The 115343-nt window shown below is 58.3% G+C and carries 96 protein-coding genes and 1 tRNA gene (1 of these 97 only partly in view); 64 read left to right on the top strand and 33 right to left on the bottom strand.

The window, feature by feature from the left end:
- Positions 1 to 27 precede the first annotated feature (27 nt).
- Positions 28 to 1212 (top strand): acyl-CoA dehydrogenase family protein, encoded by a 1185-nt coding sequence (locus tag QP977_RS01980; RefSeq protein ID WP_016422383.1) that lies wholly within the window; start codon positions 28 to 30, stop codon positions 1210 to 1212.
- 405 nt (positions 1213 to 1617) lie between these two features.
- Here QP977_RS01980 and QP977_RS01975 read toward each other — a convergent pair whose 3' ends face one another.
- The 5 genes from QP977_RS01975 to QP977_RS01955 form a co-directional block, all read right to left on the bottom strand.
- Positions 1618 to 2850 (bottom strand): amidohydrolase, encoded by a 1233-nt coding sequence (locus QP977_RS01975; RefSeq protein ID WP_284847087.1) that lies wholly within the window; start codon positions 2848 to 2850, stop codon positions 1618 to 1620.
- Positions 2851 to 2932: 82 nt separating this feature from the next.
- Positions 2933 to 3430: a hypothetical protein gene (locus QP977_RS01970; RefSeq protein ID WP_069358859.1), complete on the bottom strand. Its 498-nt coding sequence runs from the start codon at positions 3428 to 3430 to the stop codon at positions 2933 to 2935.
- A gap of 107 nt (positions 3431 to 3537) precedes the next feature.
- Positions 3538 to 4149 (bottom strand): suppressor of fused domain protein, encoded by a 612-nt coding sequence (locus QP977_RS01965; RefSeq protein ID WP_069358858.1) that lies wholly within the window; start codon positions 4147 to 4149, stop codon positions 3538 to 3540.
- A 29-nt stretch (positions 4150 to 4178) separates the two neighbouring features.
- Positions 4179 to 4823, bottom strand: coding sequence for a ribonuclease FAU-1 family protein (locus QP977_RS01960; protein WP_069358857.1), 645 nt, complete (start codon positions 4821 to 4823; stop codon positions 4179 to 4181).
- A gap of 96 nt (positions 4824 to 4919) precedes the next feature.
- On the bottom strand, positions 4920 to 5612 hold the full coding sequence (locus QP977_RS01955) for an Rv1157c family protein (RefSeq protein WP_016422388.1): 693 nt from the start codon (positions 5610 to 5612) through the stop codon (positions 4920 to 4922).
- Positions 5613 to 6247: 635 nt separating this feature from the next.
- Here QP977_RS01955 and typA point away from each other — a divergent pair.
- The 7 genes from typA to QP977_RS01920 all read left to right on the top strand — a co-directional run bounded on the left by typA (position 6248) and on the right by QP977_RS01920 (position 14643).
- A complete protein-coding gene (typA, locus tag QP977_RS01950) occupies positions 6248 to 8161 on the top strand; it encodes a translational GTPase TypA (protein ID WP_016422389.1) in 1914 nt (637 codons plus the stop codon).
- 82 nt (positions 8162 to 8243) lie between these two features.
- The gene (locus QP977_RS01945; protein WP_284847086.1) at positions 8244 to 10394 is read left to right on the top strand and encodes an ABC transporter family substrate-binding protein; all 2151 of its coding nucleotides are present in this window, start codon (positions 8244 to 8246) and stop codon (positions 10392 to 10394) included.
- 8 nt (positions 10395 to 10402) lie between these two features.
- Positions 10403 to 11356 (top strand): N-acetyl-1-D-myo-inositol-2-amino-2-deoxy-alpha-D-glucopyranoside deacetylase, encoded by a 954-nt coding sequence (gene mshB, locus QP977_RS01940; protein WP_257073102.1) that lies wholly within the window; start codon positions 10403 to 10405, stop codon positions 11354 to 11356.
- Positions 11349 to 11870, top strand: a complete 522-nt coding sequence (locus tag QP977_RS01935; protein WP_069358854.1) for a hypothetical protein — start codon at positions 11349 to 11351, stop codon at positions 11868 to 11870. The genes mshB and QP977_RS01935 overlap by 8 nt, the downstream gene beginning before the upstream one ends.
- 232 nt (positions 11871 to 12102) lie before the next feature.
- Positions 12103 to 12426 carry a ferredoxin gene (fdxA, locus tag QP977_RS01930; protein ID WP_069358853.1) on the top strand — a complete coding sequence of 108 codons (324 nt, stop codon included), beginning with the start codon at positions 12103 to 12105 and terminating at the stop codon, positions 12424 to 12426.
- 54 nt (positions 12427 to 12480) lie between these two features.
- A complete protein-coding gene (dapC, locus tag QP977_RS01925) occupies positions 12481 to 13608 on the top strand; it encodes a succinyldiaminopimelate transaminase (protein ID WP_069358852.1) in 1128 nt (375 codons plus the stop codon).
- 90 nt (positions 13609 to 13698) lie between these two features.
- Entirely contained in the window at positions 13699 to 14643 is a 945-nt protein-coding gene (locus QP977_RS01920; RefSeq protein WP_284847085.1) for a pseudouridine synthase, read from the top strand.
- Here QP977_RS01920 and dapD read toward each other — a convergent pair.
- The 3 genes from dapD to QP977_RS01905 all read right to left on the bottom strand — a co-directional run bounded on the left by dapD (position 14636) and on the right by QP977_RS01905 (position 18244).
- Positions 14636 to 15607, bottom strand: coding sequence for a 2,3,4,5-tetrahydropyridine-2,6-dicarboxylate N-succinyltransferase (gene dapD / locus QP977_RS01915; RefSeq protein WP_284847084.1), 972 nt, complete (start codon positions 15605 to 15607; stop codon positions 14636 to 14638). The genes QP977_RS01920 and dapD overlap by 8 nt on opposite strands.
- Positions 15608 to 15723: 116 nt before the next feature.
- Entirely contained in the window at positions 15724 to 17127 is a 1404-nt protein-coding gene (locus tag QP977_RS01910; protein ID WP_172620259.1) for an amino acid permease, read from the bottom strand.
- 124 nt (positions 17128 to 17251) lie between these two features.
- Positions 17252 to 18244, bottom strand: coding sequence for a 2,3,4,5-tetrahydropyridine-2,6-dicarboxylate N-succinyltransferase (locus QP977_RS01905; protein WP_016422397.1), 993 nt, complete (start codon positions 18242 to 18244; stop codon positions 17252 to 17254).
- An 83-nt stretch (positions 18245 to 18327) separates the two neighbouring features.
- Between QP977_RS01905 and QP977_RS01900 the strand changes: the two genes are divergently transcribed.
- The 6 genes from QP977_RS01900 to QP977_RS01875 all read left to right on the top strand — a co-directional run bounded on the left by QP977_RS01900 (position 18328) and on the right by QP977_RS01875 (position 23695).
- The gene (locus QP977_RS01900) at positions 18328 to 19218 is read left to right on the top strand and encodes a hypothetical protein (RefSeq protein WP_246821858.1); all 891 of its coding nucleotides are present in this window, start codon (positions 18328 to 18330) and stop codon (positions 19216 to 19218) included.
- Positions 19219 to 19223: 5 nt separating this feature from the next.
- Entirely contained in the window at positions 19224 to 20360 is a 1137-nt protein-coding gene (gene dapE, locus QP977_RS01895) for a succinyl-diaminopimelate desuccinylase (RefSeq protein WP_070546834.1), read from the top strand.
- Between the two features lie 69 nt (positions 20361 to 20429).
- Positions 20430 to 21257 carry an LOG family protein gene (locus QP977_RS01890; protein WP_048732866.1) on the top strand — a complete coding sequence of 276 codons (828 nt, stop codon included), beginning with the start codon at positions 20430 to 20432 and terminating at the stop codon, positions 21255 to 21257.
- A 45-nt stretch (positions 21258 to 21302) separates the two neighbouring features.
- Positions 21303 to 22115 carry a dihydropteroate synthase gene (gene folP, locus QP977_RS01885; RefSeq protein WP_070652962.1) on the top strand — a complete coding sequence of 271 codons (813 nt, stop codon included), beginning with the start codon at positions 21303 to 21305 and terminating at the stop codon, positions 22113 to 22115.
- Positions 22116 to 22338: 223 nt separating this feature from the next.
- Positions 22339 to 22506 carry a DUF3117 domain-containing protein gene (locus tag QP977_RS01880; RefSeq protein ID WP_005509573.1) on the top strand — a complete coding sequence of 56 codons (168 nt, stop codon included), beginning with the start codon at positions 22339 to 22341 and terminating at the stop codon, positions 22504 to 22506.
- A gap of 313 nt (positions 22507 to 22819) precedes the next feature.
- A complete protein-coding gene (locus tag QP977_RS01875) occupies positions 22820 to 23695 on the top strand; it encodes a methyltransferase domain-containing protein (RefSeq protein WP_049190045.1) in 876 nt (291 codons plus the stop codon).
- A gap of 3 nt (positions 23696 to 23698) precedes the next feature.
- On the opposite strand, the gene budA is transcribed toward QP977_RS01875, so the two are convergent.
- From budA to glgA, 3 genes are all read right to left on the bottom strand, one after another.
- Positions 23699 to 24439 carry an acetolactate decarboxylase gene (budA, locus tag QP977_RS01870; RefSeq protein WP_049171946.1) on the bottom strand — a complete coding sequence of 247 codons (741 nt, stop codon included), beginning with the start codon at positions 24437 to 24439 and terminating at the stop codon, positions 23699 to 23701.
- Between the two features lie 139 nt (positions 24440 to 24578).
- Positions 24579 to 26102 (bottom strand): glycoside hydrolase family 5 protein, encoded by a 1524-nt coding sequence (locus tag QP977_RS01865; RefSeq protein ID WP_070429514.1) that lies wholly within the window; start codon positions 26100 to 26102, stop codon positions 24579 to 24581.
- Between the two features lie 202 nt (positions 26103 to 26304).
- Entirely contained in the window at positions 26305 to 27501 is a 1197-nt protein-coding gene (gene glgA, locus QP977_RS01860) for a glycogen synthase (protein ID WP_070603696.1), read from the bottom strand.
- A 112-nt stretch (positions 27502 to 27613) separates the two neighbouring features.
- Here glgA and glgC point away from each other — a divergent pair, with 112 nt between their 5' ends.
- Positions 27614 to 28831 (top strand): glucose-1-phosphate adenylyltransferase, encoded by a 1218-nt coding sequence (gene glgC, locus QP977_RS01855; protein WP_042388575.1) that lies wholly within the window; start codon positions 27614 to 27616, stop codon positions 28829 to 28831.
- Positions 28832 to 29126: 295 nt separating this feature from the next.
- Here glgC and QP977_RS01850 read toward each other — a convergent pair whose 3' ends face one another.
- Positions 29127 to 29801 (bottom strand): O-methyltransferase, encoded by a 675-nt coding sequence (locus QP977_RS01850; RefSeq protein WP_049189280.1) that lies wholly within the window; start codon positions 29799 to 29801, stop codon positions 29127 to 29129.
- A gap of 158 nt (positions 29802 to 29959) precedes the next feature.
- Between QP977_RS01850 and sigE the strand changes: the two genes are divergently transcribed.
- The 4 genes from sigE (at position 29960) to tatB (ending at position 33074) form a co-directional block, all read left to right on the top strand.
- Positions 29960 to 30613, top strand: coding sequence for an RNA polymerase sigma factor SigE (sigE, locus tag QP977_RS01845; protein ID WP_049193704.1), 654 nt, complete (start codon positions 29960 to 29962; stop codon positions 30611 to 30613).
- Positions 30614 to 30664: 51 nt separating this feature from the next.
- The gene (locus QP977_RS01840; protein ID WP_052317810.1) at positions 30665 to 31057 is read left to right on the top strand and encodes an anti-sigma factor family protein; all 393 of its coding nucleotides are present in this window, start codon (positions 30665 to 30667) and stop codon (positions 31055 to 31057) included.
- Positions 31057 to 32376 (top strand): S1C family serine protease, encoded by a 1320-nt coding sequence (locus tag QP977_RS01835; protein ID WP_284847083.1) that lies wholly within the window; start codon positions 31057 to 31059, stop codon positions 32374 to 32376. Before QP977_RS01840 ends, QP977_RS01835 begins: the two co-directional genes overlap by 1 nt.
- A 110-nt stretch (positions 32377 to 32486) precedes the next feature.
- Complete coding sequence (gene tatB / locus QP977_RS01830; protein WP_070652892.1) at positions 32487 to 33074, top strand: Sec-independent protein translocase protein TatB; 588 nt, start codon at positions 32487 to 32489, stop codon at positions 33072 to 33074.
- A 244-nt stretch (positions 33075 to 33318) separates the two neighbouring features.
- On the opposite strand, the gene QP977_RS01825 is transcribed toward tatB, so the two are convergent.
- Positions 33319 to 34452: an Mrp/NBP35 family ATP-binding protein gene (locus tag QP977_RS01825; protein WP_070767377.1), complete on the bottom strand. Its 1134-nt coding sequence runs from the start codon at positions 34450 to 34452 to the stop codon at positions 33319 to 33321.
- Positions 34453 to 34771: 319 nt separating this feature from the next.
- Between QP977_RS01825 and QP977_RS01820 the strand changes: the two genes are divergently transcribed.
- The gene (locus QP977_RS01820; protein ID WP_042388577.1) at positions 34772 to 35254 is read left to right on the top strand and encodes a YflT domain-containing protein; all 483 of its coding nucleotides are present in this window, start codon (positions 34772 to 34774) and stop codon (positions 35252 to 35254) included.
- Positions 35255 to 35297: 43 nt separating this feature from the next.
- On the opposite strand, the gene QP977_RS01815 is transcribed toward QP977_RS01820, so the two are convergent.
- Entirely contained in the window at positions 35298 to 36521 is a 1224-nt protein-coding gene (locus QP977_RS01815; protein ID WP_016422415.1) for a magnesium and cobalt transport protein CorA, read from the bottom strand.
- Between the two features lie 43 nt (positions 36522 to 36564).
- Between QP977_RS01815 and QP977_RS01810 the strand changes: the two genes are divergently transcribed.
- Positions 36565 to 37320, top strand: coding sequence for a type 2 periplasmic-binding domain-containing protein (locus QP977_RS01810; protein ID WP_016422416.1), 756 nt, complete (start codon positions 36565 to 36567; stop codon positions 37318 to 37320).
- Between the two features lie 352 nt (positions 37321 to 37672).
- Here the strand turns inward: QP977_RS01810 and QP977_RS01805 are convergent, their stop codons facing one another.
- The 3 genes from QP977_RS01805 to QP977_RS01795 all read right to left on the bottom strand — a co-directional run bounded on the left by QP977_RS01805 (position 37673) and on the right by QP977_RS01795 (position 46200).
- Entirely contained in the window at positions 37673 to 41341 is a 3669-nt protein-coding gene (locus QP977_RS01805) for a multifunctional oxoglutarate decarboxylase/oxoglutarate dehydrogenase thiamine pyrophosphate-binding subunit/dihydrolipoyllysine-residue succinyltransferase subunit (protein WP_048732838.1), read from the bottom strand.
- A gap of 103 nt (positions 41342 to 41444) precedes the next feature.
- Positions 41445 to 45290, bottom strand: a complete 3846-nt coding sequence (locus QP977_RS01800) for an ABC transporter ATP-binding protein (RefSeq protein ID WP_284847081.1) — start codon at positions 45288 to 45290, stop codon at positions 41445 to 41447.
- Between the two features lie 91 nt (positions 45291 to 45381).
- Positions 45382 to 46200, bottom strand: coding sequence for a hypothetical protein (locus QP977_RS01795; RefSeq protein ID WP_224783718.1), 819 nt, complete (start codon positions 46198 to 46200; stop codon positions 45382 to 45384).
- 186 nt (positions 46201 to 46386) lie between these two features.
- Between QP977_RS01795 and QP977_RS01790 the strand changes: the two genes are divergently transcribed.
- Together QP977_RS01790 and QP977_RS01785 are read left to right on the top strand one after the other, a co-directional pair.
- Entirely contained in the window at positions 46387 to 47199 is an 813-nt protein-coding gene (locus QP977_RS01790) for a (2Fe-2S)-binding protein (protein ID WP_049172126.1), read from the top strand.
- Positions 47200 to 47397: 198 nt separating this feature from the next.
- The gene (locus QP977_RS01785) at positions 47398 to 48240 is read left to right on the top strand and encodes a hypothetical protein (RefSeq protein WP_284847080.1); all 843 of its coding nucleotides are present in this window, start codon (positions 47398 to 47400) and stop codon (positions 48238 to 48240) included.
- A 28-nt stretch (positions 48241 to 48268) separates the two neighbouring features.
- Here the strand turns inward: QP977_RS01785 and QP977_RS01780 are convergent, their stop codons facing one another.
- The gene (locus QP977_RS01780) at positions 48269 to 48823 is read right to left on the bottom strand and encodes a hypothetical protein (RefSeq protein ID WP_049190066.1); all 555 of its coding nucleotides are present in this window, start codon (positions 48821 to 48823) and stop codon (positions 48269 to 48271) included.
- A gap of 298 nt (positions 48824 to 49121) precedes the next feature.
- Between QP977_RS01780 and QP977_RS01775 the strand changes: the two genes are divergently transcribed.
- The gene (locus tag QP977_RS01775) at positions 49122 to 50183 is read left to right on the top strand and encodes a chymotrypsin family serine protease (RefSeq protein ID WP_284847079.1); all 1062 of its coding nucleotides are present in this window, start codon (positions 49122 to 49124) and stop codon (positions 50181 to 50183) included.
- A 255-nt stretch (positions 50184 to 50438) separates the two neighbouring features.
- Positions 50439 to 51578 (top strand): trypsin-like serine protease, encoded by a 1140-nt coding sequence (locus tag QP977_RS01770; protein WP_257073131.1) that lies wholly within the window; start codon positions 50439 to 50441, stop codon positions 51576 to 51578.
- 97 nt (positions 51579 to 51675) lie between these two features.
- Here QP977_RS01770 and QP977_RS01765 read toward each other — a convergent pair whose 3' ends face one another.
- Both QP977_RS01765 and QP977_RS01760 read right to left on the bottom strand, forming a co-directional pair.
- Complete coding sequence (locus QP977_RS01765) at positions 51676 to 54564, bottom strand: DUF3427 domain-containing protein (protein WP_149420914.1); 2889 nt, start codon at positions 54562 to 54564, stop codon at positions 51676 to 51678.
- A 41-nt stretch (positions 54565 to 54605) separates the two neighbouring features.
- Positions 54606 to 54998, bottom strand: coding sequence for a (deoxy)nucleoside triphosphate pyrophosphohydrolase (locus QP977_RS01760; RefSeq protein ID WP_149420935.1), 393 nt, complete (start codon positions 54996 to 54998; stop codon positions 54606 to 54608).
- Between the two features lie 120 nt (positions 54999 to 55118).
- Between QP977_RS01760 and QP977_RS01755 the strand changes: the two genes are divergently transcribed.
- Entirely contained in the window at positions 55119 to 56501 is a 1383-nt protein-coding gene (locus QP977_RS01755) for an MFS transporter (protein WP_404595820.1), read from the top strand.
- Here QP977_RS01755 and QP977_RS01750 read toward each other — a convergent pair.
- Positions 56498 to 57430, bottom strand: coding sequence for a bile acid:sodium symporter family protein (locus QP977_RS01750; RefSeq protein WP_070429346.1), 933 nt, complete (start codon positions 57428 to 57430; stop codon positions 56498 to 56500). The genes QP977_RS01755 and QP977_RS01750 overlap by 4 nt on opposite strands.
- A gap of 713 nt (positions 57431 to 58143) precedes the next feature.
- Between QP977_RS01750 and QP977_RS01745 the strand changes: the two genes are divergently transcribed.
- On the top strand, positions 58144 to 60318 hold the full coding sequence (locus tag QP977_RS01745) for a DEAD/DEAH box helicase (protein ID WP_284847078.1): 2175 nt from the start codon (positions 58144 to 58146) through the stop codon (positions 60316 to 60318).
- A 178-nt stretch (positions 60319 to 60496) separates the two neighbouring features.
- On the opposite strand, the gene QP977_RS01740 is transcribed toward QP977_RS01745, so the two are convergent.
- The 3 genes from QP977_RS01740 to putP all read right to left on the bottom strand — a co-directional run bounded on the left by QP977_RS01740 (position 60497) and on the right by putP (position 63368).
- Positions 60497 to 60997: a hypothetical protein gene (locus QP977_RS01740; protein WP_049172012.1), complete on the bottom strand. Its 501-nt coding sequence runs from the start codon at positions 60995 to 60997 to the stop codon at positions 60497 to 60499.
- Positions 60998 to 61105: 108 nt separating this feature from the next.
- Entirely contained in the window at positions 61106 to 61711 is a 606-nt protein-coding gene (locus tag QP977_RS01735; protein ID WP_246821812.1) for an HNH endonuclease family protein, read from the bottom strand.
- A 133-nt stretch (positions 61712 to 61844) separates the two neighbouring features.
- Positions 61845 to 63368 (bottom strand): sodium/proline symporter PutP, encoded by a 1524-nt coding sequence (putP, locus tag QP977_RS01730; protein ID WP_070827410.1) that lies wholly within the window; start codon positions 63366 to 63368, stop codon positions 61845 to 61847.
- A 578-nt stretch (positions 63369 to 63946) separates the two neighbouring features.
- On the opposite strand from putP, the gene QP977_RS01725 reads away from it, so the two are divergent.
- The 10 genes from QP977_RS01725 to QP977_RS01680 all read left to right on the top strand — a co-directional run bounded on the left by QP977_RS01725 (position 63947) and on the right by QP977_RS01680 (position 76648).
- Positions 63947 to 67186 carry a DEAD/DEAH box helicase gene (locus QP977_RS01725; RefSeq protein WP_070862732.1) on the top strand — a complete coding sequence of 1080 codons (3240 nt, stop codon included), beginning with the start codon at positions 63947 to 63949 and terminating at the stop codon, positions 67184 to 67186.
- Positions 67186 to 68244, top strand: coding sequence for a hypothetical protein (locus tag QP977_RS01720; RefSeq protein WP_070429342.1), 1059 nt, complete (start codon positions 67186 to 67188; stop codon positions 68242 to 68244). The genes QP977_RS01725 and QP977_RS01720 overlap by 1 nt, the downstream gene beginning before the upstream one ends.
- Positions 68245 to 68246: 2 nt before the next feature.
- Complete coding sequence (locus tag QP977_RS01715) at positions 68247 to 69422, top strand: metallophosphoesterase family protein (protein WP_070652904.1); 1176 nt, start codon at positions 68247 to 68249, stop codon at positions 69420 to 69422.
- A gap of 3 nt (positions 69423 to 69425) precedes the next feature.
- Positions 69426 to 72083, top strand: a complete 2658-nt coding sequence (locus tag QP977_RS01710) for an ATP-binding protein (protein ID WP_284847077.1) — start codon at positions 69426 to 69428, stop codon at positions 72081 to 72083.
- Between the two features lie 14 nt (positions 72084 to 72097).
- Positions 72098 to 72589 carry a MarR family winged helix-turn-helix transcriptional regulator gene (locus QP977_RS01705; RefSeq protein ID WP_049172025.1) on the top strand — a complete coding sequence of 164 codons (492 nt, stop codon included), beginning with the start codon at positions 72098 to 72100 and terminating at the stop codon, positions 72587 to 72589.
- A 71-nt stretch (positions 72590 to 72660) separates the two neighbouring features.
- On the top strand, positions 72661 to 73113 hold the full coding sequence (locus QP977_RS01700; protein ID WP_070429339.1) for a MarR family winged helix-turn-helix transcriptional regulator: 453 nt from the start codon (positions 72661 to 72663) through the stop codon (positions 73111 to 73113).
- Positions 73114 to 73282: 169 nt separating this feature from the next.
- On the top strand, positions 73283 to 74485 hold the full coding sequence (locus QP977_RS01695; protein WP_284847076.1) for an ABC transporter substrate-binding protein: 1203 nt from the start codon (positions 73283 to 73285) through the stop codon (positions 74483 to 74485).
- Between the two features lie 30 nt (positions 74486 to 74515).
- Positions 74516 to 75691 (top strand): FecCD family ABC transporter permease, encoded by a 1176-nt coding sequence (locus tag QP977_RS01690; RefSeq protein WP_101687636.1) that lies wholly within the window; start codon positions 74516 to 74518, stop codon positions 75689 to 75691.
- On the top strand, positions 75691 to 76482 hold the full coding sequence (locus QP977_RS01685; protein ID WP_069358831.1) for an ABC transporter ATP-binding protein: 792 nt from the start codon (positions 75691 to 75693) through the stop codon (positions 76480 to 76482). Before QP977_RS01690 ends, QP977_RS01685 begins: the two co-directional genes overlap by 1 nt.
- A gap of 93 nt (positions 76483 to 76575) precedes the next feature.
- Positions 76576 to 76648: transfer RNA gene (locus QP977_RS01680), tRNA-Arg, on the top strand.
- Between the two features lie 195 nt (positions 76649 to 76843).
- Here QP977_RS01680 and QP977_RS01675 read toward each other — a convergent pair.
- From QP977_RS01675 to QP977_RS01660, 4 genes are all read right to left on the bottom strand, one after another.
- On the bottom strand, positions 76844 to 77866 hold the full coding sequence (locus tag QP977_RS01675; RefSeq protein ID WP_284847075.1) for a pirin family protein: 1023 nt from the start codon (positions 77864 to 77866) through the stop codon (positions 76844 to 76846).
- A 92-nt stretch (positions 77867 to 77958) separates the two neighbouring features.
- A complete protein-coding gene (locus QP977_RS01670) occupies positions 77959 to 78687 on the bottom strand; it encodes a LutC/YkgG family protein (RefSeq protein ID WP_083308470.1) in 729 nt (242 codons plus the stop codon).
- A gap of 2 nt (positions 78688 to 78689) precedes the next feature.
- Positions 78690 to 80270 (bottom strand): LutB/LldF family L-lactate oxidation iron-sulfur protein, encoded by a 1581-nt coding sequence (locus QP977_RS01665; protein ID WP_070595720.1) that lies wholly within the window; start codon positions 80268 to 80270, stop codon positions 78690 to 78692.
- Complete coding sequence (locus QP977_RS01660) at positions 80270 to 81058, bottom strand: (Fe-S)-binding protein (protein ID WP_070827398.1); 789 nt, start codon at positions 81056 to 81058, stop codon at positions 80270 to 80272. Before QP977_RS01660 ends, QP977_RS01665 begins: the two co-directional genes overlap by 1 nt.
- Positions 81059 to 81271: 213 nt before the next feature.
- Here QP977_RS01660 and argS point away from each other — a divergent pair, with 213 nt between their 5' ends.
- The 4 genes from argS (at position 81272) to thrB (ending at position 86669) form a co-directional block, all read left to right on the top strand.
- Entirely contained in the window at positions 81272 to 82924 is a 1653-nt protein-coding gene (gene argS, locus QP977_RS01655; protein WP_069358828.1) for an arginine--tRNA ligase, read from the top strand.
- Positions 82925 to 82992: 68 nt separating this feature from the next.
- A complete protein-coding gene (gene lysA / locus QP977_RS01650) occupies positions 82993 to 84411 on the top strand; it encodes a diaminopimelate decarboxylase (protein WP_049180808.1) in 1419 nt (472 codons plus the stop codon).
- Positions 84408 to 85742, top strand: a complete 1335-nt coding sequence (locus tag QP977_RS01645) for a homoserine dehydrogenase (protein WP_038628451.1) — start codon at positions 84408 to 84410, stop codon at positions 85740 to 85742. The genes lysA and QP977_RS01645 overlap by 4 nt, the downstream gene beginning before the upstream one ends.
- Entirely contained in the window at positions 85743 to 86669 is a 927-nt protein-coding gene (gene thrB / locus QP977_RS01640) for a homoserine kinase (protein WP_049180807.1), read from the top strand. It abuts the gene before it with no gap.
- A 45-nt stretch (positions 86670 to 86714) separates the two neighbouring features.
- Here thrB and QP977_RS01635 read toward each other — a convergent pair whose 3' ends face one another.
- Positions 86715 to 88433: a long-chain fatty-acid--CoA ligase gene (locus QP977_RS01635; protein ID WP_038628455.1), complete on the bottom strand. Its 1719-nt coding sequence runs from the start codon at positions 88431 to 88433 to the stop codon at positions 86715 to 86717.
- Between the two features lie 514 nt (positions 88434 to 88947).
- On the opposite strand from QP977_RS01635, the gene rho reads away from it, so the two are divergent.
- The 17 genes from rho (at position 88948) to QP977_RS11015 (ending at position 104822) form a co-directional block, all read left to right on the top strand.
- Positions 88948 to 90888 carry a transcription termination factor Rho gene (rho, locus tag QP977_RS01630; protein ID WP_284847074.1) on the top strand — a complete coding sequence of 647 codons (1941 nt, stop codon included), beginning with the start codon at positions 88948 to 88950 and terminating at the stop codon, positions 90886 to 90888.
- Between the two features lie 66 nt (positions 90889 to 90954).
- On the top strand, positions 90955 to 92028 hold the full coding sequence (gene prfA / locus QP977_RS01625) for a peptide chain release factor 1 (RefSeq protein ID WP_005509382.1): 1074 nt from the start codon (positions 90955 to 90957) through the stop codon (positions 92026 to 92028).
- A complete protein-coding gene (gene prmC, locus QP977_RS01620) occupies positions 92015 to 92959 on the top strand; it encodes a peptide chain release factor N(5)-glutamine methyltransferase (RefSeq protein WP_049194098.1) in 945 nt (314 codons plus the stop codon). The genes prfA and prmC overlap by 14 nt, the downstream gene beginning before the upstream one ends.
- 37 nt (positions 92960 to 92996) lie before the next feature.
- Positions 92997 to 93653 (top strand): L-threonylcarbamoyladenylate synthase, encoded by a 657-nt coding sequence (locus QP977_RS01615; RefSeq protein WP_070866735.1) that lies wholly within the window; start codon positions 92997 to 92999, stop codon positions 93651 to 93653.
- Between the two features lie 82 nt (positions 93654 to 93735).
- Entirely contained in the window at positions 93736 to 94968 is a 1233-nt protein-coding gene (locus QP977_RS01610) for a glycosyltransferase family 4 protein (protein WP_224783720.1), read from the top strand.
- A complete protein-coding gene (locus QP977_RS01605; protein WP_005509564.1) occupies positions 94965 to 95414 on the top strand; it encodes a Cg1360 family ATP-synthase-associated protein in 450 nt (149 codons plus the stop codon). The genes QP977_RS01610 and QP977_RS01605 overlap by 4 nt, the downstream gene beginning before the upstream one ends.
- A gap of 390 nt (positions 95415 to 95804) precedes the next feature.
- The gene (gene atpB / locus QP977_RS01600) at positions 95805 to 96599 is read left to right on the top strand and encodes a F0F1 ATP synthase subunit A (RefSeq protein ID WP_070429332.1); all 795 of its coding nucleotides are present in this window, start codon (positions 95805 to 95807) and stop codon (positions 96597 to 96599) included.
- A gap of 141 nt (positions 96600 to 96740) precedes the next feature.
- Positions 96741 to 96992: an ATP synthase F0 subunit C gene (locus tag QP977_RS01595; RefSeq protein WP_070429331.1), complete on the top strand. Its 252-nt coding sequence runs from the start codon at positions 96741 to 96743 to the stop codon at positions 96990 to 96992.
- 32 nt (positions 96993 to 97024) lie between these two features.
- A complete protein-coding gene (locus tag QP977_RS01590; RefSeq protein WP_038628467.1) occupies positions 97025 to 97588 on the top strand; it encodes a F0F1 ATP synthase subunit B in 564 nt (187 codons plus the stop codon).
- A gap of 5 nt (positions 97589 to 97593) precedes the next feature.
- The gene (locus tag QP977_RS01585; protein WP_048735245.1) at positions 97594 to 98412 is read left to right on the top strand and encodes a F0F1 ATP synthase subunit delta; all 819 of its coding nucleotides are present in this window, start codon (positions 97594 to 97596) and stop codon (positions 98410 to 98412) included.
- Between the two features lie 54 nt (positions 98413 to 98466).
- Complete coding sequence (gene atpA / locus QP977_RS01580; protein ID WP_005509387.1) at positions 98467 to 100110, top strand: F0F1 ATP synthase subunit alpha; 1644 nt, start codon at positions 98467 to 98469, stop codon at positions 100108 to 100110.
- A gap of 53 nt (positions 100111 to 100163) precedes the next feature.
- Positions 100164 to 101144 carry a F0F1 ATP synthase subunit gamma gene (locus QP977_RS01575; RefSeq protein WP_005509705.1) on the top strand — a complete coding sequence of 327 codons (981 nt, stop codon included), beginning with the start codon at positions 100164 to 100166 and terminating at the stop codon, positions 101142 to 101144.
- A gap of 2 nt (positions 101145 to 101146) precedes the next feature.
- Positions 101147 to 102586 (top strand): F0F1 ATP synthase subunit beta, encoded by a 1440-nt coding sequence (gene atpD, locus QP977_RS01570; RefSeq protein ID WP_005509621.1) that lies wholly within the window; start codon positions 101147 to 101149, stop codon positions 102584 to 102586.
- A gap of 11 nt (positions 102587 to 102597) precedes the next feature.
- Entirely contained in the window at positions 102598 to 102969 is a 372-nt protein-coding gene (locus QP977_RS01565; RefSeq protein WP_016422459.1) for a F0F1 ATP synthase subunit epsilon, read from the top strand.
- 217 nt (positions 102970 to 103186) lie between these two features.
- Positions 103187 to 103690: a DUF2550 domain-containing protein gene (locus QP977_RS01560; RefSeq protein ID WP_016422460.1), complete on the top strand. Its 504-nt coding sequence runs from the start codon at positions 103187 to 103189 to the stop codon at positions 103688 to 103690.
- Between the two features lie 77 nt (positions 103691 to 103767).
- On the top strand, positions 103768 to 104460 hold the full coding sequence (gene nucS, locus QP977_RS01555) for an endonuclease NucS (RefSeq protein ID WP_005509457.1): 693 nt from the start codon (positions 103768 to 103770) through the stop codon (positions 104458 to 104460).
- A 2-nt stretch (positions 104461 to 104462) separates the two neighbouring features.
- The gene (locus QP977_RS11015; protein WP_141744767.1) at positions 104463 to 104822 is read left to right on the top strand and encodes an Rv1322 family protein; all 360 of its coding nucleotides are present in this window, start codon (positions 104463 to 104465) and stop codon (positions 104820 to 104822) included.
- A gap of 2 nt (positions 104823 to 104824) precedes the next feature.
- Here QP977_RS11015 and mce read toward each other — a convergent pair whose 3' ends face one another.
- A complete protein-coding gene (gene mce, locus QP977_RS01545) occupies positions 104825 to 105277 on the bottom strand; it encodes a methylmalonyl-CoA epimerase (RefSeq protein WP_005509354.1) in 453 nt (150 codons plus the stop codon).
- A 31-nt stretch (positions 105278 to 105308) separates the two neighbouring features.
- On the opposite strand from mce, the gene QP977_RS01540 reads away from it, so the two are divergent.
- Together QP977_RS01540 and QP977_RS01535 are read left to right on the top strand one after the other, a co-directional pair.
- Complete coding sequence (locus tag QP977_RS01540) at positions 105309 to 105614, top strand: thiamine-binding protein (protein WP_016422461.1); 306 nt, start codon at positions 105309 to 105311, stop codon at positions 105612 to 105614.
- Between the two features lie 83 nt (positions 105615 to 105697).
- Positions 105698 to 106747 (top strand): co-chaperone YbbN, encoded by a 1050-nt coding sequence (locus QP977_RS01535; RefSeq protein WP_016422462.1) that lies wholly within the window; start codon positions 105698 to 105700, stop codon positions 106745 to 106747.
- 51 nt (positions 106748 to 106798) lie between these two features.
- Here QP977_RS01535 and QP977_RS01530 read toward each other — a convergent pair whose 3' ends face one another.
- Positions 106799 to 107194 carry a TIGR02611 family protein gene (locus QP977_RS01530; protein ID WP_016422463.1) on the bottom strand — a complete coding sequence of 132 codons (396 nt, stop codon included), beginning with the start codon at positions 107192 to 107194 and terminating at the stop codon, positions 106799 to 106801.
- A 333-nt stretch (positions 107195 to 107527) separates the two neighbouring features.
- Between QP977_RS01530 and QP977_RS01525 the strand changes: the two genes are divergently transcribed.
- On the top strand, positions 107528 to 108700 hold the full coding sequence (locus tag QP977_RS01525; protein ID WP_049172060.1) for a serine hydrolase: 1173 nt from the start codon (positions 107528 to 107530) through the stop codon (positions 108698 to 108700).
- 128 nt (positions 108701 to 108828) lie between these two features.
- Here the strand turns inward: QP977_RS01525 and glgB are convergent, their stop codons facing one another.
- Both glgB and QP977_RS01515 read right to left on the bottom strand, forming a co-directional pair.
- Positions 108829 to 111024 (bottom strand): 1,4-alpha-glucan branching protein GlgB, encoded by a 2196-nt coding sequence (glgB, locus tag QP977_RS01520; RefSeq protein ID WP_049172061.1) that lies wholly within the window; start codon positions 111022 to 111024, stop codon positions 108829 to 108831.
- Positions 111025 to 111204: 180 nt separating this feature from the next.
- The gene (locus tag QP977_RS01515) at positions 111205 to 113235 is read right to left on the bottom strand and encodes an alpha-1,4-glucan--maltose-1-phosphate maltosyltransferase (protein ID WP_049194095.1); all 2031 of its coding nucleotides are present in this window, start codon (positions 113233 to 113235) and stop codon (positions 111205 to 111207) included.
- A 140-nt stretch (positions 113236 to 113375) separates the two neighbouring features.
- Here QP977_RS01515 and QP977_RS01510 point away from each other — a divergent pair, with 140 nt between their 5' ends.
- The 3 genes in view from QP977_RS01510 to QP977_RS01500 are tightly spaced (at most 54 nt apart) and all read left to right on the top strand, a layout consistent with a single transcriptional unit that may run on beyond the window.
- Complete coding sequence (locus QP977_RS01510) at positions 113376 to 114212, top strand: ABC transporter ATP-binding protein (protein WP_048735276.1); 837 nt, start codon at positions 113376 to 113378, stop codon at positions 114210 to 114212.
- A 6-nt stretch (positions 114213 to 114218) separates the two neighbouring features.
- Positions 114219 to 115058, top strand: coding sequence for an NUDIX hydrolase (locus QP977_RS01505; RefSeq protein ID WP_070652910.1), 840 nt, complete (start codon positions 114219 to 114221; stop codon positions 115056 to 115058).
- Positions 115059 to 115112: 54 nt separating this feature from the next.
- Positions 115113 to 115343, top strand: the 5' portion of a protein-coding gene (locus tag QP977_RS01500) for a THUMP-like domain-containing protein (protein ID WP_049194092.1). The gene runs 954 nt beyond the window's last position; the window shows 231 of its 1185 coding nt (coding positions 1–231); it begins with the start codon at positions 115113 to 115115; the stop codon falls past the right edge of the window.

The following is a 115343-nucleotide window of genomic DNA, read 5'->3' as shown; positions in this document are numbered from 1 at the left end:
AATCATTAAATCGGGAGGAACACCCACATGGCTTTGACCCCAGGATTCGACCTGTTCCAGCTGCCAGAGGAGCACCAGGAGCTCCGCGCCGTTATCCGTGATCTGGCGGAGAAGCAGATTGCTCCGTACGCAGCGGACGTCGATGAGAACGAGCGTTTCCCGGAGGAGGCCCTGAAGGCTCTCAACGAGGCCGGCTTCAACGCCGTCCACGTGCCGGAGCAGTTCGGTGGCCAGGGTGCGGACTCGGTTGCGGCCTGCATTGTCATTGAGGAAGTTGCTCGTGTCTGTGGCTCGGCTTCTCTTATCCCGGCTGTGAACAAGCTGGGCACCATGGGCTTGATCCTCAAGGGCTCCGACGAGCTGAAGAGCAAGGTCCTGCCGGACATCGCCAACGGTGAAATGGCTTCCTACGCACTGACTGAGCGTGAGGCCGGTTCGGATGCCGGTTCCATGAAGACCCGCGCGGTCCGTGAGGGCGATGAGTGGGTCCTCAACGGCTCCAAGTGCTTCATCACTAACGGTGGCCGCTCCACCTGGTACACCGTCATGGCTGTCACCGACCCGGAGAAGGGTGCCAACGGCATCTCTGCATTCATGGTCCACAAGGACGACGAGGGTTTCCGCGTCGGTGGCCTGGAGCACAAGCTGGGTATCAAGGGTTCCCCGACCGCGGAGCTGTACTTCGAAAACTGCCGCATCCCGGCTGACCGCATCATCGGCGAAGAGGGCACCGGTTTCAAGACTGCCCTGGAGACCCTGGACCACACCCGCCCGACTATTGGTGCACAGGCACTGGGCATCGCGCAGGGTGCTTACGACTACGCCGTTGGTTACGTGCAGGAGCGTCAGCAGTTCGGCAAGCCGATTGCTGCTTTCCAGAACACCCAGTTCATGCTGGCTGACATGCGTATGAAGATTGACGCTGCTCGTCTCATGGTCTACACCGCAGCCGCTAACGCTGAGCGTGGCACCGCTGAGGGCGGCGCTCGCCTGGGTCTGATGGCCGCAAACGCCAAGACCTTCGCCTCTGACGTTGCTATGCAGGTCACCACCGATGCCGTGCAGCTGCTCGGCGGTTACGGCTTCACCCGTGACTTCCCGGTTGAGCGCATGATGCGTGACGCCAAGATCACCCAGATCTACGAGGGCACCAACCAGATTTGCCGCATGGTCGCAGGTCGCCAGATTCTCGCAGACGCACAGAAGCGCTAATCACCAGCGTAAACGCTAAGCCCTCGCTACCAAGGCGGGGGCTTTTTCATGCCACCGCATCACTCAGGATTTGTCGCTTAACCCCAATGCGAGTTACTGACTGCATTTATGACCAGCGGCGGTGGGGCGATGCGAGTTACTGACTGCGTTTATGACAGAAATGGCCCGAAAAACGGCTTCAAAGTGTCATAAACTCATACAGTTTCACATTTGCAGCCCGTAAGTTTTTGGGTTAAGTAGCAAGAAGCATGTCCGGTCGGCGTGCGCCGGGGCCTACTTGTTCGCTTAACCCCCGGTTTTTTCGGCCGTCCCGCACGAGTCCCGCACGAGTCCCGCACGAGTCCGGCACTACACCATCCACCAGCTCGCCTGCAGCCGCACGCATCAGCCTCGCTAATCACACCCTCATTTCGCCAACCAAGCACAGGCAGCTACAACGATTGCTTCTGCGCCCCGGTCAAGAGTGGGTTGGAGGTCAGGGGCAAAAGCTGGGTTGTGGTTGCCAACAGCGCTGCTCTCATCCGCGAAGCCGCCGAGCCCCCAGTACGTATATGGCACGCCAAGCGCATCGGGGATGATTGAGAAATCTTCAGAGGCGGGCACTGCGTCCAAGTCGGAGACTTCATCACCGAAGTACGCGTCGAATGCCTCGCGCACAGTATTCGTGGCATCCCCGTCATTATTCGTGAGGGGATAGCGGTCGTAGTAAGTGAACTGCGGGTCTTGAGGGCTGCGGGCAGCAACGCACTCTGCTCGTACAATGCGCTCGATTGCCTCTTTGAGGTGTTCGGTCACGGCGCTGTTGTAGGCACGAGTGTTGATGAGCAGCTCTGCGGAGTCAGGGATGATGTTGGACTTAGTTCCCGCCTGAATCGCGCCAACGGTCACCACTGCGGTCTCGGTGGCTGCTACCTCACGCGAGACAATCGTCTGAAGACGCATCACAATGGTGGATGCCAAGACAACGGGATCGACACTGAGCTCCGGCATGGATCCATGGGAGCCATTACCGTACACAGTGACTTTGACCGAGAATGCAGAGGAGAGAACTGGCCCGCGGCGAGTGCCCACATAGCCGCCGGGCAAGCTAGCTAGTACGTGTTGACCGAGATAAACATCGGGACGCGGAATAGCCTTCTCCAGATCTGCCGCCAGCATTGCGCGTGCACCTTCGGCGGTTTCTTCAGCGGGTTGGAAAATACCGATGAATGTGCCAGACCACTGATCAAGGTTTTCGTTGAAAGCCTGCAGCGCTGTGAGCAAAGACATCAGGTGGAAGTCGTGCCCACAAGCGTGGGCGACGGGGACCTCTGTGCCGGTCTTTTCATCAATCTGCGTTGCTGTGGAGGCGTAGTCTTTGCCGGAAGTCTCCTTCACCGGTAGCGCATCAATGTCTGCGCGCATAGCTACAATCGGCCCGGCACCGTTCTCAATAATGGCAACGATGCCGGTGTCTCCGATGCGATGTGTGGAAATACCTGAAGCTTCGAGCTCCTGAATAATCCGGTCTGCAGTGCTGTGCTCCTGCATGGAAAGCTCAGGGTGCTGGTGGAAATATTTGTACAGTTCCTCGCGCTGGGACTGGGTGGACGCGAGACCATTCAGAATCTTTCTGGCGCTCTCAGTATTAGTGCGCATACCTAAAATGTACGCCGACCTAAAGCGGACGGTGGAGGCCCTGGAAGGCATCCCCGTCCCGCCCCAAACCTCTAAGAGCTGCCTACGTCGTCACAAAGAACTTCTGGTTACGCTCGCCGCGGTAGGACTGGGCGGTTGCAGTTGCGGCGATGATAGAGGCAACGATCAGCAGGCCAGCTGTAATCAAACCGAGCACCGACGAGTCTCCGGAGCGTACCTGGGAAATCGTTCCGACCAGCGTCATTGATGCATTAATGACAAAAACTGCCGCCGCCACGGACAGCACCGTGCGCGCTGCAGTCGATCCTTCAAGGAGTTTGCCGGCAAGCCACCAGCACGCAATCGCCGTTGCCGTCTGCGCGATAATCGCGAACGCGAAGCTCACGGCCAAGCTGGTCTGCGCAGCAGAAACCTCGATGTTGTTGGCCTTTGCCGCTTCCGTAACAGTCGCGTCCCATTTCAATAGGGAACTGACCACGGTGAGGATTAGCGCTGGGACGTAAACATATACCGCGAGCCGCCACCACCTAAAGGACTGCGCCGCATGGAAAGGAACGTCTTTAGCCGAATTGACTGCCATAATTCCATACTCTAAACCACGCTGTCGCGGCGCGAAACGTCACTGCTAGGTTGAACTTATCGCTTGCCGACGAGCAGATAACCGGCAACCACCACAAAAGCTAACTTTTATACAGCGCTGGTGCGGTGCGGGTCGGTGAAGTCGACACCTTGGGTTTCCCACACGCGACGCAGTTCGTCAACGCCCTTAGCGCGAGCAAGGGCAAATTCGTTGGTCGTGGCGGGGACCGGCTGGAAGATTGTGACTTCGGTTTCCTCTATCGCGACCGGCGGGATTTCTGCCTTGAGCAGCACAAAACCGGTGAAGCGCGACTGATCCCACAGTGGCTGGCCGAAGTCGATTAGTGCCCCCTCGGTGAGGATGAGGCCTTCGATGCTTGGGGAAGCGGCAAGAATACCCAGCGGGCGGATGACTTCGTCCAGTCCACCACGAATAGGCAAGATGAGCTCGGCGCGCGGGCCAGAGTTGGTGTCCACCACCATTGCGGACGGATCCTGCATCGCCTCGGCACTGCAGCCGAGTGTTGCATAGGTGACAATCCGGTCTGTGTCAGGTCCGAAGCGCAGCATCTTCAGTGGCGCAGAGCCAAGGAAGGTCAGCTGGGCTTCGCCGGGTTTGGACTCTTCAAAGTAGGAGGTAAATGCTGCTCGGACGGCTTTGATGATCGCATTGCTATCAGGGCCGGCGGGAGGAATGGGGCCGGTTAAGTTATCGAACACGGGCGGTACTCCTTGTTGAGGTGGTCATTTTAGGTTGCGGGCGAAAGCTCAACAGCATCAGCCCACGTCGCATCGAGGTTCAAAGTCTGCATCCACGTATCAATGTTGTCACCGTGTGCAGCGATTGCGGCGCGTGCAGTCAGCGTGGTCTCGATAGCGAATTCGGTGAGTTCATCGCTAATCAGCCCTTGAGTGTGGGCCGCGACGAGCTCGTCGACATCTTCAACGCGAATCTGTGTGGTCGCATCGACAGGTAGGGGAGCTATGGCCTCAGGATCGGTCGGTGCCTGCAGGATGTCGAGATACAAATCGGTCATACGCCAGCACTGCGGATCAGTCCGGTCGATGCTGACAATATCGACGTAGCGTTGGTGTTCCACCTTCACGCCCGGGCGGAAGTGATAAATGCTGATGCGCAACCCCTCGTCGGCAAGCAGGAATGACTCAAGATATCCAAACTTTGGATGATCCATCCCACGGCGCATATAAAGGCGGCTGGGAGTGAGAGTTCGGAACTCGTCGACATTGCGCCGAAAGCCCTTGGGGTCGGTGTTGACCATTTCACGTAGGTCAAAGGTCTCGACTTTCGGAGGATGTGTGTCCTGACTCGAGCGAATTGGGGAGAGTGCAGGAGCTGCCGCGGTCGAAGCCGAAGTGGCCGGTGAAGTGGACATGCGAATACCTTAACGTGTAGGGGTTGCCTTTTTGGGCATAGAAAAGCCCTTTCTGCATACGTGATGCAAAAAGGGCTAGGGGAGAACTAGAAAAACTTAGTTCAGGCCGACCGGGAAGACACCGGCGGTCGGAGTGTAGCTGCAGTTGGTCGGACCAGGCTCTTCCTGAGTGGTGATACCGCCCTGCATGACAGCGATGACCACGCCCTTGCCCGTGTCAGCGGTGCCGTTGACAGCGCCCGGGCCCTCCTCGGCGTTGATGCCGTTGTTCTCCAGGGTGGTCTTGCCGTACTTGCCGTTAGCAACGTTGACCCAGTAGACATTCATCTCTGTGTCCTGCTGCTTAGCCAGCTGCTTGGTGCCCAGGCCAGTGAAAATGAAGCCAAGCTGGTTTTCTGGAACACCTGGCAGAGGCAGGTCTGCCGGGCCCGGAACGGTAGTGGCCAGGCCGAAGGAACGACCTTCGCCGCCGATGCACTTGTCGGCAACAGTAGGCAGCAGGAACTGGTTGGTCTTCGGGGCACCTTCCGGAACCTTGAAGCCCGGCTCGCCCTCGCCCTCACCAGTCAGGAAGTCAATTCCCTTGTTCAGTGCGCTGGAAATTTCCTCAGGAACGCCTGGGGAGTTAATGATGTCGCGCGCGTTGCCGTAGAGATTCGGCGAAGCGATGTTCAGGGAGTCCAGCGACGGGGAAGCAGAAGCGGCGGGAGTCATGCCCGCAGTGAGAATTGCAGCTGCACCCAAGGTCGCTGCGGCACGGCGCAGGAAGGAGCGTCCAGTCGAAACCACGGTGAAGAACCTCTCATTCGTGGGCTATTGGAGTCGGAATCAAAATTTCGGAATCGTTGCTCATCTTAGAACGACTCCAACGTGAAATGGAAAGATTTGAAAAAGAAATGTTCAGAATCTTCTCAGGAGATTAACGCACGGATTCCCGTGTGTCGCAAGTTAATTAGAGTGATTTTTGATGTAGAACGAGATGATTGTGAAAATTGTGACGTCATGTATGCCTGTGGTGTTAATGGTGTTTCGCAGCGCGTAAGCGGGTGAAGTCAAGTCTCATCCCGTGGGGTTACAACTATGGCATTTGGTCACATGTGTCACATGGCGGGCTGAGAGATTGCCGTCGTGAAGCGTTGTGGCGCTGGCGGATATGCCGTTATGACTGTCGGTAAAGCGGGGGTGCAGTAAGGGGGTAATTTATCCCTAAGGGTGGCGCGGCAGTGCCACTTTGCATGACGGATAGGTGCTCGGGGTTGCGAGAATCTCTGCCAGATGTGCAGGGGCATTAAGAAGGAGTACACTGTAGAACGCTTTATTACGCGTTGATGCGGGGCGTTAAAGGCAGTCGTAAAGACAGTCCTTTAGAGCAAGGCCGTATCTTTTTCTTTTAGTCCTCTTAGCTTGTTAGGAGCTATCCGCCTGTGAGCGATACCGAGTTCCGTAATGTCGCCATTGTCGCACACGTCGACCATGGCAAGACCACTCTCGTGAACGCCATGCTGGAGCAGTCCGGCGTTTTCAGCGACCACGAAGAAGTTGCAGACCGAGTGATGGACTCTGGTGACCTTGAAAAGGAAAAGGGCATCACCATCTTGGCGAAGAACACCGCTATTCGCCGAAAAGGTGAGGGCAAGAACGGCGAAGACCTCATCATCAACGTCATTGACACCCCTGGTCACGCCGACTTTGGTGGCGAGGTGGAGCGCGCACTGTCCATGGTTGACGGTGTCGTGCTGCTGATCGACTCCTCTGAAGGTCCGCTGCCGCAGACCCGCTTCGTCCTGGGCAAGGCGCTTGCTGCCTGCATGCCGGTGATTATCGTGGTCAATAAGACTGACCGCCCAGATGCACGTATCGACGAGGTTGTCGAGGAAGCACAGGATCTGCTGCTCGAGCTAGCCTCCACCCTGGAAGACCCGGAAGCTGCTGAGGTCGCTGAGCGCAACCTTGAGCTGCCGGTTCTCTATGCCTCTGGTCGTGCCGGTAAGGCTTCTACCGAGAACCCGGGTAACGGCAACTTGCCGGAGTCTGAGAACCTGCAGCCGCTGTTCGACGTCATCACCGAGGTGCTCCCGGAGCCGTCCGCTGAGATTGATGCCCCGCTGCAGGCGCAGGTTACCAACCTGGACTCCAGCTCCTTCCTCGGTCGAATTGGTCTGATTCGTATCCATAAGGGCCGTATCCGCAAGGGACAGCAGATTTCGTGGATTCATTACGACTCCGAGGGCAATGAGCATGTCAAGAATGCGAAGGTCGCGGAGCTGCTGCGTACCGTCGGCGTGACCCGCGTACCTGCTGAAGAGGCCATTGCTGGTGACATCGCCGCTATCTCCGGTATCGACGAGGTCATGATCGGTGACTCTCTCTGTGATGCCGAGCATCCGGACCCGCTGCCGCGCATCCTGGTCGATGAGCCGGCTATTTCTATGACGATCGGCGTGAACACCTCGCCACTGGCAGGCCAGGGTGGTGGCGATAAGCTGACCGCTCGTATGGTCAAGGCCCGCCTGGACCAGGAGTTGATTGGTAACGTCTCGCTGCGCGTGCTGCCGACCGAGCGCCCGGATGCCTGGGAGGTGCAGGGCCGTGGTGAAATGGCGCTGTCCGTTCTGGTTGAAACTATGCGTCGTGAGGGCTTTGAGCTGACCGTCGGTAAGCCGCAGGTTGTTACCAAGACCGTCGACGGCAAGGTTCAGGAGCCGTACGAGCACCTGACCATCGATGTTCCAGAAGAGCACCTGGGCGCTGTCACTCAGCTGATGGCGGCTCGTAAGGGGCGCATGGAGCAGATGGGTAACCAGGGCACCGGTTGGGTGCGCATGGAGTTCCTCATTCCGTCCCGCGGTCTGATTGGCTTCCGCACTACTTTCATGACGGAGACCAAGGGCACCGGTATCGCCAATCACTACTCGGCCGGTTACGGCGAGTGGGCAGGCGAGATTAAGGATCGTCCGACAGGATCGTTGGTCGCTGACCGTACTGGCCAGATCACCGCTTACGCGCTGATTCAGCTTTCTGACCGCGGTACCTTCTTCGTCGAGCCGGGTGACCAGGCTTACGAGGGCATGGTCGTTGGCCAGAATCCGCGTGATGAGGACATGGACATCAACATCACCAAGGAAAAGAAGCTGACGAATATGCGCGCAGCCTCGGCTGATGCGACCGTGACTCTGGAGAAGGCGCACAAGCTTTCCCTCGATGAGGCTATGGAGTTCTGTGGCGCTGACGAGTGTGTTGAGGTCACTCCGGAGGGTATCCGCGTACGCAAGCAGATCCTCAGCGCCACCGATCGCGCTCGCGCTCGTTCCCGCGCAAAGGCCATGAATAAGAAGTAATTCGGGTTGCTAGGGGACTGGGCCACCTGAAAACCAGTCTCGGGGTAACTGACTCGGCCAGGTGTCGAGTAATCTCGTGGATATGTTTATTCGCAGCCGTCGTCACGCAGCTTCTCGTCGATTTTTCGTAGCATCGACACTCTGCGTGACGGCGGCTTTGGCGTCTTCGTGCATGGCTCGCCCGTCGGACGCTCCGACTGTGCCCGGGCAGCAGGAAGCGCCGGTGCAACAGGAAGACACCGCTGACCAGGCCAAAAAGATGCGTGAAGTCACGGTCGGTGTCGACGAGTTTGTCGAAGGCTTCAATCCGCATTTGCTTGCCGACGTCTCCCCGGTGACCAGCCTGGTAGCGCGACTGACACTGCCTAGTGTTTTCACCCCTGCGCCGGTAGAGGGCGAGGCTGGTGACGCTAGTGCCTCCGCGCAAGCTCCCGGAGTGGTGGATAACGCTGCCAATGCTCGCTCGGCAGGTGCTCCCCAGTGGCTGCTCAACTCCGACTTGCTGGATTCCGTGCAGGTTATCGAGAGTGATGACAGCAAAGACGGTGACGCCAGAAACGGAGCTGGAAACGGGAAAGCGGCCGATGTTGACATCACGGATCCGACGGTAGCGGCAGAGCATGTCCGCTACCGCATTCGAAAAGGGGCGCAGTGGAGCGATGGCACGCCAATCAGTGGCGAGGACTTCCGCTACCTATTTTCCCAAGTCACGTCCACGCCGGGATCGCTGGATACGGCGACTTATGAGCTGATTAAATCCATTGATGTCTCCGATGGTGGCCGTCAGATTGACGTGACGTTCACTCAGCCGATTACGCATTGGCAGCGCCTGTTTGCACATCTCTTGCCAGCGCATTTGATGCGGTCGAACACTGATGGTTTTTCCGAAGGGCTGGCCAGCCGTTTCCCGGCCTCCGGTGGGCAGTACGCCGTCGAGTCGATGGATGTCGGCCGCAACATCATTCGACTGGTTCGAAATGACCGCTACTGGGGTGAGCAGCCAGCAGCCTCGGAGGTTATTACGCTGCGTGCCATGCGTAGTGCCATCGATGGTGCGGAGCAACTGCGTTCGAAGCAGATCCAGGCCGTGCAGGTCCGTCCGACGGAGACCTCTGAGCTGACGTTCGGTCTGGTCCCCGGTGTTGCTGAGTTCTTCCATGAGCCCAACCGGGAACTGGTTTTCAGTACCAACCTCGCGTCGAGCAGGCTTGCCGACGAGTCCGTCCGCCGGGCCATTCTGCGCACCATCAACGTTGCACAGGTCTCAGAGGTAGCCACCGGACGCCGAATCGCGGGTGGTTCTGGTGACGGTGGTGAACAGGAGAAATCCGAGGCACCTCAGGCCGGATTTACCGAGGACAATCCGCTACGAATCGGCATCATTAGCGACGGTATAGCGGCACGCGCTGCGGCTTTTGCGGTCGCTGACCAGTTGACTGCAGCTGGTATCCCCGCCACCGTTGTTTCGTATTCTCCGGCGGACATGCTGCGGTCTTCGTTGCCCTACGGAACTGTCGACGCTGTGGTGGCATGGTCAGAGCAGCCCAATTCCGTCCAGGCGGCCCGGGAACGCTATGCGTGTACGGAAGGCTCGGTCAGTTCGCTACCGCCGAAGGACCTGGATGAAGTAGACGCAGAGTCGGCTACCGAGTCTGAGTCAGAATCCGAGTCTGATTCTGAGGGCGTTGACAGTTCGACAAAGCCTGCGCCAAGCGGAGATCGGGAAAAGAGTGCTGAAGAACAGAGCTCGCTGGACGGGACAACATCGTCTGAGCAGTCCACATCTTCTACCTCAGCGGAACCGGCTGATCTCAGCGAAGTACCTGTTGCTCCGAAATCGGCTGCTCGGAGCGAGAATCTTTCCGGCCTTTGTGACCCGCAGGTTGATGAGCTGCTCGCTCCCGACAGTTCTGCGTTGCCCGCTGAACTTGCCGATATCATTGCTGGTCACAGTATCGAGCTGACCTTGGTGAAAGACGGCTTGCTGACGGTGGTCAGCCCGGAAATTACAATTACCGGACGGAAGGACTCTTCGCAGTGGACTGATGACCCAGTGTTGGGCCGCCTCGGTGTTCTGGGCGAGGTTCGCCGAGTCGCGACGCAAAGCGGGACTCGAGAATCGTCTGAGAATTCTCAACCGGGAGATAATCCGCGCGAAGATACTGAGCAGGACGGTTCGGGTCAGAACCAAGAAGTCCGCGATAACGCCGACCAGGAGAACAAGGGGAAGTAAGAAAGCCCGTGAAGTTACTTTTTGTTCACGCACATCCAGATGACGAGTCCATTTGGACAGGTGGTTTGATTGCGGCTGCCGCGCGCTCCGGAGCGTCGGTAAGCGTAGTGACCTGCACGATGGGCGAGCTGGGAGAGGTCATCGGCGCGCCGTACCAAGGGCTAGTTGCTGACGAAGCTGATCAGTTGGGAGGTTTCCGCGTCGCCGAGTTGCGCTCGGCGCTGCGTGCGCTGGGAGCCAATGGTCCGGACAATGTGCCGCATTTCCTCGGTGGTGCCGGGCGTTGGCGTGACTCCGGTATGGCAGGGGACAAGGGCAATGAGCATCCCCGTGCGTTCGTGAACTCAGGTGATGAGGCGGTAGCCCAGCTTCGCACCATCCTCGATGAGCTGCAGCCAGATCTGGTCATTACTTACGATGCCGATGGTGGCTATGGGCACCCGGACCACATTCGCGCACACGATATCACTGTCGCGGCGTGCGGAAATCGCTTTCCGACGCTGTGGGCGGTCACCGATCGTGAGGCAATGGCGGCGGGACTGGATGCCATTACCGTGGTGCCGGAGACCTGGCAGGCGTGCGATGTCGACGACTTCGCTACCGTGACCGGCCATTTCGAGGTTCAGCTGGATGATGCCGCTGTGGCTGCCAAGGTTGAGGCCATGCGCGCGCATGCGACACAAGTGTGGTTCGCCGATGGTTCCGTTAGCGAGATCAATCCTGATGCTGTCTATGGGCAGACCGACGGCTCTGGTCGTGCGCGAGCCGTCTGGGCGTTTTCCAATTTGCTGTGTCAGCCGGTGACACCGACTGAGGCATACCGTTTTGGTACGGCGACCGCTGCGTCCCTGGAAGAGCTGGGGGAGCTGGTGAATATCCAATTACCGCCAGAGCCGGTAGCGAGCGTCGACTCTGTACCGAGCGTGGATCTGGAAGCGGAGGGGAGTGCGGACGATGAGTAACCCTCAGCCTCACGAAAGCGAAGACTTGATTAACGCTGCTGGCGGAAAGTTGAAGAACGAGCGCTTGAGTATTGAAAAGCGCACATTCGGGGATGAGCGCTATTGGGGTGACCCGGAACGTTCGCAGCCACGCGAGAACTTCCATCAGGGGGAGGTCACAGTAGCGCTAGTCTGGCTGTCGCTGGCTGCGTTGGCAGCGTTGGTGATTGAAGTAGTTTTCCTCGGAGTGTGGATTACCATCGGCTCGGTTGCTATTCCGTTGCCGTGGACCATTCCGCTGGCCTATATTGCCAATCTGATTATCACCAACACAGCGTTGCTGTGGACACGCGATCGCTCCAAAGCTGCAATTCCGACTGTCATCTGGGTGCTGGGCTTTGCAGGCATTCTGCTGTGGGCAGTGCTGCCCTTCGGTGGGGACTTGGCAATGGGGCAGTGGTTGCGAACAGTGCTGCTGCTTGTTTGCGGTGTGCTGGGCGGTGCCTGGCCACTGCGCCATCTGCGGGCACTCTAGCGAAAACCGCAGCGGATACTGCAGGAGACGGTGAGGAATTGATACAGGGCAGGCCCGCATCAATGTGGCTCTTTCTGGAGCCAGTTGAAAACAACACCCACGTTGGGTGTAGACTCCAATCTGAATATACCGCTCTGTCTATTTTGCTCTGTTTCTCGTCGGAACGGCATAATCGACAGATAGCGAAAGCCTCATCCCATATCTTGTGAGAAAGGTTCTTAAACCTAAAACCATGACTTACATCATTGCCCAGCCATGTGTTGACGTCCTCGACCGTGCCTGTGTTGAAGAGTGCCCGGTTGACTGCATTTACGAGGGCAAGCGCATGCTCTACATTCATCCTGATGAGTGCGTGGACTGTGGCGCTTGTGAACCGGTCTGCCCAGTCGAGGCCATCTTCTACGAGGACGATGTTCCGGATGAGTGGGTTGAATTCATCGATGCGAATGTCGACTGGTTCGATGAGTTGGGTTCCCCGGGTGGTGCCGCCAAGCTCGGCCCCCAGGACTTCGATGTGCCATTCGTGGCAGCTCTGCCGCCGCAGGCAGAAGAATAAAACCACAGAGGATTAAACCTATTTCTTTTCCCGGGAAGGACTTCATCACCGCCCATGTCAGCTGCCCGTAAGCGCGTAACTCCCGGTTCTCTTTTGCCTCAGTTTCCGTGGGATTCTCTCACGCAGGCGAAAGCCACTGCGGCTGCGCATGAAGAGGGCATGGTCAATCTCTCGGTCGGCACACCGGTCGATGAAGTCGCTCCGATAATTCGGAAGGGCCTTACCGAAGGTGCTGCCGCACCGGGTTACCCTCAGACCGTCGGCACGCCTGAGCTACGTGCTGCGATTGTTGCAGCGATGGCGCGGCGCTACGGCGTGACGGGACTGGAGTCAGCGGTCAATGGCGGCAATGTGCTTCCGGTCATCGGCACCAAGGAAGCGATTGGCTGGCTTCCCTTCCTCCTCGGCGTAGGCGCGGGGCACACCGTCGTCATCCCCGAGCTGGCATATCCCACCTACGAGGTCGGCGTTCGCATCGCAGGCGCTGAGCTGCTGCGTGCGGACTCGCTGACGCAAATCGGCCCCGCCTCGCCGACGCTGATGTTCATCAATTCCCCGGGCAACCCCAACGGCAAGGTCCTCGGTGTTGAACACCTGCGCAAGGTGGTTGAGTGGGCGCGTGCTCGGGACGTCGTTGTCGCCTCTGACGAGTGCTACCTGGGGCTCGGTTGGACTGAACAGCCAGTCAGTATTCTCGACCCGCGAGTGTGCGACGGTGATTTCACCAACCTGCTGGCTATTCACTCGCTGTCCAAGACGTCGAACATGGCGTCGTACCGCACCGGCTGGTTCGCTGGCGACGCGGACCTCATCGCCGAGCTGGTTTCCGTGCGCCGTCACATGGGGCTGATGATGCCGGGACCCATCCAGCACGCCACGATCGCCGCGCTTAACGACGACTCCCACGAGGCCGAACAAAAGCAGCGATACTGTGACCGCCGTGAGATTCTGCATGATGCACTGGTAGCCGCAGGTTTTCGTATCGATGACTCCGAGGGCGGGCTCTATCTGTGGGCTACGCGCGGGGAAGACTGCTGGCAGACCGTTGATTGGCTGGCCGAACGCGGCATTTTGGTCGCGCCGGGTAGCTTCTACGGCCCCAAGGGTGCGCAGCACGTGCGGGTGGGGCTCACAGCAACGCTCAACGACATCGAAGTGGCGGCGGCGCGTATTCGCGGCTAGCCCCGGCCAGATGTGCTGGCCCGCGTAGGCCGAATGCTGCAAACGGTGCCGACATCGGCATAGACCAAATCATGAAAAAGGGAGTGTGCCGTGGGACGTGCCGCAGGCAATCGAGATGCGTGGTGGGGCCTTGAGAAGAACCGTCAGGCAGCGCAAGTCGATGCCGCCGCTCACGAGCGCGAGGAGTACATCCCCTTTGAGCCGGCAATCGTGGCCGACACCGATGAGTTTCTGGTCGTAGACAAGCCACCTTTTCTGCCGGCGACTCCCAATGGCCGCATCGTGGCCAATACCGTGCAGGAGCGACTGCGACGTAGTCTCGGGGAACCGGAGATAGTGGCCGTTCACCGCCTGGATCTTCTGACCAGTGGGCTGCTGTTGCTTTCCCGGAATCCGGCTACCCGTGCGCGCTACCAGCAGCTTTTCCAAAACCAGGAAATCACCAAAGAATACGAATGCCTCACCGTGATGCCCGATGATTGGCATGTGGGGGAAACCAGGGATGTCACGCTTCTGCTCGATCCCAACCCGGCGGGGCGCGGAGTAAAAGTCGTGGAGACCGACGATTTCGCTCGCGCTGCCGCGAAGAATCCCAAGTTCAAGCTCGCACGCACAACCGTGACCTTCCTAGGCCCGGTAGCGGCGGATATCAGCGATGTGCTGGCGAGCAGCCGTGGCGGTGGTGCGACCAGCGCCAGCATCCCGCTGCATGCGGTCGGCTGTGGTTGCGGGCATTGCGGCAGCCGCATGCAGGTGGGGCACTGGCGGCTACAGCCCCATACGGGCCGCACACATCAGCTGCGGGCGACGATGGACTGGCTAGGCTATCCCATTCTCGGTGAGGACGCTTATGGCCGAGAGGTTAGGACGCAGGAGCCGTCGGCAAGCGCGGGCAGCGCGCCAAAGTACACGTCGCAGTTGCGCCTGACGGCGACCGCACTGGCGTTCATCGACCCCGCCACTGGTGAGCGACGTGCCTACCGGAGCGCGCGGAATATTTCGGCCCCGGCAGACGTGCCGATCACCGTTAGTTAGCGTGTAGCTCGGCGCTGAGCTTCACCTTTTCGGCAGCCCACGGCACAACCTCGACTGCACCAGAGAGTGAATTGCGGCGGAAGAGCATATTCGATCCGCCCGAAAGCTCGCGGGCCTTGAGCGTCTTCTTCACGCCGTCCAGGGCAACGTGACACTTGGTGCCGGCGGTGATGTAGAGCCCGGCTTCCAGTACGCAGTCATCGCCGAGCGAGATGCCGAGTCCAGCGTTCGCACCGAGTAGGCATCGCTTGCCGACGGACACAACTTCCTTACCTCCGCCGGATAGTGTGCCCATGATGGACGCTCCACCGCCGATATCGGAGCCGTCGTCGACGATGACGCCCTGGGAGATACGGCCTTCCACCATGGAGTGTCCAAGCGTGCCTGCGTTGAAGTTGACGAAGCCCTCGTGCATGACTGTGGTGCCCTTTGCGAGGTGGGCTCCAAGGCGCACGCGGTCAGCGTCACCGATGCGGACTCCGGTGGGAGTGACGTAGTCGACCATGCGGGGGAATTTATCGATGGAGTAGACGGTGACAGGCCCGCGGCGTGACAGCTTGGCTCGGGTTACCTCGAAGCCTTCGACAGCACAGGGGCCAAAATTGGTCCACACCACATTGTTGAGCTTGCCGAAGATGCCGTCCAGGTTGATGCTGTTGGGCACAACCAGGCGGTGGGACAGCAGATGGAGGCGCAGGTAGGCATCGATGGTGTCGACTGGTGCGTCATCGAGTGAAGCGATGGTAGCTGTGACCAGACGGCGGGTGGTGCCACGGTCCGCATCGGCTACGGCCAGATCTGTGAGGTAGGTGAAATCTTCGGGCAGTGCGTCGGCGTCGATGGTTCCGGTCGTGGTGGAGGTTGCTGTGCCCTCCTCGATGAGCTTGGGGGCGGGGAACCAGACGTCGAGAACAGTATCGTTGTTAAAAGTGGCAATGCCGGTAGCTTGTGCTCCAAATTTCATGGAAAACAGGCTACCGGCATATCCCTATCTATGAAAAGTGTTCCGCAAATGTGTAGCAAGGAAATGTTCGGATAGGGGTAGCAGGGTGGTTAGGCCCTGCAGTCAGTTGCTAACGGCTAGTTGCTATCGCTGGACTCGAGAGCCTCGCGGGCCGCGGTGCGGCTCTTCTTAGTCAGTGCAGCGAGCACCGCGAGGAACGCAGTGACACACACAACGGCGATAACCTGCTGGCGAGCACCAGAATCGGTGAGCATGCCAACAGCGAGGCCCAGGATCAGGATGACCGCTACCCAGGACAGTGCCGGGTAGGCCCACATGCGAACGGAAAGCTCGTTGTTCGCCTCCATCTGCGGGCGCAGCTTAATCTCGGACAGGGCGATGACCAGCCAGATCACCAGCAAGCAGCCGCCGACAGCGTTCAGCAGGAAGACCAGGACACTCGAGCCGTCGAAGACAACCTGCAGGCCAACGGAGACGAAGGCGAAGACCATCGACATGATGACCGCACGGTTCGGAACTGCGCCCTCATTGGTGTGGGCGAAGAAGCGCGGTGCCTCACCGCGGGTGGACATCGAGTAGACCAGGCGAGAGGTTGCGTAAATCTGAGCGTTGAACGCGGACAGCAGCGCCAGAACGATAATGGCCTCCATGAAGCCAACGGCACCCGGAATGTTTGCCTGCTTCAGAACCTGGGTGAACGGCGACTCAGCTGCGGAGTCAGCGCCGTCAATCTGGGAGTACGGCAACAGCAGGATGATGACGGTCACGCAGCCCAGGTAGAACACAGAGATGCGGAAGATCACCGAGCGGACAGCAGCAGCGATGGAGCGTTGCGGATCTTCAGCCTCAGCAGCGGCGATTGTGACAATCTCGATACCGCCGAAGGCGAAGGCCACAGCCAACAGACCAGCGGCAATGCCGGACACTCCATTCGGGAGGAATCCGGACTCGGCAATATGCGTCGTACCGACGAAGCTGGTGCCTGGCAGCAGACCGAAGAAAAGAAGAACGCCAATGACCAGGAACGCGATAATCACCGCGACCTTGATGAACGCGAACCAGAACTCGAACTCGCCGAAACCGCGCACATTCGCCAAATTCACTACAGCGAAGAAGACAACACAGATCAGGCCTGGAATCCAGCCCGGAATACCGAACCACGCACCCATGATGGCACCGGCGCCGGTGATCTCAGCACCGAGCACCATGATGAGCATGAACCAGTAGAGCCAGCCGAGGACAAAGCCAGCCGAGGAACCAAAGGCCATCTCGGCATAGGTGGAGAAGCTACCCGGTGTCGGGCGGGCAGCGGCCATCTCGCCGAGCATCTGCATGACGAGGACGACAATGAAGCCAGCGATGACATAGGAAACTAGAACACCCGGGCCAGCTGCCTTAATGCCGACGCCCGTACCAAGGAAAAGACCGGCACCGATTGCGGAGCCAAGACCCATCATGGTCAGGTGTCGAACCTGCAGCCCCTTGCCCAGCTGAGCTGTCTCGCCGGAGGTGGAGGTAATTTGCGATTCGGTCATGTCGCAAACATTACCTCGCTGATAACAGGGGCAATAACCGTATTACGGGTTTACCCCCATTCACCGTTTCGGGGCCAATTAATGTGTCTTCAAGAGCACCGAAAGTAGGTTATCCGGCCAGCTCATCCGGCACGTCGGCAAGCTGAGTGAAAGCAGCGGCACCTTCGTCATTGCCCGGGCGTTCCGTGCGGCGGACGCACACCGCCGAGTGGTCCGGGTGATGGTAGAAGTGCATGTTGTCGCGGCCCGAAATTTCCCATGCCTGAATACGGCGGTTCTCCGCGGGGACATCGATGGGCGTATCGGGGGCAATGAGGATGCTTCGGTCAATAATGCAGTCATTACCGAGGCTGACGCCGACGGTGCCGGCCGCGATATCGATGTGGCAGCGCTCGCCAACCGTGAGCGGCTTACGCTGACCGGAATCGTCATGAGCGGCAATGATGGAGGCCGACAGTCCCACCTTCGTGTGCGCGCCAATGACGACACCGGAGGATAGACGTCCCTCAATCTTGCATGGGCCCAGAGTGCCCGAGTTCAGCGAGACAAATCCCTCGCGCAGTACGGACGTACCCGGTGCCAAGTAAGCGCCCAACCGCACGCGCTCGGCCTCTGCAATGCGCACACCGGCGGGCAGCACATAATCGACCATGCGCGGCATGCGGTCGATGGCGTAGACGTGAATCAGACCGCGGACGCGCAAGTGGGTGCGCAGTTGCTCGAAGTTGTCCGGCAGACATGGCCCCTTGTTGGTCCACGCCACCACATGGAGTAGCTCGTAGAGCCCCTTGGTGTTTAGCTGGTGCGGCTTGACCAGGCGGTGGGAGAGCAAATGCAGGCGCAGGTAGGCATCGTGCGGGTCGACAGCAGGCTTGGACAAATCCTCAATGGACGTGCGCACTGCCACCTGCTCCACGCGGCGATCCTCGTCCAAAATCACCTGACGAAGCAACTGTGGGGTCAGATCAGCGGCGCCGAGCCGGTGAGTGCTCGATTCTACGACCTCATCGCTTAACTGAGGTGCGGGAAACCAAGTATCGAGAACTGTACCGTCCATTGCGATATTGGCGATTCCCGTAGCGACAGCACCAGATGTAATCATGATTCTTAATATTAGTATCTCTTTAAGGAATCTTCGCGGAAGGATGAACTATGCCCCTAGCTGGCCTTGAAAGCACACAGAAAATGAAGCAGTGGTTCTTAGTGAGCCTCATCATTGCTGTTAGTGTGCTCGGACTCGGCTTCGTCCTGTCCCTGCCGGTGGTCTTCTATGTCGGATTCGCACTGCTGAGTGCTTGGATTCTCGCCGTAGCCAGCTTCTTTGGTTTCGTTTTGCCGCCGCGAGCAATGCCAATTGGCGCAGTCGGTGTGGCTATCGCCGCAGTGGTTGCGCTCATTGCGCCGAACCGTCTTGTGCTGGTTATCGCAGTTGCCATCGCGGTGGGGCTCGGCGGTGGCATGATTGCCCGCCTTTTGCTGGAGCGCAAGAACCGCGATCAGCAGGCACGCATCGATGCCCTGCCGATGTGGGAGCGCGATGAGCTGGGCGATGTCGCCGAAACGCTTCGTCCTGCTTATCGACGAGACATCGATCCCACCCCAGTGCAGCTGCCACATGCAACGGCCAAGATTGTCGCGGCCGTCTGTAAGCCGCTGGCCGGTTCTACGGTGATTGTCAGCACGAATGAGCTGCGTCCGGTAATTGCGGTCTATGGCTCCCGTGTAGCTGTGGTCTATGGTCCCGGCGCGGGCGTTGTCGAGGAGGATGGCGGAAACGGAGAGGCGACCGATTCTGCAGGGGAGGAGCGGGCGCTGGGGTCGTCGGCAAGCGAAACTCCGGAGGCAATCATTGCCCAAACTCTCCCGGAAGGAGCGAAAACCCTGGTCTTTGAGGTGGCTGATGGGCTCAAGCGCCCGGCGGAGGGGAGAATTGGTGTGACCTCCGCCGAACCGCATGAGCTGGCGCTGTTCCTCGGCGGTGGCGCGCCTGCCAATGGAGATGCGATCAATGGTCGTGCGGCGCATATTCATCACAAAATTCTGGTTTCGCTGGCGCACAATGGTTTGTACGCTTAATTGATGTGAAATCGAAGTTAAATCTGCTCCAAGATCCTGTAGACCTCACGGCGGCACTGGTGGACATCGAATCGGTGTCCCACAATGAGACCGCGATTGCGGATGCCGTCGAGGCGGCATTGCGTGAGGTCGCGCAGGCAGATGAGTCGATTGAGGTCCTGCGCATTGACAACAACGTGATTGCGCGGACCCATCGGGGGTTGCCGCAGCGCGTGATTTTGGCAGGACACCTGGATACGGTGCCGACTGCGGACAATGTGCCCTCGACGCGTGGGGTAGACGCGCAGGGGCGAGACACACTCTTTGGGTGCGGAACTGTGGATATGAAAAGCGGTGACGCAGTCTACCTGCATGCTTTTGCGACGCTGGCGGCAAGCCAGGAGTTGCAGCGCGACCTGACACTCATCATGTACGAATGCGAAGAAATCGCCGCGGAGTTCAACGGGTTGCGGCACTTGAGTGAGTCGCATCCGGAGCTTTTGGCTGGCGATGTCGCTCTGCTGGGCGAGCCCAGCGGCAATGTCATCGAAGCCGGCTGCCAGGGCTCTATTCGCCTGCGTCTGACCGCGCACGGCACACGTGCACACTCGGCTCGGGCATGGCTCGGCGACAATGCCGTGCACAAGTTAGCACCGGTGCTGTCACGCATTGCCGCCTATGAACCGCAGACTGTGGATATCGACGGTTTGGCCTACCGCGAAGGGCTCAACGTCGTCTGGCTGGAGGCCGGGGTTGCCACCAACACGCTTCCCGACGAGGCGGTGCTGCGAGTCAACTTCCGATTCGCGCCCAACCGCAGCGCCGATGAGGCCATGGCACACTTCCGCGAGGTGCTGGGACTCGACGAGTTTGCGGCCGAGGACCTCACCGTCGATGTCGAGGATGCGAGCCCTGGGGCACTGCCGGGACTGCATGCGGCTGCTGCGAAGGAGTTGGTTGCGGTCGCAGGCGACGTCGTAAAGCCCAAGTTTGGGTGGACCGATGTGGCGCGTTTTTCGGAGCTCGGCATTCCTGCGGTGAACTTTGGCCCTGGTGACCCAGCGTACTGCCACAAGAAGGACGAGCAGATTCCGGTCGAGTGCATTACGGCACTGTGGGAGGACCTGCGGCGGTACTTGACCACCGCGCCGGTGGCTGAGTGAGCCTAGAGTCACACCCTGCCCTCGCTGAGCGGGTGCGCGTATGTCATTGCTGGCATACATTGTGAGGTTATGAAACCTGTACGTACTCCGTCCCCAGCTAAGCGCCGCGCACTCCGCGGCCCAATCGCAATCCGACAGGCGGGCGAACCGCAGGCGTCTACGACCGACCGCAGGCTGTTGTCACACAATCCGAACACGGACTGGCTGCACAACGACACCTGGCGTGTGCTGCGCATTCAATCGGAATTCGTTGACGGCTTTGGTGCGTTGGCGGAGATTCCGCCGGCGGTGACGGTGTATGGTTCGGCTCGTTTGCCAGAGGACAGCCCGTACTACCAGTGGGGCTTCGACCTGGGCAAAGCACTGGCGGAGGCGGGTTACGCGACCATCACTGGTGGCGGCCCGGGCATCATGGAAGCCGCCAACCGCGGCTGTTACGACGCCGACGGCCTTTCCATTGGGCTGGGCATTGAGCTGCCGCACGAGCAGCACTTGAATGACTGGGTCGACCTGGGCATGAACTTCCGCTACTTCTTCGTTCGCAAGACCATGTTCCTGAAGTACTCGCAGGCGTTTATCTGTCTGCCGGGTGGATTCGGCACGCTCGATGAACTCTTTGAGTCACTAGTGATGGTGCAGACCGAGAAGGTGGAAAATCACCCAATCGTGCTGCTGGGCACTGAGTTCTGGTCGGGGCTGGTCGATTGGATGCGCGAGAAACTGGTGGCCATGGAGCTGATTTCTCCGACTGATATGGACCTTTTCCTGGTCACCGACTCCATTGAAGAAGCGGTCGAGTACATCGAGGCCGCGCACGAAAAGTTGATGGAAGAGTGCGAGCCGACCTCTGACGTTCCCGAAAAGCTCCGCCGAGTCCGTCGCTTCAGCGAGAGGTAAGACGCTGTGCGGAGTTTTTATCAGGACTCCGCGGTGCCGACGGTGATGGCCATCGTCAATCGCACCCCGGATTCCTTCTATGACCGTGGCGCAACGGCTGCGGAGGAGGCCGCGCTTGCTCGCGTCGACGAAGTTGTAGCTACCGGCGCAGGCATTGTCGATATTGGCGGCGTCAAGGCTGGTATCGGTGCGGAAGTAACTGTTGCCGAGGAGATTGAGCGCGTGGTGCCGACCATCGCGAAGGTCCGCGAGCGCTATCCTGACCTGCACATCAGCGTCGACACCTGGCGCGCCGAAGTCGGGGAGGCCGCCATCAAAGCTGGCGCCAACCTCATCAACGACACTTGGGCAGGCCATGACCCGGAGCTGCTGGAAGTCGCTGGCGCCCACGGGATGGGTTACGTCTGCTCACACACCGGTGGAGCACTGCCACGCACCAATCCGGTTCGCGTGCGTTACGACGACGTCGTGGACGATGTCATCTCAGAAACGGGCAAGCTCGCCCAGAGGGCAGTGGACGCTGGCGTGCCGGAGGACCGCATCCTCATCGATCCCACCCACGACTTCGGCAAGAACACCTACCACGGCCTCGAACTTCTGCGGCGCTGCAATGAGCTCGTGGCTACAGGATGGCCGGTGCTCATGGCGCTGTCGAATAAGGACTTCGTCGGTGAGACTTTGGACCGCCCGGTCGAGCAGCGTGTGCCCGGCACCTTGGCTGCGACCGCCCATGCGGCAGCTGCCGGCGTTGCGGTGTTCCGTTCGCATCAGGTGTCCGAAACCCTTGATGTTTGCCGTATGACTCTGGCTATTTCCGGTGATTTTGCGCCACTGCATCCGGTGCGTGGGCTGGTGTAAGGGGCGTAGTTTGAGGCGCTTCACCCATGCCGCTGCGTGAAACAAAGGACTATGATGAAGAGAAGTAGTCGAAAATGCCGACAGGGATTCTAAACCGGGATCTTGAGCCGGGGTCGTAGACCGAGGTCTTGAACCGGGATTGTCAATCTCCTGGCTACCACAGCCGAGCTGGGGTGGCTGGTCGTCTCCTGCATCGACATTGTCTTAGAACGAAGGAGTTCACATGGCAGCAATGAAGCCGCGTACCGGTGATGGTCCGCTGGAGGCAGTTAAAGAGGGCAAGAAGATTGTAATGCGCGTCCCCGCAGATGGTGGTGGGCGCCTGGTGGTGGAACTGTCCCCGGAGGAAGCCAAGGAGCTCGGTGCAGAGCTTGTAGCAGTAGTGGAGTAGCAGAGTAGTGGGGTATCGGGTAGAGGCCGGGTAGAGGCGAGCCTGTCCGGTTTTGACCCAGCGGCGACCTACACAGGTGGTGTAGGTCGCCTTTTCTTCTTCAGGTGATAACGGCTCGAATGGAGGGGTTATGAACAAAAAGTACGGGCTGCAAATGTGAAACTGTGGGAGTTTATGACACTTTCAAGCCAGTTTTCGGGCAATTTTTGTCATAAACGTAGTCAGTAACTCGCATTGGAGTTACTTGGCTGAGCTCGTCACGGGCTAAGATAGTGAAAATTATTTTTCTAGCTCAGTTTGAGGAGTGACCGACGTGCTAGCTGACATCATTGATGTGCTTGCTGACCCCATCGATGGCACTGATTTGAAGTTTGGTGATGCCGAACGAATGACTCTGAAGTCCGAATCCGGACATAGCTATGATGTCGCCCGCCAGGGTTACGTTACGCTCGCCGGTGGGGCTGGTCTGCGCTACACCGGCGATGACGCCAAGATGATTACCGCCCGCGAGGAGTTCCTCTCTGGTGGCCACTATGCTCCATTCGTTGAGGCAGTTACAGGCAACGTCCAGGATGTGCTTGACGACGCCAACGTGTCCGAGGCCGCCAGGCCAGTCATCTGCGAAGTCGGTGCGGGCACTGGTTACTACCTCGCACACACGCTGGACAGCATTCCCAATTCCCGTGGTGTAGGCATTGATGTGTCTGTGCCGGCCGCCAAGCACCTGGCCAAGAGTCATCCGCGACTCGGTGCGGTTGTGGCCGATGCGTGGGCGCGTTTGCCGCTGCGTGATGGTTCCATCGATGCGCTTACGGTTGTCTTCGCACCTCGCAACGCGGAGGAGTTCGCTCGCGTGCTCAAGCCGGGCGGCCAGGTTGTGGTTCTGACGGCCACTACTGGTCATCTGGGCGAGCTTCGTGAGCCACTGGGCATCATCGATGTCGAGCGCGGCAAGGTCGAGCGCATGATTTCCCAGGCCGAGGGGCACCTCGTGCCTGTTGGCGACCCGGAGCTGGTGGAGTTCGGTATGAACCTCAACCAGAGTGCAATCGCCGCGCAGATCGGTATGAGCCCGTCGGCACGCCATATTCACCCGGAGGTGCTGCAGGAACGCATTGCAGCGCTACCTGCAGAGATGTACGTCACCGCCCGTGCCTACGTCACCCGTCTGGGGCGCCCGGGCGACTAGCGCCTACTCCTTGACCTCGGTTTTGTGAATCTGTTCATCCAGGTCTTCCGGATCCAGGTCAGCATCCGAGAATTCCGCCGTTAGCGGAAGGCGAAGCTGCAGGTCAGTGCCCGGGCACAGTTCGATAGTGCCCGAGCGCAGCTTAAAGTCCAGCACATGCCCGCCGCCGGTGCCGCCTTCCGCAAGGAAGTGCACGTGACAGCCGGGCACCGAAATTCCCTTCTCGTACACCGGCGTGCGGAAGCCCGCAATCGTGCCCCGCAGGTTCTCGAAATCAACCGACGCGTCTTCTTCCGTCGCATCAACCATCTTCTGATACGGCTTTTCCTGCTTTACGACGGTTCGAGTCTTCACCCACTCAAATTCGCCGGTAATCCGCAGTGCGTACATAAAGTTTTGGCTCGGCACCAGGGAATCGATGATGGGGCTAATTTCCTTGCGAGTCAGGTTTTCCGGCGCATCCATCACCGTGTGGGGAACGAAGTTGGTGACCACCGTGTAGGGGCTGCGCTGATCCATGGTGGCCCGGGTCGCGGAGCCGTCGTGACGCACCTGCCAGCAGACACCGTCGAGGATTACCATTTCGCCATCGAGACCGTCGAAGGTGCCGATGCCGAAGTTTCCATGACCAAGGATTTCGCCAATGGTCATCTCGCCGTCGTAGATGCCATCGAGCAGTGCGGACATCAGTGAGTTTTGGAAAATTGTGTGTCGGACCGTTGGAAAATTCTCGTGAGTGGTCATGGAAGCCATTATATTCCCGATATTTGTAGCCCAAGCTGAGGTGGGTTTTCGGTCCGATGGTGTGGGAGGACCCTGCGGCACGAAAAACGCCCTGCGGAAGAATCCACAGGGCGTTATTTGGTGAATCGAGCGGTTGGTTCTACTTCGGCTGGATGGTGACTGACACGTGGTCAGCAGTGGAGACGATATGAACCGTCTGGCCATCGGCAGCGACAGTGGCGTGGCCACCCTCGACATTCACTGTGAACCCATTCGGGAAGTTGATTGAGGGCACAACGAGCTCGCTGGTGGAACCAGGTGCGAAAACTCCGGTGCCGTCGACGCGGCTATTGTTCCAGCTGGCCTTGTAGACACGGGTGTCGCGGTTCCAGTCAGTAGCCTGCGGGGTGCCTGCGACCGCTCGCAGGTGTGGAGCGGCGAGAATGGTCATCTTGTCGCGGTTGAAGGCATCGGCACCTACAGGTCCTGGAACCTTCGGGTCGAAGACCATGCCCTGTTCCTTCTGATTCTGCGTCGTCGGGTCGTCGCATCCACAGTAGGACCAGTACTGCCAGCCGACCATGTGGCGCCGGGCAAGCGAAATTACGCCATTGAGGGTATCGGCATCGTCGGTGGCGCCGAACTCGGAAAGCAGTGTGGCCGAGCCGTTACCGGATGAGACGATTTCCGCATTGTCGAAGGTACGACCATCGAAGAAATCACAGCCCGTGTAGGTGTTGAACAGGGCATTCGTGGTGCAGTAGACATGCCAGCTGAGAGCCGTACCAGCGGTTTCAGGAACCTCCGGGGCTGCCGGATTCGTGTTCAATCCGGTGTTCCACATGGAGTAGGGCTCGTAGTGGACAATAGCGTCCGGGTCCTTGTTGACAATCTGATTGGCAGCCTTCTGGTGCAGTTCATCGAGCTTTTCCTTAGCCGGGCCGCAGTCGCCGAGAGCCAGATAGCACAGTGGGTATGCCGAGCCTGGCCACGGTTCATTAATGATGTCGTAGCCCATCAGTCCCGGCATGTCGCCAAGGCGTTTGGCGACATGGCCCCACATGGCTGCGTAACGCTCCTGCAACCCAACACCGCCCGGCCCTTCGCGGTTATTCAGGAAGTTGTCGTATGCCCTAATGAGGCCGATATTGAGGGCCTGGTTAGCGGGGAAGCCAACCTTCAAGAGGCTGGGAACGCCGTCGTCAATGACAGCCCAATCCGGGGCAAATTCGCCTTCGAACTTCTCGTTGTACATGTCCTGGTGGGCATCGACCAAGACCGCGATTCCACGCTCAGTGAGCATGGAGATAGTGCGGGCAATGGAATCCAGGTATTTGTCGTTGTACTTGCCGGGCTTTGGCTCTACTGCTTTCCAGATAATGCCGACTCGCATGGAGTCGAAGCCCTGCTGCACGAGCCAGTCAGCATCGTCCTCGTTAAAGCCTCCGGCCTCTGGGGTGTAAGGATCGTGCTTGTAGACGATGTTCGACCCCTGAGTGAGGAAAGCACGGCCATCACCGTCGGTAAACCAGCGACCGGACTGTCCAAGGGGACCACGCTCGGTGATGGTAGCGGTACTAGGGGATGGGGCTACTTCTGTAGCGAGCGCCTGATGCGGTAGTGCACCCGCTAGCGCTATGGCAATGGCGGCACCAACTGCTGCCACCTTCTTAGTGAATCTCATACTCAGGATGCTATTGACCAGTAATGATAAATTCAGCCAAAACTCAAATTAGGTTTAGAAAAGTGGGCAAGGGCATAAGTAAATGTCCTGAACGGGGTTAGTAAAAAGGCTAAGAAAGGCCCACCGCTTCCTTCTCGGAAGCGATGGGCCTTATGAGGAGACTCCGTCCACCGCGCATCCGTGGCGTCTCGCAGACAGCCAGCTACATCAAAGACTTATAAACCTCAACGGTCTGCTGAGCGATGTTCTCCCAGCTAAACACATCTTCAGCACGCTTCTTACCCGCCTGGCCAATCTTGGTAGCGCGGTCGCGGTCGGCGACCATGTTGTTAACCGCGGCAGCGATGCCTCGTTCGAAGCCCTCCGGATCGGACTCGTCGTAGTGAACCAGAGTGCCGGTTTCACCATCGACGACAACCTCCGGAATACCGCCGACATCAGAGGCGACAACGGCGGTGCCACAGGCCATAGCCTCGAGGTTAACGATGCCCAGCGGCTCGTAGATGGACGGGCAGACGAAGGAATCCGCGGCCGTCAGAATCTCCTGGATCTTCTCCTTCGGCAGCATGTCCTGCACCCAGAAAATGCCATCGCGCTTCTCCTGGAGGTCATGGACGAGCTGCTCAGTCTCCTTCGCGATTTCCGGGGTGTCCGGAGCGCCGGCGCACAGAACGAGCTGCACACCGTCGTCGAAAAGCGATGCGGCCTTGACCAAATGAGCGACACCCTTCTGACGGGTGATGCGGCCGACGAACGCGACCATCGGGCGAGACGGGTCAACGCCGAGCTCCTCCAGGACAGACCAGCCGTTCTGTTCCTTGGACTCTTCCCACGTCGGGCGCGGGTACCACAGCTCGGTGTCGATACCGTTCAGGACAACGTGAACCTTGTCGGGGGAGATACGCGGGTAGGCGTCCAGGATGGCGTCCTTCATGCGCGCGGAAACAGCAATGACAGCGTCTGCGTACTCCATAGCATTGCGCTCGGACCAGCTGGAAACGTCGTAACCGCCGCCGAGCTGCTCGCGCTTCCACGGGCGGTGCGGCTCCAGTGAGTGCGCGGTGGCCACATGCGGAATGCCCTTGAGTAGACCGGTGAGGTGACCGCCCAGGCCTGAGTACCAGGTGTGAGAGTGGACGACATCAATGTCGGTTGCCGCGGCGGCATTGGCCATGCGCAACCCCGTGGACAGCGTCTTAATCGAGGCGTTGGCATCCTTCAGCTCCGGGTCAACGCCGTGGACATATACATCCGCCTCATCGCGAGGAGCACCCATGCAGTGCACATCGACGTCAACGCCGTCGAGGCCGCGCATGAAACGAGTCAGTTCAGTTACGTGAACACCTGCTCCGCCGTAAATCTCCGGAGGGTATTCCTTGGTCATCATGGCAACACGCATAGTTCCAGCGTAACCAGATTTGACAATTTCCGTTGCTTGATATGACTGGGTGTGGGTAGCGGGGAGGGGAGACTGGCAGCGAGGAACGTAAATCGCATATAGGTTGGTTGGTGTGAGGAGTCAACCACATGTTTTGTCCATTGTCCTTGCCGGTGGCGAAGGCAAGCGTCTCTTCCCGCTGACGGAAGACCGCGCTAAGCCCGCCGTGCCTTTCGGCGGTAGCTATCGGCTTATCGACTTCGTGCTGTCGAACCTGGTCAACGCAGGTTTCTTGAAGATCTGTGTGCTGACCCAGTACAAGTCCCACTCGCTCGACCGTCACATTTCGCAGGCGTGGCAGTTGTCCGGCATCACCGGCCAGTACGTCACCCCGGTGCCGGCTCAGCAGCGTCTGGGCAAGCGCTGGTTCACCGGTTCGGCGGACGCGATTCTGCAGTCGCTGAACTTGGTTTACGACGAGGATCCGGAGTACGTCATCGTCTTCGGTGCCGACCACGTCTATCGCATGGATCCGCAGCAGATGCTGGAGGCCCACATCGAGTCTGGCGCTGGCGTGACGGTCGCTGGTATCCGCGTCCCGCGTTCTGAGGCCAGCGCATTCGGTGTCATCGATGCCGATGACAACAACCGAATCACCGAGTTCCTGGAGAAGCCGGCTGATCCGCCCGGCACCCCGGATGATCCGAACTCGACGTTCGCGTCGATGGGTAACTACATCTTCACTACCTCCGCGCTTATCGACGCTATTAAGCGTGACTCGGAAGATGAAAACTCCGACCATGACATGGGCGGAAACATCATTCCGATGCTGGTAGAGGAGGGCGAAGCTTTCGTCTGGGACTTCAAGGACAGCTACGTTCCGGGTGAGACCGAACGTGACAAGGGCTACTGGCGTGATGTCGGTACCATCGATGCCTTCTACGAGGCCAACATGGACCTGATTTCCGTCCACCCGGTGTTTAACCTCTACAACAAGAAGTGGCCAATCCACACCTTCTCGGAGGAGAACCTGCCTCCGGCCAAGTTCGTCCAGGGCGGTATTGCTCAGGCTTCGATGGTCGGTGCTGGTTCGATTGTCTCCGGTGGTACGGTCCGCAACTCGGTGATTAGTACCAACGTTGTGGTCGAGGATGGCGCGACGGTGGAGGGCTCGGTTCTCTTCCCAGGCGTTCGCGTCGGCCGCGGAGCAGTGGTTCGCCACGCGATTTTGGACAAGAACGTTGTAGTTTCCGACGGCGCCATTATCGGTGTCGATCCGGAGAAGGACGCAGAGCGCTTCAAGGTCAGCGCTGGTGGCGTTGTGGCCGTTGGTAAGAACCAGGTTATCTAGACTGTCTGAGTCCGACCGGCTGAAAAGGCACGTACCGTGGGGTACGTGCCTTTTTTCTTCTAACCCTTTTTGCTACCTAGGTGCTACCTAGCCCCAAAACTGGCAGCCCCAAAAATTATGGGCTGCACGTGTGGCTACGGGCTTCGCATGTGAATACGGGCATGGGCTGCAAATGTGAAACTGTGTGAGTTTATGACACTTTCAAGCCATTTTTCGGGCCATTTTTGTCATAAACGCAGTCAGTAAGTCGCAGTGGCCCACCGCTGCCGCTAGCCGGCCGGCCAACAGTAGAAAACTACTTCTTCACCAGCACAGTGGTGCCAGCTGCTAGAGGTAGGCGCATCACGTAAGCGTCGTCAAGCTGGAGCATATATTCGTCGGCTTCACGGGCAGCGACGGTGTCACGGTCAGTGCGTGACGAGTCAGCGACAGTGCCGTCGAGGAGCGCGCCGGTCAGGACGAGCGCGCCACCGGAGCGAAGCAGCGGCCAGGCCTTTTCCTGGGCGGCGCGGAGGATCGCCGGGGCGACGTCCAAGTAGACCAAGTCGTAGGAGTCGGCGGCCAGTCGATCCATGACCTCCAGTGGCTGCGAGGGCAGGAAGCGCTGTCGGTTGGGGCGGATGCCTGCGGCTCGGAAAGCGGACTTCGCCAGAGACTGGTGCTCGAGCTCCGGGTCGATGCAGGTGAGAACGCCGTCATCGCCGAGACCCGCGGCCAGGTGCAAACCGACGACGCCTGCCGCAGGCGATGCGATGACAGCGGCAGGGTGACCGTCGCGGCGGGCACTGGTCAGAGCCATGAGCGAGGTCAAAGCGGCGCCGGTCATCGTATCGGGGACGGCAACTCCGTATTCGCGAGCGCTCACTCGGGCGCTTTCAAGGGCCTCGGAGACTACGGTCGTGTTGTTGACGTGCTGTGCAATAGCGTCACGTGCGGATAGCGGGGTAGCAGAAGAACTCGTTTCGGACACGCTTTATAGCGTAGGAAAAAACTTCGGGCAGGGTAGCGGGGCGCGCCGGTCAGTGCCGGACTAGGTGGGTAAACAAGCCTCAAACTTGTCTGGACTCTCAAACTATTTTCAGGGTAAGGTCACTACAAACCTAAGGTTGGTAAGGAACACTGAACTTCATGCCCGAACGAGTCAAGTCCGAACGAGTCAGCGCAGGCGCCAGCCGCGAGGACGCCGCGTCCGCTGACGTAACTGAGCAACTGTCCGGCACCGCGGCTTTTGACGCAGGTGTGGGGGAGATGCCGTCGTGGTCGGAGCTGGTTCAGGCCCACGCGGATAGTGTTTATGGGCTCGCATATCGGTTGACTGGTAACCAGCAGGACGCGGAAGACCTGACGCAGGAGACATTCATGCGTGTGTTCCGCTCGCTGAAGTCATACCGTCCCGGCACTTTTGAAGGCTGGCTGCATCGGATTACCACTAACCTGTTTTTGGATATGGTCCGGCATCGGCAGGTCATCCGGATGGAGGCGTTGCCGGAGAACTACGACCGTGTCCCGGGTACGCTGAAGACCCCGGAGCAGGCCGTCGATGACGCGATGCTCGACCCGGATTTGGAAATCGCGCTGGCTGAGCTGCAGCCGGACTATCGCGCGGTGGTTGTCCTCTGTGATGTGGTGGGGCTGACCTACGAGGAAATTGCCAGCACCCTTGGGCTCAAGATGGGCACTGTGCGTTCGCGTATTCACCGGGCACGTTCCAGCTTGCGGGCGACGTTGGAGCGCCTGGAGAAGGAACGACAGGAGCTGCCGGAGTCGGTCACCGCAGGCTAGATTTCCCGCACTCAATCCGCGGGAGCGGCTATTGTGGGGCTAGTTAAATAGGTGCGATTTCTGGAGGTGCTGCAGTCTGTGATTCAGCAGGGCGATGACAAGCGTTTTTTGTCAACGGAGCATCTCGGCACCGAGGCAATTGCCGCTTTTGTTGACGGCGAGTTGTCGGTCGTAGCTGAGCGTCGTGCGCAGGCGCACCTGATGGCATGCCCGGAATGTCGCCGGGAGGTCGCGAAGCAGCGGCAGGCGGCCAAGCGTCTGCGTGATAGCGCGCCCTTGCACATTCCAGCTGAGCTGCGCGCTCGTATTGCTGATTTCGCAGGCAGTTGCGAGGACTCAGAGCCCCATCGGTCGGCGCGGCATCTCGCGCACCGTCCGCCGGAGTCGCTGAGTGCCGCGTTGGAGCAGATTGTTCGCGGTTTTCGTAAAGGTGGTAGTCACTAGTGGGCAAACATCGCTCTTTCGATGATTCCGCGTTTGCCCCGGACTCCGATTGTGCCGCCGCAACTGGCGGGTTACAGCGTGCTCCAGGGCAGAAGCTTGACGACGACACCAGTGCCACCGCCCAAGAGTATTCGCCGTGGCAGGATTCGTCGTCACGCATGACGACGGGGCGTCCAGCCCGCAAACCCGAAGCGAAAAAGAAGCCTCGCCCGAAGACGGCTCCCCGCGTCAGCGCGCGGGAAGTGATTTTTGGCCGCGAGGTGCCGTGGCGTGTGATCGCGGCGTCGTCGGCCGTGGTGCTGCTCATTGGCGGTGTTGGCGGCTTTGTTGGCGGTTGGGCTGGCAAGACTTTCCGCTCGGACTACCAGCGTGTGGAGCTGCAGCAGATCGAGGGGCGGCCGGGCAACGGTGATTTGACTGAAATCGGCAAGGTGGCGGAGGCTCTTCGTCCCGCGGTGGTGTCGATTGCGGTCAGTGCCGGTGAGGTCTCGGGCGTGGGCTCGGGGTTTGTCATTGATGGTGACGGTCATATTTTGACGAATAACCACGTCGTTTCGGCGGTGGCGGACCGGCAGGATATGCAGGTCTCCGTAACGTTTTGGGACGGCGGCAAGCTGAAGGAAGTGCCGGCCAAGATTATTGGCCGCGACCCGAAGACCGACCTCGCCGTAATTAAGGTCGAAGATGTTGCGGGGCTGACCGTGGCGCAGCTTGGTGATTCCAACGCGGTTGCGGTCGGTGACACCGTGATTGCGATGGGCTCGCCGCAGGGGCTCGGCGGCACGGTGACCTCGGGAATTGTCTCCGCGCTTAATCGGCCGGTGCGCCTGGCCGCTGAAGGGACTGACACGGACGGCTACGCCGATGCGATTCAGACCGATGCCTCCATCAACCCGGGTAACTCCGGTGGTCCGCTGGTGGATATCCGCGGTGCCATTATCGGTATTAATACGGTGATTTTCAGTAGCTCGGGTGGCTCACAGGGGTTGGGCTTTGCGATTCCAATCAATTCAGCCGTTGCCATCGCTGAGCAGCTCATTGCCGGTGAGCAGCCGGTTCATCCTGGGATTGGCGTGACAGTGCGCACGGTTTCCAATGGCGCACTGACTGGTGCCGAGATTGCCAGCATCCTGCCGGGAGGTGTTGCCGACCGGGAAGGCCTGCAGGAAGGCGACGTGATTACGGCTGTGGGAGACCGCGCGGTATCGTCCGCAGATGAGCTCACGGTGGCGCTGTGGACTGTTGGCGCTGGTAATGAGGCGGTATTGAAGATCGTTCGTCACGGAGCCGAGCTGGAGGCGAAGATCACGCCGGAGTAGGGGGCGCTGGTTTCGGCCGGTTTCGGCTGGTTTCTGCGGACTTAGCAGATTTGGTGGATTTGGCCACGCAATGCTGCATGCGAGGTGCACTGTAACTAAGGTGGTATAACGTGTTTTCTAATGTTGGCTGGGGCGAGATTCTTGTCCTCTTTATCCTCGGACTAATTCTCATCGGACCTGAGCGGTTGCCGAAGGTAATTGAGGACGTCCGCGCATTGCTTCTGGCTGCGCGCACCGCAATCAATGACGCACGCGATAACCTCTCGGACGAGTTCGGTGAAGACTTCGATGATCTTCGCAAGCCGCTGCAGGAGCTCAACGATCTCCGTCGTCTCAACCCGAAGACCGCCATCACCAGGACGCTTTTCGACGGCGATGACACCTACCTGGACATGCTCTCCGGTAAGCCCGCAGCGGGTGGTGGCGGAACTGGTGCAGCCGGAGCTGCAGGAGCGGCAGGAGCGGCCGGGCCTGCGGGTCAGCAGTACCAGCAGTCCAATACGAACCAGCCAGTGCAGCCGGCTCCGTCGCAGCAGCCGCTCCCGCAGTCGGCTCAGCAGCCAGCCCAGCAGCCGGGAACGTGGCAGGATCCAGTTGCCCAGGCCCGCCAACAGCAAGCGCAACAAACACCACAGCAGCCGCAACAACCTCAGCAGCCCCGTGGGGTGCAGGCCTGGGTTGACGACGACAACCTATAGAGGTTGCAAACCGTTCCCGACCGCAAGTTACTGACTAGGTTTATGACACTTTGAGCACAAATTTTGTCACGAAACTGTCATAAACCTAGTCAGTAAGTGCACGCAGCCACTTTGATGGATGCACCGCCGAAAACACCCACAACACATACGCCCCAGACACCGCAGCCGCAAAAGCAGACGCCCCCTTCCCGGCACCGAAAATACCGGGGAGGGGGCGTCGCTGTGATCGTCGTAAAGCGAAGGCCTACTTCGGAGTCACGCCCAAGCCGAGCGACTTGCCTGCGAGCGACTCGCGACGAACAACCAGCTTGTCAGCGATAGCGTTCAGGGCCTCGCCCGCGCCCGAATCCGGCTTGGACAGGACAATCGGAGTGCCCTTGTCGCCGCCTTCGCGGAGCTCGGTGTCCAGCGGTACCTGGCCGAGCAGCTCGACCTTTCCGCCGGTGATCTGGGTAAGACGACGGGCAACGGTCTCGCCGCCGCCTGTGCCGAAGACCTCCATCTTGGAGCCGTCGGGCATTTCCATCCAGCTCATGTTCTCGATGACACCGGCGATGCGCTGGCGGGTCTGCAGCGAAATGGTGCCGGCGCGCTCTGCGACCTCGGCGGCGGCCATCTGCGGGGTAGTAACAATCAGCAGCTCAGCGTTCGGCACGAGCTGCGCCACGGAGATGGCGATGTCGCCGGTTCCCGGGGGCAGGTCGAATAGCAGGACGTCCAGGTCGCCCCAGAACACGTCCGCGAGGAACTGCTGGATAGCGCGGTGCAGCATTGGCCCACGCCAGACAACCGGTGCGTTGTCGTCGACGAAGTGTCCGATAGAGATCAGTGACACGCCGTGCGCCTGCGGAGGCATGATCATGTCGTCGACCTGGTGCGGCTTTTCCTCGGAGCCCATCATGTGCGGAATGGAGTGTCCGTAGACGTCGGCATCGAGGACACCGACAGACAGACCCTTCGCGGCCAGCGCGGCGGCGAGGTTCACGGTCACGGAGGACTTACCAACGCCACCCTTACCGGAGGCGACGGCGAACACGCGGGTGCGGGAGTCCGGCTGGGCGAATGGGATCACCGGCTCGGAGGCGGTGCCGCGGACGGCGTTGCGGAACTCGCGGCGCTGCTCGTCATTCATCACATCGGTGGTGACGGTGACGTTGCCAACGCCCTCGATACCGTTCAGCGCCTCTTCGGTGCGCTCGATGATGGTGTTTTTCATGGGGCAACCGGCGATGGTGAGGTAAATCTCCACGGCCACGTCATTGTTGTCCGCCACCGAGATGGACTTGACCATGCCAACCTCGGTAATCGGGCGACGTACCTCAGGATCTTCGACCTGCGCCAGGGCGGTGCGAACTTCAGCTTCAGTAATCGTAGACATTATGTAGTGAATCTTATCGTGAGACCCCGCAAGACAAAGAACTACTGACAAAATCAGTAGTTTGCCGCTTTACGACGGTCACAGCGACCAACCCCTCCGGCAAGCGCGGTGGCGGTGGAATGGGCGGTGGACCAGACGGCGGAACAATTGCCAACCGTCAGACGTTGTCCTTGATAGAACGCTTTATAGCGATAGTTTTAGCAATATTTTCAGCAACTGAGTCACCATTTACTGTGACAACAACTGCAAGGGAACGGTGAGAGTACCGATGGCAAATGGGGAAGCGGGCAGCGGTTGGGGGAGCGGCCGGGAACAGAGCATGAAGTCCCGGTTGCCTCAGCGCCAGGTGCCCGAGGGGTGGCCGGTGGGCAGTTTCACCAACTACTCCGACGCGCAGGCGGCGGTGGATTCGCTCAGTGATCGCGATGAGTTCCCGGTTTCCGACCTCACCATCGTCGGTGTTGACCTGATGCAGGTGGAGCGCGTAGTCGGCAGGCTGACCTGGCCGAAGGTGCTCGGCGGCGGCGCACTGTACGGCCTGTGGATGGGCCTGTTCTTCGGCCTGATTCTGGGGCTTTTCCAGGAAGATTGGGTGAGCCCGCTGATTGTTGGCCTCGGTATGGGCGCCATCTTCGGCATCGTGCTGGCCGCAGTTCCGTACGCAATGCAAAACGGCAAGCGGGATTTCTCGAGCACTACGGAGATTGTTGCCCGTCGCTACGACGTCCTGTGCAATCCCCGCAATGCCGAGCGGGCCCGTGACCTGTTGGCGCAGCGGGCGCTCGGTGGGAACCGCGGGTAGGTTGCTGTATCCGTCGTAAAGCGATGCCTGCCAGAAGCAGAGCCTATAGCCACTTGTTGCGGCGCAGGACCCACACCAAAAACGCCACGATGGCGAACATGATGGCGAGGACGATGAAGTAGCCGTACTCCCAGTGCAGCTCGGGCATGTGGTCAAAGTTCATGCCGTAGATGCCAGCCAGGGCGGTCGGGACGGCGAGAATAGCCGCATACGCCGAGATAGTACGCATATCCTGGTTCTGCTGCAGCTGGATTTTCACGGCGGCGGCGTCGATGAGGGCGGAGAGTCGTTCGTCGAGTCCGGAGACGAGGTCCGCGGCGGCGAGCTGGTGGTCGAGAACATCGGAAAGATAACGGCTGACGTCCTTAGGCATGATGTCTTCCCGCAGATTCATCAGGGAGCGCAGCGCCGGTGTCAGCGGATCGATCGCGTGGCGCATCTCCAGAATCTCTCGTTTGAGGATGTAAATGTCCTCAATATCCGAATCCAAGTTCGGCTCGAAGACTTCGTCTTCCATGATCTCCACGCGATCTTCCAGCTGCATCGCGATGCGCAGGTACGCGTCGACGAGGTTGTCCGTCAGCGCCCACAGCACGCCCGCGGGGCCGTAGTCGATGGCGTCGGTGGTGTTCTCCACGCGTGCGCTAATGCGCTGCATATCCGAGCTCGGCATGCCCATGCGAATGGTGATGACGTACTCCGGGCCGATGACAATCATCAGCTGGCCAGAGCGAATGATCTCATTTTCGTCATCCGCGAGACCTTCCGGGGAGTAATGAATCGAGCGAATTACAAAAACCACGTGATCATCGTGGATCTCAATCTTGGGGCGCTGGCGGTTAGTCAGTGCGTCCTCCACCGTCAGCTCATCCAGCCCGTAAAGCTCGGCGATGGCGTCCATCTGTGTCGCGTTGGGGCGCGACAACGACAGCCACGTGAAGCCCTCGCCAAAATTCCGTACCTCGGACAGCCCGGAGAAGTGGTCGTAGGTGCCGGGCAAACGCTTGCCACCGATGTAGACGCCGCAATCGCGCAGGGCATCGCGCACCGCCCTCGACTGTCCTGTTCCTGTGCTTGACGACGAGCCGTTGGTGCGCGTCACCTTCGAGACAGCCGACTTCGCTGCGGATTTAGCCGCATTCGTCGCCCGAGCGGTTTTACCGGGTTTTGCTGTGGCCGACGGTTTTTGGCTTTGACTGGCCGAGCTAGTTCGCGGATTGCGAGCCTTCGCCGAAGCGCTGATGTTGCGGCTTTTCTCTTCGCCCATTCTGGGTGACCTCACAATCCGTTCGTAGGTTACGCTGGTGTCGATGATTGATTTTAGACGTGCGAACGCCGGGTTCCACTTTCGCATCCGCTCAATGGGGTGCAAGGGTAGCTCCACGGCTACTGCGTGCACTTTTACCGCCCTGGCATTGGTCACTGGGGCGACGGGGTTCGGTCTTGCCGCATGTTCTGATTTGGATCCGCAGATGCCCGTTCCTCCCGAGCAGGAGGCGGTAGTGACTGTCGGGGCAGACCTACGCAACCCTGAGCAAGCAGCTCTTGCGTACGTGTATGCGCAAAGCTTCGAGAGAATAGGGCGGCAAGCGGAGGTCGTCGGCATTCGCAATGCTGACGACCGGTTGCGGGCCGTACGCAATGAAGCGGTCCTGGTCTCCTTCGGATGCACAGGTGAGCTACTCGGCCTGAGCGACCCTGCGTCGGCGGCTTCACTGGCGGAGGAATACGCCGACGACTCCACCCCGGACAAGCAGTTCAGCGGCGAGTGGCGCGACCGTGTGTACGACGCATTTTCGCGGTCGCTGCCGGGTGAAGTTATGGCCACCGACGCGGGCATGGCACAGGGCTGCGCGGATGTGTCAGCTGACAATGCTGGGGCTGACTTGCCGCAATGGCTTGTGCCTTTCTACGTCAAGCCAGCGTTGGACCGAGATGATCGAGTCCGCGTGCTCAATGAGATTGCGGGTTCGCTGAGCACTGAGGACTTGAAGCTGATGACCCGGGCTGTGGCTGGTGGCGCCAGCCCTGAGTTGGTCGCTCAGGAGTGGCTGGACAAGGCGTAGTCGGGGCGGCGGGGGCTAGTTGTGGCGGTATCTGACGCGTATCTGCTGTTGGCTGCCGCCAAGTTTGTTGAATAACCCATGAATGCGGGCTGCAAATGTGAAACTGTGCGAGTTTATGACACTTTCATGCCATTTTTCGGGACATTTTTGTCATAAACGTAGTCAGTAACTCGCATTGAGGACTAAGTAGTAAATGGTGCCGACCCGGTGGCACGCCGACCGGACACGCTTTTTGACTATTCGCCCTTGATGCCTGGCAACGATCGCCCAAGCAACAGGAAAGGGGCTCCAACCGAACGGTTGGAGCCCCTTAGCGTTCACACGCTAACTGGTGAAGACCAGTCAATGAGACCTACTTGAGAGCCTCTTCCAGCAGAGCCTTCTCCTCAATCTGGTGTACCTTAGCCACACCAGTTGCGGTGGAGGACTGTGCACGGCGGGAAACGCGGGTCAGCTTCGGCATATCCGGCAGAACCTCTGGGAGGTTCAGTGCCAGGAACGGCCATGGACCCTGGTTAGCCGGCTCATCCTGAACCCAGCGGACTTCCTCAAGATCCGGGTAGGACTCGAAGATGTCGCGGAGGCGGTTGTGCGGCAGCGGGTGCAGCATCTCCAGGCGAGCGATTGCAAGATCGTCGCGCTTGTCCTTCTTGCGCTTCTTCTCCAGCTCCCAGTAGATCTTGCCGGAGCAGAGCAGCAGGGTCTTGATGCCGGACTTGTCCTTGGACTCGAAGTTCGGGTCATCGATGACCGAGCGGAACTTGTTCGGGTTGGTGAAGTCCTCGACAGCAGACGCTGCCATCTTGTTGCGCAGCATTGACTTCGGCGAGAACACAACCAGCGGACGGTGCAGGTCGGACAGGACGTGGCGACGCAGCAGGTGGAAGTAGTTAGCCGGCTCGGACGGCTGAGCAACGGTGTAGGAGCCCTCGGCTGCGAGCTGCAGGAAGCGCTCGATACGTGCCGAAGAGTGGTCCGGGCCCATGCCCTCGTAGCCGTGCGGCAGCAGCAGGATCAGCTTGGAGGTCTGACCCCACTTGGCCTCGCCGGAGGAAACGTACTGGTCAATGGTGGTCTGAGCGCCGTTGGCGAAGTCACCGAACTGTGCTTCCCAGAACACTGCTGCGTCCGGGTTACCCAGGGTGTAGCCGTACTCGAAGCCCATGCCTGCGTACTCGGTCAGAGCCGAGTTGTAAATCATGAAGCGACCACCGTTCTTGGACTTACCGTAGGCGTCGATCGGGTTGTATTCCGAACCGTCCTCGGAGTCAATCAGAACTGCGTGGCGAGAGGTAAAGGTACCGCGGCGGACATCCTCACCTGCGAAGCGGACGTCGATGCCAGCACCGGTGAAGGAGCCGATTGCCAGCAGCTCGGCCATACCCCAGTCGATGCCACCTTCCTGAGTCATCTCCGCGCGCTTCTTAGCGACCGGCGCAACACGCGGGTGAATCTTGAAGCCCTCAGGGAGGTTGACGTAAGACTGACCAATCTCGACGATTTCAGCCTTGTCGATGCCGGTCTTGAGACCGTGCGGCAGCGGCTGAGAACCGGCGATACCGGTCTGCTCGCCCGGCTTTGCGTCCTGAGCTGCGCGAACCTCGTTGAAGACCGCTTCCATCTGGTCATGGAAGTCTCGGCGTACTGCTTCGTACTCTTCCTCGGAAATGTCACCGCGACCGATGAGGTCCTCGGTGTACTGAGCACGAACGCTTTCCTTCTCGTCGATGATCTTGTACATCAGCGGCTGAGTCATGGACGGGTCATCGGCCTCGTTGTGGCCGCGCTTGCGGTAGCAGACCAGGTCGATGAAGACGTCCTTGCCGTAGCGGTTACGGTACTCAACAGCCAGCTGGCCGACCCAGACGACAGCCTCCGGGTCGTCACCGTTGACGTGGAAGACCGGGCAGCCGTATGCCTTGGCGATGTCGGTTGCGTAGTAGGAGGAACGACCGGAGTCCGGCGAAGTGGTGAAGCCAATCTGATTGTTCACCACGATGTGGACGGTACCGCCGACCTTGTAACCACGCAGGGACATGAGGTTCAGGGTCTCCTGGACAATGCCCAGGCCGGCGAAGGATGCGTCACCGTGCAGCAGCAGCGGCATGACGGAGTAGCCCTCTTCGCCCTTGTTGATCTTGTCCTGGCGTGCACGAGCAAGACCCTCAACGACCGGGTTGACGGCCTCGAGGTGGGACGGGTTCGCAGTCAGGGTGACGTCAATCTCGCCCTCGCCGAACATCTGGATGTGACGGCCAGTAGTACCCAGGTGGTACTTGACGTCACCAGAACCGCCGACCTGTGCCGGGTCGATGTTGCCTTCGAACTCGGTGAAGATCTGGCGCAGTGGCTTGCCGACGATGTTTGCGAGCACATTCAGTCGACCGCGGTGTGGCATACCGATGACGACCTCATCCAGGCCAGCGCCAGCAGCGGTGTCAATGGCGGAGTCCATCAGCGGAATCAGCGACTCTGCGCCCTCAAGGGAGAAGCGCTTCTGGCCGACGTACTTGGTCTGCAGGAAGTTCTCGAATGCCTCAGCGGCGTTCAGCTTCTGCAGGATGTACTTCTGCTCAGCGTGGGACGGCTTTGGCTGGCCGCCCTCAATGCGCTCTTCCAGCCACTCGCGCTCTTCGCGGTCGAGGATGTGAGCGTACTCGGAACCGACCTTGAGGCAGTATGCGTTCTGCAGGCGCGAGAGAACCTCGCGCAGCGTCATCGTCTCCTTGCCGCCGAAACCACCGACGTTGAAGGTACGGTCCAGATCCCACAGGGTCAGACCGTGCTCCTCAATATCGAGGTCAGCGTGGTTCGGAGCGGAATCATTCGGCTGGTCAGAACGCAGCGGGTCGATATCAGCCAGCAAGTGACCGCGGGAGCGGTAGGCCTCAATCAGACGCATAACGCGGGTGTTCTTGTCGATACCCGTGTTCGGCAGATCCTGTGCCCAACGGATTGGGGTGTAGGGGACGCGCATGGTCTGGAAGATGTGGTCCCAGAACTTGTCGTCGACGAGCAGGTTGCTCATCGTGCGCAGGAACTCACCGGACTCTGCACCCTGGATAATGCGGTGATCGTAAGTAGAGGTGATGGTCACCAGCTTGCCGATGCCCATCTCTGCCAGACGGTCAGCGGAAGCACCAGCGAACTCAGCCGGGTAATCCATGGAACCGACACCGATAATCGCGCCCTGGCCCTTGGTCAGGCGCGGGACGGAGTGGCGGGTACCGATGCCGCCCGGGTTGGTCAGGGAAATGGTGACACCCTGGAAGTCCTTACCGGTCAGCTTGCCGTGGCGAGCACGAACGACGATGTCCTCGTAGGCGTCGACGAACTGCTTGAAGGTCAGGGTCTCACACTCGCGGATAGCGGCAACTACGAGCGAGCGAGAGCCGTCCTTAGCTGGCATATCAATAGCCAGGCCGAGGTTAATGTGCTCCGGGGTAACCAGAACTGGCTTGCCGTCAACCACCTTGTAGTTGTTGTTCATGTCCGGGTGGAGCATGACAGCCTTCACCATGGCGTAACCAATGATGTGGGTGAAGGAAATCTTGCCACCGCGGGCGCGTGCCAGATGATTGTTAACCAGGGTGCGGTTTTCAAACATCAGACGTGCCGGCATATCGCGAACCGACGTAGCGGTCGGCATCTCCAGGGAGACATCCATGTTCTTAGCGATAGCCCGTGCGACGCCCTTCAGAGGCTCCTCGCCGGATTCAACAGCCGAAACCTTGGCTGCTGCATCCATTGGGGACTTCTTTGGCTTCGGGGACGCCGGCTTGTTCGGGGTCTTAGTTGGTTCGACCCCCTTGGATTCACGACGTCCGGTTGCCTTAGCTTCCTCCTTCGTGGCTGCTGCTGGCTTTGCCATATTGGAAAGGTCCTCGCCCTTTTGGGACGGGGTGTGGGTTGCGAAGAATTCGCGCCATTCCTGACCCACAGATTGTGGATCCTTCTGGAATTGCTGGTACATCTCGTCGACCAGCCATTCGTTCTGGCCGAAGCTCATGTCGCTGCTCACGGCAGGTACTCGCCTCTTTTCGTCTTAGTTTTACTAACTCACGTTTATTCTAATTAGCGCAAGTGTCAAAGTGTCATTCAAGGATAACGAAAATTCTGAATTACTACACCGTCGCGCTCCCCATATGGTACTTGCTCCAAAGCTCTGCGTATTGGCCACCCGCCGCTAGGAGCTCGTCATGGGAGCCGTCCTCGACAATACGCCCGTGGTCAAGTACCAAAATCCGGTTGGCCCGAGCCGCTGTAGCCAGGCGGTGGGCCACAATAATTGCCGAGCGTTGACGCGACGCACGGTCAGTGGCTTCAAGGATTGCCGACTCTGTTGCAGGGTCGAGTGTCGCGGTGGCTTCGTCGAGAAGCAGCAGTTCAGGACGCATCATTTCGGCACGAGCGAGTGCGATGAGCTGACGCTGTCCGGAGGAGAGCCCTCGGCCATCTGGGCCGACGGGGTGGTGGAAGCCACCGGGCAGGCTGGCAATGGTGCTGAGGGCACCGACGTTTTTCGCGGCCTGCTGAATTTCAGCATGACTGCTGTCCGGTAGACCGTAGGAAATATTTGTTGCTACTGTCCCCGAAAACAGGTGTGATTCTTGGGGGACATAGCCGAGGGTGCGTCGCCAATCGTTAAGAGGGAAGTCGCGGATGTCAGTTTCGGAGGCTCGCACCACACCGTCAACTGGATCGTAGAACCGAGCAAACAACTTAATGATTGTTGATTTTCCGGCGCCCGTGGATCCGACAATTGCGACTGTTTCTCCGGCAGGAATCTGCAAATCGAGAGCATCGAGAACCTGCGGGCGTTCGTGCTCAGAGTCGGCGGCGGAGTAGGAGAAAGTTACCTTGTCTAAGCGCAGGTCGCCAGCAGCTGCGCGGGACGCGCCGTCAGTAGTGCCGTGATCTGGCATGGGGGCGGTCTGTAGGAGGTCATCAATGCGATTGAGGCCGACCTTCGCCTGCTGGTAGCCGTCGAAAACATGGGACAGCTGCTGAATCGGGCCAAAGAGCATTCCTAGGTACAGCGTGAAGGCGACGAGTACGCCGGGCGTCGTGGTTCCCGAAGCAACCTGTTGGGCACCGACAGCCAATACCGCGGCTGTTGCCAACTCAGAGACGAAGTTGATGCCGGGGAAGAATAGAGCCACGGCCAGCTGCGCTCGCTGACGAATTGCGCGGTACTTATCGGATTCCTCGGCAAAGGAAGATTCGATATCGGCGACGCGGTGGTACATCTGAATCTCGCGAAGCCCACCAATGGTCTCCTGAAAATCAGCGTTGACCAAGGAGAGCTGCTCGCGTGCAAACTTGTATAGGCGCGAGGAGATTCGGCGGAATACCAGGGTGGCCACCACAATGATGGGAAGCGATGCCAACGCCACTGCGGCGAGTGACACCTGTGTGGCAAGCAACAGCGCTGTGACACCGAGCAGAGTAAACGCGGCGACTGCCCCTTCTGCCAGTCCCGTTTGCAGGAAAGAGGAGAGCGCATCGATGTCGGTTGTCATCCTCGTCATGATGGCGCCCGAGCGATTGGCCTCGAAGTAGTTAATGCCAAGCGACTGCAGGTGACGGTAGCAACGCACACGCAGGGCATAGAGCAGCCGCTCACCAGTGCGCGCAGTAATAACAGCATTTGTGGCTACGGCAAGCCAACTGATGAGGACCGTCGCCAAGCCACCTGCGGCGCAGGCCCACAGCACGGCCTCATTGTGCTCACTGATGCCGTGGTCAATGGCGTAGCGCACGAGCATGGGGAACGCCAGATCGGCGACGGCAATGAGGGCGAGCAGCGCAATGACACTTATAAATAGGCCACGGACATAGGACAGCAACCGGCGCAGAGAAAAAAGCTCGGAGTTGTCGAGTGCCGCAGCGGGCACACGCGGTTTTTCGGTAGCGGGTGGGAGGTTTCGCACGCGCTCGAGTAGCTCCGGCGTCGCAGGCGCATTGGCGAGAGCCGCCCCCATGCCACCACGACCGCCGCCGCGGCCACCGGGGCCACCGGGTCCACCTGGACCGCCTGGACCTCCTCCGGCTCGGCCAACCCCGCGGCTCATTTGAGAAGTGGCACCTCCGGGAAGCCGCGCAGCGGTGTCTGGCGTGGAGTTGTCGGAGGTTGGCGCGGATTCGTCGGGCCAGAGTTCCTCGGGGCTGGGGTCTTCGCTGTCGATGGGGTCGAGAACAAGGTTTTCGATTTCGGGGTAGGCGCTCTGGTCGATGTCCATCAGCTCGGTGAAGCGCGGATGAGAAGTAATCAGTTCGGCCTTGGTGCCAATGCCGGTGATGGCACCGTCTTCGAAAATGGCGATGTGGTCCGCCTGCTCGAGAGTGGAAGATCGATGCGCCACGATGACGATAGTCGTTTCCGCCAGCTGCGAGGTCAGCGCGTTGAAGATTTCTAACTCTGTTGCAGCATCGATTGCTGAGGTCGCGTCGTCGAGAACCAAAACTCGAGGACGGGCGAGGAATGCCCGTGCTAACGCGACGCGTTGAGCTTGTCCGCCGGAGAGATTATGCCCGCGCTCGCCGATGGCTGTGTCCCACCCCTGAGGCAGGTCGTCGACGAAGTTGACCTGGGCGGCGGTCGCTGCGGCGACAATCTCTTCCTGGGACGCCGCGGGATTGGCGAATGCGATGTTCTCACGCAATGTGCCCGCAAATAGATAAGGAGTGTCCGGAACGACAGTAATAGCGTCATATACGTCGCTGGAGAGAATGCGCGCGGTATCTGTGGATGTGCCGTGGCTGGGCGCATCGATAGTGATAGTTCCCGAATCCGGCAGATAGTGACGGCCGAGCAACTCCGTGGCGATAGTCTTTCCGGACCCCGGTGGGCCAATCAACGCTAAGGTCGCCCCTGGTGCGACGGAGAATGAGACATCGTCGATAAGCGTGCGTCCGCCACGGCTGTGGGTGACGCGGTTGAAGCTGATGCCAACGGGGCCGTCGGGGAGGGGGAGCGCGTCGGTGGGTTCGGGGTTGTCTGGTCGGGCGTCGATGACATCGGAAATGCGGTCGATGCTTGCCGACGTCAGCTGTATCGAGATGACCATGTTGGAGACCAGACGCGACAGGGCAGTCAGGCTGGTGAGATACGTGGCAAAAGCCACGAATGTGCCTAGGGTGATGTGTCCGTTAATCGCGAGCCAGCCACCGACCGCGATATTTCCGACGAGGGACAGTTGCGGCAACGACTGCAGCGCCGGTTGGAATCGAGCGCTGAGTTTTGCCGCTCGCAGGCGTAGGGAAAAGAGCAGCGACGAGTTACGCTCCATCTTCGCAACTTCGTTGTCACCCTGCGCAAACGCCTTGACAACGCGGATGCCGGAAACGGTTTCCTCGACTTGTCCGGCGATCTCGCCTGCTTGCTGTTGGGCAGCCCAGGTTGCGGCATGGAGTTTGTCACGCGAATTCACCGCAATGTAGACAATCGCTGGCACGACGGCGAGGCCGACCAGTGTCAGGGGCAGCGAGAGGGCGAGCATGATGCCGATAGTGATGAACAGCTTGACGACGGATCCCAGTGTCAACGGCAACATCGCCAGTAGTCCGGACACTGCCTGGAGGTCGGAAATTGACCGTGACACGACCTGGCCGGTGTTGACTCGGTCTTGTGCTGGACCATCGAGGTTTTGTAGGGAGCGAAGGATCTTTAGTCGCAGGTCGTGCTGAACATCAATGGAGAGTTTGCCGGAGAAGAATCTGCGCCCCACCTGGGCGACGAAGCGTACTAACGCGATGGCCAGAAAGACGGAAATGACTGCCTGCAGGGGAGTTAGGGAAGGCAGTAGGCGCGCGGGGACACCGCCATCGGAAGAGCCCGTTGCCACATCAATGGCATCTCTAGTGAGAAGCGGAAGTACGGACTCCAGCCCGACAACGATTAGCGCTGCAACAATGACACCATAGAGCGGTAGTGGCCTGTGAAGAGACTGTTTCCACAAGAACTTCATGGGAGAGGTTCTGAGGGGTTTGCTCTGGGCCATGGTGGGTACCGCTCTTCCATTGAAAAACGTCGCTGAAGGGTAATCGGGGTAAGAGGAACTACTTATTCTTCTTTTTCTTCGGCCACTTCAGCGCCGAGGGAATAGAGAACCTCGATGACTTTGAGTCCTTCTTCGAGTCCTCCGAGGTGTTGGATTTAGCCGGTAGCTTTCGTTCAAAGTCCGACCAATCCTGGGGAAGCGGGCCCAGAGATGCGCGAGTGGAGCTGATAAGAATGCCACCGAGCTTGCGGTTGGCGGAGGCCCCAACCACGGCGCCAATTCCAAATGGCAAAATCTTACCGATGATGGCCAGGCGAGCGTTCTTCATCAAGCGCTTGCGTGCCTCGCGAATCAGCAGGCGGTTTGCTGCACCCAGCTGCGGAACGCCAAGCCGTGGCAGTAGAGAATTTACGGAAGTTTTGGTCTGCTTCCGCAGCGATTCCTCGCCAAGCAGAGAGGCCATAATAGCTGTCCCCTCAGAGCCGCTCATGGCCGCAAGAATCAGCGTGCGACGGCGTTGCGGATCGGTGATGTCAATATTGCGCAGGGTTGCTGAGGCCAGTGTGTACCAGGCTGATGCTTCCAGGAACAGCAGCGATTCACCGGTAACCGCAGCCAAGCCCGTAATCATGCCGACGCCGGGAAGAACCGCACTGCCGCCGGCGGCACCACCGGTGCCGGTGACCAGGTTGAGGTAGTGGGAATCAATACGTTCTTGTACCTGCGCCGGAGTTTCATCTTTTTTGCGCTTGTGCAGGGAACTGACGTACCCGGTGATGGCAGACGACTGCCAGCTCATGGTCTTATCCAGGGTTTGGATAAGAAGGGTTCCCAGTTTTCCGGCATCACGTTCGATCGCTTCGGGGGTTGAGTTCACCGCATCAGTTACTGTGCGAGTTGAATCCTTCTTCGTCTTTTGGAACAAAGTAGTAGACCTCCTAAACGGGTCCGTTGAGAGCCATATGCCCATATAAACACTACTGAGCTGTGGGGAAATTCCGTAGTCGGTGGAAAAATAGACAGGTGTACGGCGATTAACACAGTCGATAGAAGGATGAGACTGGTGAACGATGTCACGCGGGGTGCCGCATTGCCTCCCGAGTACTCCCAGCTTTTGGCGGACTTTCCTCGGTTTTCCGCAGATGTCACGCCTCACGACGGCGCTGCGGAGTGGCACCTTTCTACCGAAGCTGTAGCCGCCGGAATTGAGGCTGGGAGAAAGCTGTTTCCCATGCCCGAGGTTGAGGTGGATACCCGTTTCCAGGCCCAGTTGTGGTGGTGGTCCATGTGCGGAGCATTGGTAGGGCCATCGCTGGCATGCGTGTTGGTGTCCGATCGAGTTCCAGTGTGGCAGTGGTCTTCTTGGCTCACATTTCTTCGAGATGACTATTGGGTTGGGTTCCAAGCTCAACAGTTTGAAAGCATTTCCGCTGAGGATGCGGATGAGCTGAAGGATTCCGGCGAAGCACTGGCTCATTTCTTGGAGCCGTTGGCTCAGGTTGTTGGAGAAGTCGGGGAAATCAAGCCTGCCCCTCTTTGGGCCGTGGCTGCCGATGCCGTAGCTAACGCCGCAATATCCGCCGGTAATGAGCTGATGGAGCCCTGGCGTGGAGCGCTTATTGGCAAACATGTCGTTGAGGGAATACAGCGAGTACATCGGGTCCCTCTTCCTCGTTTCATGGATTCCTGCGGAGGCGAGGTGCGCCCCTGGGATGAAGCCGCTGCTGAATCGGGAGAAGAACCGGACTTCGATGTAGTTACTCACCTGGAGAGGGCTACTTGCTGCATGATTTATCACAGCCCAGATGCCGATCTGTGTGTCTCCTGTCCAAAACGTTCTCGTGAGGAACGCCATCAACTCTGGGCACGCTACTGAGCGCTCTGTTTTCGAGAATCGACAGCTGGCGGCCTGCTCCTCAACCGACCGCGTTGGCGGCTTTGCAGCAGCACGCACGCTGCCGGCGCGATCTTTCGCAGCAATTGCCGGGGGCATGAGCCACCCCATGATTGCGCGTTTGTCGCTACGATTGGCTGCGGGTAGAGGCCAATTATCTTTCAAGGGAGGATTCCACCCATGAGCTTTTTCGAGCAGATTGCTGCGGCACTGGACCGCGAGGGCATTGAAAGCCGTGTCAACGATGACACCCTCTTCGTTCCCATTACCTCTGACCTGGAGGTTCAGTTCGTCACCATTGATGAGGACATCCCGGCTGCCGAAGTTTACGTAGCCGCTGCCGATGTGGATGATGAGGACGACGAGTTCGAAGCTGTTCTGGTCTCCGCTGTATTCTCCGTCGAAGACGCCGTCGCGGCAGTCGCCCACCATGTAGCTACTGACCAGGTTGTTGGCCTGCTGCGCACTCTGCTCGATGGTGATGATGACCGCATTGCTGACCTGGAGTTTGAACAGGACCCCGAAGAGGCAACCTTGGTCACCTCCGAAGTTGGTACCTCCTCGTTGGTCCAGGTTTTGGTAACTGCCCACAACAACGAGCCCAGCGCACACGTCCGCTTCATCTCCCAGGACGCGAACTTGGACGACATTGTCGACCAGGCCATCGCAGAGTTCTGGGACTCGGACACCGAAACGGTTCTCACCGATGATGACCGTCGCAAGATGTTCGCTGACCTCTACTCTGACATCCAGACCTTGCGCAATGAGGTTCTGACGCTGGGCACCTTCAAGGACTTTGACAAGCTGATGGATGTCCTTGCGCTCGTGGTAGACCGCGCAGAGGAATGGGAAGATCAGCTGGCACCCGTCGATGACGGGTACGCGGAGTATATCTACTCTGATCACGTTGCCTCCTTGGACGGGGATGATGATGACGATGACGACGATGATGACCTCTATGACGATGGCGACTATGACGACGAGGACGACGAGGACGACGAAGAAGGCGACGACAGCGGGTAGCCGTACTGTGGCAGCACTGTGACCAGTGCTAAGCCGCTGATGGGCGAGAAGAAAAGAGCTCGTTAGGACACGGCAGTGGCCGCGCGTCCCTGGTGCCAATCCAGCTATAACGGCGCCCGGGGAGTGCGAGGTCAGTGCCGTTTTCGTGTATCTTGCTGCAGTCCTGCGCACGATGGAGTGCCTCAGCCACAGCCCGAGTACGTCGGCGGTTTTCTTCCCGCGTCCGATTCGAACCGCCAATTCCGCGGAGGACTACCTCCGATGAGGATTCCACCTTGACGGAAACGGAGTACATGAACATGGGCTCATCCTTCAGGATGAAGTATTCCGCGTGCACGTCGGCAAGCTGAGAGACCAGTGCGCGAGGAAGCGCTATCCGTGACGCGCGGACGGTGACCACAGGCCCGTCGGGAAGCGAGAAGGTGTGATCTAGCGCGCCGGGCGAATGCCTACGGCCGATGGTGGGGTGGCAGAGGATTGTGCGGATGAGGTCGAGGTCTTCGAAACATTCTGCACGGTAGGTAGCGGATAGTGGGGGAAGAGCTAGGCGGCGATGAATGGGAAACTCGTCTGCTGTGTTCATGGCTCACAAGTTATCGAACAACCCGGACTCGCATTTTCGAACATATAGAACTAATGTTCGAGATATGTTTAGCATCAATTGGCTACCCAAGTGGGGGTAGTCAATTGGCTAGGTGCCTGGTGTTATTGCAGGGACATGTGGGGTTGTGGAAACGATTCGATAACGACTTTTGTAAAAGTCCAAGAGTCTGAGAAAACGCTATTTCTGGGGGTGGGGTGGTGGATTAGTGTGGGGGATGGTCCTAAAGGAAAACTAAAAATTTGAAAGATTCGTCTCAATGAAGCACGCAAGAAGTCGAATGGCGGTATCGGCTTTCGCAGCACTTTTGTCCTTAGCAGCCCCGGTCGCGGCACATGCTGTCGTGGTTGGTCCGGGTGACCCGATTCGAACTCCCATGGAGGGAAGCCCGTGGGATGGGCACCGAAATGTCAACTCGCCGATGTGTTCGGCGGGTGTTCCGGGAACGGTGACGGACCGCAATGGGGAAAAGCATCGGGTCATGTTGACCGCAGGGCACTGTGTGAATGATGCTCCGGATGTGGGTCTGCCAATCGTTACCGGTGAGGTGTATGTGCCAACCACCGAAGGCGATAAGCGCATTGGTACGACAGGTGCTCACCGTTGGGAAGTGCCGCAGGAAGATGCCGGACTGGAGTCGTTGCCGGCGGCCTTTAATGGTGCAGACTATGGAGTAATCAACCTTGATCCAGACGTAGAAACTACCGGCGCAAGTCACTCCATCGATGAAAATGGTCAGAGCTACGGGGAGCCTGTAGCGATGACTGGCATTCAGGACAATGAAGACCTGCCGCGTGGCGAGGTCTCCTTCGATAATTTTGGCAAACCTATCTGTAAGGACGGCATGCGTACCGGACGTGCCTGTGGCTATCAGGTATTCCGGGCTCGAAACGGCATTTGGACGGTTGGTATCGGCGTTGACCACGGTGACTCGGGCGGAAATGCCTACGATCCGACCACTAACGAAGTTATTGGCGTAAATTCGATGACCTTCGGTCCGGTCTCGCGTGTGATGCCCGCGGATATTGCCATTCAGGAGGCCTACGGCATTCCCGACGGTCAAGTAAACGACCACTTCGAGGTATCGGATTCCACGGCTCAGCGCGACTCCTCCTACCGCACCCTCAATGAGGATATGGCGGCGGATCAGGAGTACGCCCGGACGCAGGATTCGCAGGCTTCGCAGGAAGATTCTGTACCGCAGTTAGCTGATCTTGTGGACCAGCTGCCGCAGTCACCGCAGCTCCCTGAACTGCCACAATCGCCCCAATTGCCACAATCGTCACAGCCGTTTGAGTTGCCTCAATTGGCAGAAATTCAGCTTCCAAGCTTTGAGGGCTAGCACCAGTCTGAGAATCTGACAAAAATCACCCCCGAACCGTTAAGAGAGCCAGAATCATCCAAGGCGGATGGTTCTGGCTCTTGCATTGCTGTTGAACAAACCTTTTGATGTGTAATGCGCGTGCCGTGAAGGCGAATGAACGGTTCCTCGACTGAGAATTTCACCCTAGGTTCCATTTTTGGAGAGCTTTGTAAAGGTGTCCCTAATACACTGAGTGGGACAAGTTTTCTGTACAGAAATGGAGTATCGCACACTATGGCCAGTTCAAAGAAGGTCGCCACACTCACGGCTGCACTGTCGGTAGCTGCGGGTGGCTTTGTGCCCGGAATCGCGGTAGCTGAGGCTGCACCGGCAAACTCGGATGTTGTCATCGGCCCGGGCTCGCCGTTGCGAATGCCGTTCCCGAGCAGTAAGAACATCGACGGACGGCATGTTCAGTCCCCGATGTGCTCTCTGGGAGTTCCCGGCACCGTTGTGGATCAGAATGGCGTTTCGCATCGTGTCATCATGACTGCCGGTCACTGTGTTGTGGCGAAGGATACTGAAACCGGCGAAGAGGTCACCGGCCAGTTCTTCATCCCAACCAAGGACGGCGACAAGCTGGTCAACAAGGACTACATGGGCACCGATATCATGCCGGAAGAGGGTGACTTCGACGAAAACACCACTATGCCGGAGTTCTTCAACGACCTCTTCAATAGCGGTGACTACGGCATCATTGAGGTTCAGGACGACATCAAGACCACCTCTATGTCCCACTCTGTTGATGAGTTCGGCAACGTCCACGGCGAGCCGGTTCAGATCGTCGGTATCGAGGACAAGCGCACTCTCGAGCCGATGGAGATTTCTGTCGACAACTTCGGTGAGCCTGTGTGCACCGACGGTTCCCGTACCGGCCGTGGCTGCGGCTTCCAGGTCTTCCGAGTCCGCAATGGTGTCTGGGCTATCGCTCCGATTGACCACGGCGATTCGGGAGGAAACGCTTTCAACCCGGAGACTCGCGAGGCCATTGGCGTTAACTCCATGGGCATCGGCCCGCTGAGTCGCTTCCAGCCGATTGACGTTGCTCTTGAAGAGCAGTACGACATCCCGGACGGCCAGGTCAACGAGCGCTTCAAGGTAGAGACCTCCACTGAACCGCAGTCCGAGTTCCGCACGATTGACGAGGACTCCCAGTACACCAAGCAGCACGTCCCACAGGAAGAGCCGGAGCTGGGCCCGATTGGCGAGCTGCTCCCAGAGGGCGTCGAGGTCCCGCCGGAGATTGCCGACATCATCTCGGAGAGCCCGTCTCTCCCGGAGCTGCCGATTCCGGAGCTGTCGGGTGCGACCGCTCAGGCAACGCAGTCTGTCAGCAACATTTCCTCGCAGGCGAACCTGCCGAGCCTGTTCTAATCAGGTCACCGCAGTCTCGTAGATAGGGCGTTCGCTTTACGACGCTCCGTTCAACCCCCTATTCCGCCACAGTGGCGGGGTAGGGGTTTGGCTTTCGTTAGTCAATCGGCTTTGCGTGAAGGTACTCGAAGAATGTGTCGGGAACGGGATGTTCAAGGTGAAGCTTCATTGTGACAACATTCGAGTCTTTCCCCTTAACCCCCTTCATTTTTGCTTGCTGGGGATCACTTGGAGTGGCTTCGCCAAGGTAGGTGAATCCTTCATCTGGTAAATCATCCCTGCGTACAAACAAATGGATAGGGAATTTATGTTGGATGATGCTCTGGACTTCCTGACTCTTTAGCGTCCTATTTGAACGTGTAAACCAACGCATCGTCGAATGGTCAATGAATTCATCCTCGTATGCGATGCGAGGAGCAAGCCCCTTGTGCTTTCGGTAGTTTACAAAGATTGGAATCGTCTGCGAGTGGGAATCAATCTTATAGCCATTTAGCGTGCCTGATTGATCCGACCGAAGCCTCAAAAGACGAGAAACATCCTTTCTGGAATAGCGTTGATTGCGGCGAAGTACACCCGTGAAATAATCATTTTCGCGGGACAGGAAAAGACCAGTTTGAATGATGTCATCCACATGCTCTCGAAAGCTGTTTGGATATGACGAATCCCACTTGTTGTATAAAGTCAAAAATTCCTCAGTCAGACTGTAACGTGAGGTTTCGTCATCGTACCGGACCAATCTAATTTCTTCGTAGGCCCGCTTCGGGTAAAACTCGAGGTTGAGTACTCGTTCGACAACAGAGAGATCCAGCTCGCTGTGAGAAACAGCCCTTGTGTCGAGTAATTCTGAAAACTCTTCACGTGTGATGGAACCATGCTTAATAAGCTGGTCAAGTAGAAGTAACTCTTGGGGTTGCTTTCCGGGAAGTAGCTCGCGGGACAAAAACTTCAAGTATTCACTCTGCTTATCCGTTGGTCCTGTTGCTGCTTTGTCCACCTGGTGCAGGAGTTCCCAATAATTCTTGGTACGCCTGGTCGAGATGACTGTAGGGTCAACGAGATTGAATCGAGCAAAATCCATTAGTCGTGGTACACGATTCAGTCGGTACTGGAGAAGTTGAATATCCTTTTTAAATTCAGCAATCGTGTCCACCGAGGCTGTATCGATGGCTTTAAGGATCTTCTCCTTGGCAATTTCATCAAAGCTCACAGTGGAGCCCGATGGGATATTCGAGGGATCAACGACTTTGCTCTTGAGCTTCGACTTATTTCTAGATGAATCTCCGAAAAGAGCCATCGGGATCATGTAATTGTTCTTGTAGTTTCCAATGAAATCAATTACTCGGAGATGGTCTTTTCCTGGGGCTTTGCGAAGGCCACGGCCCAGCTGCTGGGTAAAAATGATGTTTGATTCGGTGCCGCGCAGCATCACTACTTGATTTACTGCCGGAATGTCGATGCCCTCGTTGAAAATATCAACGGTGATGATGTAGTCGAGTTCGCCGGCAGATAACTCCGCTACGACAGCATTTCGTGTCGAGATTGAGTCTTCACCTAGAAGCACCTTCGTCCGTAGCTGCCGGCCAAAGAGCTGCTTTTGGTTGAGCTGCTCCGATAGCGCTTTCGCTTCGTCTTTCCGACTGCAAAACATGAGCCCCTTAACTCTCTCAGGAAACCCGTAGACACGGAGCTTCTCCAGGAGATAGTCGATACGATCTTCAGCGACGAGAGCATCGATGGATGCAGTCTTATCACCGATCGCTCGAACTCCATCATCAAAATCGGTGACACCGAAATAATGGAATGGTGCGAGCATGTCGGCTTCAAGAGCGGCTTGCAGTCGGATTTCGTAAGGAACGTTGAAATCAAAGAGGCGAAAGATGTCCCCTGAATCTGGACGCTCGGGAGTTGCGGTCAAGCCGAGGACAAACTCACTGTTGAAGTATTCAAAAACTGGCTTGTAGGAATTAGCAGCGCCACGATGAACCTCATCAATAATGATGAAGTCAAAGGCATCTGGAGAAAAGGTTTTGTAAGTCGATTGGGAATACAAGGATTGAACTGAGGCAAAAAGGTATCGTGCATCAGTTTCTTTTTTCCCACCAACCAAGAGTCCAAAGTCGGCCTCCGTAAGCTCAGAACCGGAGTAGGCAAGTACCTTTTGGAACTCACTCTTAGTCTTTTCCAGAATCTGTTCCCGGTGGGCAACGAACAAGACGCGCTTGGCCTGTGCTTCTTTAACTGCTAGTGCAGCAAGGATCGTCTTCCCCGTGCCGGTAGCGGAAATTATGAGGCCTTTCCGCTCGCCTGACTGCCTCAAGTCAGCGATATTCGACAGCGCTACCTGCTGCATTTGATTGGCGATAACTGGGCCCTCGGGCAGCAACTTTGTGTGCGTGTTTTTCGAAACTGGAGGTACGCGGTTCTGTTCGTACTCATCGACCCATTGATGAGTTAGTGGGATGCAACGGTTACGTTGCATATCAATGGCCGTCTCAATTTGGAATGTGATATCACCATTCTGGTGACTGGAAAAGTGCAGATTCCACTCTTCGTTTTCCTGGAGCGCCTTTTGCGTCAAATTTGTGCTGCCGACGATGGCTGAAAGCTCAACCTCTTTGTAAAAGAGGTATCCCTTTGGATGAAAACCCCGGTGATGATCCTCAGGGTAGATGTAGATGTTCAGTCCCTCAATTTCGAGTAGTTCTCTGAACATCGATGGTGAATTGAAATCAAGGTAGTTCGACGTGATGATCGTCATTGGGCCAGAAAACTGAAGGAGATCCTCCTTCAGCATGGCAAGGGCGGCCGGAGAAATAAATGCTACTGAAAATATGAAACTCGTAGCGGTGCGTAGCTCCTCGCGGAGCGCATTGTACATAGTGGCCGACTCATCGTTGCGAATGAGTCGGGGATTGTATTTTTTGTCGGCAACGATGTTCTTATCGATGAAGCCGTAGCGTAGGTCTCCGACCAGGGAATTCATCATTGTTTTAGCATACTAAATGCACGTTGCGTCGCTTGTATTGATTACTGTTCGTTTACAAGAATGTCGACTGTAGGGATGTCCGCTGGCGCCCAATCAACGGAATAAAGTTCGACCGGTTCTAACCAACGATATTCAGTGTGCTCCGTTAGCTTGATTTCGGGAGAAGAAACGGAACAAAAGTATGTCGCAAGTGAGATAACGGCGAAGTCATACTCATGGTCGACAGTGAGAATGTGGTTCCCGATCTCAGCGTCAAGTTTTAGCTCTTCTCTTAGTTCACGGGCTAGAGCCTCACGAGGGGACTCGCCTTCTTCGATCTTTCCACCGGGGAATTCCCAATAGTTTTCCATCGAGCGACCTGGGCCGCGTTGTGCGGCGAATATTTTTCCTTCGTAGGTAAGAACGGCACCTACAACTTCGATTCGTTTTTTCATCTCAACTCCGCGTTCTGTCATTGCGCCTCATTCTAGTAATCGTCACTGTTTGCAGATCGGGCTATGGTGAACTCTTGGGCCTCTTATGTTCTCTTTTGCACAGTAGAAAGGACCGTTACCTTGTCAGCTTCCCGTTCGCGCGACCTGCTTCGTCGTAAAGCAAAGTGCGAATCTCAGCCGGATATCGCATCGGAGGTGGGAAGCAAACCACAAGGTCTGAATCCTCGGCAGGGTGAATTAGACGGGACTAAACAGCCGATTCCGCGAGAGATTTGGATTCTGGTCAGCGCTGCGTTCATCATTGCGCTGGGCTTCGGTCTGATTGCACCGATCTTGCCGCAGTACGCGCGCAGCTTCGATGTGGGGGTGTTCGCGGCCAGCTTCGTGGTCAGTTCGTTCTCCATTTTCCGGCTAATCTTCGCGCCGGCATCGGGCTCACTGGTAGAGAAGCTCGGATATCGACGCACGTACCTAACCGGCATCAGTATTGTCGCGTTCTCGACTTTGCTTGTCGGTATTGCGCAGACATATTGGCAACTGCTGGCGTTTCGTGCGCTCGGAGGCATCGGTTCGACGATGTTTACGGTCTCGGCAATGGGGCTGATTGTGCGGATTTCACCGCCGGAGATCCGCGGTAAGAGCTCGGCCGCCTACGGCACAGCCTTCCTGTTGGGCAATGTCTTTGGCCCGATCATTGGTGCTGCAATGGGCGCATGGGGCATGCGGATGCCGTTTTTCATCTACGGTGGGGCGCTGATCGTGGCAACGATTGTGGTCGGCATGTCGCTGAGTGCGGAGCATCTTCGCCATGTAGTGCCCAAGCGCACGACCCCGGTGCTGAGGTTCTCCGAGGCAATCCGTGACTCGGCATATCGGAGCGCACTAGTCGGAGCCTTCGCCAACGGTTGGTCGAACTTCGGTGTGCGCGTCGCGATTGTCCCGCTGTTCGCCGCGGCAACGTTTTCCCATGTTGGCACCCCAGAACCGGGCAGCGATGGGGCAGTAGCCGCCACTGCCACAGCTGGTTTCGCGCTGACGGCCTTCGCGCTCGGCAATGTCACGGCACTGCAGTTTTCCGGCCGTCTCTCCGACCGCATCGGCCGTCGCCCTCTGCTCATCACGGGCCTGTTCATCAACGGCGTGTTCACGGGCGCTATCGGATTTAGCAGCGGTGCCATTCCGCTACTGATTCTCTCCGTCCTCGCGGGTTTCGGCGCTGGCATGATCAATCCATCGCAGCAGGCCGTGCTTGCCGACGTCATCGGCGCCAACCGCCAAGGTGGAAAGGTGCTGGCCAATTTCCAGATGGCTCAGGACTTCGGAGCGATCTCTGGCCCGCTGATTGTCGGCGCAATTGTGGATGCCGCAGGGTTCAAGGCCGGTTTCTTTGTTTGCGGTGTCATTTCGCTGGTCGCAATGGTGGGCTGGATCTTCGGGCGAGAGACTCTACCAGCCCACTCGTCGAACAGCGGAGCCAAAGAAGCCGAAGCAAAAACAGCTTAAGCAGAAGCGGATTTGCTAGTTTCCTTGCCTTCATCGACCTTTCGGCAAATAGCCACATAGATAGCGCCAGTAATGTTATGCACCACAGCGGCCACCGCGCCGGGAAGCGCTGCCTCCGGGGTAAAGAACTTCGCTGCCATACCGGAGGACAGGCCAGCGGACTGTGTGCCGACCTCCACGGCCACCGTGCGCTTGCCCGCAGTCGGCATCCCCACCAGCTGGCCTGCAAAGAAGCCGAGCACGTAGCCCAGAACGTTGTGGATGATCACAGCCACAAACACAATCAGGCCAATGTTCGCCAGGCTCTCAGCGTTCTTGGCCACGGCACCGAAGACCACGCCACCGATACCGAGAATAGAAATCCACGGCAGGATTGGGAGGATCTTGTTAATAAAGGTATCGGCCACAAAGCGGATAATCAGACCGCCAATCACTGGCAGGAGGACTGTCTGACAGAGGCTCCAGGCCATCCCGAGGCCGTCGACCTCCGTGTGCGCGTCGGCAAGCACGAGCATAAGAAACGGCGTCATAATCGGCGAGACCAGCGTCGACACACTGGTCATGGCGACGGACAGTGCGACGTCACCGCGTGCCAGGTAAGCGATGACGTTCGACGAGGTGCCGCCGGGGACGGATCCCAGCATCAGCAGGCCGACGGCGAGTGCCGGGTTGAGGCCGAGGGCTTTCGCCACGGCAATCGCTAGCAGCGGCATGATGACAAACTGAGCAATGACGCCGAAGAGAATCGCCAACGGGCGCTTAGCGACCTGCTTAAAGTCCGGGATGGTCAGGGTGAGGCCCATCGCGAACATGATGATCATCAGGAAGTACGTGATGTAATCCGTCAGCGGAGTAAACGGGGCGGGGAAGAAGAATGCCAGCGCCGAACCCGCCAAAATAAAGCCCGGAAACCCGAGAACTTCAATCATTGCCGAGAGCTTCGACGGCTGTGTATCCGGCTGCCCGCCATTCCCAGAAAACTCGTCGGGATAATGTGGTTTTAGCGGGGACTGCCGGGGCGATGACGGCTGCGGTTCAGATGAATTACTATTGCTGGGCATTTTCGAGCGACCTTGGGTTTATACGTTGTGTAGTTGCAAAAGTCCGCCGAACGGTGGGTGTTCCACGGCGGAAAATAGCTGATATGTGTACAAACTTGTAGGGAAAATGTTAGCCACCTCACCCCAGGAAATTACAAAATAGGCACCCCGAAGTGGGTGCAATGCGCTCGCTTAACGACGGCCCCAGCGCCGGGGCCTCATCCAAGAAATCGACCGCCTAGTGTTGTGACCTTGCGGACAGGAAATGGTTTTTTGACCGACGGTGGCGTAGTCTGGGCAGTCGGTGTGAAATCCTGACGACAATGTCGCAGAGAATCTGGCAGCGGTATAAATTCGCTGGTGAAACGCTTGAAAGTGCATAGTGCATGATGGGCGCCCCTCCTCGGAAGTAAAAGCTGAATTGGGTTTGGGCGCAATTTTTCGAAGTATGTGCAAGAGAAGCGATGTCATCGCAATTCCGACGTGAGAGCACTGAAAAACAAGAACGTAAATTGGGCGGGTCATGTATGTGCGACCCAACTGTGAGTAATCAACTGTTGAATATTGAGTGTGCGGGCGAAAAGGCCCAGGAAGAGCCCCAAATGGCTAATAATGAAATGAATGGCAGCGTCGAGGAAAACCGCGAGGATCAGCGCGAAAACCGCGAGGACGCAATTGTGAAGGCCGAGGATGTAGTGGCCGAGGAAGCACCGGTGGTCGAAGAGAAGGCCGCTGAGGAAAAGACCGAAAAGGCCGAGGTCAAGGAAAAGTCCGAAAAGGCTGAGAAGAAGGCCGAAAAGAACAAAGACGACAACGACGACACCGTCGGCTTCGATGAGCTTGAGCTGCCGGATGACATTGTCAATGCAGTTCGCAAGGTTGGGTTTGAGACTCCGTCCCCAATTCAGGCTGCTACTATCCCGACTCTGATGAGCGGCCGCGACGTCGTCGGCCTGGCTCAGACTGGTACCGGTAAGACCGCGGCGTTTGCGCTGCCGATTCTGGCTCGCATTGATCGCTCCGTCCGCGCACCTCAGGCTCTGGTGCTTGCTCCGACCCGTGAGCTGGCGCTGCAGGTTGCGGACTCCTTCCAGTCGTTTGCTGATCACCTGGGCAAGATTCAGGTCCTGCCAATCTACGGTGGTCAGTCCTATGGAGTGCAGCTGTCGGGTCTGCGCCGAGGTGCGCAGATTATCGTCGGCACGCCTGGTCGTGTCATCGACCACCTGGAGAAGGGCTCGCTGGACATTTCCGACCTGCGTTTCCTGGTGCTGGACGAGGCCGATGAGATGCTGCAGATGGGCTTCCAGGAGGATGTCGAGCGCATTCTTGCCGACACCCCGGATGACAAGCAGGTCGCGCTGTTCTCGGCTACCATGCCGGCTGCGATTCGTCGCCTGTCCAAGCAGTACCTGACGGAGCCGGAAGAGATTACCGTCAAGTCCCAGACTCGCACTGCGGACAACATTCGCCAGCGCTTCCTGATGGTCAGCCACCGCAACAAGCTGGACGCGCTGACCCGCATCCTCGAGGTCGAGGAATTCGAAGCGATGATCATGTTCGTGCGCACCAAGCACGAGACCGAGGAGCTCGCCGAGAAGCTGCGTGCCCGCGGATTCTCCGCTGCTGCCATCAACGGCGATATCCCGCAGACTCTCCGTGAGCGCACGATTGATCAGCTCAAGGACGGTCGCCTGGACATCCTGGTGGCAACCGATGTGGCTGCTCGTGGCCTGGACGTTGACCGCATTTCTCATGTGGTCAACTACGACATTCCGCACGACACCGAGTCCTACGTCCACCGCATCGGTCGTACCGGCCGCGCTGGCCGCTCCGGCGAGGCGCTGCTCTTTGTCACCCCGCGTGAGGGACGCCTGCTGCGCTCGATCGAGCGTGCAACCAAGTCGCAGCTGCACGAGATGAAGCTGCCGACCGTCGATGAGGTCAACGACTCTCGCAAGCAGAAGTTCGCTGATGACTTGACCGAGGCGCTTGCTGATTCGCAGGTTCCGGTCTTCCGTGAGCTCATCGAGGAGTACGCAGAAGAGCACGACACCCCACTGGTTGATATCGCCGCCGCTATCGCTGCGCAGGCACAGTCGGGCGACTTCCTAATGAAGGAGCCGCCGCGTGGCCGTCGTAACGACCGTGACCGTGATCGTTTCGACCGCGACCGCAACCGTGGCCGCGATGGTCGCTCCCGCGGTGAGCGCGGTCAGGGCAAGCGCGCTGACCTGGTCGAATTCGACCGCGAAGGCACCGCAACCTACCGCATCAGCGTCGGTCGTCGCCAGCACGTCCGCCCGGGTGCCATCGTCGGTGCCATCGCCAACGAGGGTGGCCTGTCCTCCAAGGACTTCGGGCACATCGACATCCGTGGCGATCACACTCTGGTTGAACTGCCGGCCAACCTGCCGCAAGAAGTCATCAACAACCTCTCCGATACTCGCATCTCCGGCCAGCTCATTGGGCTGAAGCTTGACGACGGCACCTCGGTCGACGACAGCGATGACTACCGCGGTGGCCGTGGTGGCTACCGTGGCGATCGTCGTGATGGCGGCCGTGGTCGCGGAGGATACCGTGGTGGTCGCGGTCGCGACGACCGTCGTGGTGGTGGCCGTGGCCGTGGCGGCTACCGTGGAAGCTTCGATGACGGTGACGATTTCGGTGGCCGTGGTCGCGGTCGCGATGACCGTCGTGGTGGCGGTCGCGGTCGCGGTGGCTACCGTGGTGGCCGTGATGACCGTCGCGGTGGTTACCGAGGCGGACGCCGCTAAACCTGCTAGGTGAGGTGAGCTGGGGGGGGGGGAGCGTCGTCAGGCGACAACCGACGACCGCCCTTGGCGCTGACCTAGAAAATAAAAAAACTGCCGGTGCGCATGTACTTCCAAGCCCTAAAAGTCGGGCCGAAACGTACAGGCGCACCGGCAGTTTTATTGTGTCTGAGCGTGAGCTCTAGATGAAGAACATCAGGATGCCGGCGACAACCCACAGCAGGGAGAAGATGCCGGAGAACATAGCCAGCTGGCCCTTCTGCTTGTCCCAGTCGAGCTCTTCAGCCTTCTTGCGACGCTCGATGAACTCCGGATCGTCAGCATCCTCGTCTTCGTCAGCGATGCCGAGGCCGGCCATCATCAGACGCTGACGCGGAATGACCAGGAAGAACAACAGTGCCCAGGCGATGATAGCCAGCAGAATTGCGGCGTGCATTGCCCCGGACTTCATGTAGGTCGACACATCGGTGAACATGACACCGAAGCCGAGCAGCGGCACGAGCAGCGACCACATGCCGTAGGTGCGCGAAATGGCGTGCATGGTGCGCGCGGCGCCGACCGTTCCAGCCTCTCCGCCGCGGGCTGCAAGCGCGAGCTTCGGGAACATCGAAATTGCGACAGTCACCGGTCCAAGCAGCAGAATTGCCGCCAGGACGTGAACCATAAGAACTACGTTTTGCACGTATTACCTTTCCACGACTGAATGTAGGCCTCGCGTTCAAGCGAGGAGTGGCCTGGATACTTCTTTATTAAGACCAGTCCTTAACTTAACGTGCTCGCACTATTTTCTCTATTTCGTGCCTTTCCTCGCGCGGATTCCACACGCAGTGGCCATCGCCTTCCAGTCTGCCGACGATACGGGCAGGTCCCATTTAATGGCCACCGCTAAGTAACGATGCGAATAGTCACACGCCTTCGTATCCTCAGGAAGCCATTCGGCCGGGCTGGCATCTCCTTTATCCCGGTTGACCGCGCTTCGCGTGGGTACGAGGTTGGTCTCGATATCGTTGCCAAATCGCCGACGCCGCTCGGCATCCCAGGTGTAGGCTCCGAAATCCCACGCCGCTGCCAACGGATAAATGTGGTCGATATCGACCTCATGCGCCCCCACCGGGTCACCCGTGTAAGGGTCGGGGATTTCGCGCAGGGAGTCGTCGTCAAGCGAACATACAGAGCCCCCGAACCACGCCGCCAACACTTTATGGCGTGTATTGCAATCGGCAGAACCTGCCCAGACGTCGAAGCGCTCGCGCTTGTACCCGGTGACGGTGGGGCGGCCTGCGACGACGCGCACAGTGCGCAGTTGCTTGACGACGGCTTCCGCGTCCGGCCCAGCGGGGGAGGATGTGACGAGAACTCGCGTAAGTGCAAAGGATGAGACAAAGGCGGCGGTCAAGACGGCGGCTAGGATGGCAAATAAAAAAGGGCGCATACCTAGTTGGGCGCGAAAAATACTTTTTCGGTTCCCTTGTAGGTATGCGCCGGGGCTAGCCTGTGGGGCTAGCGGAGGCCAAGCTTAGATCGAAGCGTTAGACCAGAGCCTGCTTTGCTGCGTGGTCGAACTCTTCCTTGATCTTCTCATTCGGTTCCTTCGTGGCCAGCGTGACGATGATCATCACGACAGTTGCAGCGGCGAAGCCCGGGACGATCTCGTAGAGAGTGTCGCTGAGCGAGCTCATGCCCCATGCGAAGGAGACAACCGCACCGGTGATCATGCCGGCAGCAGCACCTGGCGTGTTCAGGCGCGACCAGTAGAGGGCGGCCAGCAGCACCGGGCCGAATGCCGAGCCGAAGCCAGCCCACGCGAAGCCAACCAGATCCAGAATGGAGCTGTTCGGGTTAGCAGCGATGATTGCGGCGATGATGGCGATCAGCGCGACGGCGACGCGGGAGAGAGCCATGTAGGTCTTCGGACGCAGGGACTTGTTGACCGTTGCCTTGAACAGGTCCTCGATTAGCGCGGAGGAAGACACCAGCAGCTGCGAGGAAATGGTGGACATGATTGCTGCCAGTACTGCAGTCAGAATCAGGCCTGCAATCAGCGGGTGGAACAGGATGCGGGTCATGTCCAGGAAGATGGTCTCGTAGGAAGACGCATCAGTGACCGAAGCATCTGGGTTCGTAGCGAAGAAAACAGTTGCGGTCAGCGCCACGAGGACGGAGCCGAGCATGCACAGTGCCTGCCAGCCAACGCCCCAGCGGCGGCCCTCGGTTGCGTCCTTTGCACTACGCAGAGCCATGAAGCGAACGATAATGTGCGGCTGGCCGAAGTAGCCCAGACCCCAGCCGAGCAGACCGATAATCGTGATTAGCGGAATGCCAGCGAACGGATCGAAGAAGGCCTCAACCGGCTGTCCCTCGCTGCCCGGGTAGGGGTTGTTAGCAGCAAAGCTGAAGATGTCCGAGGCGGAGTTGCCATTGTTGATTAGGTAGATGATGCCGACAGTCGGAACCGCCAGCAGTGCGATGAACATAATGATGCCCTGCACCGTGTCTGTGTAAGACACCGCCAGGAAGCCACCGAACAGGGTGTACGCGACAGTGATAGCCGCTACCAACAGCATGCCGACGAGGTAGTTGCCACCGAACGTCGACTCCCAGTAACGGCCACCTGCCACCATGCCCGAGGAGACGTAGAAGGTGAAGAACAGCAAAATAATCAGGCCTGCGGCAACGCGCAGCACCTTCGACGTATCGTGCAGACGATTCTCCAGGAACGACGGCACGGTAATCGAGTTACGAGCAATCTTGGTGTAACTACGCAGGCGTGGTGCGGTGAACTTCCAGTTCAGCCATGCGCCTGCGACCAGGCCGATTGCAATCCAGGTCTGGTTCAGACCCGAAAGGTAAATCGCGCCGGGCAGACCCATCAGCAGCCAGCCGGACATGTCCGATGCACCCGCTGACAGTGCCGCGACGAACGGATGTAGGCCGCGGCCGCCAATCATGTATTCGTCATACTCTGCAGTCTTTTTCCATCCGGTCCAACCGATGTAGACCATCAACAGCAGATAAATGACTAGTGCGATGATGAACCATGTGTGTTGGTCCACAGGGCAACTCCTCATTATTTATTAGTCGTACAGTCGGACTCGCGCACTACCTAGCGCACCAAAAAGCATTTTCGGCGCACAACTCAGTTTCGCTTAATCAAGTCTGCTTGACGACGTTCACAGCGCCGCGGCAGCATCGAGCCAAAAAGTGGCCGACGTCCACGGTGGAACCTGCGGTTCGCGATTCAGCACAGCTTCAGCTTCCGGACTATCTTCGACAGTCAGCGGAGCCTACTGGCACATGCGAACCATGGCAGAACTATTGCACGAGTCACACATTTTTAATTCTTGTGGCCTATACGACGTTTTCATGTGATGCGCTGCATTGCAAGATAAGAAGCGTTGAAAAAGCTTTTAAAAATCGGTTAAGTGCGACAAATTACCTGGGAAAAGGTGTATTTGGGTAGAGGAGGAGTAATTTTTGCAAGATACATAATTCGAACATGCGTGCTAATGTTGTGGTGTGGTGGAAAAGCTGATCCGGGGTGCGTGGCAGAATCGTCATTGAACAAATATCTGGTGGCGAAGTCGCCGGGTGATTAGACGGTGATGACTGAGCAAGCAGTGGGGAGGAAGTAATGGACCAAGTTGCTAAGTCAGCGGTGCCGTTGCTGCTGCACGCGGTCTGGAAAGATGATTCGGGTCTTCACCTATGGGTGGAGCGGCCAGAGGGGCACCGGATTATTGCGGACGTGGATTTGCTGGAAGTCCCGGCGCATCAGCGTCGGCTTTTTGCAGTGCTGGACCAGGGGAGTCGAGCGCAACTGACGCTAAAACTGCGCACACCGAAGGGGCGGGCAGTAGAGAAAGCGGTACCCACATGGGTGTTCCCGCCATGGGCTGCGGTGACGGCACTGGTGCAATTGCAGGAGGAAGTTTCCTCGGCGGCGATGGCACCGGATCTTCGGTTCTTTGTGGATGTTGTACAGGGATTGGATGCTTTCGCACGCTCTGGGCGGGCATTGGTGGCGCTGACGTGGGAAGACAATGAGTGGTGGCCGACGTGGCGGATGTCGGAGGGGCTGAGTGAGATTGCTTGGCAGAGTCAGGTCATTTCTCGTACACCACCGGTATTGATTGATAACGGAGGCGCCACGGTGGCTGAGGATTTCATCAATCGGATGTTTCATTGGGTCACCAACGCGCTTCTGGCCGATCTGGATGAACCGGCAGAACAGCGGCAGAGTTTCGTGCGGTCGTTGTTGCAGTCTCAGTCCCTGGGGCGTGCGACGCCGGGGGTGGCGCAGTCACTGGCAAAGTGGAGGCTGTCGGCCGATGGTGAGGATGTTCGTCTGCAGCTAATGGTGCAGGAACCTGTTGGTTTTGAAGGCCAGCTGGAAGACTTGCCGGATGTGGATCTTCCGCAGCTGTTGGAGTTGCGGAATCGAGCGGATGAAGAAGGCGGCTCAGTAACTCGCTTCAATCCTCGTTCAGCTGCGGTGGAACATGAGACTCTATGGCCATTGCGGATGTACTACCGCATCGGCGTCGCAGCTCCGGAGCGCCTGAATCCAGAAATGTGTCGCCGGTCCGTGCTGTCGCTGCTTCGCCCGCAGCTATTGGCGGCACAGGAGGCATTCCCAACGCTCAAATATGCGAAAGCAGCGGGACACCCGGGCTTGGATCTGCTGCTGACCTCAGAGCAGCTGATAGAGCTTATGACTGATGGCATCTCGCAGCTGGCAAAGGTTGATATCGATGTGATGCTGCCGCCGAACTGGAAGTCAGTGGAGACCACCCTGCAGTTGCACACTGAAGTCGTCCAGTTAGATCCGACGGGGCCTGCTGGGCGCCGTTCGGAACCGAAACTCGGATTTGACCAACTGGTTGATTACGAGTGGAAGCTGGCCGTGGGGGATGCCGTACTGACGGAAGCGGAAATGCGTGAGCTCGCTGCATCGAGTACGGGGCTAGTGCATCTGCGAGACCATTGGGTGCACGCGAACCCAGAGGTAGCTAGGGAAGCCCTGAAGTTTTTGGTGGAGCAGACCAAGGCCGGGGAGGAAACCGGTAAGGGGCAAGCCACCCTGAAAGAGCTGGTCTTCGACGGTGGCTTAGAGTCGCAAGCTCCAGCAGCAGTGCCAGTCGCCCCCAGGGACCCCTCTTGGCTCAAGGCGTTGGTGTCGAAGTACTCAGACGGTTCCACGGCCCTCGCAGAGTCGGTCGAGGTGCCACCGAGTTTTGTCGGTGAGCTGCGGGAGTATCAACAGCGCGGTGTGGAGTGGCTGGCGGATATGTCCAACCGCGGCTTTGGTGTCATTCTCGCGGATGACATGGGGCTCGGTAAGACTGTGCAAATTCTGGCGCTGTTGGAGTATGAGCGCTGCCGTCGGAAAGCAGATGCTACGGCTCAAGGGCACAAGACTTCGCTGCTGGTGGTTCCGACAGGTGTGTTGCGCAACTGGGCAGCAGAAGCGGCAAAGTTCACTCCAGAGCTTAAGGTTGGGCTGCTGCATGGTTCAAACCGCCCTCATGGTGGGGAACTACAAGAATTTATCGGAAAACACGATGTTGTTGTGACGACCTATGGTGTTGCTACCCGCGATGTGAACGAACTCGCCCAAGTGCAGTGGGATCATGTGATTGCTGACGAAGCACAGGCAATTAAGAACCCCAACGCCCAGGTATCCAGAGCGCTGCGGAGCCTGGGCTCGCGGCACAACATCGCCATGACTGGTACTCCGGTGGAAAACGACTTGGGCGAGCTGCGCACCATCATGGATTTCTGTAATCCAGGCATGCTGGGGTCGGCGAATGCATTTCGCAACAAGTTTGCGATTCCCATCGAGCGTGATGGGAATGCGGAAATGCTACTGCAATTGCAGTCGATTACAGCACCTTTTATTCTGCGCCGACTCAAGTCGGATCCAGCTATTGCGCCGGACCTGCCCAAGAAGAATGAGCAGGTGGAGATGGTTCCTCTCACGACGGAGCAGGCTTTCTTGTATCAGGAAGCTGTGAAGGACATCGAGGACAAGCTCAAGCGCTCGAAGCGGAATCGCTCTGGCAACTTCGGGCGAAAGAGCATCATCCTCGGCGGCATCATGAAGTTGAAGCAGATTTGCAACCACCCAGCGCACTACCAGCACGACGGCTCAGGGCTGCTTAATCATGGGCAGCATCGCTCGGGCAAGGTTGCACGGCTGGAAGAGCTCGTCGATGAGATTGTCCAAAACGGTGAACGCGCGCTTGTGTTCACGCAGTTCGTGGAGTTCGGCAAGATGCTCGCCCCTCATTTCAGCAAGCGCCTGGGCGTGGACATTCCGTTTATCCAAGGGGCAATGACTCCGGCACAGCGCGAGAAAGTAGTGGCAGAGTTTAATGCCCCGGACGGCCCACCAATCATTTTGCTGTCTACTCTCGCGGCAGGTGTTGGCATCAACCTGGTTGCCGCCAACCACGTCATTCACATTGACAGGTGGTGGAATCCAGCAGTTGAAAACCAGGCCACGGACCGCTCTTACCGCATCGGTCAGCGTAAAGACGTACACGTGCACAAGCTGGTCAGTGTGGGAACGCTTGAAGAGCGTATCGACGAGCTGATTTTCGAGAAGGCAGAATTGGCGGATGCGGTTGTGCGCGCTGGTGAAACCAAGCTGACGGAGATGGACTTTCACCGTTTGCGGTCTCTGTGGCAATTGGACAAGGACAAGATTCAGTCACTGCGTGAATCGATGGACGCAGCGGAGTCAAAGTCCGGTGGGACGGTGACCGATGGGGTGAACCCGGAGGGCACGGCATCGGACTCCACAATCTCGGATGACGATTCGATTCCCAACAATGTGACCCCGTTTAGGGTCCAGAAGAGGTGGTACTGATGGCCGGTGACGGAGACGTGACATGGGGCGACAATGTCATCTTTGCCGAGTTTGGCAAGGGGCCCTCTGGAAAGCGTGGTCGTAAAAGGACTACGGCGCGAAGCGCGCCAGCAACCAGCTCGACGATTGAAAAGCTCCTGGCCACCCAGGACTGGGCTGGTGCATTTACCGGACAGCAGCGACGTGGAACCGCAGCGCGCGTGGCGGTCGAGCCACGTACTACTTTTGCCCGGTGGGTGTGGGAGTTCATCATCCGTGGCGCTGATTCGGGTCGTGTTCACAGAGGTGAGAAGTACAGGTTCGACGGCAATGTGCTGGGGCTTCGAATCGCGGATGGCTACATCATCGGTGAAGTGCAGGGCAGCCAGCCGGAACCATTTTCAGTCTTTATTCGGTTCCCACGGCGGGAGCAGAAACAAACTGACGACGTACTGCGGTGGTTGGTGAACAATCCGTCGGCCTTCACAGAGTTTGAGCACGGCGAGTTGCCGTATGAGCAGATGGAAATGCTGTTGTGCGATGGCGAAGAGCACATTTACAGCGAATGCACCTGCCCGGACCCGGCACCTGTGTGTAAGCACACCGTTGCAGTTGCCGCTCAACTTGTCGCTGATATCGACCGCGATCCGCTGTCGCTACTACAGCTGCGCGATTATCCGCAGCGCGAATTGCAACGCCGGCTTCAGGAACTAACACAGCTGCGAAACCGGACTGCGCCGAAGCGCCTCGGGCTTGGTGGCGCGGTTCGGGAGAATCCCAATAAAACCGCCCAGAAGTCGAATGACGCTGGTGGAAAAGATAGCGGTGACAACGAGCAGAAGAAGGTTGCCGAACTTTTCGCTGTCGAAGCCGACTACTGGGGCAATGATTTGGAACGAGTCAGTGTTCCTTCGCTCGAGGTTATTGACCCACTAACAGTTACCGACCGCAGTTTGCTGCATGAAGCATTGCAGCCAACCTGCGTAATTTCGAGAGAGACCATTCGTGCAGTCGCTGATTTGGAAGATTGTTGGCAACATCTGCAGGAATCGCTGAGCCTGGGACAAAAGGAGCGCTAGTCATGAAATTCATTCACACCTCAGATTGGCAACTGGGAATGACTCGGTGGTTCCTAGAGCTCGACGGCGGTGAAGCCCAAGCTAGGTTCCACGAAAGTCGACTCAACGCCATCGATCGCATCGGCGAGTTGGCGATTAGCGAAGGCGCTGAGTTCATTGTCGTCGCTGGAGACGTGTTCGATTCCAACACATTGCCGGACAAGGTGTTTTTGCGGGCTCTTGAGCGAATCGCCAAGCTACCCGTGCCGGTGTATTTCCTACCCGGCAACCATGATGCGCTTGATGCTTCTTCCATTTATCGACGTAGTGCTTTCGAATCTTTGGAAGACCGAGGAGTTTACGTAATTCGCGACAGCGCGCCCATTGCAATCCGTGACGGGGTGGAACTCATCGGTGTGCCAGTGCGCGGCAAGTATTCGGCAGACGACATCGTGGCGGAAATAGCCACGGAGCTTGAGCCCGCCGATGGAATCCGAGTGATGGTCGCACACGGCCAAGTAGAAGGCTTTGGTGCTGATGCAGGAGCCACCATTGATCTGACCAGCTTGGAACAAGCTATTGACCGCGGGGCGTTGCACTATGTTGCGCTGGGGGATTCCCACTCCACGAGCCAACTCGATCATGCTGGCAGAGTTTATTTCTCCGGCGCACACGAAACCACAGCGTACGACGACAAAGAACGGGATTCCGGCAATGCACTCGTCGTCGACATTGTAGAGAGCGGCCCCGAAAAGGACTCAGTTACCGTGGCCTCCCACCGAGTGGGGCAGTGGGCTTTTCATGCCATCGACATGGATATCACTGGTGCGGAAGACCTCGATGAGTTCTTTGCTGAACTGGACGGTATCGAGGCGAAGACAGACACAGCGGTGAAGTATTCATTGCGAGGAACCGTGACACTGTCGGAGTCGACTACCTTTGAAAATCGACTTGAGCAGTATCAACAGCTTTTCGCTGCACTTTATCGCCGGGAAAGTGGCTCCGATTTGACGGTGGTTCCGTCCGAGGGGGATATCTCTAATCTCAATCTCACCGGTTATCCGCTCATAGCTGCAGAAAAACTAACGGTCTTGAGCAAAGGGCGAACCGAGAGCGGCAGCCCCCTATCAGAATCTGAAACCACCGCAGCAGCCGATGCGCTTCGCTTGCTGGCGCGCCTGGCCGGAGAGAAGGAATAAATCATGCGTTTTCACGACATCGAATTACACAATGTACGTGCGATTGATTCACTCTCAATCACAGGGCTCGCCGAGCGTGGCGTGGTAGTGATTTCCGGTGAAAACGAGTCAGGTAAGACGACAATTGCCAAAGCTATTCACGTTGCGCTGACGACAAAATGGAAGTCCAGGTCAAGCGAAGCGCTTAGTCTGAACAGTCACTCCAGCCAGGAAAAGCCGCAGGTTAAGCTCCGGCTGGAGCTTGACGGCTACGAATTTACGCTGGACAAGGTCTTTGGTAGCACCAAGGACACCGGCACAATCGTCACCGTCCACTCTCCGACAGCCGAGGTTCTTAAAGATGACCAGGCGGAAGAGTGGCTGGCCGCCCGAATGCACAATGCGGACACCAAGAACCTGTGGCAGGTTTTCGTTGCTGAACAGGGACAAGCGCAAAAGACACTCTCCTTGGGCGGGTATGCGCAGGTCACAAGCGCACTGCAGTCGGCATCGGGGCAGCGCGCGGAAACCGCAGAAGAGGTAGGTCTGTTTGAAGCCGTTGAAGCTGAATACGGCAACTATTTCCAAAAAAATGGCAAAGAGCGCAAGCAGCTTACCGACGTAGACAAGGAGCTGGCGGAAGCCCAGCGGGTGCGCGACGAAGCGGCGAAAAAGGTCCGGGAATTCGAAGCGCTCAATGAGGAAGCTGCTCGTAATGAAGAAAGCCAACACACGCAGCGGGCATCGTTGCCAGAAGCCAAAAACGAAGTCGAGCATTGGGCGCAGGCACTCGAAGAACTCGAAAAGTTCAGGGTTGCCGTGTCCCAGGCACAGGAGGTCTCTGCAGCGGCGAAGCAGAAGCTGGACTTAGCTAAACAGGCTCAGCAAGAGCGCGAAACCTTCATTCAGCAGGCACAAGATGCCAGGGATCAGCATTCCGCCACAGAGAAGAAAGTTGCTGAACTTAAGGAAGCGTTCGATAAGGAGGTCGCAGCTTTAAAGAAGGCGCAGGAAAATCGCGATGCGGTTGTGACCGCGTACCGCGAAGCTCGAAAAGCAGAAGAGCTGGCTGCAGCTGAAGTCGCATTGGGGGAGAAGCGCAGCTTGGTCGAAGCTCTGTCGAAGCGAGTGGAGAAGCTCGATGAGCTCCGTGCACAATTGGCAGAGCACAAGGAGGTAATTGCACGAAATTCCGTTACCGAGGAGGTACTGGAAAAACTGTTGACCTGCGAACGCGAAGTTGCAACAGCCACCGCTGTGCTGGAGGCGTCGAGCCCGAGTGTGCAGCTCTCGGCTAGTAGTGCGCAGGAGGTCACGGTCGACGGCGAGAAAGTGGGGCTAGCGCCGGAGGCTGAGTCAGTTCAACGTGCGGTTACTAAGCCGTTGGCCATCGAAGTTGGCGACGTCACGGTTGCTGTTCAGCCCGGAGACGGCTCAGATTCGCAGCAGCGCAAGCTAGAAAAAGCAGAGATATCGCTCAAGGAACAGCTTGAGGCGGCAGGCGCTGATTCCGTCGCGGAAGCACAAGAGGCACACACACGACGTCGTGAAGCGGAAAAAGCAAGATTCCAGGTGGAGACATCCATAACTGCGGTGTCCGACGGTGTGGAGTATCACCAGCTCACCGCAGAGTTGGACGATGCGAAGGAAGAAGCACGAGTACAGGGCGAGCGGTATCGGGCACTTGCGGGCGAGGATGCGCCGACGGAGATTGACTTGGTAGCGGCGAAGGCTCGGTTGGAAGAAGCTGCAGCGGGGCGTAGGGATGCCGAGTCGAAGCGTGACAATGCCGATATGCGCTTGTCGAAGCTGGAAAAGCGTCCTGCACACGCCAACTATACGAAGGCCAGCAGCGAGCTTGAAGGGGCTCGGTCCGTCCTGAAGGTCCGCGAAGATTCGCTCACGACGGCGCGAGAAAAAGCCTCGGATGCCGAGATCTTTGCTGCGGTGGAAAACCGAGGCAAGGACTATGAGGCGGCAGAAGAGCAGCTGGCTACGGCTCTGAAAGAGCTGGCGCAGCGGGATGCCGACGACGTGGAAGCATCGCTCGCGGGCGCTAAGCAGCGACGGGATGCAGTTGAGAATCGCCTGGCTGAGCTGGAAAAGCGCCGGCAAGAGATTCGGGTGCACTTGGACTATTTCGACAGCGCGAATGAGAAGCTGGCAGCTGCTGAGGGGGTAGTGGAGCGAACACAGCGAGATCGGGACTCGATGCGTCGCCGTGCAGCCGCCGCCAAGACTCTTATGGAGGTAATGACACAGGCACGTGCGGCATCGCGGAATGCGCTGGCTGACCCCTTGCTCCGCAAGCTCGAAGAGTACGGCGGCGGTGTGTTCGGTGCGGGAACCCAGTTCACGATGAATGAGGACTTGCAGATTGAGTCACGGTCTAATGCCGATGGCAAGTTCGATGTCGATGAACTATCTGGTGGAGCGCAGGAGCAGCTGGACATTCTGCTGCGCTTGGCCGTTGCCGGTGTCCTGGAGGGCGGCCAAGGCGCTCCGGTGATTATTGATGATGCGTTAGGTTATTCAGACGAACACCGTTTGCGGCGGATGAATAATGCTCTTGCCAAAGCGGGGCGCGATATGCAGGTATTAGTCCTGACGTGCGATGAAGCCCGTTTTGATCGCGTGACAGGAGCGGAATTTATGAAAATTCAGGATTTGGTTTCAAGATAGTAGGCTCTGTACATATGCAAGATGTTCCGTGGTTAAGTGATGAAGAGCAGCGGTTATGGCGCTCAATTCTGAACGCTAAACGGGCCGTTGACAGGTCAATCGACCTTCAGCTGCAAGATTCTCTCGATATTTCCACTGCAGATTTTTCGGTTCTGGTTGTTCTCTCCGAGGCTGAAGACAATGTTGTGCGCATGCGCACCCTGTGTGAGTCCCTGGAATGGGACCGCAGCCGAATGTCGCACCAAATTACTCGCATGGAGCGACGTGGACTAGTAACTAAGGAACGCTGCGCCTGCGATAACCGTGGTATCGATGTCACGCTTACTGAACACGGTCGAACCGTGATTGAGAAGGCGGCGCCGAACCATGTGAAGCTTGTACGTCATGTCTTGTTTGACGTGCTCGGTGAAAATATCGACTATCAGGGGATTTCCGCTGTGCTCGATAAGATTGCAGCGACCGCCAATGCTGCGGTCACCGATTCCGTCGACGGAAAAGCAGAGTAGTCAAAAGTTTTTCTGTGAGTGTTTTCTCATTTGTCTCCGCTTCGAGGCTCTCACCATTAGCCTAGAGCAGTATGAACTCATTTGAATGGCTGAGTGATGATGAACAGCTCTTTTGGCAGTCGATGGTAGCTGCTTTTCGCGAGGTAGAGCGCAATATTGAGCGGAGCCTACGCACTCGCACCGGGCTGACGTTCGCTGACTTTACCCTGCTCATCGCTTTGCATGAGGTGGAGGATGGGATTCTGCATGTTGACAATATTTGTGATCGACTGAAGTGGAACCACCCCCGCGCGCTGCTGCATACCAACAGATTGGAAAAGCGCGGATTTATTCACACCGAAGATCACGGCGAAGACCCGGACTCGGATTATGTCGTCGTCCTAACAGGTGTTGGTCGACACGTGTTTGCCGAAGCGGCGCCGGATTACGTAGACACCGTTCGCCAGGAAGTTATTTCACCACTTGCTAATGAAGACCGCGAAGTGATGCTGAGGTGCTTCCAGTCGGTTCTCGAAAGGAAGTAAGACTTCCACGCCCTGCTAGTAAAACAACCACTAGCAGGGCGCTTTTTTCTCTACGTTTCAAGCTGTAAGGTAAGGCGTGCCTAAAGCAAAGGGGTGACTGTTCACTTCTCTTTGTGCACCCTAAGTACCAAAAATTACGCAGAAATAAACAAGGCAGAAACTGAAACGCATGAGAGTCAATATTTTCGCCAAGGCTAAAACCGCGCCAAAGACCAAAACTCTGGCCGCAATCGGGTGTGCAGCGCTGAGCTTCGTCGCTACAGCATGCGGTGCGGACGCAGAGTCGAACGAGGCTGCCGACAACAAAGGAGAACTCACTGTCACTGATGTCGCAGGTCGCACTGTGACCTTCGACAAGCAGCCAGAACGAGTCGTGCTCGGTGAAGGTCGCGCCATGTTTGTCACCGCGATGCTTGACCAAGAAAACCCGGGTGACCATGTTGTCGCCATGGGCAGCGATCTGCATTCGGGCGCACCATCGTTTGAAGCCAAGCTTTTCGAGACGAATCCAGAGCTGAAGGACATGCCGACCATCGGCAATATTGCCAAGGGCGATGTCACAGTTGAAAACCTCATCTCCCACGACCCAGATGTGGTCGTCATGACCCTTGACCACAAGAAGGCCGCGGAGGAGTCCGGCTTCCTCACCAAGCTCGATCAGGCAGGTCTGAAGTACGTATTCACCGACTTCCGTCAGAAGCCCCTGGAAAACACCGCCAAGTCCGTCGAGCTCCTCGGCCAGATCGTCGACGAGCAGGACAATGCCAAGAAGTTCACCGACTTCTACACTAAGCGCGTCAACGAGATCACCGAACGCGCCGCCAAGCTCGAAGACAAGCCAAAGACCCTTGTCTGGCGAGCAGCTGGTCTCAAGGATTGCTGCTCGACCGTCAACAAGTCCAACCTCGGTGACCTCGTCACAGCAGCCGGCGGTGAAAACCTCGGAGACAGCCTCATCAACACCGAATCGGGCGACGTGACCGCAGAGAAGGTCCTGTCCGTCCAGCCGGAGAAGATCATCGCCACCGGTGGTTCTTGGGCGCTCGATCCGAAGAAGCCGGAAGTGCTGCCACACGTCGAACTCGGCTACACCGCCACCCCAGAGACCGCACAGCGCACTCTGGAAGGCCTGCTGAAGACTCCGGGTTTTGACACCCTGACCGCGCCGAAGAAGGGTGATCTGTACGCCGCCTTCCACCAGTTCTACGACTCGCCGTACAACGTCTTCGCGCTCGAGCAATTCGCCAAGTGGATTCACCCAGAGGAGTTCGCTGACCTCGACCCGGTCGCTGACTTCGCCAAGTTCCACAAGGACTACCTGCCCTTCGAACTCAGCGGCACCTTCTTCACCGCGCTGGAGCCGACCAAGTAACCCATCTTCCACCATCGAAGAAGGAATCCGATGACTTACACCAATCTGCACGCTCCCGCGTCAGGGCTTGACGACGAACCCCGCGAGTCCACCTCCACCAACGGCAGTGGAGGTCAAGAGTCGCAGCCCGCCACCGAACAGCACGAGTGTCCGTCGTCAAGCACGACCTACGACTCTGCGCGACAGTACCGACGACGCTCCGCCCGGAAGATTGCCGTTATTGCGGTGCTGGTGGGGCTGGCCGTGTGCGCGTTTGTAGTAGCGACGATCGTGGGGCCGATGTCACTGAGTGTGGGGGATGTCGTCCGGGGCATCGTGAGCCCGAATGATGTTGACGAAACCACTCGTACGGTGCTGTGGAAGCTGCGCCTGCCTGCATCAGTGATGGCAGTGCTGATTGGTGCAGCGCTGTCGCTTGCCGGTGCACAGATGCAGACAATCCTCGACAACCCACTGGCGGAGCCGTTTACCCTCGGTATTTCGGCTGCAGCGGCGTTCGGTGGGGCGGCATCGATTGTGCTGGGCTGGGTGATCATTCCGCATGCGCAGTTCAACCTGGCGGCCGTGGCCTGGGTATCATCCGTCATCGCGGTGGCGATTGTGGCGGCGGCGTCGGTATGGCGCGGCTCGGGTAAGGAATCGATGATTCTGCTGGGTATTGGTCTGGTGTTTCTATTCCAAGCGCTGTTGTCGCTGTTGCAATACCGCGCGACTACCGAGGCGCTCCAGCAGATTGTGTTCTGGACGATGGGCTCGCTCCAGCGCGCGAACTGGGTGGCCAACGGCATTATTGCGGCGGCACTGCTGATCGCCATTCCGTTCACCATTCGCTATGCGTGGGCGCTGACGGTGCTGCGACTTGGCGATGCCCGCGCAAAAGCCGTGGGCATCAATGTGGATAGGCTGCGCATTGCGACGCTGATTGTAGCCTCGCTGCTGGCGGCAACCGCAGTGGCCTTTGCCGGCATCATCGGCTTCATCGGACTGGTCGGCCCACACATTGCGCGCATGCTGGTCGGTGAAGAACAGCGCTTCTTTGCCCCGGCATCGATGGCAGCAGGTGCGGCGCTGCTTGCGGCAGCTCATGCGGTATCCATCACGGTGGTGCCGGGTGTGGCAGTGCCGATTGGCATCATTACCGCAATCGTCGGTGTCCCATTCTTTGTCGGCTTGGTTTTCCTGCGTAAGAGGACGGTGTGGAACTAATGGGCGTATTTCTCGATGTCAACGAAGTAGCTGCAGGCTATGGTAAGCGGAAGGTGCTGCGCGGGGCGTCGATGCGCACGCTGAAGCCGGGTACGGTGACGGGTTTGCTCGGGCCAAACGCTGCGGGTAAGTCCACACTGATGACCACCCTGGCGGGGATTCGAAAGCCAATGGCCGGGGAGATTGCACTGACCCGTGACAATGAGCGGGTCGTCGGCTCCGAACTGCGCGATGTCGTCGGCTACGTGCCCCAGGATTTGCCAGCAAGTGCCTCGCTGACCGCATTCGAATCGGTACTGGTCTCTGGCCGGCGCGCCGGGCGTCTGCGCGTGCGCGGCTCCGAGATTGAGCATACTGCGGCGGTTCTCCGGAAGGTTGGTATTGAGCACCTTGCCGACCGCTTCGTCGGCGAGCTCTCCGGCGGTCAGCGTCAGCTCGTCGCCGTCGCGCAGATGTTTGTCCGCGATCCCGAGGTCATGCTTCTCGACGAACCCACCTCCGCCCTCGACCTGCGCCACCAGGTGGAACTCCTACAGCTCGTCCGCGCGGAAGTCGCCTCACGGAGCTCCTTGGCGCTCGTGGCAATCCACGATCTCAATCTCGCAGCCCGCTACTGCGATGAGCTTGTCATGCTTCACGACGGCCACGTGGTTGCCCAGGGGAGTCCTGCTGACGTTCTCACACCGGATCTTTTGGCCCGCGTCTATGGAATTCGAGCCCGCGTGCTTAATGATGGAGGCGTTCCTGTGGTGTGTCCTATTGAGGAAGACCAGGTTTCTGAGGCCGCATAGTGCGGATTTGGCTGGGGTGCGGGGCATTTCGCTAATCGCCCCAGCCAAGTGGTAACATCTTTTCTCGTTGCACTTGTTGTGCTTGTGCCACACGCCCCCGTAGCTCAGTGGATAGAGCGCCGGTTTCCGGTACCGAAGGTCGGAGGTTCGACTCCTCTCGGGGGCACGTCTTATCCCTTAAGCGGTTAGGTTCGATTAGATTCGCCTGGTTGCTTGAGGGATTTTTGTTTCGGGTGTACCTGGCGGAAGCGGACCAATCCGAGTTACTGACTGCGTTTATGACAAAAATGACCCAAAAAATGGCCTGAAAGTGTCATAAACTCACACAGTTTCACATGTGCAGCCCGTCGGGGGATCCCGGTTAATTGACCGGGCGACGAACCGTACCGTCCGGATAGCGGGCAAAGCGCCCCTCTTCAAAGGGTGCAACCGGATCGTTGGAATCAAACCGCCATGCGCCGAACTCGCCACGCTGGTAGGCATCGAATGCCTCAACGAGCTCTTCGCGGCTATTCGCGACAAACGGGCCATGCTGATACACGGGAGCGCCAATTGGTCGGCCTTGGAGGATGAGCGCGAAGGCCCCCTCGTCACCTGCAGAAATGTCCAGTGCCTCGGTTGAGCGTAGCACTGCGCCCTCTTGCACCAGCGTTTCGCCCTCGACGGAGAGGCTGCCGCGTAGAGAGTAGAGAGTCCGAATTGTCTCGGCATAATTGGTTGGTGGCAACGTTAGCTGTGCGCCCGGCTGCAGGCGCAGCACCCACACGGCTACATCGGAATCTGGTGCAGCGGCCCAGGATTCCGGTGGCGGAGCAAGCGGCTGAGTATCGCCGAATGCGCCCGCGATGACCTTTACGTCGTAGCCGTGGCCATTGTCATCAGTGCCGGTGACATGCGGAGTGTCTTCTGCCCAGAACATCTGGAAGTGTGGCTTTGCCTCCTTGCCTTCGGGCGGCAGGTTCAGCCAAATCTGGAACATGTGGTGGGGATTGGGGCCATCGACATGCAAAAGCGGAAACATCTCTGCGTGCGCTGTACCTGCGCCGGTGGTCAGCCACTGCGTGTCGCCCTCGCCGTAACGAGCCTGTGCGCCCTCGGCGTCGGTGTGGTCAACAAAGCCTTCCTCGACGATCGAGATGGTTTCAAAGCCGCGGTGTGGGTGGGAGGGGAAGCCGGGGACGGTTGTGCCGTGGTACATGGACCAGCCGTCCTTGCCGGAAAAGTCCATGCCGATATTACGGCCGAGTAGAGAGGCATCGGGAGCCATAGTTTGGCCCTTGGCCTGTGGATATAGGTCATAGTGGTGGACGGCAAACAGGAATGGGTCCATACCTGGAAGCTGCGGATTATCGGCTACGGAGAATTTTTGAATGATTGCGCTCATGACAGGCTCCTTTGGCTAGCTAAATTCATCATCCACAACAAAATGTTGGCGTGTCAATCAAAAATGCTAGCCAAGGACCGACCCGACTGTCTCTATTCAGCAATAATCACAATCAGCGTGCGCGGCCCGTGGACACCTTCGACTCGGGCAAGCTCGATGTCCGAGGTCGCAGAAGGCCCCGAAATCATGGTGATCGGAGCGGTGGGATCACTCTCGCGTAGACGGGAAATTGCCTCCGGGATGCCGTAGACGACCGTGGAAGCAGGGACAACGCAGATGTGAATATCCGGCACCAAGGTCAGCGCGCGGCGGCCAGAAGTGGCCGAACCGTCCAGGAAAATGGTGCCGGTCTCGGCGCAGGTGACAGCAGAGCTGGTGACAATCGCATCGAGCTCGTCCAGCTCTTTGGCGGTGAAACCGGTGTCGATGCGAATCTCGGTGGTGGCCTTACCTCCACCAGACTCCAACCCCGCAACCCACTCGCGGTCTAGACCTTCGGGAATACCAATCAACGAGGCCCCGACATCAGCAATTGCCTTCTTCACAGCCTCATTGATGTCGGTTGCCGAGCTGCCACAGTGGCGCACGTCGGCCTTGTAATCGGCGATGCGTTCGTCGGCAAGCGAGATGATCTCTTTGGCCGTCAGGTCGGAGGAGCGCTCGTAGTCGCGGGGGATGTCGAAATGCGCGCCGGGCTCGCCAGGGATGATGCCCACGTCAGAGGCCAAGTCACGGCCTTCGAAGGCGATTTTCTGAGCATTGCGGATACGCTCGAGGATTTCGCTCTTGGCAATGTTTGCGGATGCTGAGGAGTGGGACATCGCTAGGCCTCCTTGCCGGATGTGTCGGACGAGTCAGATTGATCAGAACCCGATAGCCCATTAATCTTCGACGGAACCTGATTGGCCGATTCGCGGGTCAGCTGCGCCGAGAAATCCTTCGAACCCCACAGTGAGCGGAACGGCTTCTTCGGCGGAACCGGGGTATCACGCGCATCCGACCACCCGCTGAGGAAGAGCGGCAGGGCGTGAATCTCGCCGTCCTTCAAACCGAGTACGCGGGCGAGGGAGGCCATCTTTGCGCTCATATTCCAGAGCTTCTGATTGCCCATGATGAACCCGAGCGTGGCAAACAGCTTGCCCTCCACCGGCGGGCGGTGTTCCGTGACCTTACGGTGGCGCAGCTCCAGCAGTGCCGCAGGGATGTCAATTCGCACCGGGCAGACCTCAAAGCAAGCCCCGCACAGCGAAGACGCATAGGGCAGCGAAGCATTCGGATCATCGTAGGAATCCATGCCAGTGAGCTGCGGGGACAAAATCGCACCAATCGGGCCCGGGTAGACCGAACCGTAAGCGTGCCCGCCCACGTGCTCATAAACAGGGCAGATATTCAGGCATGCCGAGCAGCGAATGCACTTCAGCGCTTCACGCCCAATCGGATCTGCAAGAGTGGCCGAGCGCCCATTGTCCAGCAACACAATGTGGAAATTCTTCGGGCCGTCGCCGTCGGTCGTTCCCGTCCACAGAGAGGTGTAGGGATTCATACGCTCGCCTGTCGACGACCGTGGCAGTAGCTGCAAGAAGACTTCCAGATCCTGGAAGGTGGGAAGCAGCTTCTCAATACCCATCACCGAAATCAGTGTTTCCGGCAGCGTGAGACACATACGGCCGTTGCCCTCTGACTCGACGACGGCCACAGTACCGGTTTCGGCCACACCGAAGTTGGCGCCGGAAATCGCAACCTTGGCCTCCATAAACTGCTCGCGCAGGAACTTGCGGGATGCCTCGGCGAGATCGGCCGGATTGGCTTTCAGGTCCGGGTCGACTCCGGGGATTCCATTGAGGAAGATCTCGCGGATATCTTCGCGATTGCGGTGGATAGCAGGAACCAGGATGTGGCTCGGCATGTCGTCGGCAAGCTGAACGATGAGTTCCGCCAGGTCGGTTTCGCGGGCGGTGATGCCGGCGTCGGCAAGCGCTTCGTTCAAGCCGATTTCCTGTGTGGCCATCGACTTAATCTTGACGACCTTTTCTTCGCCGGTCTCTTTCACCAAGTCCGTGATGATGCGGTTTGCCTCGGCGGCATCGCGCGCCCAGTGGACGTGACCGCCGGCGTTCGTAACTGACTCTTCAAACTGCTCCAGCAGTTCCGGCAGACGCGCCATAACATCGCGCTTGATGTGGCTGCCCGCGAGCCGCAGCTGCTCCCAGTCATTCTTCTCGGCTACGACATGCGCGCGCTTCTGACGAATCGAACGCGTGGCATGACCGACATTTTCGCGCATGCGAGTGTTCTTGAGCTCCTCGTGCGCTGCGGCCGTGAACCCGCGCGTACCGCGCAGATGCCCGACGTTGTGCGGCGCGCGGGGAGGAAGGGCTGGCATGCCGACGTTAACTGCGACCATTACTGTTCACCTCGCAGGGAAGCTTCTTGGCGGTTGTGCACATCAAACGGGGTATCCTTGGTGGAGGCCAGAATCTCGGCCATATGGATGGCGTGCACGCCAGAGTCCTGGCGACGCAGCGCGCCACCGATATTGAGCAAGCAGGAAGCATCGCCAGCGGTGACGAACTCCGCTTCCGTAGCGCGGATATTGGCTGTCTTGTCGGCAACCATTGCAGCGGAAGTCTCCGCATTTTTCACCGCGAAGGTGCCGCCGAAACCGCAGCACTCCGCCGCGCCGGGCAGCTCGCGCAGATCGATTCCATCGACTGCACTGAGCAGCCGCCACGGACGGTCGCCCACCTTGAGTACCCGCAAGCTGTGGCAGGTGGAGTGGTAGGTCACTGAGTGGGGGAAGTAAGCACCGACGTCAGTCACACCAGCGACATCGGTGATGAACTCGGAGAGATCCAGCGTCTTGTTCGCGCAGGCCTGTGCCGCGTGGACTTGGGCACGGGTACCGTAGCGGCCCGCAATCATCGGATGCTGGTGGCGAACGGCGCCGGCGCAGGAACCGGACGGGGCGACAACGTAATCAATCGAGGAATCTGCAAAAGCATCAGCGTAGGTGTCCAGCTGAGGAAGGACTTCCTTCTGGTACCCGGTGTTGACGTGCATTTGGCCGCAGCAGGTTTGTTGTGGTGGAAAGACCACATCGCATCCTAGGCGCGTGAGAACTCTGGCGGTCGCACTCACTGCATCTGGAAACATCATGTCCCCGATGCAGGTCGCGAAAAGTGCTACTTTCACGGTCGCTCCAAAAAGGGTTGAGGGGTAAGGCAATAATTTCCTACCTGAATGCTACGCCTAGCCCCGGATTAAATCTGTTCTCAACCTGAATTCGGCTGGATCGTGAAAGGGGCGCAGGACAGCCGGAGGCGGTGGCCTGCAGATACCCCTCAAATCAATCTTTTGGTGGCTGATGTTTCCACGACTGCGATTGACCTAATAGGATAGGCAATCGTGAATCCTGCTGATCTTGCTGTACTAGTCCGAAAAGTCACCGTCGAGGTTTTGACTGCCCACGATGCCGATGTCTCTATCGTGCCGGAAAACCCGACCGTCGAGCGTCCGCGTAACCCTGAGCACGGCGACTACGCAACCAATATCGCCATGCAGCTGGGCAAGCGCGTCGGCATGGTGCCGCGTGACTTGGCAACTGAAATTGCCACAGCGCTCGGCGCTTCTGAGGGCATCGATGAAGCAACCATCGCAGGCCCGGGCTTTATTAACATCCGCCTGGCCTCCGATGCCCAGGGCAAGATCGTCGAGGACGTCCTGGCAGCGGGGGAGAAGTGGGGCCATGCCGACTTCAACTCCAACCTCGACGTGAACCTGGAGTTTGTCTCCGCAAATCCGACCGGGCCGATTCACCTGGGTGGTACTCGCTGGGCAGCAGTCGGTGACGCTCTCGGTCGTGTCCTGTCTGCCACCGGTGCCAAGGTCACCCGCGAGTACTACTTCAATGACCACGGTCGCCAGATTGACCGCTTCTCCGACTCCTTGGTTGCAGCCGCTCGCAACGAGCCGACTCCGGAAGATGGCTACGGCGGAGAGTACATCCAGGACATCGCCGCTGCTGTGCTGGAGAAGAACCCGCAGGCACTCGAGGGCTCTGAGGAAGAGGTCCAGGAGCACTTCCGCGCCATCGGCGTGGACATGATGTTCGAGCACATCAAGAAGTCTCTGCACGAGTTCGGCACCGATTTCGACGTTTACTTCCACGAAAACTCGCTGTTCGAGTCCGGTCAGGTGGAAGCAGCTGTCAATTCCCTGAAGGAAAACGGCAAGCTCTACGAAGCTGACGGCGCATGGTGGCTGAAGTCCACCGATTACGGTGACGACAAGGACCGCGTGGTCATCAAGTCCGACGGCGACGCAGCCTACATCGCAGGTGACATCGCCTACGTTAAGAACAAGTTCGACCGCGGCCACAACCTGTGCATCTACATGCTGGGTGCCGATCACCACGGCTACATCGCACGTCTGCGCGCGGCCGCTGCAGCGCTCGGCTACAACGCCGATGGCGTCGAGGTGCTCATCGGTCAGATGGTCAACTTGCTTCGCGACGGCAAGGCTGTCCGGATGTCCAAGCGTGCGGGCACAGTGGTCACCTTGGACGACCTGGTTGAGGCAATCGGCGTCGATGCTGCTCGCTACTCGCTAATCCGTTCCTCCGTGGACTCCAGCCTGGATATCGACCTGGGGCTGTGGGCTTCGCAGTCCAGCGACAACCCGGTCTACTACGTCCAGTACGGTCACGCTCGTCTGTGCTCAATCGGTCGCCGTGCCGAAGAGGCCGGTGTGACCAGCGAAGGCGCTGACTTCTCCCTGCTGGTAGAGGACCGCGAAGGTGAGCTCATCCGCACTATCGGTGAGTTCCCGGCCATCATCAAGTCTGCTGCTGACCTGCGGGAACCACACCGCATTGCCCGTTACGCTGAGCAGCTTGCCGGTGTCTTCCACCGCTTCTACGACACCTGCCAGATCCTGCCAAAGGCAGACGAAGAGGTATCCGAGCTGCACCGTGCTCGTCTCGGCCTGGCTGAGGCTACCCGCCAAACGCTGGCCAATGCTCTGCAGCTGCTCGGTGTTACCGCACCTGAGCGCATGTAGTCGAACGCGCCCGTAGTAAAACTACACCCCGTTGCTCCGCCCGGGTAACGGAGAAAGAGAGCTGTTTCGTGCCTATCGACGGCAATGGTTTCGAGCTGGGTGGCTACACCCGGCCCGATTCCACTCAATTTAATGAACTACCAGCGCATGTCTGGCCAACTACCGCCCGTCGTCGGGGTAATGACGAAGAGAATCCCGGCTCAGTGGAAATTGGCGGAGTGAGCCTGATCGACATTGCCAAAGAATTTGGCACTCCGGTTTTTGTCGTCGATGAGCAGGACTTCCGCTCCCGCTGCCGCTCGATGGCCAAGGCCTTCCGCGGCGCGGAGAATGTCCACTACGCGTCCAAGGCTTTTCTGTCGAAGACCATTGCCCGCTGGGTAATGGAGGAGGGGCTGCATCTCGATGTCGCCTCGGGCAACGAGATGGCTATCGCTCTTGCTGCGGGCTTCCCAGCCAAGGACATGACCTTCCACGGCAATAACAAGTCCACCGCAGAGCTGCGCGATGCTATCTCAGCTGGCGTCGGCAAAATTGTGCTTGACTCCCGTTCGGAGCTGCGTCGCCTGTCCCAGGTGGCGGCTGAAGCAGGCGTGGTGCAGGACGTGCTCGTCCGCGTGAAGCCCGGTGTGGAAGCACACACCCATGAGTTCATCGCTACCGCGCACGAGGATCAGAAGTTCGGCTTTTCCCTCGCGTCCGGTTCAGCGCTGGAAGCTGCCAACCTCGTAGAAGAGGACGACAATCTGCGCCTGATTGGTCTGCACTGTCACATCGGCTCCCAGATTGTCGATTCCGACGGTTTCATTCTCGCGGCCGAGCGCGTGTTCTCGCTGGTGGAAAAGCTCGTCGAACGCCACGGCACTGAAATCTCGAAACACTTCAACACCCTTGACCTCGGTGGCGGTTTCGGTATTGCATACACCGCAGGCGAGCAGCCCCTTGACGTTGCTCCGCTTGCCGACGAGATCCTCACTGCTGTGGACAAGCTTGCGCAGCGTATCGGCATTGAAACTCCGACAGTGGCTGTTGAACCGGGTCGTGCCATCGTTGGCCCGTCCATGGTCACGGTGTACGAAGTGGGCACTTTGAAGGATGTGACCATCGATGAAGGCATGACCCGTCGTTATGTATCGGTCGATGGTGGAATGAGCGACAATATTCGTCCGGCGCTTTACGGCTCGAACTATGATGGTCGCGTCGTTAATCGCGAAGTATCAGGTTCCAGGATTCCCACCCGTGTCGTCGGAAAGCACTGTGAATCGGGAGACATTCTGATTAATGACGCGAACTACCCGGACGACATTGTTGAGGGTGATCTGTTCGCGCTGGCTGCTACTGGGGCATACTGTTACGCAATGGCCAGCCGCTACAACATGCTGACGCGACCACCAGTAGTGTCGGTATGCGATGGTCAAGTGACCCAAATATTAAGACGAGAAACCGTACAAGACTTACTAAGCCTGGAGTGTGAAACGCCACGATGACTGCCGCAACGAATAATCCTGGAAAGGGCGAGGGCCACAAAGTTGGTGTCGCTATTTTAGGTCTTGGCACAGTCGGTACTGAGGTTTACCGCCTGCTCAACGAGAAGGCTGAGGACTTCGAGCGCCGCATCGGCGGCCCGGTCGAGGTCGTTGGTATTGCTGTGAGCGACAAGACCAAGCCGCGTCCGAATGTGGATCAGGATCTTCTTACCGACGATGCTTTTTCGCTGGTCCAGCGCGATGGCGTTGACCTGGTAGTCGAGGTCATCGGTGGCATTGATTACCCACGTCGCGTTGTGCTGGAGGCACTGCGTGCGGGCAAGTCGGTCGTGACGGCCAATAAGGCACTTGTCGCAGCTCACGGCGAGGAGCTCTCTGAGGCTGCCGATTCCTCAGGCGTCGACCTTTTCTTTGAGGCTGCTGTGGCTGCAGCTATTCCGGTCGTCGGGCCGCTGCGCCGTTCGCTGGCCGGTGACACTGTCAATACGGTCATGGGCATTGTCAACGGCACCACTAACTTCATCCTTGATGCGATGGACTCCACCGGTGCGGACTACGACGAGATGCTGGCAGAGGCCACCCGCCTGGGTTATGCCGAGGCCGACCCGACTGCAGACGTCGAGGGCCACGATGCCGCTTCCAAGGCAGCTATTCTGGCCAGCCTGGCATTCCACACCCGCGTGACTGCTGATGACGTTCACTGCGAGGGCATTACCGAGATCACCGCTGATGACATCGCAGCCGCCAAGAGCGCAGACTGCACCATTAAGCTGCTGGCTACCTGTGAGCGGGTCACGGACGAGAATGGCAAGGAGTCCATTTCCGCCCGCGTGTACCCAGCGCTGATTCCACGTCGTCACCCGCTGGCAACTGTGCGTGAGTCTTTCAACGCTGTATTCATTGAGGCCGAGGCCGCTGGTCGCCTGATGTTCTACGGCAACGGCGCCGGTGGTAACCCGACAGCCTCCGCAGTGCTCGGTGACCTTGTTGCCGCCGCTCGCAACATTGTCCACGGTGGTCGCGCACCGGGGGATTCCACCTACGCTAACCTGCCGATTCTCGACTTCGGTGACGTTCGCACCCGCTACCACATCGACCTGCACGTCGACGATCGAGTCGGAGTACTTGCCGATGTCGCTCGCACCTTCTCTGATCACAACATCTCCCTGCGCACCGTCCGCCAGGAAGAGGGCGCCAACGGTGCTCGCCTGGTCATCGTGACTCACAAGGCGCTGGAGAAGGATTTGGAAGCAACGGTCGACGAATTGCGCGCCAACGACGCGGTTCTGGCCGTCAACAACGTCATTCGTATCGAAGGAATGGATATCTAAATGGCACAGGAGCTTTTCCCGGGGCAGAAGGTCACTGTCACGGTTGCAGGTTCGTCAGCGAACTTGGGCCCGGGCTTCGACACCCTGGGGTTGGCCGTCGCGCTCTACGACATTGTCGAGGTCGAGGTCATCGAATCGGGTGTCGTCGTTGAGATTCACGGTGAGGGCGAAGTCGACCTGCCGCGCAACGAGTCTAATCTGGTAGTGCGCGCGATTCGTGCGGGCCTTCGCGCCGCAGGTGTCGAGGCACCGGGGCTGAAGGTTATTTGCCATAACACCATTCCGCAGTCGCGCGGCCTGGGCTCTTCCGCAGCAGCCGCCGTCGCTGGTGTCGCTGCAGCTAACGGTCTGGCCGGCTTCCCGCTTACCGACGACCAGGTAATCCAGGAATCCTCGGTCTTCGAGGGCCACCCGGATAACGCTGGCGCATCCGTCCGCGGCGGAGCAGTGGTCAGCTGGACTGACAAGCCTGTCGATGGTCGCACTGCACCTCAGTACCGAGCAGTGAGCATTCCGGTGCATAAATCCATTCAGGCGACTGCACTCGTACCGGCATTTCACGCCTCCACGAATGCGGTCCGTCAGGTGCTGCCGAGCGATGTTTCGCATGTCGACGCTCGTTTCAATGTCTCCCGTACTGCGGTTATGACCGCAGCGCTGCAGTCCCACCCGGAACTGCTGTGGGAGGGAACGCGAGATCGCCTGCACCAGCCGTACCGCTCCGACGTGCTGCCGGTGACCGCAGAGTGGGTCAACCGCCTGCGCAACCGTGGCTACGCGGCATTCCTCTCGGGCGCTGGCCCGACCTGTATGGTTCTGGGAACTACTGCAGTGGATGAGAAGATCTTGGACGATGCCCGCGAGGCTGGCATCAAGGTCATGGAGCTGGGAATCGGCGAGCCGGTTAAGGTCGTGGTCGACGGCTAAGCCGTTACTGCGGACAGCTGCCGAGCCGGTGGCTTAGCCTGCCACCTACTTTTCGCCCGGCCCTTTCAGTTTCACGATGCTGTACTGGCCTGCGCTCAAGTGCGAGCGCAGGTCTTTCTTGTCGAACTTGCCCACTGAGGTCTTATCGATTGAGTCCACGAAGGCCCAGTATTCCGGCAGCATCCACTTCGGCAGCTTTGGCCGCAGCTCATCGCGGAGCATTTCCGCGGTCTCTTTGCTCGGTTCAACTTCCGGCATCAGCACCGTAATTGCCAGCGGGCGCTCACCCCACTTTTTATCTGGCATGCCGATAATCGCGCACTCGAGTACCTGTGGGCTTTCCATTACGAAGTTCTCCAGCTGGGCAGAGTAGATCCACTCGCCACCAGAGCGAATGACATCGCGAGCACGGTCATGAATAGTCAGGTAGCCGTCGTGAGTAATCGAGCCGACATCGCCAGTGCGTAGCCAGCCGTCCTCGGTGAACTGTTCGCTAGCCTCGTCGACCTCCGCACCGCGGAAGAAGTGAGCGGTGCCTCCAGCTTGAGCCTCCGGAGAGCTGTAGTAGCCTCCGGTGACCGTGTTGCCGCGCACCTGCAGCTCCCCCTGGTTGCGGTCATGCAGGTCGAGCACGCGGTCGTTGTCATCAACAATGCGGAACTGCATGATGTCCGGGAAACGCCCTTGGCTGACACGGTAGCGTTCGCGGGCCTCACCGGAGGCTCCGTACGGAGGGCGTGCCACGGTACCGATAGGCGAAGTCTCGGTCATGCCCCAGAAGTGGATGACGTCGACACCGTAACGCTCTTCCCATAGTCGAATCAGCGCAGGTGGAACAGGGGACCCGCCCGAGAAAATCTCCTGCAGACTCATGCGCTTCGGAGGATTGCTGAGGTAGTGCGCCATGAGGTTAATCCACAGCGTCGGCACACCCTGAGCTACGCGTGGCATTGAGGATTCGATGATTTCTGCCAGACGTGGCGCGGAGAGGTCCGCGCCGGGGAAAATCAGCGATGCCCCGCACATGAAGGAGGCCAGCGGCACGCCCCAGGACAGGACGTGATAAATGGGCACACAGCACAGCCACGGGTTTCCGTGCGAAATTGAAAAGGAGTCAGTGGTGCGCATATTCAGGCTGTGCAAGTACAGCGAGCGGTGGCTGTAGACGACACCTTTAGGTGCGCCCTCGGTACCCGTCGAGTAGCACATGGCTGCGCCGGAGTTTTCGTCGAGCTCAGGCCAGTCGAAGCGGCTAGGGCGTCCGTCGATGAGTGATTCGTAGGAGTACCACGGGATGCCATCTGGCAGGTGCTCGGCCACGTCGGACAGATCTCCGATACCGATAATGATGACAGCGCGGACGCACGGGCAGTGCGGAAGAACTTCGGCGAGCAGTTCAATCTCGGTCTGGTCCGCGATAATGACCTGGTCATCGGCGTGATTGATAATGTGCACAATCTGATCCGGCATGAGCTGCTTGTTCAGCGGCTGGAATACTGCGCCCATAGAGGCAACGCCGAGGAAGACCTCGAAGTGTTCTGCGCAGTTGTACATCAGGGTAGCGATGCGTTGGTCGCCGTCGATACCGAGCTCATCTCGAAGTGCATGTGCCAGCGCACTTGCGCGCGCGGCGATGGCGGCAAAAGTGGTGGTCTCGGGTCCGTCACTGTTCCAGGAGGTCACCGGAGTCCGACCGTGAATGGTGCGACCGTATTCCACAATCTGAGCGATATTGAGAGGAATATGAGGCATCGTACTGCGCATAAGCTCTACAGTACCGACTCGCAGCCGCGCGACCTAGCGAAACGCAGGTGAGAACTAGTGTTGCTACCTGACTATTTGGTGACTATCCTTGGGCAATAGGTCGTTTTCAATACGCGGTTAGATACGTACTTCTTCATGTACTCCGCATGCCGTTGACCTTCGCTGTTGCTCACACAACGCGATGGCGCAACGTGACATTGAAAACACATAAATCAGTAGTGCGACTACATAGTCTTGCGGTGCTGTGGACCTAAAATTTCCTAACTATCTTCGACCTGGACGCTCGGGTTTGAGATGCGGAAATAATGTAGGCAAGATGCCTCGGTTTAGTTTCAACGTCGAGGCCTTTTGCCTGGCTTTTTCGATAATTTCCCGCCAGCTGCGGATATTTTTCCGCCCGTGGTAAAGGTTCGACGACGGAGCACACGCGGTGGCGGGCAGTAAGAACGAAAAAGTGTCAATGACATAGCCCCTGTAGAGAGTGACTGCAGGGAAGGTCGATGAAAGGACATCCGTGACCGATACGGACACCACTGCCACGGCAGGCGGCCCAGAGAATCTTGCGGCCCTCCGAATGGCAGAACTGCGTGAAATCGCTTCCAGCAAGGGCATTCGCGGCATCTCCGCCATGCGCAAGCATGAGCTGATTGAGGCCATCAAGAATGGTGCCCCGGCTGCTGGTTCCGCGCCTGCTCGGAAATCCCGCGCGAAGAAGGCTGCGGCTGGGGCTGCGGATACCGGTTCCAAGGTGAAGGATGCCAAGGAATCGCCGTCGGAAAGCGCGGATAAGGGTTCCGGTAAGAACGCCGACAAGAGCGACAAGGGCAACGACAAGCGTGACGACGCCAACGCGGATGGCCGCGAGGAGATGTCCCGTTCTCAGCAGCGTCGAAATCGTCGTAACCGTGCTCGTCAGCGCGAGCAGGAGAATCAGGACGATCGCAGCAACGATAGCCGCGACGATTCCGATAACGGCAACGACCGCGGTGAGCGTAACGACAATCGCAACGATCGTAATGATCGTAATGACCGCGGTGATCGCAACGACCGTAATAACCGCAACGATCGCAACAACCACGATCGAGACAACGACGATGAAGGCCGCGGCAACCGCAACAACCGCCGCGGTCGCAACAACAATCGCAATAACCATGACGATGACGGTCGTGGCAACCGTAACCGCCGCAACCGTCGCAATCGCCGCGACCGTCGCGGACGCGATAACAACGGTGGGGGACACGGCGGCCAGGACGAGATCCGCGAGGATGACGTTCTCCAGCCGGTGGCTGGCATCGTCGATGTGCTAGATAACAAGACCGCATTCGTGCGCACGTCCGGCTACCTGCCGGGATCTAACGATGTGCTGGTGTCCGCGCAAATGGTTCGTAAGTACGGCCTGCGCAAGGGCGACGCCGTCACCGGTCAGGTCCGCATGCCACGGGAGAATGGCTCGGGCCAGGTCACTCATGGCAACGGCCGTAATCGCCGCAAGTACAACCCGCTGGTCAAGGTCGAAACCGTAAACGGCATCGATCCGGAGCAGGCAAAGCAGCGCCCGAACTTCGCAAAGCTCACCCCGCTGTACCCGAACCGTCGCCTGCGTCTGGAGACCGAGCAGAAGATTCTCACCACTCGCGTCATAGACCTGATTATGCCGATTGGTAAGGGTCAGCGTGCGCTCATCGTTTCGCCGCCGAAGGCCGGTAAGACCACGATCCTGCAGAACATCGCGAACGCTATCGCGACGAACAACCCCGAGTGCTACATGATGGTTGTGCTTGTCGACGAGCGCCCGGAGGAAGTCACCGACATGCAGCGCAGTGTCCGTGGCGAGGTTATTGCTTCTACCTTCGACCGCCCGCCGTCAGATCACACGGCAGTGGCCGAGTTGGCTATTGAGCGTGCAAAGCGTCTGGTGGAACAGGGGCAGGACGTCGTCGTACTGCTGGACTCCATTACCCGCCTTGGCCGTGCGTACAACAACTCTTCGCCGGCATCGGGACGAATCCTCTCCGGTGGTGTGGACTCCAACGCTCTGTACCCACCGAAGCGCTTCTTGGGTGCTGCCCGAAACATCGAGGAAGGCGGCAGCCTCACCATCATCGCCACCGCGATGGTGGAGACCGGCTCCGCAGGCGATACCGTCATCTTCGAGGAGTTCAAGGGCACCGGTAACGCCGAGCTGAAGCTCGACCGTAAAATCTCCGAGCGCCGCGTGTTCCCGGCAGTGGATGTCAACCCGTCGGGTACTCGTAAGGATGAGCTGCTGCTCAGCACGGAGGAGGCTCGCATTATGCACAAGCTGCGCCGCATCCTCTCCGCGCTGGAGTCGCAGGCTGCTATTGACCTGTTGATTAAGCAGCTGAAGAAGACCCGGAACAATAAGGAATTCCTGATGCAGGTGGCTTCTTCTGCACCAATGGCCGCCGACGTTGATGTGGACGACATGCTTTAGCTGGGGTTAGCCGCAAACCACAGCACCAACCAGCATTTCACCCATCACAATCTGAAGGAATATTCAATGGCTAATCAGGTTTCCGCAGTTGACGACATCCTCTCCGAATACCACGGGCTCGAGGCGCAGCTGGCTGACCCCGAGCTGCACAACGACCCGAAGGCTGCCCGTAAGGTCGGCAAGCGCTTCAATGAGTTGCAGCCGGTCATTCAGACTCACAAGAAGTTGACTGAGGTCCAGGATGACCTGGAGGCAGCTCGCGAGATGGCATACGAGGACTCCGAATTCGCAGCTGAGGCTGAGCGTCTCGCTGCCGAGGCAGAGGAGCTCGAGGAAAAGCTCGCCGACCTGCTGGCTCCGCGCGATCCGCACGACAGCGATGACATCGTTATGGAGCTCAAGTCCGGTGCCGGCGGTGAGGAGGCAGCGCTCTTCGCAGGTGAGCTCGCTCGCATGTACCAGCGCTATGCAGAAAAGCACGGCTTTACCACCGAGATTCTCGGTCTGTCCGAGTCTGATCTCGGCGGCGTGAAGGACATGACTATGTCCATCCGAGCTAAGACTCCGTCCCGTGACGGTGCGTGGAGCGTGTTCAAGTTTGAAGGTGGCGTTCACCGTGTGCAGCGCGTGCCGGTTACCGAATCTCAGGGCCGTATTCAGACTTCCGCGGCTGGTGTGCTGGTCTACCCGGAGCCCGACGAGGTCGAAGACATCCAGATTGATGAAAAGGATTTGCGCGTTGACGTCTACCGCTCCTCCGGTAAGGGCGGTCAGGGTGTTAACACCACTGACTCCGCCGTTCGCCTGACGCACCTGCCGACTGGTCTCGTTGTTACCTGTCAGAAGGAACGCTCGCAGATTCAGAACAAGGCCCGCGCTATGCAGGTCCTTGCTGCTCGACTGCAGCAGATGAAGGAAGAGGAGATCGCCGAGGCCGCCTCTGACCAGCGTAAGTCTCAGGTGCGCAACATGGATCGCTCCGAGCGCATCCGCACTTACAACTTCCCGGAGAACCGCGTTTCCGATCACCGCATCGGTTACAAGGCTCACAACCTGGACTCGGTGCTGGGCGGCGACATGGATGACCTGCTCAAGGCCCTCCACGACGCGGAGCGCGCTGAGCGTCTTGAAGCCGAGTAGCCCCACGCCCGCAGAAAATAGCTCGCCGACGTTACCGGATTCCGTCCGTACTCTCGGCGAGCTGTTTCGCTATGCGCGTCGCACGCTTGACGACGCGGCGCTGGCTTCTCCGGATGCCGACGCGCGGGCGCTGTTTGCAGCTGCTATCAATGCGGGACCGGCAGACATCATCTTCCGCGGAGACGAACCGTACACCGATGAGGACGGTCGCAAGTATCTGGCCGAGGTACTGGCCCGCAGAGTGGCTCGTGAGCCACTGCAGCACATCCTCGGTACGGCGCCGATGATGAGCCTGGAACTACAGGTTGGGCCCGGTGTTTTTGTACCCCGGCCGGAGACGGAACTGCTCGCGCAGTGGGCAATCGATCGAGCCTGTGAACTGGTCGCAAGTGGCGTCGTCAAGCCGAAAATCGTTGACTTGTGTACTGGATCCGGTGCGTTGGCGTTGGCGATCGCCGATGCCGTACCCGAAGCGGACGTGGTGGCTGTGGAGCTCTCTGAGCGGGCACGAGCGTGGGCTGCGAAGAATATCGAGACGTACGGCGATGGGCGTGTGCGTCTGATTGCTGGCGATGTCACGGATGTTCAGCTGATTGATGATGGCGCTGAGCTCGCAGAATGGGTAGGCGAGACCGACATTGTTGTGTCCAACCCTCCATATGTGCCCGAAGACACCGAGGTTGCCCCCGAGGTGAGAGCTGATCCGCACTCTGCGGTCTTCGGTGGCGACGATGGGCTAGATGTCATTCGACCTATGATGAACCTAGTGGATGCGCTGGTGCGGCCGGGTGGAGTCATCGGCATCGAGCACGATGACTCTTCAGGAGACGATGTCAGTTCACTGCTAAAGGACACCTGGGATTACGCTGATGTAGAGGTCCACCGTGACTTTGCGGACCGTGACCGTTTTACGGTGGGACGCAAAAATTGATCTTAAAAGCAAACTTTGAAGCAGGAGCACAAATCTGATGAGCAGGATTATGGACTGCAGCACAGATGAAAACCGCGAACGCGCAATTGCAGCAGCAGTAGATGCAGTGAAGGCAGGACGGCTGGTCGTTATGCCTACCGATACCGTCTATGGTCTTGGCTGCGATGCCTTTGATAACCAGGCCGTTGCCTCCTTGCTGCGTGCCAAGCACCGCGGCCCGGATATGCCGGTACCGGTGCTCGTGGGTTCCTGGAACACGATTGAGGGGCTCGTCCGCGAATACTCACCAGCTGCTCGCACGCTGGTGGAGGCTTTCTGGCCGGGTGGCCTTTCGCTGGTTGTGAACCAGGCGCCGAGCTTGCCGTGGAACCTTGGTGATACCGCGGGTACGGTCATGCTGCGCATGCCGCTGCACCCAATCGCCATCGAGATTCTGCGCCGAACCGGTCCGATGGCGGTATCCAGCGCGAATATCTCCGGCCAGGCACCGGCCACCAATGCCGTGCGTGCCAAGCAGATGTTGGGTGGGGAAGCGGCTGTCTACGTCGACGGCGGCGAAGCCACGATTGGCACCCCATCGACGATTGTCGATATCTCGACTCCAGCGCCGCGGATTCTGCGCGAAGGCGCTGTGTCAGCAGCGGCGGTTGCCGAGGTTTTGAGTACTACGCCCGAGCGACTGCTGGGTCAGTAGTCTTGTCTACCTAAGGCTTTTCCTGTTTAGTATCTGCAGCGATTGTGTGGGTGAGTAGTACCTAGTGGCGGACATGAGCTTATTGGCAGCCCAGTCGGGTGGGGCAGGTGTGCCCATCCGCGAGCTCGCCATGCTCGTTTTAGTTTCCGCTGCTGTCAGTTATTTGCTCACTGGAGTGGTGCGTTATGTGCTGGTCCGTTCGGGCTGGTTGGATGCTCCCCGCACGCGCGATGTCCACGATATTCCGAAGCCCAGACTCGGAGGCGTGGCGATGTACTCCGGCGTGGTCGCAGCTATCGCCCTTGCCTCCGTGATGCCGGCCCTCAACCGTGGTTTTCCACCTATGACTCCAGATATGAGGGCAGTCGTGGCGGCCGCGTCGCTCCTGCTAATCGTCGGTATTTGGGATGACCTCTTTGACTTAGATGCCCTCACCAAGCTGGTGGGGCAGGTCGCGGCGGCACTTTTGATGTCATTTATGGGCGTCAACTGGTATCTGCTCTATATCCCTTTTAGCGGCGGCGCCACGCTCATTCTCGATCCAATCATGTCCACAGTGTTGACTGTCCTATTTACTGTGGCATTGATTAACGCCTTCAATTTTGTTGACGGCATCGATGGTCTCGCAGCTGGACTCGGCATGATTGCCGCAGCTGCAATCCTTGTCTATTCGATGGTCATGCTTCACGACCAAGGTGGCACCGTTTCCGCCTATCCACCCGCGATGATTTCCGCGTGCCTCCTCGGCGCTTGCCTGGGTTTCTTGCCGCACAACTTCGAGCCCGCACGCATTTTCATGGGCGATTCCGGTGCCATGATGATCGGCTTGCTGCTCGCTGCGGCATCGGTGTCGGCGTCGGGGCGCATCGCGCCCTCCATGTACGGCACCGCTGACGTCATCGCTCTAATCTCGCCGGTTGTGGTCGTCATCGCAGCAATTAGCGTGCCAATGCTCGACCTACTTCTCGCTGTCGTTCGCCGCGTCAGTCAGGGCAAGTCACCTTTCTCACCCGACAAAATGCATATTCACCACCGCCTCCTGTCGATGGGGCACAGTCATCGCCGCGTGGTGCTAGTGCTTTACCTATGGGTGTCGGTCGTCGCGTACGCCGCCGTTGCCACTACCATTTTCCCCTTTGAATTTGTCGCTCTCACCTTCGGAATCCTGCTTATCATCGCGGTTGTCTTCACCCTCCGCCGTCGCAATGCGCTTGCCGACGACCGTTCAACGGGAGCGCGTCCCAGAAGTGGAAGTGGGGTCCGGCAGGTTATAAGACGTCGACGTGGACGCAGAAGGTACAATCTTCGACCGTGACTGAAAAAACAACTCCGGAGCCCGAGTCTAAATACGACGATTCGCGGCGACCGCTGCTGGCTGCTGCTCGCTCGGGCGCAATCGCGCTCGCTGTGATTACCGTGCTTTCGCTGCTGGTCTGGGGTGGCAAAAACGGTATGCCCGGTGTCTGGGGCGTACTCCTTGGTGCGGGCATTAGCGGAAGCTTCGTATTGCTTACCGTTCTAGGCATCCTCTTTACTGCTCGAACTTCGCCGTCCGTCACGCTTGCCGTTGTACTGGGTGGCTGGTTGTTGAAGATTGTCGTATTGATCGGTGTCCTGGTTGTTATTAGAAATCTTGAGTTTTATGACAACATGACTTTCTTCGTCACTGTTGTACTCACGCTGATGGTGACGCTGGGTGCAGAAGTGTGGGGAATGTCGCAATCTAACCTCACTTATGTGCAACCAATGAAGGACGAATAGCTCGTTAATAACTTGTTGACCTGCTGAGAGGCTGCAATGCGCCTCTAAAACCGCAGGTAATAAGCATATTGTCCAGTTTGTGCAGAAGATGCCACAAATAGAGGCCGAAACCCACAGCGGGGGTCGGCCTCTTTGTTGGTTTCGGGGTCGGAAACGCGGGGGTGTACCGGGTGGGGAAAATGAGTCAGAACTGTTATCCTGAGTTTCGGGTAAGACGGCCTGTAGCGAAATAACTATCATTTCCACAGGTACGGTCCCCGTGAGCGCCGTGCTGATGAGCGAATGGAATCCGCGGCGCGACACGTTAAATGACGTCCTTCGCACCGCTTGACAATAGTTCTAGCGGCCCAATCACGGGAGAGAACGCTGAGCGTTACAACACTTGCCGAGATGCGGGGTGAGTTTCACTCACCCAACTTGCAGGAGGAGTATTTCCCGGGTGAACAATTTGGCGACTTCATTTTAGGTGGCAGTGGCGACTGGTACGCCATGGACCGCCTGATGATTGTTCGTCTTTTGATGGCCGTGATCGTCGCCGTGTTCTTCGTCGTCGCAATGCGTCGTCCGAAGCTCGTGCCGACTGGTCTGCAGAACGTTGCGGAGTTGATGCTGGACTTCGTCCGCATCCACATCGCGGAGGAGATTCTGGGTAAGAAGGAGGGGCGTCGTTTCCTTCCGGTTCTGGCCACCATCTTCTTCCTTGTTATCTCGATGAATATTGCGGCTATTATTCCTGGCCTCAATATTTCGCCGAACGCCCGAATCGGTATGCCACTGGTTCTGGCCCTGTTCGCATACGTTGCCTTCATTTACGCGGGCTCGAAGAAGATGGGCTTCTTCAAGTTTGTGAAGTCGGCAGTCGTTATTCCGAACTTGCCACCGGCGCTCCACCTCATCGTGGTGCCGATCGAGATTTTCTCCAACTTCGTTCTCCGCCCAGTTACGCTGACCATCCGTCTGATGGCCAACATGCTGGCGGGCCACATGGTTCTAGTCCTGCTTTTCGGTGCCACGAACTTCTTCTTCTGGCAGCTGAATGGTTGGACCGCCCTGTCCGGGTTGACCCTTATCGCTGCGGTAGCATTCACGCTGTTCGAGATGCTGGTGATTTTCCTGCAGGCATACATCTTTGCCCTGCTGAGCGCCGTCTACATCGAACTGTCGCTGCACGCAGACGAGCACTAACCCATAACTAATGAGGCCGCAAATTCGGCAACAAGGCCTCGCAAATTTAATAGCAAGACCCACTTGACCCACAAAAGCCCCGGGCCTACTTAGAACAATCTTTAATCCGGGGCCATCCTTTAAGAAAGGGAACGGTTCATAATGAACGACGTCATCCTCTCCGCCCAGGACGCTGTCCAGGCTGTCGACACCAACTCTGGCCTGAAGACCATCGGTTACGGTCTGTCCACCCTGGGCCCGGGCCTCGGTATCGGCATCGTCGCCGGTAAGACCGTTGAGGGTATGGCACGCCAGCCTGAGATGGCCGGCCAGCTGCGTACTACCATGTTCCTGGGTATCGCCTTCACTGAGGCTCTCGCCCTGATCGGCCTGGTCGCAGGCTTCGTTTTCTAAGTCCGGACCTTCAAGCGGAGAACACGTAAACCATGACAGATTTCACCTTTTTGCTAGCAGCGGGTGACCTCCCGATGGGAGAGTCCGTTGACCCGCTGCTGCCAAAGACCTATGACATCGTCTGGTCCGTTGTCCCGCTGGTAGTTATCCTGGTTCTCTTCTGGAAGCTCGTTCTTCCGAAGTTCCAGGAGGTCCTGACCGAGCGGGAGGACCGGATTGAGGGCGGCATTGAGCGCGCTGAGGCTGCACAGGCCGAGGCGAAGGCCGCTCTGGAAAAGTACAACAGTCAGCTCGCAGAGGCCCGTACTGAAGCAGCAAAGATTCGCGACGAAGCCCGTGCACAGGGTCAGCGCATCATTGCAGACGCTACGACCAAGGCTAATGACGAGAGCGCACGAATCATCGAGTCCGGTGAGAAGCAGCTCGCTGCCCAGCGTGAGCAGGTAGTCGCAGAGCTGCGCAAGGAAATGGGCCAGAACTCCATCAATCTCGCTGAGCGCCTTCTGGGCGAGCAGCTTTCCGACGACGTTCGTAACTCGTCGACGATTGACAACTTCTTGTCCAACCTTGACACCGTGGCCCCGGCCGGAAAGTAGGCGACATGCACGCAGCAAGCCGCGAATCCCTGGCAGCCCTTAGCCAGCGACTGGACGCCGCTATCGGTGGCGACAATGTCGCTGTTGCTCAGGCTGCTCAGACTGGTTCCGAGCTTTTCGACATCGTCGAGGTCCTGGACTCCGACCGCGGCCTGCGTGTCGCTGTCGCCGACACCTCGGCGACTGCGGAACAGCGTTCCGGCCTTGTCCGGAGCCTGTTCGCGGGCAAGGTATCTGAGACGACTCTTAACCTCGTCGTGGATGCTGCCGCGCAGGTATGGTCCACCCCGCGTGAAATGCGTGAGGGTTTGGTAGAGCTGGGCCGTCGAGCCCTCCTTCGCTCTGCCGAAGGCCAGGGACAGCTTGAGACTGTTGAGTCTGAGCTGTTCCAACTGGGACACATCCTGGCTGAGCAGTCGCAGCTTGAACAGCTGCTGGCCGACAAGGCCGCAACCCCCGAAGCCAAGCGTGGGCTCCTCGCCTCTGTGCTGTACGGCAAGGTCACTTCCGTGACCGAAACCCTGGCACTGCAGGCTGTTGGTCGCCCATCCAAGCGCCCCGCGGACGACATTGACTCCCTGTCCCGGCTAGCCGCCGGCCTGCGGAACCACGTCGTCGCTCGCGTGACCAGTGCCACGGCCGTCTCTGACGAGCAAGAGCGAGCACTGGCGGACAAGCTCGGCCGAGTCTACGGCAAGGCGATGTCCATCCACACCGTGATCGATAAGTCGATTCTCGGTGGACTGGTCATCCGGGTTGGCGACGAGGTCATCGACGGTAGCCTTTCAACAAAGCTTGAGAAGCTGCGCGTCGGCCTCGGCTGACGGATGGTTTAGACGATTAATCACTGGAAGAATATTACCGAGAGCAGGAAGAACATGGCGGAGCTGACGATCTCCTCCGACGAGATCCGTAGCGCGATTGCGAACTACACCTCGAGCTACTCCCCGGAGGCCTCCCGCGAGGAGGTTGGCGTTGTTATCAGTGCAGCTGATGGTATCGCCCAGGTTTCGGGAATGCCGTCGGTCATGACGAATGAGCTTCTGGAGTTCCCGGGCGGCGTTATTGGCGTCGCTCAGAACCTCGACACCGACAAGGTCGGCGTTGTGGTGCTGGGTAACTTCGAGTCGCTTAAAGAGGGTGACGAGGTAAAGCGGACGGGTGACGTCCTTTCGATTCCGGTCGGGGACAAGTTCCTCGGTCGCGTAATTAACCCCCTGGGCCAGCCGATTGACGGCCTGGGCGACATTGAGGCTGAAGAGGACCGCGTCCTCGAGCTGCAGGCACCGACCGTGCTGCAGCGTCAGCCGGTTGAAGAGCCGATGGCTACTGGTATTAAGGCCATCGACGCAATGACCCCAATTGGTCGTGGTCAGCGTCAGTTGATCATTGGTGACCGTAAGACCGGTAAGACCGCGGTCTGCCTGGACACCATCTTGAACCAGAAGGCTAACTGGGAGTCCGGTGACCCGAGCAAGCAGGTGCGATGCATCTACGTTGCTATCGGTCAGAAGGGCTCCACCATTGCTGGTGTGCGCCAGACCCTCGAGGAGCAGGGCGCACTCGAGTACACCACTATCGTTGCTGCCCCGGCGTCGGATGCCGCAGGCTTCAAGTGGCTTGCACCATTCGCAGGCGCCGCACTGGGTCAGCACTGGATGTACCAGGGCAAGCACGTCCTGGTCATTTACGATGATCTGACTAAGCAGGCAGAGGCATACCGTGCCATCTCGCTGCTGCTGCGTCGCCCGCCGGGACGCGAAGCTTACCCGGGTGACGTCTTCTACCTCCACTCCCGTCTGCTGGAGCGTGCTGCGAAGCTCTCCGACGACATGGGTGCAGGCTCGCTGACCGCACTGCCGATCATCGAGACCAAGGCAAACGACGTGTCGGCCTTCATTCCGACCAACGTCATTTCCATTACCGACGGCCAGGTCTTCCTCGAGTCCGACCTGTTCAACCAGGGTGTCCGCCCGGCTATTAACGTCGGTGTGTCGGTTTCCCGTGTTGGTGGTGCCGCACAGACCAAGGGCATGAAGAAGGTTTCCGGTAACCTGCGTCTGGACCTCGCGTCCTACCGCGACCTGGAAGCATTCGCAATGTTCGCATCCGACCTGGACGATGCCTCCAAGCGTCAGCTGGAGCGCGGTCAGCGTCTGGTTGAGCTGCTGAAGCAGAAGGAAAACCACCCGCAGCCGGTCGAGTACCAGATGACCTCCATCTACCTCGCTGGCGAGGGCGAATTCGACGATGTCCCGGTTGAGGACGTCCGTCGCTTCGAGGCCGAGCTGCTTGAGCACCTGCAGGACACTCAGCCTGCAGTCTTCGAGCAGATTGACGGCGGCGTCGCCTTCTCTGACGAGTCCAAGGCTGCTCTGAAGTCCGCTACCGCTAACTTCAAGAAGTCCTTCCAGACTTCTGAGGGCGCACCGCTGGCTTCCGAGGCTCCGGTCGAGGCACTCGACGAGGGCGAGCTCAAGAAGCAGCAGATTACGGTCTCCCGCAAGACTGCCCAGAACTAGGCAGGTTGAGCTACTCAATGACCGTTTTCGCAATTGAAGGGAGGGAATAGGACATGGCGAATCTTCGTGAACTTCGAGCCCGAATCAAGTCGGTGAACTCGACCAAGAAGATCACCAAGGCCCAGGAGCTTATCGCAACCTCGCGCATTACTAAGGCGCAGCGTCGCGTAGCAGACTCCCAGCCGTACGCCGACGAAATCGAGAAGGTCATCGGACGTCTCGCATCGGCTTCGTCGTTGGATCACCCGATGCTCGTAAAGCGTGAGGGTAACCAGCGTGTTGCAGTCCTGGTTGTCACCAGTGACCGCGGCATGTGTGGCGGCTACAACCACAACGTCCTGAAGAAGGCTGCAGAACTGCGTACCGCTCTGGAAGAGCAGGGGCATGAGGTCGTTCTCTACGTGACTGGCCGTAAGGGCACCGACTACTACGACTTCCGTGGTGTCGAGCTCGCCGGTACGTGGGAGGGCTTCTCCCAGGATCCGGACTACGCCGCAACCCACGACGTGCGTCGTCACCTCATTGATGGTTTCAACGCTACGGCCGAGGGCACTGCCAAGTACCGCGAAGGCCTGCGTGGCACCAACGGCGAGGCCGTTCAGGGCTTCGACCAGGTCCACGTTGTCTACACGGAATTCGTGTCCATGCTTTCTCAGATTCCGCGTGCACACCAGATGCTCCCGATTGAGCCTGTGTACGAGGATGTCGAGATTGCTCAGGGCGAGGACATGCTGTCCGATGGATCAGATGACCTCAAGCCGGACTATGAATTCGAGCCTGATGCAGACACCCTGTTGGCAGAGCTTCTGCCGCAGTACGTGTCCCGCACTCTGTTCGCAGTGATGCTCGAGGCCGCTGCCTCTGAGTCCGCTGCCCGTCGTAACGCTATGAAGTCCGCGACGGACAACGCTACCGAGCTGGTCAAGGACCTCTCGCGTGTTGCTAACCAGGCACGTCAGGCACAGATTACCCAGGAAATCACAGAAATCGTCGGTGGCGCCGGTGCGCTCGACGACAGCGGAGAAAGTGACTAGATATGAGCACAGCTCTAAGTGAGCAGAACACCACCACGGCTGTGGGCCGTGTTGTGCGTGTCATCGGTGCCGTCGTCGACGTGGAGTTCCCGCGTAACGAACTGCCGGCACTTTACAACGCGCTGACCGTGGAAGTTACCCTTCCTTCGGTCGCCAAGACCATTGTCCTCGAGACTGCACAGCACCTCGGTGACAACATGGTTCGTACCATTGCTATGGCTCCGACCGACGGCCTGGTCCGCGGTGCAGAGGTCAAGGACACCGGTAAGCCGATTTCGGTTCCGGTTGGTGACGTCGTCAAGGGTCACGTCTTTAACGCAATGGGCGACTGCCTGGATGAGCCGGGCCTGGGTCGCGATGGTGAGCAGTGGGGCATCCACCGTGAGCCGCCGGCCTTCGACCAGCTCGAGGGCAAGACCGAGATTCTGGAAACCGGTATTAAGGTCATCGACCTGCTGACCCCGTACGTTAAGGGCGGCAAGATTGGTCTGTTCGGTGGTGCCGGTGTCGGTAAGACCGTTCTGATCCAGGAGATGATTACTCGTATTGCACGCGAGTTCTCCGGTACTTCGGTCTTCGCCGGTGTTGGTGAGCGTACCCGTGAGGGCACCGACCTCTTCCTGGAAATGGAAGAGATGGGCGTTCTCCAGGACACCGCCCTCGTCTTCGGCCAGATGGACGAGCCTCCGGGAGTCCGTATGCGCGTCGCGCTGTCGGGTCTGACCATGGCAGAGTACTTCCGCGATGTTCAGCACCAGGACGTGCTGCTCTTCATTGACAACATCTTCCGTTTCACCCAGGCCGGTTCTGAGGTTTCGACCCTGCTGGGTCGTATGCCTTCCGCCGTGGGTTACCAGCCGACCCTGGCTGACGAGATGGGTGTTCTGCAGGAGCGCATTACGTCCACCAAGGGCCGTTCGATTACCTCTCTGCAGGCCGTCTACGTGCCTGCCGATGACTACACCGACCCGGCTCCGGCAACGACCTTCGCCCACCTCGATGCAACCACCGAGCTCGACCGCTCGATTGCATCGAAGGGTATTTACCCGGCAGTGAACCCGCTGACTTCGACTTCTCGTATCCTCGAGCCGTCGATCGTCGGTGAGGAGCACTACCGCGTTGCTCAGCAGGTTATTAACATCCTGCAGAAGAACAAGGAACTCCAGGACATCATCGCCATCCTCGGTATGGACGAGCTGTCTGAGGAGGACAAGGTGACCGTGCAGCGTGCACGTCGTATCCAGCGATTCTTGGGTCAGAACTTCTTCGTTGCTGAGAAGTTCACGGGTCTGCCTGGTTCGTACGTCCCGCTGAAGGACACCATCGTTGCCTTCGACCGCATCTGCAAGGGCGACTTCGACAACTACCCGGAGATGGCCTTCGACGGCCTGGGTGGCCTCGACGATGTCGAGAAGAAGTACGCTGAAATGCAGAAGAAGTAAGGGGCATCCTCATGGCTGAAATCACCGCTGAACTGGTTGCCGTTGAGCGACCGCTCTGGAAGGGCAAGGCCACCTTGGTCTCTGCCCAGACCACCGAGGGTGAGATCGGCGTGCTGCCCGGACACCAGCCGTTGCTTGGCCAGCTGGTCAACAACGGCACGGTGACCATCAAGACCGCAGACGGCAAGGTTCTTGTCGCTTCGGTACAGGGTGGGTTCATTTCCGTGTCTACCTCGAAGGTTTCGATCCTCGCGGATAAGGCAATCTGGGCTGACGAGGTTAACCTCTCCGAGGCCGAGTCCAACCTGACTTCGGATGACCCTGCAGTAAAGGCACAGGCTGAGTCGGAGGTCCGCGCGGCTCGTCGCGCTTCCACCAACTAGTCTTTTCGCCTGAACATCCGGTCGCACGACCGTATTCTTCCTGCTTCTTTAAACGGGGCGGGGAGCTCGCAAGAGAAATCTTGCCAGCTTCCCGCCCCGTTTTTCTTAGTTATTTTTCATGTCAGTGCAACAATCGGGTAGGGTTTGTAAAAAGCCTCTAAAGCGCTTTTGAACCAAGGTTCGTCGTCTATTCACCCGGATGCGAGGCTGGCAGATAGTGTTTTCAAGCGTAACCATGATGTCAATCATGTTCATGATTATCGGTGCGATGTTGATCGTCGGCGGGGTCCTTGCCCTGTGGCGTTTCGCCAGCCTGCATGCAAAAGGTACTCCTGTTATTGCTCGTCGCCTTCCTGCAGGTGATGGCAGTCATTGGCGCCATGGTGTCATTGTTTATTCAGAGTCGACGTTGAAGATGTACAAGCTACGTTCGCTGCGTCCTGGCTGTGATGCCGAATTTGCCCGTCACGATGTCACTATTGTGGATCGCCGAGATCCGACTGACATCGAGGCGGGTTTTTTCGCGCCCGGGCTTCGGGTAGTCAGGATTAAAACGGGGAAAAATACCGAATGGGAGTTTGCCGTGGACTCGTCCTCGGACACTGCGCTGGTGGCGTGGGTGGAGTCGAAGCCGTCGTCACGCCAGACTCGTGAGTTTCCTACAGATATTGAGCGACGTTTCCGTTCGGCTTATAACCGTGGCCGGGGAAGTCAGTACTAGTCTCTTACGACAGGCTATTGCTAAGGCTCTAGTGGGTATTGTTTTCTCCCGCGCGGCAGTCACGTTAGGGTAGGGGAATGCGCCTTGTGATTGCTGAATGCACTGTTGACTATGTCGGTCGCTTGAATGCCCATCTGCCTCATGCCCCGCGCTTGCTGTTGGTGAAAGCAGATGGGTCAGTTTCTGTGCATGCCGACGACCGTGCATATAAGCCTCTGAACTGGATGACACCGCCGTGCACGCTGACGGAGAAGGATATTCTCGACGAGTCGGGGGAAGACACTGGTGAAAAGCTCTGGGTCGTTGAGAATAAGAAGGGCGAGCAACTTCGTATCACTATCGGCAAGGTGCTGGCTGATAGCACGTACGAACTGGGAGAGGACCCTGGCCTGGAGAAGGACGGGGTAGAAGCGCATCTACAGGAACTGCTTGCAGATCAGTTCACAACGTTTGGCGAGGGCTACACCCTGATTAGGCGCGAATACCCAACCCCGATCGGACCGGTGGACCTGCTTGGCCGCGATGAAAACGGCGCCACCGTTGCAGTCGAGGTTAAGCGTCGGGGCGGTATCGATGGCGTTGAGCAGCTAACCCGTTACTTGGAGATGCTGAACCGCGATGAGCTGCTGGCACCGGTGGAAGGGATTTTTGCTGCCCAGGAGATTAAGCCACAGGCCAAGACTCTGGCAGAGGATCGTGGGATTCGCTGTGTGACCGTGGATTACGACGCCCTGCGTGGCCTGGAGTCCAATGAATTGCGGTTGTTCTAGCCATGCCTAGGCGAAACCACAAGCGGCGCGGTAATCAACGAGGCAACCAACGCGGCGGGCGTAATAACCACGGCCAGAATCGCGGCAGCCTGCCCACATTTGGCAGTTCTTTCCAAAACACCCGCACTGAATCTGGGCCTGCTGGTTGGCAGGACGTGGACTTTGCGGTGCGTAACATCAGCGCTGGACAGTCGAACAAGGTTTATCGCTGTCCAGGGTGCGACCAGGAAATCATGCCCGGGACCTCGCACATCGTAGCTTGGCCGCAGGATTATGGTGCAGGCGCCGATGACCGGCGCCATTGGCACACTAACTGCTGGCGCAACAGAGCTCACCGCACTATCACGCGCCGCTGGGGATAGATTTACTTAGCCGGCTCAACGAGCTCCAGCAGGACGCCACCGGCATCCTTCGGGTGGATGAAGTTGATGCGCGAACCTGCGGTACCGATCTTCGGCTCCGGATACAGCACCCGGGTGCCCTGCTCCTTCAGGTGCGCCATCAGCGCCTCCAGATCAGTGACGCGAACTGCGTACTGCTGGATTCCTGGCCCCTTCTTGTCCAGGTACTTTGCAATCGTGGACTGGTCATTCAGTGGCGCAAGAATCTGAACCAGAGTGCCACCTTCAACCTTGTCGGCCGGGCCGACCATGGCCTCGTGGACGCCCTGCTCTTCATTGACTTCATCGTGGTAGTTGATGAAACCAAGGTTTGCGCGGTACCACTCGATAGCGGCATCAAAATCCGGGACTGCGACGCCGACGTGATCAACAGCGACTACGTACTTATGGGGAACGGGAATCTGTGTCTCACTCATAGTTCCCAGGGTACTCGCTATTATCGGCGCCATGATTGTCGCATTTTCTGTTGCCCCCACTTTCTCCGATCCTGAGCAGGGAATGGCTGAGGCCGTTGCTGAAGCCGTGCGTGTTGTGCGCGAATCTGGCCTGCCCAACGAGACCAATGCCATGTTCACCCTTGTTGAAGGCGAATGGGATGAGGTGATGGATGTCATTAAGCGAGCCACGGAAGCAGTCAGCCGTGTCAGTCCACGAACTTCTCTGGTCATCAAGGCGGACATTCGTAACGGATATACCGGGCAGCTGCGTGCGAAAGTGGATGCGGTCGAGGATGTGCTAAAAGCCACCGACTAGTCTCTTGTTCGGATTGGACACGTAGGCTCTACATAGGTCTTCACATAGGCTTTACGACGACACTGGAGAGGAACCCTTTTACGATGCCAGCTGGACATGGTCACGCACATGGCCATTCTCATGGTCACTCGCATGGAGCACACGGTCACCGCGAGTGCTCGACTCCGCCACCACCGCCCGGCACGGTTGATTTGGAGCAGCTCCACCAGCGCGCCGAAGCCGAACGTAAGCGCCGAGAGGAGATCGAGCGGGCAACCAGTGATCAGGGAAATGGGCTTCCTCCTGTAGTTGAGATTGTCCCGCAGACCCTTGAGGCAGAAGTCGTTCTGCGCTCGGAGCAGGTACCGGTTATTGTCTTGATCGGCATGGCTGGAGCAGCTGATTCGTTGCGTCTTCGGGCTGAGCTAGAAGGCTTGGCCCGTGAGGCTAATTTGAACTGGATCCTGGCGTGGGCAGATGCTGAGGAGCATCCGCAGCTGGCCCAGGCATTCGGTGTGCAGGCAGTGCCGACAGTCACGGCTGTGGCTATGGGCAGTCCCATTGGCATGTTTGTCGGCGAGAAAACCAGGGATTGGCTGGAGCAGTGGCTGGCGCAGGTTATGGAGGCCACTCGGGGTCGTCTCAAGGGGTTGCCGGCGGGAACTCGTATGGCTGGGGAGGGCAGCGGACCGGAGGCTCCGGAGCCTACTGACTTCTTCGGCAATCCCGTACCCACCGATGACCCGCGTTTGGAGCAGGCCGAAGAGTTGCTCGAGGAGGGCGATTTCGACGGAGCGTTGGAGCTGTATGACGCCATGCTGCAGTCCGAGCCCGCAAATCAGGGGCTGAAGCGCGCCCACGCGAATGTGTCCTTCTTCGCCCGCGCTGCCAAGATTGATCGCAGCGCAGATCCAATTGCAAAGGCCGACGCTGCGCCGAAGGACGTCGCGCTCGCCCTCGATGCCGCGGATGTCACGATGCTTGTCGACGATCCAGCGAAGGCGCTCGATCGTTTGTTGAAGTTGCTCCCGCAGGTGTTTGGCGATGACCGTGAGGCCATCAAGTCGCGTCTACTAGAGCTGCTTGTGCTATTCGATACCGCAGATCCAGTGGCATTGGATGCACGCCGGAGGATGGCTAGCGCACTGTACTAGGAGTACTGGACTAGGGGCACTGTACTAGGAGCCTGGAAAGCGCTCAGGCTCCTAGCTTGAAGCGTCGGTGTATGGCCAGTCATCCGGAGCCATGAAGTAGTAGACGCTGCCCATTACAGCGGCCATAAACGCCATTAGCAACAGGAAAAGTGTTGCTTTCATTGCCACATGACGCTCCGCATACCAGGCGTAAAAGGCATCCAATTTTGCTGCCAACCAGATGTTCAGGCGACGTGTCGGCGGATGCACCAACGAGAGAATTCCCAGTGCAACAAAGATGCAGAGCCATCCGGGAGCAGGAGTTGGCAAAATGATAATGCCAACAATGAGCAATACGAAGCCTGCGACGAGAAGAACCGGGGAGAGTACCGGCCCATACCAGGTGTTGCGCATATGGGCATGGCGAATCTGCATGCGGTCCATCAAGCGATGTACCTTTTCCTTCATTGCGATTCACTTCCTCCGATTTTCGGTGCCGTGCGCTATTTCTAGCAGCGGTCTCGGACGAGGCATCGTTGAAGCATTAAGCATCAAATGTGCAGCTCAACTGCCTGGGTGCACCGTTGGACATTGATTCTTTTAATCATGTCTATATTTAATCCATTGTTGCACAAAAGCTGCGCCCCAGTGCAACGAGATTTTTCGGAAGGTGGTAATCTTCCAACAGTTCTCAGTGGTTTACAGCAGTTACCACTGCATCTCATCCACCTGTTCACCTCAGACAGTTCATACTGCGCTAGGTGCCTTTGGTCTTCAGTTTTCTGCAGCCAGGAGTTTTGCATGCGACTTCGCCCCAAAGCCCTTCGCGCTACTTCCGCCTCGGTCATTGTTGCGCTTTCGGCCTCGACTCTGTTGGCGGGGTGCACCATCGATGTCCCAAGCACCACCGGGTCCAAGGCCACCACTGCTACCACAAAACCTAATGCTCCAGATAACGGTTGGGATGCTTCCGAGGAAGTCACCTGGTCTGATGCACAGGACGTCCTCGATACTGCGGCTAAGAGTTTCTCCGACAACTATGGCATTGATTTAGGTGTCTATTTGCGTGTCATTGACGGTCCATACAAAGGGCTCACGGCGTCGGTAGGCGAGGATACGAAGGAGTACTCCGCATCGACCATCAAGGCTCCGTTAGTGGTTACTGCGCTGAAGAAATTCGGCGATGACCTAGACAAGACGGTGACGGTCGATTGGGACAATGGTGTTGGCGGAAGCGTGATTGGCCCTGGCCAATACACGCTCGACGGGCTGTTGCAGTACGTGATGCGGTATTCGGACAACACCGCGGCGAATGGGTTGATTGACGCTGTCGCTGGTTTCGACGAGGTCAACAAAACCATCAAGGAAGCCGGTGTTGATGACAAGCGCTACCACCTGGGCAACAAGTTCAACATCCCCAATCCCAGCGGTGATCGGTCCTGGTTTACTCCCTCTCAAGCTGCGCTGTTCATGGCACGTCTCCAGGAAGTGGCCGATGGCACCTCAAAGCACAACTTCATTACCAAGGACACGGCACAAACTGCATTGACCTACCTCACTTACGGTGGTTCGCAGAAGTTTGTGATGTACGTCGGCTCCGCAGTCCAGAAGACCGGTGACACTGCCGAGGGCGTTAATGACCACGGTATTTTGTACACCGCAGCCGGACCCATCGCTTACGCCATTACGACGCGCTTTGATGAGGTGCCGCTCAATGAGCTTACCGACGGCCTGCTCGGCCAGCTGGGTTCCCAAATAGCCCCGCTTCTGCCGGATTACAATCGCCTTGGTAAGGATGGCAAGCCACTGACTGCCAAGCAGGCTGCGACGTGGAGCGCGGATGAGGATGGCGACGGCATTCCGGATCGCATCGGAACCGACAGCATGGATGGATCCGCGTACACCGATGATTCAGATTCTGCGAATTACAACGAATCTTTGGAACCTGACTGGTTCAATCCGTTCCGAGGATAAAACCTGGATACGCTCCCCAAAACAAAATTGCCCGTGTGTCAGGTTTTCAGGAGGAAACTCAGATCACTGAAAACCGTGCAGCACGGGCAATTCCTATGTGATTGTCTTTTGTTTGGCTGGATTCGGGACTAGCCCTGCCACTTCAGCCAAACGGCGGTGTTGGCCGGCAGCACCAAATCAATCGAGTGAGCCTGGCCGTTCCAACCGTGCTCGACCGCGGTCACAGTACCGTTTTCACCGTAGCCGGAGCCCTCGTAACGCGATGCGTTTGTGTTCAGAATCTCCGTCCATTGGCCACCGCGCGGTACGCCAATCTTGTAGATTTCCTGCGTGGTTCCCGACAGGTTATAGACGCAGGCGACGACCGAGTCATCGGTGCCGTAACGGACAAAGGACACAACATTGTTTGTGGAATCATCCGCGTTAATCCACTGGAAGCCCTCTGGGCGGTCATCCTGGGTGTAGAACGCTGGGTTTTCCTTGTAGATGGCGTTGATGTCCTTAACCAGCAGCTGAATGCCGCGGTGGAATTCGCCGCTCCAACCTTCGAGGTTGTCCCAAGCCACGGACTCATCGTGGTTCCACTCGTGGTTCTGGCCAAGATCCTGACCCTGGAATAGAAGCTGCTTGCCCGGGTGCGCCCACATGAAGGTCAGGAAAGTACGTAGGCCTGCGGCCTTATCCCAATCGCCGCCCGGCATGCGCTCCCACAGCGAGCCCTTGCCGTGCACGACCTCGTCGTGGCTAATCGGCAGAATGAACTCTTCCGAGTAGGCGTAGACCATAGCGAAGGTGAGCTCATGGTGGTGGTAGGAGCGGTAAATCGGCTCCTTGCTGAAGTACTCCAGCGTGTCATTCATCCAGCCCATGTTCCACTTCATAGAGAAGCCCAAGCCACCGTGCTCGGTAGGTGCGGTCACACCCGGCCAAGAAGTAGATTCTTCGGCCACGGTGAGGAAGCCCGGGTTGTGCTTGTGTACCGTGGCGTTGAATTCCTGCAGGAACTGAACAGCATCGAGGTTTTCACGGCCACCGTACTGGTTCGGCAGCCACTCGCCTTCATTGCGGGAGTAGTCCAGGTACAGCATGGAAGCCACTGCGTCGACGCGCAGACCGTCGATGTGGAACTCTTCTGCCCAGTACAGTGCGTTGGCGTAGAGGAAGTTGCGTACCTCGTTGCGGCCGAAGTCGAAAACGTAGGTGCCCCAGTCGCGCTGCTCGCCGCGGCGCCAGTCCGGGTGCTCGTAGCAAGCCGTGCCATCGAAGCGGGCAAGTGCGAACTCGTCCTTCGGGAAGTGCCCCGGAACCCAGTCCATGATGACACCGATGCCAGCGGCGTGGAAGGCATCAACTAGACCGCGGAACTGATCTGGGGTGCCGAAGCGGCTGGTCGGAGCGTAGTAGCCGGAAACCTGATAACCCCAGGAACCGGTGAACGGGTGCTCACATACTGGCATGAACTCCACATGGGTGTAGCCCATGTCGACCACGTAACGCACCAGCTTCTCCGCCATAACCTCGTAGCTCAGGCCCTGCTTCCAGGAACCCAAGTGGACCTCGTAGATAGAGATGGGCTCTTCGGTCCAGTCTGTGTTGGCGCGCTTTTCCATCCACGCTTGGTCGCTCCAGGCGTAGTCGGAGGTCGCAACAATCGACCCGGTAGCCGGTGGGAGCTCAGCAGCACGCGCCATCGGGTCGGCCTTATCGCGACGCTGTCCCTCCGGTGTCGTGATGGCGAACTTGTAGACTTCGCCCTCACCCACACCCGGGATGAACAGCTCCCAGATACCTGCGCCACCCATAGAGCGCATTGGGTACTGCGCGCCGTTCCACATACAGAAGTCACCGACCACGGCGACGCCGCGTGCGTTCGGAGCCCAGACCGTAAACGAGGTGCCTTCGACCGTACCCAGCTCTGTGTCGTAACTGCGAAGGTGAGCACCGAGAACCTTCCACAGTTCCTCATGACGTCCCTCGCCGATTAGGTGTAGGTCACCAGCGCCGATAGTGGGGAGGAAACGGTAGCCGTCGGCACGCTCTACGGTCTCGCCGGAGTCCCACGTAATGCGCAGACGGTAGTCGAAGTCATCGCCGCCGGGGACGAGGGCGGTGAAGAAACCGTCGCCCAGGTTCTCCGCTTCAAACTCGCCGCGCGTGCTGACGACAGTAACTGCCTGAGCGCCGAAGACCCTCGTGCGAATAACCGTGTCACCGTCCACGACGTGTGCGCCGTAGATGCTGTGCGGATCGTGATGGGTGCAGTAGCGCAGGCGATCCATATCGCCGGAATCAATTGCGAGGCGGGGATCTGTGTGGGCTCCCATGGAAGGTCCTTCCGAAGCGTTTCTAGGTAGGTGAATGTGAAGTTGTTGAGTTAAGTTTTAAAGAAATAGAGGGAGGTAGGGGACAGTGGGCTGCTAACTCACCCGCCAGCCTAACGACGAATCGTTGCGACAGTGGTCAGGTCAGCGGCCCACTAACCCCGAAAGTTCCCAGCAAGCGTTCTAGCCCTCGTAGTCGGGGACGTCGCGCCAAGCCAACTTGTGGCGGAGCTTGACATCGATTTCCGGCAGCTTGATGATGTGCGCAACGTTTTCCCACGGTGCCAGGCGGACGTAGTTGTCCTTGCCCCAGTTGAACTGGTTGCCGGTAATCAGGTCAGTGACATCCATGCGGTCGTGGTTGCGGAGCCCGATGCAATCCATGTCGAGGTGCACGGTAGCTTCCTGGGCATTCCACGGATCGAGGTTGAGAACAACGAGGATGGCATCGCCGGTGACCGGATCGAGCTTCGAGTAAGCCAGCAGGTTGTCATTGTCGATGTCGTGGAAGTGCAAGTTGCGCAGCTGCTGCAGAGCAGGGTGCTCCCGACGAATCTTGTTCAGCGTGGCAATGAACGGCTCCAGCGAGTTGCCGGTGGCCAGTGCCTGGTCGTAATCGCGGCTGCGGAGCTGGTACTTCTCGCTGTCGAGGTACTCCTCGGAGCCCTCCTTGACCGGAACGTTTTCAAACAGCTCGAAGCCGGAGTACATGCCCCACAGCGGAGACAGGGTTGAAGCCAGCGCGGCGCGGATGGCGAAGGCGCCACGGCCGCCCTTGACCAGGAAGTCATGCAGAATATCGGGGGTATTGACCCATAGGGATGGGCGAGCGATGTCCGCATGGCGGGTAATCTCCTCGCCGAATTCGGTCAGCTCTTCCTTCGTAGTCTTCCACGGGAAGTAGATGTAGGACTGAGTGAAGCCAGCCTTGGCCAGGCCGTAGAGGCGGGCCGGGGCGGTGAAGGCCTCGGCGAGGAAGATGACCTCCGGGTTGGTTTCGTGAACGGTTTCAATCAGCCATTCCCAGAAGTTGCCCGGCTTGGTGTGGGGGTTATCCACGCGGAAGACCTTGACTCCACGCTTGACCCAAAACTTCACTACACGCAGAACCTCTGCGTACAGGCCCTTGGCATCGTTGTCGAAATTCAGCGGGTAGATGTCCTGGTACTTCTTCGGCGGATTCTCGGCGTAGGCAATGGTGCCGTCCGGCAGCACGGTGAACCACTCCGGGTGAGCCTTAGCCCAGGGGTGGTCCGGTGCACACTGGAGCGCTAGGTCGATAGCGACCTCGAGGTCGCGCTCCTTAGCAGCCTTGATGAATTCCTTGAAGTCCTTTTCGTCACCGAGGCTCGGGTGGATGGCGTCGTGGCCACCTTCTGCGGAGCCGATAGCCCACGGAGATCCGACATCGCCCGGTTCCGGGGTCAGGGTGTTGTTGCGACCCTTGCGATTGATTTCACCGATTGGGTGAATCGGGGGCAGATAGACCGTGTCGAAGCCCATGCGCTGAGCGCGATCAAGCTGTGCAACCGCAGTCTTGAATGTGCCGTGCAGCAGCTCGCCATTTTCGCCGTAACCACCGTTGGAACGGGGGAAGAACTCATACCAAGAGGAGTACAGGGCTTCGCGGCGGTCAACCTTGATCTTGCGGGTCTTTCCGCGGGTCAAAAGGTCGCGCACCGGGTGCGCCTGCAAAATGGCGCGGGTCTCGTCGGAAAGCGCGGCTGCAATGCGGGCGCGAAGATCGCCGTCGCCGCGCAGACCTGCGGCGATGGAGCGTAGGTGGTTGCGGTGGATAGCAGCGGCACCAGCGGCGGCGCGGTCGAAGAGAGCGGCGCCAATTTCTAGATCATTAGCGAGTTCAGCTTCGCTCTGACCTGCCTCGAACTTCTTGGTGATAGCGTTGCGCCACGTTGCCATCGGGTCGGACCAGGCATCAATGCGAATGGTCCACAGCCCGGGAACATCTGGGACGAAGGTGGCATTGACCTGATTTGGATCATGGTCAGAAAAGTGCATTGGAATGCGCTGTGAGCGGGAAGCAAAAGCTGATTCCTTCGGCCCCTTGACGTTGAGCGTGGCGTTCATCGCGTCGTGGCCTTCTCGCCAAATGACGGCGAACGTTGGGACGACTTCACCCACTACGGCCTTCGATGGAGTTGCACCACCGTTGATTTGAGGACGGATGTCATCAATACCGATTCGACCAGTCATAAAAGACGTTCTCCTAATTGTCGGCGAGCTAGGTGAAAATCGAAGCAAAACCATCTCGAGTGAACTCGATTTGCTCTCTACCGAGGATAGATGAGAATGTCCAAGCGCACATTTGGGCAAAGTTAGGGCACCATGGATGTGTGGCTGAATTGGAAGAAGACTTTAACGAAGATTTGCTACTCGACTTTCGCGACGTAAACCTCATCCGTGGTGGCCGTACGCTGGTCGGGCCGGTCGATTGGCAAGTAGAACTTGACGAACGCTGGGTCATCATGGGGCCGAACGGTGCAGGCAAAACTTCTTTGATGCGCATTGCTGCAGCGGAGGAGTTCCCGTCTTCAGGGGTGGCCCATGTGATGGGCGAGCAGATTGGGCGCACCGACATGCGTGATCTGCGCACCATGATTGGTTTGACATCATCGTCGATTGCTCACCGCATTCCCAATGACGAAAAGGTCGCGGACCTTGTTATTTCCGCCAGTTACTCCGTCCTGGGGCGCTGGCGTGAGACCTATGAAGAGATGGATTTCGAACAGCTCTCCGAGATTCTCGAGCGCATGGGTGCTGAGCATCTTGCAGACCGCACCTGGGGCACTCTCAGTGAGGGAGAGCGCAAGCGCGTACTCATCGCACGAGCCATGATGGTCAACCCCGAATTGCTGCTTCTCGACGAGCCGGGAGCCGGACTCGACCTCGGCGGTCGCGAGGACCTCGTCGGTTACTTAGGCGAACTCGCACTCGACCCGGATGCGCCGGCGATGGTGATGATTACGCACCACCCGGAAGAAATTCCGTACGGCTTCACCCATGCGATGCTCCTCGACGAAGGCAATGTCATCGCACAGGGGCTTATTGACGACGTCCTGACCAGTGAGAACCTGACCAAGGCTTTCCACCAGGAAATCGTCGTCGATCGCATCGATGATCGCTACTTTGCGCGCCGGGCACGGCCTGCTGGAAAGCACCGGAAGAAGTAGACGCTCATGGCGGTTCCGACACCTGAAACCCCGAATACACCCGCGTCGCCGAAACTGGCTGCGACTGTGTTGCTGCTCCGCGACACCCACTGCGGGCTCGAGGTCTACGTTCAAGAACGCGTATCCTCAATGCGTTTTGCGGCCAACATGACCGTGTTCCCCGGCGGTGGAGTAGACCAGCGTGATTTCCCAGCTGTCGCGAATGAGGTCATGGCCGTGACCGAGCCGTCGGAAGCCGACCCCGAGTCGCGGATCGCGCAGGCTTTTAACGTCGGTCGCGCGCGGGCGCACGCGCTCACCTGCGCGGCCGTGCGTGAGACCTTTGAGGAAACAGGCACTCTGTTGGTTCGCAATGCTGGCGGTGAGATTGTCGCAGATGGCCACCGCTTCCACCGTCAGCGACGACAGCTGGAAGCCCACGAGTTGTCGTTGACGGATTTCCTTAGCAATGAAAATCTGGCGCTCGATGCCGAACTCGTCAGTCCTTGGGCTAACTGGGTGACACCCGAATCCAACCCCATTCGCTACGACACCTATTTCTTCCTCGCCGCGCTTCCCGACGGTCAAAGGGCCGACGGTGACACCTCTGAGGCATCATCTTCAGGCTGGTTCCGCCCGACTACGATTTTGGATGGATGGCGCCGTGGGCTACTTGGCCTCATGCCTCCGACCTGGGCGCAACTGACTCGTTTGGACGGTGTCGGTACTGTGGCGGAGGCTCTCGAGGCGGCCAGAAACACTCCGGTGCGACGCACCAGTAGTGACTTCCTCGGGGAACCTTTTATGGATGAGTACTTTGCCGTTGCCACCCACATGGGGCATTTGCGCAAAGGTATGAACCGTTAGCCGACTACTCAACCCCCGTTAACCGGCTGATCCCTAGTTGGAAGGAGATAACGAGTGTCCCTGTCCGCTGCAGAGGTGGCCGCTGTTGCTGCTCACCCGAAGTGGCTAGATGAGGCCGACCAGCTCGCGCTCACTAAAAAGTCTCTGATTGCAGACTCCGCGCATCTACGCCAACACTGTGGCGAGTTTGGTCGCGCGGTCATTGAGGTCGCGGCAGCTCGGCGTTCGGCGGTCAGCAAACTGCCAGGGGACTGGATCTTCTCTTCCGAAGCAGCGCAACAGGCC

Source organism: Corynebacterium sp. MSK012, assembly GCF_030232435.1.
GTDB lineage: Bacteria > Actinomycetota > Actinomycetes > Mycobacteriales > Mycobacteriaceae > Corynebacterium > Corynebacterium jeikeium_D.
This window is presented reverse-complemented; position numbering and strand designations above follow the sequence as displayed.

What these genes read in the sequence shown, in the direction of transcription:
- QP977_RS01980 (WP_016422383.1), top strand. Translation starts at nt 28, where the DNA reads ATGGCTTTGACCCCAGGATTCGACCTGTTCCAGCTGCCAGAGGAGCAC.
- QP977_RS01975 (WP_284847087.1), bottom strand. Translation starts at nt 2,850, where the DNA reads ATGCGCACTAATACTGAGAGCGCCAGAAAGATTCTGAATGGTCTCGCG.
- QP977_RS01970 (WP_069358859.1), bottom strand. Translation starts at nt 3,430, where the DNA reads ATGGCAGTCAATTCGGCTAAAGACGTTCCTTTCCATGCGGCGCAGTCC.
- QP977_RS01960 (WP_069358857.1), bottom strand. Translation starts at nt 4,823, where the DNA reads ATGTCCACTTCACCGGCCACTTCGGCTTCGACCGCGGCAGCTCCTGCA.
- QP977_RS01945 (WP_284847086.1), top strand. Translation starts at nt 8,244, where the DNA reads ATGTTTATTCGCAGCCGTCGTCACGCAGCTTCTCGTCGATTTTTCGTA.
- QP977_RS01935 (WP_069358854.1), top strand. Translation starts at nt 11,349, where the DNA reads ATGAGTAACCCTCAGCCTCACGAAAGCGAAGACTTGATTAACGCTGCT.
- fdxA (WP_069358853.1), top strand. Translation starts at nt 12,103, where the DNA reads ATGACTTACATCATTGCCCAGCCATGTGTTGACGTCCTCGACCGTGCC.
- dapC (WP_069358852.1), top strand. Translation starts at nt 12,481, where the DNA reads ATGTCAGCTGCCCGTAAGCGCGTAACTCCCGGTTCTCTTTTGCCTCAG.
- dapD (WP_284847084.1), bottom strand. Translation starts at nt 15,607, where the DNA reads ATGAAATTTGGAGCACAAGCTACCGGCATTGCCACTTTTAACAACGAT.
- QP977_RS01905 (WP_016422397.1), bottom strand. Translation starts at nt 18,244, where the DNA reads ATGATTACATCTGGTGCTGTCGCTACGGGAATCGCCAATATCGCAATG.
- QP977_RS01900 (WP_246821858.1), top strand. Translation starts at nt 18,328, where the DNA reads ATGAAGCAGTGGTTCTTAGTGAGCCTCATCATTGCTGTTAGTGTGCTC.
- QP977_RS01890 (WP_048732866.1), top strand. Translation starts at nt 20,430, where the DNA reads ATGAAACCTGTACGTACTCCGTCCCCAGCTAAGCGCCGCGCACTCCGC.
- folP (WP_070652962.1), top strand. Translation starts at nt 21,303, where the DNA reads ATGGCCATCGTCAATCGCACCCCGGATTCCTTCTATGACCGTGGCGCA.
- QP977_RS01880 (WP_005509573.1), top strand. Translation starts at nt 22,339, where the DNA reads ATGGCAGCAATGAAGCCGCGTACCGGTGATGGTCCGCTGGAGGCAGTT.
- budA (WP_049171946.1), bottom strand. Translation starts at nt 24,439, where the DNA reads ATGACCACTCACGAGAATTTTCCAACGGTCCGACACACAATTTTCCAA.
- QP977_RS01865 (WP_070429514.1), bottom strand. Translation starts at nt 26,102, where the DNA reads ATGAGATTCACTAAGAAGGTGGCAGCAGTTGGTGCCGCCATTGCCATA.
- glgA (WP_070603696.1), bottom strand. Translation starts at nt 27,501, where the DNA reads ATGCGTGTTGCCATGATGACCAAGGAATACCCTCCGGAGATTTACGGC.
- sigE (WP_049193704.1), top strand. Translation starts at nt 29,960, where the DNA reads ATGCCCGAACGAGTCAAGTCCGAACGAGTCAGCGCAGGCGCCAGCCGC.
- QP977_RS01825 (WP_070767377.1), bottom strand. Translation starts at nt 34,452, where the DNA reads ATGTCTACGATTACTGAAGCTGAAGTTCGCACCGCCCTGGCGCAGGTC.
- QP977_RS01820 (WP_042388577.1), top strand. Translation starts at nt 34,772, where the DNA reads ATGAAGTCCCGGTTGCCTCAGCGCCAGGTGCCCGAGGGGTGGCCGGTG.
- QP977_RS01815 (WP_016422415.1), bottom strand. Translation starts at nt 36,521, where the DNA reads ATGGGCGAAGAGAAAAGCCGCAACATCAGCGCTTCGGCGAAGGCTCGC.
- QP977_RS01810 (WP_016422416.1), top strand. Translation starts at nt 36,565, where the DNA reads ATGATTGATTTTAGACGTGCGAACGCCGGGTTCCACTTTCGCATCCGC.
- QP977_RS01800 (WP_284847081.1), bottom strand. Translation starts at nt 45,290, where the DNA reads ATGAAGTTCTTGTGGAAACAGTCTCTTCACAGGCCACTACCGCTCTAT.
- QP977_RS01785 (WP_284847080.1), top strand. Translation starts at nt 47,398, where the DNA reads ATGAGCTTTTTCGAGCAGATTGCTGCGGCACTGGACCGCGAGGGCATT.
- QP977_RS01780 (WP_049190066.1), bottom strand. Translation starts at nt 48,823, where the DNA reads ATGAACACAGCAGACGAGTTTCCCATTCATCGCCGCCTAGCTCTTCCC.
- QP977_RS01775 (WP_284847079.1), top strand. Translation starts at nt 49,122, where the DNA reads ATGGCGGTATCGGCTTTCGCAGCACTTTTGTCCTTAGCAGCCCCGGTC.
- QP977_RS01770 (WP_257073131.1), top strand. Translation starts at nt 50,439, where the DNA reads ATGGCCAGTTCAAAGAAGGTCGCCACACTCACGGCTGCACTGTCGGTA.
- QP977_RS01765 (WP_149420914.1), bottom strand. Translation starts at nt 54,564, where the DNA reads ATGATGAATTCCCTGGTCGGAGACCTACGCTACGGCTTCATCGATAAG.
- QP977_RS01760 (WP_149420935.1), bottom strand. Translation starts at nt 54,998, where the DNA reads ATGAAAAAACGAATCGAAGTTGTAGGTGCCGTTCTTACCTACGAAGGA.
- QP977_RS01750 (WP_070429346.1), bottom strand. Translation starts at nt 57,430, where the DNA reads ATGATTGAAGTTCTCGGGTTTCCGGGCTTTATTTTGGCGGGTTCGGCG.
- QP977_RS01745 (WP_284847078.1), top strand. Translation starts at nt 58,144, where the DNA reads ATGGCTAATAATGAAATGAATGGCAGCGTCGAGGAAAACCGCGAGGAT.
- QP977_RS01725 (WP_070862732.1), top strand. Translation starts at nt 63,947, where the DNA reads ATGGACCAAGTTGCTAAGTCAGCGGTGCCGTTGCTGCTGCACGCGGTC.
- QP977_RS01720 (WP_070429342.1), top strand. Translation starts at nt 67,186, where the DNA reads ATGGCCGGTGACGGAGACGTGACATGGGGCGACAATGTCATCTTTGCC.
- QP977_RS01715 (WP_070652904.1), top strand. Translation starts at nt 68,247, where the DNA reads ATGAAATTCATTCACACCTCAGATTGGCAACTGGGAATGACTCGGTGG.
- QP977_RS01710 (WP_284847077.1), top strand. Translation starts at nt 69,426, where the DNA reads ATGCGTTTTCACGACATCGAATTACACAATGTACGTGCGATTGATTCA.
- QP977_RS01705 (WP_049172025.1), top strand. Translation starts at nt 72,098, where the DNA reads ATGCAAGATGTTCCGTGGTTAAGTGATGAAGAGCAGCGGTTATGGCGC.
- QP977_RS01700 (WP_070429339.1), top strand. Translation starts at nt 72,661, where the DNA reads ATGAACTCATTTGAATGGCTGAGTGATGATGAACAGCTCTTTTGGCAG.
- QP977_RS01695 (WP_284847076.1), top strand. Translation starts at nt 73,283, where the DNA reads ATGAGAGTCAATATTTTCGCCAAGGCTAAAACCGCGCCAAAGACCAAA.
- QP977_RS01690 (WP_101687636.1), top strand. Translation starts at nt 74,516, where the DNA reads ATGACTTACACCAATCTGCACGCTCCCGCGTCAGGGCTTGACGACGAA.
- QP977_RS01685 (WP_069358831.1), top strand. Translation starts at nt 75,691, where the DNA reads ATGGGCGTATTTCTCGATGTCAACGAAGTAGCTGCAGGCTATGGTAAG.
- QP977_RS01675 (WP_284847075.1), bottom strand. Translation starts at nt 77,866, where the DNA reads ATGAGCGCAATCATTCAAAAATTCTCCGTAGCCGATAATCCGCAGCTT.
- QP977_RS01670 (WP_083308470.1), bottom strand. Translation starts at nt 78,687, where the DNA reads ATGTCCCACTCCTCAGCATCCGCAAACATTGCCAAGAGCGAAATCCTC.
- QP977_RS01665 (WP_070595720.1), bottom strand. Translation starts at nt 80,270, where the DNA reads ATGGTCGCAGTTAACGTCGGCATGCCAGCCCTTCCTCCCCGCGCGCCG.
- QP977_RS01645 (WP_038628451.1), top strand. Translation starts at nt 84,408, where the DNA reads ATGACTGCCGCAACGAATAATCCTGGAAAGGGCGAGGGCCACAAAGTT.
- thrB (WP_049180807.1), top strand. Translation starts at nt 85,743, where the DNA reads ATGGCACAGGAGCTTTTCCCGGGGCAGAAGGTCACTGTCACGGTTGCA.
- QP977_RS01635 (WP_038628455.1), bottom strand. Translation starts at nt 88,433, where the DNA reads ATGCGCAGTACGATGCCTCATATTCCTCTCAATATCGCTCAGATTGTG.
- prfA (WP_005509382.1), top strand. Translation starts at nt 90,955, where the DNA reads ATGGCTAATCAGGTTTCCGCAGTTGACGACATCCTCTCCGAATACCAC.
- QP977_RS01615 (WP_070866735.1), top strand. Translation starts at nt 92,997, where the DNA reads ATGAGCAGGATTATGGACTGCAGCACAGATGAAAACCGCGAACGCGCA.
- atpB (WP_070429332.1), top strand. Translation starts at nt 95,805, where the DNA reads ATGCGGGGTGAGTTTCACTCACCCAACTTGCAGGAGGAGTATTTCCCG.
- QP977_RS01595 (WP_070429331.1), top strand. Translation starts at nt 96,741, where the DNA reads ATGAACGACGTCATCCTCTCCGCCCAGGACGCTGTCCAGGCTGTCGAC.
- QP977_RS01590 (WP_038628467.1), top strand. Translation starts at nt 97,025, where the DNA reads ATGACAGATTTCACCTTTTTGCTAGCAGCGGGTGACCTCCCGATGGGA.
- QP977_RS01585 (WP_048735245.1), top strand. Translation starts at nt 97,594, where the DNA reads ATGCACGCAGCAAGCCGCGAATCCCTGGCAGCCCTTAGCCAGCGACTG.
- atpA (WP_005509387.1), top strand. Translation starts at nt 98,467, where the DNA reads ATGGCGGAGCTGACGATCTCCTCCGACGAGATCCGTAGCGCGATTGCG.
- QP977_RS01575 (WP_005509705.1), top strand. Translation starts at nt 100,164, where the DNA reads ATGGCGAATCTTCGTGAACTTCGAGCCCGAATCAAGTCGGTGAACTCG.
- atpD (WP_005509621.1), top strand. Translation starts at nt 101,147, where the DNA reads ATGAGCACAGCTCTAAGTGAGCAGAACACCACCACGGCTGTGGGCCGT.
- QP977_RS01565 (WP_016422459.1), top strand. Translation starts at nt 102,598, where the DNA reads ATGGCTGAAATCACCGCTGAACTGGTTGCCGTTGAGCGACCGCTCTGG.
- nucS (WP_005509457.1), top strand. Translation starts at nt 103,768, where the DNA reads ATGCGCCTTGTGATTGCTGAATGCACTGTTGACTATGTCGGTCGCTTG.
- QP977_RS11015 (WP_141744767.1), top strand. Translation starts at nt 104,463, where the DNA reads ATGCCTAGGCGAAACCACAAGCGGCGCGGTAATCAACGAGGCAACCAA.
- mce (WP_005509354.1), bottom strand. Translation starts at nt 105,277, where the DNA reads ATGAGTGAGACACAGATTCCCGTTCCCCATAAGTACGTAGTCGCTGTT.
- QP977_RS01540 (WP_016422461.1), top strand. Translation starts at nt 105,309, where the DNA reads ATGATTGTCGCATTTTCTGTTGCCCCCACTTTCTCCGATCCTGAGCAG.
- QP977_RS01535 (WP_016422462.1), top strand. Translation starts at nt 105,698, where the DNA reads ATGCCAGCTGGACATGGTCACGCACATGGCCATTCTCATGGTCACTCG.
- QP977_RS01530 (WP_016422463.1), bottom strand. Translation starts at nt 107,194, where the DNA reads ATGAAGGAAAAGGTACATCGCTTGATGGACCGCATGCAGATTCGCCAT.
- QP977_RS01525 (WP_049172060.1), top strand. Translation starts at nt 107,528, where the DNA reads ATGCGACTTCGCCCCAAAGCCCTTCGCGCTACTTCCGCCTCGGTCATT.
- glgB (WP_049172061.1), bottom strand. Translation starts at nt 111,024, where the DNA reads ATGGGAGCCCACACAGATCCCCGCCTCGCAATTGATTCCGGCGATATG.
- QP977_RS01515 (WP_049194095.1), bottom strand. Translation starts at nt 113,235, where the DNA reads ATGACTGGTCGAATCGGTATTGATGACATCCGTCCTCAAATCAACGGT.
- QP977_RS01505 (WP_070652910.1), top strand. Translation starts at nt 114,219, where the DNA reads ATGGCGGTTCCGACACCTGAAACCCCGAATACACCCGCGTCGCCGAAA.